This is a genomic window from Massilia phyllostachyos (genome assembly GCF_021044825.1).
In the GTDB taxonomy this organism is placed as follows: domain Bacteria; phylum Pseudomonadota; class Gammaproteobacteria; order Burkholderiales; family Burkholderiaceae_D; genus Telluria; species Telluria phyllostachyos.
In genome coordinates this window covers 1-112,901 of the sequence record NZ_JAJNOC010000005.1, presented here as the reverse complement: position 1 = coordinate 112,901, position 112,901 = coordinate 1, and the positions used below count along the sequence as shown (strand labels likewise).

Sequence of the window (112,901 nt, the reverse complement as noted above, 5' to 3'; positions counted from 1 at the left end):
CGACGACAATGGTTTCCCGGTCATGACCGCGCGCAGCGACGATGCGCTCGATGAAGCCTTGCAGGAGGAAATCGCGGAATGGCTCTCTGGCCAGGGTATCGCACACCTGCACCTCAGCGAGGAACAATGGCGCGCCCTCATCCTGGCGACCGGCGTTGCCGGCGAACTGGGTTGCCGCGCTGGTGAATTGATGCCTGAAAAAGGGACGCCACCCATGCTTCAGCTGCGCCTGCTTCTGCCGCACGATTGGCAGGACGATGTGCGGCACGCGGCGACCATGTGGCTCAAGCATGCCGTCAGCCAGTACGGCTGGCCTGTGGACAGGATCGCAGTGCCGGAAGTTCCCGATGGCGCGCTGACGCCGACGGCGATCCTCGCGCAACTCATTCCCGTGCCGGCACAACCCGTGCTCTTCATGGCCATCGTCATCGCCTGCGCTTCGCTGATCGGCCAGGAAAGCGTAGACCGCATGGCAGCGAACGATTCGCTGTTCACCTCCTCATCCCAGGCACGCGGACAGATCCCGGGCGAGGGCGCGGCCGGCCTGCTGTTGACGGATCTCGTACAGGCAGAGCAAGTTGGCTTCAGCAATATTGCCCTGCTCGGTCCGTTCAGCGAAAAACGCCGCGCCAGCTCCGCTGACGAGACCCGCCGCAATGACGCCACTGTGCTGCTGGAACTGACGGAACAAATTGCAACAGCTGGCGGCGTCGCGTTGTCGCAGATCGAGATGATCCTGGCGGACACCGCGCACCGCTCGAACCGCGTCCTCGAGCTGATGGGGCTGGCGGCGCCGGCCATACCCCAGGTCGATGCGGCCGACGATGTGGTCCGCGTCGGGCTGGGCAGCGGCAGCTGCAGCGCCGTGCCCTTCATGACGGTGCTGGCGCTGGCGCAGCACCATGCGCGCGAACGCCGTGCGCCGATCCTGTGCGTCAGCAACGAGGATCCGCATCTGCGGGCCGTCGCCCTGGTCCGCCCGATGAAGCGGGACGCTTAAGCGTCGAGCGCGCTAACGACGAGCTTGCGCTTGCCGTTCGGCGCCAGCGGAATGTCGTGTTCTTCCTGCAGGGAGATATCGAAGAATCCACCCCAGCGGCGCAGCTGGGCGTCGAGCACGAAGGCTTTCTGTTCGTCGTTCAGGCTGCCGTGACGGGGCACCACGGCCAGGGTGATCGCGCCAGCCTTGCTCTGGCGCACCTGGTACAGGCGAACGAAATCCCAGGTCACCTCATCGATGACGATCGACAGGCCCGGAATGCGCTTGCCGCTGCGGTCGACCAGGTATTCGTGGCCGCGGCCGTCGATGCCGGCGCAGCGGCCATCCACGTCGATCAGGCCGTAATCGTTGGTCCGGTAGCGGATCAAGGGCATCACGTCGTTCCACAGCGAGGTGCCGACGATTTCCGGACGGTCGCCATCCATGCGGTTTTCGTTCCAGCCGTACAGGGTATCGAACTGGTAATCCGAGGTGCCTGAGTCGTCGACCTTCAGGAAAGCCAGGTTCGTGCGTTCCGACAGCCCATAGTTCAGCGACACCGGCGCACGGAACAGGCGGCGGATCGCGGCCAGCTGGCCGGGTGTCGCCGGCTCGGAGGCCAGCAGCACCGCCTTCACCTGCACGTCGAGCTCGCCAGCCTGCAGGAGCTCGGACAGCGCCGTCGCGGAACTCGGGTAGGCGTGCACGTAGTCGGGACGGAAGCGGTTGATCGCTTCGACGATGGCGGCCTTGTGCTGCTCGTGCACGTGATACGGAGACAGCATCAAGCGGTTGCCGACCTCGCGCGCCGGTTCCTCGTGCGCCAGGCGGCGTGCGTCGGCGCCGATGCGCAGGATGCGCGATTTATCGAACGAAAAGCCGAGCTTGCCCCATTCGTGGGTAAAAAAGGCTTTTTCGATATCGGCCAGGCGCTTGGTGCGCCACAGGCCGATGCCCTGGCCGGAAGAGCCGCCGCTGGTCGCGTACATCAATTTATCGGGGTCGAGGCGGCGATCGAGGAAGTCGCGCTGCTGCGACATGACTTCTTCCTTGGACAGATAGGGGAAGGCGGCGAGGACCTCGTGCAGGGGCTCGTTCGCAGCCTCGGCCATGCTGAGCTTGACGCTGCGCTGGTAGAAGGGCACGTGCTCGAGCGCATGCACGAGAATGTGGCGCAGGCGTTCGTTCGCATGTGCGGCGATGGCGGCCTTGTCCTGCTTCAGCAGCTCGCAGACGCGGAAGAAATCGGGGTGGTACAGCACCCGGCTCGGAAGGTAGCGGCGCCAGGTGTAATAGGGTTTGGCGAGGAGATCGTGCAGGCTCACATCGTCACCCGTTCAGAATGCGTTTGAATTCATCCGGACCCACGCCTCCCAGTCCCAGCGCATCCAGCGTACGGGCTTCCTTGGCAAAATCGCGGTCCAGCAAGGCGCTGGCGATGCAGATCAGGGCGTCCGCCGTCGGCGTCGGCACCGACATCAGGCGGCCGACCGAGGACAATAACGCCAGGCCCATCGGCACGTCTTCGGTGATGAAACGGGTCTGCAAGGTCGCCGGACCCTTGGGCCCGCCTTCCTGGGCATAGCGGCGGAACACGGAGATCGATTCCTGCGACAGGTCTTCTTCGTTGCGGAACTTGCACTCGTCAAAATAGGGCGAAGGCTTGCCGCCGGTGGCCGCGATGACGGCGTTCTTTTCCGCATCGAGCTTGTGCAACAGGTTCAGCACGCAAGGCGTGAATGCTTCACGGTACATCCAGAATTCGCCCTGCGCATACTCGATACGGCTGGCCGACAGAAGCGAGCCGACCGTGTGCACGATCAGGTTCGGATTGTGCATCGCCGACTCGAGCACGTTGCTGCGGATCGCAACATAGGTCGGGAACAGGCGTGCGGCGCGCTCCAGCCCCTCGACGGCGCGCTCGCGCGGCAGGAAGGCCAGGGCGTTGCGGGTATTCTTGAACAGGACGTTGACGACGCCGGGCTCGGTGATGCGCGCGTCGTAGGGCAGGCTTTCGCCTTCGGCCAGCAGGAAGGCCTCCTTTTCCTGGTAGGGCAGGAAATAGCAGGAGCCCATGTAGCCGGGCGCCATCAGCACCAGCTGGTGCGCCTTCAGGTAAGGACCGATCAGGGCCGCGATCTCGGCATGGCACTGGGTCTGGGTGGTGATGAAGATCGCATCGGGCGTGACGGCGAAGGCTTCCTCGACGTCGCGGGTGGCCAGCGCCAGCGTGGCGGTGCTGGTTTCGCCGCCCTTGGGGTTGCTGACGATCCTGATGGTGCGCGTTTCGCGGACGTGGTCGAAATTCTCGTCGTGCAGCGAACGGGAAGTCTTGAACAGCACGACCCGGTGCCCGTCCTGGGCCAGGATCGCGCCGAGCGCACATCCGGCATTGCCTGCGCCAACCATTAACACATTCATGCGTCCTCCAATAGACAGCCCCGGGCACGACGCGGCAGGCGTCAGCGGCCGCTTCCGCTCCTGAAAGAGCGGTGGCGCGTTGGTTAGTCTGCATGGGAAGACGGGCAAGACGTACAGAGCGTCATGCCAGGCAGGTGCCTGTCGCTACCCACGCGAGAAAAAGCAAGTGAGGCAAGCGTTCGGCCTGCTCAACGATGAAATGACGATAAGTTTGTTCGATAGCGAAGTCAATCGAATTCCCAACTGAGCACAGCAAGAAGTTGAGAAAAGATAGACCCAAGATGCCTTCACTTACGCAATTTAGTTGCCTTTTGTAATAATTCTCATCGACCAAAACTTGCCGGAAATAAGCCCTTTTTCGACCAGCCAGCAGGAAAAAAGAAGGCAGTGCGCTCGTCCCGAGGAAATCGATGAATCGCTAAAAAGTTTCCGAGTGGTAGCCTTTAAGGTCAATGACAGGAGCGTGGCGGAGAAGCCGATAAGCCCGCATGGCTGGATGCCGGTTAGCTTCCCAAGGGGCCACAGCATTTTCACTATGGGAGTGAAAGTGCTACTGCGCGGCTCCTGCTTTTCCCACATCACATCTTGCCTATCATGGATGCTCTTACATCTTGAAAGCGCATGACATGAAACGATTGATGATTTCCGCCATGGTGGCCGGCACCCTGCTCGCCAGCGCTGCACAGGCGGCCACGGCCACCGTCGGCAAGATCGAGCGCGTCGCCGCATTCCACGGCGCCATGCCCACCGGCGTCACCGTGACCGAAACCGGCCGCATCTTCATTAATTTCCCGAAATGGGGCGACCAGGTCGACTACACCGTGGCCGAAGTCCGCGACGGCAAGACCGTTGCCTACCCGAGCGCCGCCTTCAACCAGGAAAACGCCGACCCGGCCAAGGGCCTGATCAGCGTGCAGAGCGTGGTCGCCGACGGCCGCGGCCGGCTGTGGATCCTCGACACCGCCGCGCCGGGCTTTGCCGCACCCGGGCCGGGAGCTCAAGCTGGTGGCGGTTGACCTGGTGCTTGAGCGCCTGGTGCAGGAACGCGATGCGGCGCTGCCCGGCTGGGAGCAGGCAGGCGTCCAGCTCACTCACCTGATGTTTATCGGCATCCTGCGCGCCTGGCTTGCGGACCGCGACACGCTGGGGCATGGCCTGCTGCGCGCCGCCAATAATGCGCGCCTGGCCCCGACGCTGCGGCTGATGCACGGCGCGCCGGGCCGCGCCTGGCGTCTGGCCGAACTGGCGCAGGCGGCGGCGATGTCGCGCGCCAGCTTCGCCGGCCAAGGCCATCGAAAAACTACGGGTTCAAGCGGCGCAGGAACTGATCGACCAGGGGCATTCCTCGATCGGCCGCCTTGCCCAGATGACCGGCTCCGGCGACGAGGAACACCTGTGGCGCGCCTTCTTGCGCGCGTTCGCAAGAGCTGGTTTGACAACTGGTTGGAAAATTCTTGCACTAACAAAGTTTGACACAACCTCAACGCCTCAGAGTAACTTCTGAGCTAGCTGTCCGCTCGTCACCGCTAACCCCTTCTTGCAGTCTCTCTTCGGTGGTGGCCTCCCCAATTATGATTTCTCGCACAAAAGCTGTGAACGCACGCGCTTTAGCGCTTGCTAAACGCCCAGACGGATAGACTGCCCATAAATCAATCGTCGGCAATGACCATTCGGGAAGCAGTTGCTCTACCTCACCGTTTGCTAGTTCAGGCGCAAACATCCACTCTGACGCGATCGCTATCCCGACACCAGCGCAAACAGCCGCGCGTACGCCTTCCGCAGCGTTTACACTCAGACTTCCATTCACGGTTACCGAAACCTCGGCGTTATCACGTCCGAACGACCATGTCGTCGCGCCACCGGAATCCTGCAGGTAGACCACCGCTTCGTGCTGCGCCAAGTCAGCCGGAATTTGTGGCACGCCGCGTTCAGCAAGATAGCCCGGGGTGGCTACAACCATGCGGCGCCCTGTCGTGATTCGGCGCGCTGTCATTGAAGAATCGCCTAAGTTACCCATTCGCAGCGCAACATCAACACCGTTCTCGAGAAGGTCGATCTGACGGTCATCCAGCATGACTTCGACTTCCAGCGCCGGATGGCGGTCCATGAACCGCTTGATATGGGGGATAAGGTGCAGACGCGCGAAAGTCACTGCAGCGCATACTCGCAACTTGCCTACTAAGTCGGCGCTAACGCCACGGGCCGCGCCATCTGCCTCGTCCACCATGGCAATCGCACGTTTAGCAGACTCGTAATAGGCAAGCCCGGCTTCAGTTGTGGTAAGGCCGCGGGTGGAGCGCAGCAGCAGACGAGTTAGCAGCCGCTCCTCCAGCTGCGCAATTGCTTTAGAGACGGCCGGCTGACCGACGTTGAGACGACGTGCTGCAGCTGAAAACGATCCAGTCTCGACAGTGCATACGAAGGTCTCCATCAAAGTAAGCCGATCCATTCTATTCCTTTCATCATCGCTTGCTACGCAGTGGAGTATTCCGCGTAGGAATGAATTATATGCGCGCCTGCTGTCTACTCCGGCAGTCCGTGGTCGACGATGATTCACCTACCAAAACGAAACAACCACCGAACCAATAGGAGAATGATCATGAGCAAATTCACCGTCTACACTCAAGACAACGCACCCGAGGCCTCGAAGCCGATCCTCGGTGAGGTCAAGAAGGCCTTTGGCTTTGTGCCGAACTTGCAAGCGAACATGGCCGAATCGCCTGAACTCCTTGCTGGCTATACAGCGTTGTGGGATTTTTTCGCCAAGAGCAGCCTTACGCCTCACGAGCAGCAAGTCGTCTACCTGACCGCGAACTTCGAGCACAACTGCCACTACTGCATGGCAGGCCACACTACGCTGGCCAAGATGATCAAGATGGATGCTGGGGTAATCGCCGCTCTGCGTGAGGGTACCCCGCTGCCGGATGCCAAGCTGGAAGCCCTCCACCGCTTCACTACCTTGGTCGTACGCGAGCGCGGCTTCGTACCAGAAGCCGATGTCGAGGTCTTCCTGGTGGCTGGCTACACTCGCCGCAATGTACTAGAGGTAGTGCTGGGCGTGGCCACCAAGGTGATGAGCAACTACACAAACCACTTGGTGGACACCCAGCTGGACAAGTTCATGGCCGGTAACGAGTGGACCAATCCCACTCAAAACTGAACGCAACACGGTGGGCCCTGGGCCCGTCTTTCTTCAACAATCAAATTCGACCGGTAACAGCATGCGTCTTCTTGGAACCGTGATTAGCCCAACGACATTCACCTCTACTCCTGTGAACGCTATCGGGCAAAGACAAGCGCATGCTGTCATCGCATACGCAGTTGTGAGCGTAGCCGCGACCGCTTGTGCTGTCTTTTTCGCCACCGTTCAAACTGCATGAACACCGGGTCATGACACGACGTAGCCTACATCCAGGAGGCGAACCCGAAGGTAAAGCCCGGGTACGGTATCACGCGATATCTTGGCCACATCACCGACGACATGGTTTCGCTTTCCAGGCGGAATTCAACAGACAAAGGTCTGGCCATCTGCACGAGAATTTGGTCCCACTAGACATTTCATCTTAGAGGCGACGGCGGCCAACATCAACATTTTCATTCTCGAAAGAGCATTGTCATGGTATCCAAATTATTCTCGAGTTTTTCGATGAACCATTTCCAGCTTTCACATCGTGTGGTTCTGGCTCCGCTAACACGGATGCGCACCGAAGGGAACGACATTCCGGGAGATTTGATCAAATCCGGACCTGCCTGCGCGGCTGTACCACAATCGAGCCCGTCGCCGGCGGCGAACACGCCGGGGCAGGAAGTCGCATAGGGCGAAGCGGCGTCCGCGTCGCGACCGGCCAACACGAAGCCTTTGTCGTCCAGCCGAACCAGGTTGGCATCTTGTCGTTCCTCTGTTGTTTACACGGGCAGACGCTCAGTAGAGCCGCTCCATGAATGAACGGTTCAATTGGGCAATTTCGTCAGCGGATTCATTCAGGGCAAAATGGCCGGCGTCCAGTAAATGCACCCCTGCATCCGGAACGTCTCGGGCACATACATGCGCCGCGGCCACCTCGAACGAGGGGTCATGGCGCCCTCAGACGACCAGGGTCCGCGGTGTGTGCTCACGCAGCCAGGACTGCCAAGTCGGATAGGAGGCGACGTTCGATTGGTAATCGTAGAACAGCTCGGTTTGGGACTCGTACTGGACAGGTCGAGCTAAAAACGCCAGCTCATCGGTCCAAAGGTCAGGGTCATAGTATTCGGGATGCGGGCTCTTGCCGACATGGCGCAGCCGCGTCGCCTCAGGCGAAAAGAAGTTGGCGCGTAATGCGCTCTCGTGGGCCGCCCGGTCGCGCCAGAAAGCTCGCCGGGTTTCCCAAAGCGGCCCCAGCCCTTCTTCATGCGCGACCGCATTCTGCATCACCAGCCCCGCAATTGGTTCCGGCATTGCCTGCGCAAGCCGCATACCGACCGGCCCGCCGTAATCCTGTATGAACAGGACATAGCGGCGCCGGTTCAACTGGCGGACGAAGCCCTTGATTACATCGGCCAAGTGCTCGAAGGTATAGTGAAACTGAACCGGATCGGGCGCGCTGGAGGGGCCGAATCCGGAAGGGTCGGGCGCGATGAGCCGGTACTTGTCGGACAGCCGTTGGAGAAAGGGCTCGTACATGCGCGACGACGACGGAAAACCATGGAGTAACAGTATCACCGGACCATCCTCCGGACCTGCCTCGCGGTAGAACACGTCCAGGCCATTTACCGGCGTTGTCGATTAAATAGTTTTCATGGTCAGAGAAAATCAGATCATTGCCTTGCCTACCGACGCGCCACCATCGACGAAGAGCGTCTGGCCAGTTACGAAACCCGCGTCTTCACTCAGAAGGAAGGCCACGACCGCGGCGATCTCGTCCGGTTGACCAAAGCGTCCCATCGGCACCGCATTTAGGTAGCGACGCTCACCCTCACTGCCCTCTGGATTGTTCCTGCGGAACAGCTCGGTTTCGGTGGGACCGGGCGCGACCGCGTTAACGGTGATACCTGTCGTCGCGAGTTCCAGCGCCCAGGTCCGCGCGAAGGTGATGAGGGCCGCTTTTGCGCCGGCATAGGCTGTACGCTCGGGCGTGCCAAGGACAGTCAGGCTGGCGATATTAACGATACGTCCCCAGCCTTGCGATCTCATGTGCGGCAGGATGGCCTGTGCTGTTTGCACCGCCGGACGCACATTCAGGTCGAGAACGGCATCCATGTCGTCCAGGCTAATGTTACCGAGCCCTTGGGGCCGGACCAATCCAACATTATTCACTACGCCGTCGAAACGGTACTGTGAAGCGAGTCGCTCCAGCGTGGCGGCGGTGGCTGCGCGATCCGCCAGATCAATGGCTACCAGCGTGCCGGGAAAGTCTGGCCGATCCGTATGGCGCGCGAGGCCGACGACGTGATGTCCTGCGCGGGCCAAGCGCCCCGAGACTGCAAGGCCGATGCCCTGGCTAGCACCTGTGACGAGGAAGGTTCGTTTGCTCATGTGAGTCTCCTGAAAGGCGGTCGGCATCGAAGCGGCCGCGCAGGGTTCGTGGATGGATCAGGCGGTCGCCAGCAGGTTCTGCAGGACCGGCAGCATGCTGTCCGGTTCCGGGCGGCGGGTGTAGTCGGGATTGACCTCAGCGTAGGCGATGACGCCGTCCTGGCCGATGACGTAGCGTGCCGGCATCGGCAGGGTCCAGGCAGGGTCGTCGTTGAAGGCCGGCAGGTCGTTCTTCAGGTTCTTGTACAGCTCGATCAGGTAGTCCGGCAGCGCGAAGCGCAGGCCAAAGGCGGCCGCGACATCGTTGTGGGTGTCGCTCAGGATCGGGAAGTCCAGCTTGTTCTGGCGCTGCGACTTGCGGCTGTTGGCGGCGGTCTGCGGCGAAATCGCGACCAGGTTGGCGCCAAGAGACTGGAACTGCGACAGGGTTTCCTGCAGGGCCTGCAGCTCGAAGTTGCAGTACGGGCACCAGACGCCGCGGTAGAAGCTGATGACGAGCGGGCCCTTGGCCAGCAGCTCGGTCGAGGACACCGGCTTGCCTTCGGGGTCGTTCAGGGTGAAGACCGGCGCGCGGTCGCCCGCCTTGAGCGCGCGGCCGGCCTGGCCGGAGGCAACCAGTTCCGCAGTAGCGCGTTCCATGATCGGGTGGATTTCCGGTGGGGCGAAGTAAGGGGCCTTGCCGCCTTTGAAGTCGGCTTTGAATGCGTCGAGTTTGGCTTGCAGCGTCATGATATGTACTCCTGTCTGTGGTTGTGAGGTGTTTCGATAAGACGCATAGTGCCGGTCCAAGTAGGCCGGCGGTAGCAGGCTGGCCGGCATAGCTTGTATGCCGGCAGGGAATGGTCAACGGCTTAGCGCACGGCGCGCGCGAGCAGGCGATCAATCGCGGCGGCGATCACGTCGACATGGGTTTCGAGGGCGAAGTGGCCGGTGTCGAGCAACTGGACCTCGACGTTCGAGTTGTCGCGCCGGAATGCTTCTGCGCCCGGGGGAATGAAAAAGGGGTCGTTCTTGCCCCAGATGACAAGGGTGGGCAGCTGCGTCGAACGGAAGAATTGCTGGAATACCGGATACAGCGCCAGGTTGTTGGCGTAGTCGAGGAACAGGTCGAGCTGGATGTCCTCGTTGCCGGGGCGTTGCATCAGTGCCGCGTCGAGGTAATACGCCTCCGGCGCCACGCTGGCGGGATCGGCGACGCCGTGCACGTACTGCCATTTCGTTCCTTCCAGCGTCAGCGCTTCGCGCAGGGCATTGCGGTTCTCGAGGCTGGCATCGTTCCAGTACCTTTTGATCGGCGCCCAGGCGTCGCCCAGGCCCTCCAGGTAGGCATTGCCGTTCTGTGTAACCAGTGCCGTCACGCGCTCAGGATGGGCTGCGGCAAGACGCAAGCCGGTCGGTGCGCCGTAGTCGAACACATACAAGGCGTATTTTTGCAGGCCGAGGGCATCGACGAATGCCTCCATGGTCCTGGCCAGATTGTCGAAGGTGTACACGTAGTCGCGTTCCGGCGGTACCACGGTGAAACCGAAGCCCGGCAGGTCTGGTGCGATCACGCGATAGCGCTCCGCCAGCAGCGGCATCAGGTCGCGGAACATGTGCGACGATGAGGGAAAGCCATGCAGTAGCAGCAGGACCGGTGCGTCGGCAGGGCCGGCTTCACGATAAAACACATCAACGCCATCTGCGGCGATGGTACGGATGGCGGAGCGGCGGGATTGGGTATCAATGTCCATGGTGTCCTCCTTGAAATGAGTTGATGACGTATTCGTGCGTGCGTAAGTGCATTCGACGCTGCGCGTTTTCAGGTGGCAGGCACCAGGGCTTCGACGCGTGCGATGGCGCGCTGCGCCGCCGGGCGCTGCGACATGGCCTCGAACCAGCGCGCCACGTTCGGGCTACCGTCGAGATCGACGCCCGCGAAGGCACGCCGCCAGATCCAGCCGAAGTGGGCGATGTCGGCGATCGAATAGGCATCACCGGCAACGAATTGGCGCTTGGCCAGCGTGCCGTCGAGCAGCGCCAGGGTACGCAGGGCTTCGCCATGGAAACGCTGGATGGCGTGCGGCAGGACTTCGGGAGCAAGCTTCTGGAAATAACCAGCCTGTCCGAACGCGGGACTGATGGCGGACGCGTGGAAGAACAGTTGCTCGAAAACACGGGCGCGGGCTACGCCAGAGGCCGGCAGCAGGGCGCCATGCCGTTCCGCCAGATAAACCAGAATGGCGGCTGATTCCGTCAGCGACATCGTGTGGACGGCATCGCCTACCGTCAGCACAGGCACCTTGGCATTTGGATTGAGCTCGACAAACTGCGACGATTGTTGTTCGCCCTTGCGCACGTTCACCGTGTGAAGCTCGTAGTCAAGACCCAGCTCTTCCAAGGCGATGATGGGCTTGATGCTGTTGGGCGTAGCGAAGGCGTGAAGCTGGTACATGGCGTTTCCTTTCGAGGAAGATGAGGCCGGCGTGCCGGTCTATTGCTTACTGTTTGGCGGCTTTCATCGACTTGACCAGGTCAGCTGCGCTCGCGCCTTCGAGGCTCAGCCCATAACCGGTCTGCTGGACCAGGGCGAGCTTGATCGGCTGGACGAAGTAAGTGCGTGTATTGCGACGGGTGACTTCCGGCTTGGTCAGGTAGCGGGCAGCGATTTCCCGGGCTTTGGCAATGGCCTGGCCATCGGGCACGACTTCTGACACCAAGCCATATCCCTTGGCCTGCGCCGCCGTGAACGGCTTCGGGTCGAACAGCAGGGCTTCAGCGCGGGTCGGTCCCATGCAATAGGACCAAGTCGTGAAGATGCCATCTCCTGGCACGATGCCACCAGCGAAGTGCGGCGCATCGTTGAAGCTGGCGCCTGCGCCGGCCACGATTACGTTAGCCAGTGCGCAGTATTCGGTGTGCACCCAGGCCTTGCCCTCGACCGCACAGATCATCGGCACGCGGATATTGGCGATGTTCTCGACGATTTGGGTGCCTTCGTCATGCACCTTGGACCACACGTCAGGGTCGCTTACGTCGCCGAAGGAGGCGAAGTCGATATCGCCCATCCATTGCCCACCTTTGCCAGTCAGGATCACGATCTTGTTATCGCGGTCGCGGCTGATGTGATAGAAGGCGTCGACGAATGCTTCGTGTGCCTTGGCACTGAATTTGAACGGGCCGCCGTTCGTATTCATCTCGACCAGCAGTACGCCGTTGGCGTCGCGAGTCATGCGCATGTTTTCGGTCTGGGTGAAGTAGGCCGGATCGGCGGCGTGGGCCAGGCTGGTCATGCTGGCAACGGCAAGGGCGGCGCTCAGGGTTCGCAAGGTGTTCATGGGTGTGCCCTCTCGATGTCTGGTTTGGATGTCATGGTCGATCCGCCCGTCGTGCGCAGACGGATCGTAGCTATGCCTTACAGGGCCGGCGCGGCAGGGAAGTCGACCGGGACCTGGGTCAGGGCATGCAGGTAGTTCGTGATGATCTTGTCACCGATGACCATCACCGTATCGACCAGCTGGCCTTCCGTATAACCTGCAGCCAAGAACGCATCGACGAGGGCCGGTTCGGCGTGGCCGCGACCTTCAGTGGCGCTCTTGACCAGACGGGCGAGGGCGTCGAGCTTGGCATCGAAGGGCGCGCCGCCCTTGCGAATCGCGATGATCTGGTCTGGGGTGAAGCCAACCATACCGCCCAGTGCGGTGTGGGCAGCGAGGCAGTATGCGCATTCGTTAACCTGGCTGACCACCAGGTTGATGACCTCGCGCTCTTTTGCGTTCAGCGAGCTCTTGCCGTTCTGTAGGGTCAGGTAGTTACCGAGCGCGTGCTCGGAGTGCGCCAAAGTGGCGTACAGGTTGGGCACCATGCCCAAGCCCTTTTGAAGTTTTTCGAAGATAGCCTGGTTGGCAGGGGAGACAGTGGAGGCGGTCGGGATGGTGAAGGTTTTCATGATTCGTCCTTTGTGGTTGCTGTCGTTGAAGTGTTGCGACAGGACGAACTATGAAGTTTTTGGGCTTTTCAGAGTAGCAAGCTGGAAGGCATAAGGTTTATTCCTCGCAGCGTAGAGCTCGTCCGAAGCAGCGTGGAGCCGGTGTCCGATCAGGCCAACCAGTAGCCGGCGAGTTTCACGCACCACCTGAAAGAGGCGATTCACTGGCTTGCGATGCGCCAAGAGTACTCACATGAGTATTATCGGCAGATCAAGCGCAACACGACTCGAAGAAAACTCGAGGAGGTCGCCCTTATGCTTGACCACCAAACACGCATTCGCATCGAGTCGGCAATTCTCGCGTTCCTGCAGCACATTGATGCAGCTTGTGACGCATTCCCATTTGCCCTTCACATAATGATGGGCGGCCTAACAGATGACCCGGATGACGACTAACTGAAATGGAACCAAAAGCTGTTACACAAAGCTCGGAACAAGTTCCCCCAAGCGCACGAACTACATGCTGAGCTGGATGCATTCATGGAAGACACGAACTTCAAGATCCTGGCTGGTCTAGTGAACCAAGCGAAACACAAGTACTTCCCTCGCGTCCTGAAACATGCGGATTTCGTGAACGACCGCTACCATCTACTCATGCGAAACGTCGAGTACTTCATGTACCCGAATGGGAAGAAGACAAAGTGTGTATTGGATGAACTGGACGTGCTGGAATTCGTGAAAACCGTCCACAACGAGACGCTAGTGAAGGTCTTCCACCTCTACATACACGCCTACAACGCGGTCAAGAAATGAGAACGCCCACCACATTTGCAAACTGGTAGCGTGTCAAACACCGTCGAGAAAAGCAGAGGCGGCTCATCACATCAGCTACTGACAACACCAGCCACAGTTCAGAAGTCCGCTGTTCATAGTCCATTAGGGCCGGAAAGCGGACAGTCAGTATGCCCCAGTGTACGGTGCTGTTTTCTCAGACGAACAACAGGTTTTATTCGCGTTCTTAATTTACAGCTTCGACCATCGACAAAGTCGCGCTCACAGTGGCTTGCAAAAAAGAGCCTCAGCACCTGTCACCGAGGCTAATATCAAACTTTATTAGTTCGCGACAACAAACAACCCGGGCCGTGCGCTCCTCATTCCACCGTCACCGATTTCGCCAGGTTGCGCGGCTTGTCCACATCGGTCCCACGGGCCAGCGCCGTGTGGTAAGCCAGCAGCTGCAGCGCCGCCACGTGCAGGATCGGCGACAGCTCGCCATAGTGTTCCGGCAAGCGGATCACGTGCAGGCCGTCGCCCGAGGTGATGCGCGAATCGACGTCGGCGAAGACGTAGAGCTGGCCGCCGCGGGCACGGACTTCCTGCATGTTCGACTTCAGCTTTTCCAGCAGCGCATCGTTCGGCGCGATCGTGACGACCGGCATCTCTTCGGTCACCAGCGCCAGCGGACCGTGCTTCAGCTCACCCGCCGGATAGGCTTCGGCGTGGATGTACGAAATTTCCTTGAGCTTCAGCGCGCCTTCGAGGGCGATCGGGTAGTGCATGCCGCGGCCGAGGAACAGGGCGTTTTCCTTGCGTGCGAACTCTTCCGCCCAAGCGATGATCTGCGGTTCCAGCGCCAGCACCGAGGAGAGGGCCACCGGCAGGTGACGCATCATCTTGAGGTGCTCGGCTTCCTCTTCCTCGGTCAGGCGGCCGTTCACTTGCGCCAGGGTCAGGGTTAGCAGGAACAGCGCGGCCAGCTGGGTCGTGAACGCCTTGGTCGAGGCCACGCCGACTTCGACGCCGGCGCGGGTGATGTAGGCGAGCTTGCACTCGCGCACCATGGCGCTGGTCGAGACGTTGCAGATGGTGAGCGTATGCGGCATGCCCAGGCTACGCGCATGTTTCAGGGCGGCCAGGGTGTCGGCGGTTTCGCCGGATTGCGAGATCGTCACGACCAGGGTCTGCGGGTGCGGCACGCTGTCGCGGTAGCGGTATTCGCTGGCGATCTCGACGTTGACCGGGACCTTGGCGATGCATTCGATCCAGTACTTCGCGGTCAGGCCGGCGTAGTAGCTGGTGCCGCAGGCCAGGATCAGCACGCGGTCGATTTCCTTGAACACGCCGTAGGCGCCGTCGCCGAACAGTTCCGGCATGATGCCGGTCACGCCCTCGAGAGTATCGCCGATCACGCGCGGCTGCTCGAAGATCTCTTTCTGCATGTAGTGACGGTATGGACCGAGCTCGGCCGCGCCGGTGTGGGCGTGCACCGTCTTCACTTCACGCTCGACCGGACGGCCGTCAACATCGACGATCCAGTAGCGCGCCAGCTGCAGGTCGACCACGTCGCCTTCTTCCAGGTAAATGATCTGGTTGGTGGTGCCGGCCAGCGCCATCGCGTCCGAGGCCACGAAGTTTTCGTTTTCGCCGACGCCGACGATCAGCGGCGAGCCCTGGCGTGCGGCGACGACGCGGTGCGGTTCCTCGCGGGCGAAGACGGCGATCGCGTAGGCGCCGTGCAGGCGCTTGACGGCTTGCTGGACGGTGTCGAACAGGTCACCGTTGTACATGTGGTCGACCAGGTGGGCGATGACTTCGGTGTCGGTCTGGCTGGTGAATTCGTAGCCGAGGCCCTTCAGTTCGGCGCGCAGCTCGTCGTGGTTTTCGATGATGCCGTTGTGGACAAGTGCGATGCGGGCATTGTCTTCGTTCGGCGAAAAGTGCGGGTGTGCATTGTGCGAAGCCGGGGCGCCGTGGGTGGCCCAGCGGGTGTGGGCGATGCCGGTGAAGCCATCCAGATGGGCTTCGCGCACCTGCGATTCGAGTTCGGCGACGCGCGAGGTGCTGCGCGAACGGGTCAGCTTGCCATCGAGGTGGACCGCGACGCCGCAGGAGTCATAGCCCCGGTATTCGAGACGTTTCAAGCCCTCGATCAGGACAGGCGTGATGACGCGCTTGGCGACTGCTCCGACGATACCGCACATGGTAGACCTCTTTAATGGTTAGCAATACAAACTATCGTAGAGCAACTAGGATGAAATAAGCTTTCAGTTTCCTAGTAATTTTGAAATAATATTTCATCTTCAAAGCACGATGAAATATAATTTCAAATACGTCAAATTGTTTTTAATTTATTTCATCATGTCAGAACGTTACCCCATCGACGATCTGGATCGTCGCATCCTGAACGCGCTGCAGACTGATGCATCGCATACGAACGCCGAATTGGCTGAACTCGTACACGTGTCACCGCCCACCTGTTTGCGCCGGGTGAAACAGCTGACGGACGGCGGCGTCATCGAGCGCCAGGTGGCAATCGTCGCGCCGGAGAAGATCGACGCGCGGCTGACGGCCATCGTCGAGATCACGCTGGACGTGCAGGCGGCCGAGCGCATGGCCGAGTTCGAAACCCTGGCGGCGGGCGAGGGCGCCGTGCTGCAGTGCTACCGGGTGGCGCCGGGCCCGGATTTCGTGCTGGTGGTGCAGGTGGCGGACATGCCGGCCTATCACGAACTCGCCCACCGCCTGTTCACGGCGCATGCGAACGTGCGCAACGTGAAAGCCTATTTTTCGACCCACCGCAGCAAATTCGATACGCGCATCGCCCTGTGAACGCTTGCCGAACGTGTGGATAACTTTGTGGAAGACCATCCGGACAAGCACAGGATAAGCATGTGATTACCCTGTGTTTTTCCTGTTCTTAAGCTGTTACCAAGCTGTTGGCATCCGGTGGATTACTTCTTCACCTTCACCGGGCGGCTCCAGCCTTCGATGGTCAATTGCTTGGGACGCGAGATGGTGAGCTTGCCGGCCGGCGCGTTCTTGGTCAGCGTAGTGCCCGCACCCAGCGTTGCACCTTTACCCACGGTCACCGGCGCCACCAGCTGGCTGTCGCTGCCGATGAAGGCCTCGTCCTCGATCACGGTGCGGAATTTATTCGCGCCGTCGTAATTGCAGGTGATCACGCCGGCGCCGATGTTCACGCGCGAGCCGACCGTGGCGTCGCCGACGTAGGCCAGGTGGTTGGCCTTGCTGTGCGCGGCGACCTGGCTGTTCTTGATCTCGACGAAGTTACCCACATGGACGTCCTCGCCCAGCTCGGTGCCCGGGCGCAGGCGCGCGTACGGTCCGATCTGCGACTTGTCGCCCACCACTGCGTCTTCGATGTGACAGAAGGGCTTGATCTGGACGCCGCCGCCGACCCTGGCATTCACCAGCACACTGTGCGCCCCGACCGTCACGCCGTCCGCCAGCTCGACCCGGCCTTCGAACACGCAGCCGACGTCGATCGTCACGTCTCGCCCGCAGATCAATTCTCCGCGCACGTCGATGCGAGCAGGATCCATCAAAGTCACGCCTTTTTCCAGCAGGGCAGTAGCAATATTCAATTGATGGCGGCGCTCGAGCTCGGCCAACTGCACCTTGCTGTTGACGCCGGCCACTTCCCATTCCGCCGACGGAGACGCCGACACTACCGGCACGCCATCCGCCACGGCTTGCGCCACGATGTCGGTCAGGTAGTACTCGCCCTGGGCATTGTTGTTCGACAGTGCCGCCAGCCATTTCTTCAGGTGCGGCGTCGGGATGCACATGATGCCGCTATTGATCTCACGGATCGCACGTTCGGCCTCGTTGGCATCCTTTTCCTCGACGATGCGCACGATATTGCCGTTTTCCCGCACGATGCGGCCCAGGCCGAAGGGATTGGCCTGCTCGACCGTCAGGATCGCCAGCTTGTCCTTGCCGGCAGCCTCGACAAGGCGGCCGAGGGAGGCGGCGGTGGTCAGGGGCACGTCGCCGTACAGCACCAGGGTCGGCACGCTCTCGTCGAGCTGCGGCACCGCCTGCATCACGGCGTGGCCGGTGCCCAGCTGCGGCTCCTGCTTCGCGGTGTCGATGGGCGTCCCGGTCTGCTCGGCCAGCCTGGCGACCATCTCCGGCACCGCTGCGCCCCCGTGACCGTAAATCACGCATAATTTATTTAAAGACAAGCTGCGCGCGGTATCGATTACGTGCTGCAACAGCGGCTTCCCCGCCAATGGATGCAGGACTTTCGGCAAGGCGGATTGCATGCGCTTTCCCATGCCGGCGGCGAGGATCACAACGTTCATATGCGGTCTCAAAAAGTTGAAAATATGAAAAAGTTTAACACGCCAGATACCTTGATTCGGCGCACTGTTGCGCTATGGATAGTTGCACTATTCACTCTGCTGACGGCTTGTAGCTCAGTGAAATTTACGTATAACCAAGGCGATACCTTACTGTATTGGTGGTTGGATTCCTATGCGGATCTGGAAGGCGAGCAGGCCGACATCGCCAAGCGTGACATCGATAAATTGTTCCAATGGCATCGCCAGACCCAGCTGCGCGATTACGCCGCCCTGCTCGGCACCATGCAGCGCGAACTGGCCGGCAATCCCACCCAGGCTGACCTGATCAATATCTATAAAGAGATCCGCGTCCGCGGCGAGCGCCTGGCCAGCCGCGCGGTGCCGGAGATGACCACGCTGGCACTGTCCATCAAACCGGATCAGATCGCCGATATCGAGCGCAAGTTCAATGCAAAAAACAAGGAATACCGCGAGAAATTTATTGAAGGTAGTGTGGAAAAGCGCCAGCGCGCCCGTTTCAAGAAGGCGATGGAGCAGCTCGAACTGTGGTTCGGCCGCTTCAGCAGCGAGCAGGAAGACGTCCTGCGCCGCACCATGAATGCGCGGCCGCTCGACAACGACGTCTGGCTGGAAGAGCGCATCTGGCGCCAGCGTCGCATCCTCACCCTGCTGCGCAAGTTCCAGCAAGAAAAGCCGAACCGTGAACAGGCCGCGGCGCAGATCACGGCGATGCAGCGCGAGCTGTTCGGCCGCATGGAGTCGCCCGAGCGCAAGGCCTTTTATGACACCAGCGTCGACCAGACCACCAAGTTCATCCTGACCGCGATCCGTCTCGCTACGCCGGCGCAGAAGAAGCACGCCCAGGAGCGCATGCAGGGCTGGATCAATGACTTCCAGACGCTGGCGGCCAATAGATAGCATCGAATAAAGGCGGCACATGCGCATGCTATAGTGCCGCCCATGCAAAAGAAGCCCTCCCCCAAGCCCCACGGGGCTCCGCGCCTGGCCCCGCGCCAGGTCCGCATCATCGGCGGCGCCTGGAAACGCGCGCTGCTGCCGGTCCTCGACGCCGAAGGCCTGCGTCCGACGCCGGACCGGGTGCGCGAGACCGTCTTCAACTGGATTAACCACCAGCTCCCGGGCGACTGGGATGCGTCGGCCTTCCTCGACCTGTTCGCCGGCTCCGGCGCCCTCGGCTTCGAGGCGGCCAGCCGCGGCGCCGCTTCCGTCACCATGGTGGATAACCATGGTGCGGCGGCACGCCAGCTGGAAGCCAACCGCGACAAACTGAAAGCCAGCAACGTCACTGTCCTGCGCGCGGATGCGCTGCACCTGGCGCGCGACCTGGCGGCCCGCGGCCAGCGTTTCGACGTGATCTTCGCCGATCCGCCTTACCAGCTCGGCCTGCTGAGCCAGGTCCTGCCGCTGTGCCGGCCACTCCTGAAAGAGGGCGGCATGGTGTATGCGGAGACTGGCGAAGCGCTGCCGCTCGAGGGCGAGCTACCCGACTGGCTGGCCGGTTGGGACGCCGTCCGTGCCGATAAGGCGGGCATGGTCTACTATTACCTGTTGAAACCGCAAGCGAGCGCGGCATAAGCGAGACATATAACGCCGATCCTGCACAAGGATTGGGCAAAGGCTGCCCTACGCTGGGGCGGCTGCCGGATTTTCAGGCATAATGCGCGTTCTGACAGGCAGATTTTCTCCAAGGGAGCCGCAATGGTTGTAGCCGTTTATCCAGGTACGTTCGATCCGCTCACGCGCGGGCACGAAGACTTAGTGCGCCGTGCGTCGGGCCTGTTCGACCGCCTGGTGGTAGGCGTGGCCGACAGCAAGAACAAGAAACCGTTCTTTTCGCTCAACGAACGCCTGGAAATCGCCAACGAAGTGCTCGGGCATTACCCGAACGTGCAGGTCGAGAGTTTCTCGGGCCTGCTGAAGGATTTCGTGCGCAAGCACGATGCGCGCGTGATCGTGCGCGGCCTGCGCGCGGTGTCCGACTTCGAATACGAGTTCCAGATGGCGGGCATGAACCGCTACCTGCTCCCGGATGTCGAAACCCTGTTCCTGACTCCGTCCGACCAGTACCAGTTCATCTCGGGCACCATCGTGCGCGAGATCGCGATGCTGGGCGGCGACGTGTCGAAATTCGTCTTCCCCTCGGTCGACCGCTGGCTGCAAAAGAAGATTGCAGCGATCAAGGCGGCCCCGGCAGCTTGAAAGCAGTAGAAGCGAGACCAGCATGGCTCTGATGATTACCGACGATTGCATCAACTGCGACGTCTGCGAACCCGAATGCCCGAACGACGCCATCTCGATGGGCGCCGAGATCTATGAAATCGATCCGCACAAGTGCACCGAATGCGTCGGTCACTTCGAAGAGCCGACCTGCGCGGTGCTGTGCCCGGTCGCGTGCATTCCCCTGAACCCGGCCTGGCGCGAATCGCGCGAGGAATTGCAGGCCAAGTACGAACGCCTGACCGCCGCCAGGGCGGACGCCTGATTCCCCGAGCCGGCTGCCCAGCCGGCTTTTTTTATTCCCCTATTCCCCAGCAGGCGCGCCAGCCTGCGTGCGTTCCCGCACTTCCATCCTGCATCCGCGTGACTAAGCTGTCCCCATGGATGCGAAAGACAGCCACCAGGAAGCGCTGCCTTCTTCCGTGCACGAGCATGTCGGCACCTTGTCCGAGTTCTATGCCCGTCACGAAGAAGAGTTGACGCCTGCGCAACGCTTTATCGAGCGGATCAGCGTCTTCCTCGGCAGCCCAGCTTATGTAGCAGGCAACCTGGCCTTCGTCGTGCTCTGGATCGCCTGGAACCTTGCGGCGCCCGAGCTCGGCTTCAGCCAGTGGGACGAACCACCTTTCTTCTGGCTGCAGGGCCTGATCGCCCTGAACGCCTTCATCATCTCTACCACCGTGCTGATTCGCCAGAATCGCATGTCCACCCTCGCCAGCCAGCACGCCCACCTCGACCTGCAGGTGAATCTGCTGGCGGACGAAAAGACCAGCAAGATCATCCAGCTGCTCGAGCAGCTGCGGCGCGACCTGCCGCAGGTCGCGGACCGCACCGACCCCGAGGCCGAAGAGCTGGCCAAGCCCACTGACACCGAAGCCGTCCTGTCCATTATCGAGGCGTCGTCCGAGCGGCTCAACTGCGAGAAAAAGTAGGCCCTGATTCGGATCGTCTCATTACTTACCTTAAATTACCGAACTCACTAAATACAATGTGAACTTCGTATAACGCATACGATTTCTCATCAATATGTTGTTTTCTATACGCTATCTTCTTTGATTTAACCCATCTCACAACGCCACTCATCCGAATACGACTACCCATCCAAGTTCTGGCTTTATTCTTATATCTCATCATATGTAGCAGCAAACTGCATACAATTCTCAGATATGACTGCAATAGCAAATTCCCGCCAAGTTGACTCTTTGTGATATTTGTTAAATTGGATGAGCGTGAAAAGTCGGGTGACGGAGAGTCACACGCCGCCACACGCCATCAGGTCGAAAGCGGAAGGACCAGGAAGACGGACGAAAAAAAACGCGGCGTCCGAATCGGAGGCCGCGTCAATGGAGGAAGACGGTTAGAAGGACGTTGTCCTGGATCAGAAACGTTCGCCCAGATGCACCTTGGGAGGCCGCGGGCGGATGGTCAGCACTGCAGCGCGGCCGATACCGACGAGCAGCGGACGGAAGAACATGGCCACACCACCTGCCAGTGCCAGTCCAGCCGCGGTACACAGGACATCGCCGACGGGAACGGCGGCAGCGGCGGTCTGGAGGAGAGCAAGCGTGTTCATGATGGGTTCGATGTTGAGTTGCCAAGACTATAGTGCGACGCAACATATAAATCTAATTTTGTTCACTGATGACGATTATCCATTTCATGAATAGTTAAGGTACACTCATGGCAACGTCCGTATTGCTACTACTAATCCATGAGCTTCCTGACGCTTGACCTGAACCTGCTGCGCGTATTCGACGCAGTCATGACCGAGCAAAACCTCACCCGCGCGGCGGGCCACCTGGCAATGACCCAGCCGGCGGTCTCGAACGCCATCAAGCGCCTGCGCGAAAGCCTCGGGGACGAACTCCTGATCCGCACCGCCTACGGCGTCAAGCCGACGCCGCGCGCGGAAGCGCTGTGGCCGGCCGTGCGCCAGGCCCTGGCCGCGCTGGAAGCGGCGGTGATGCCGGAAACCTTCGACGTCTCGAAAGCCCAGGCGACCTTCCGCATGGCGATGGCCGACGCGACCGCCGCCCTGTGGCTGCCGTCACTGATGCGCTCGATCGAGCGCGAGGCGCCTGGTGTGAACATCCGCATGGTGCCCCTGACGACGCGCGAACCGCGGCCGATGCTGCTGCGCGGCGACATCGACCTGGCGGTCGGCTTCTTCCCCGGCGTGGCGGCCCAGCTCTCCTACGAAACCGGCTCGCCGATCCGCCACGAGCGCCTGTATTCGGGCGTCTACGTCTGCGTGATGCGCAAGGACCACCCGCTGGCCAAGGAAAAGCTCGATCTCGATACCTATTGCAAGGCGAACCACCTCCTGGTGAGCTTCTCGGGGCGCGCCCACGGCCTGGTCGACGAGGCGCTGGCGCAGATCGGGCGCGAACGCCGCATCCTGCTCACCGTGAACCAGTTCTTCACGGCAGGGCGGGTGGTGGCGAACTCCGACCTGATCACGGTGCTGCCGAAGCACTTGATGGTGTCGACCGGCATGACCGATTTGCTGGTGTGGCGCGAGCTGCCCTTCCAGCTGCCGGCCGTCCACCTCGACATGCTCTGGCACGAGCGCGACGGCCGCAGCCCGGCGCACCGCTGGCTGCGCAACAACCTCGAAGCCATGGCGGAAAGCGCGGCGCCGAAGACGGGCGCGCGCAAGGTGGTGTAAGGCGGGGGACCCCGATCAGCGGATCGGCAGCTTGGTGGTGTTCTTGACCTCTTCCATCACCGCATAGGTGTGCGTTTCGCGCACACCTTTCTGCAGCAGGGTCTTGCCGAGGAATTCACGGTAGGCGGCCATGTCCTTGACGCGCGCCTTGACCAGGTAGTCGAAGCCGCCGGCCACCATGTGGCATTCCAGCACTTCCGGGATCATCTGGACGCTCTGTTTGAACGCATCGAAGACCTCGGGAGTGGTACGATCGAGCACGACTTCGATGAACACGAGCAGCGACACGTCGAGCAGCTGCGGGTTGAGCTGGGCGGTGTAGCCGGTGATGTAGCCGGACTCATGGAGTTTACGCACGCGTTCCAGGCAGGCTGCCGGAGACAGGTTGACGCGCGCGGCCAGTTCGACGTTGCTGATTCGCCCGTCGTTCTGCAATTCCGCCAGAATTTTCTTGCTGATCTTGTCGAGCATGGTCTGTCTCCTGCCATGTAAACATTATTCGGTCAGATTGTCGCACCAAAAACTATCTTTTGCTAGTCTGTCTTAAAAACAGAATTAATCCAGAAGATTTCCTTCTACAATCGAATCATTCCAAGGTATTCCGCAGTACGCCGGCCGCTCACATAGTGGTCCGGCGTTTTTTGCTGTGTGCGGCGTGCCGGGCGAACTCCGATTCCTTTTTCTGAAGAGACACCATGCAGACTGCCGCAGCTCCGGCTACGATCCTTTCGTCCTCCACCTTCGTGCCATTCGGTGCGCTCCAGCAGGAGGTCAAGCGCGAGCAGACGCCGCTGCGCGCGGCCATCACCGCCGCCTACCGCCGCGACGAACGCGATGCCGTCCAGTGGCTGCTGGCGCAGGGCGCCAGCGCCAACGGCGATGCCTATATGCTGGCCCACCGCCTGGTCTCGAGCGTGCGCGAAAAACGTACCCGCGCCTCGGGCGTGGACGCGCTGATGCATGAATTCTCGCTGTCCTCGGAAGAAGGCGTGGCGCTGATGTGCCTGGCCGAAGCGCTGCTGCGCATCCCGGACAACGAAACCGCCGACCGCCTGATTGCCGACAAGATCAGCCGTGGCGACTGGAAGAAGCACCTGGGCGAATCGCCGTCGCTGTTCGTGAACGCGGCCACCTGGGGCCTGCTCATCACCGGTAAACTCGTCTCGACCAATAGCGAAAAGAACTTGGGCTCGGCGCTGACCCGCCTCATCGCCAAAGGCGGCGAGCCGCTGATCCGCAAGGGCGTCGACATGGCGATGCGCATGCTGGGCAACCAGTTCGTCACCGGCCAGACCATCGACGAAGCCCTGAAGAACAGCCGCGACAACGAAACCCGCGGCTACCGCTACTCCTACGACATGCTGGGCGAGGCGGCGCTGACCGAACTCGATGCGAAGAACTACTACGCTTCCTACGAGACCGCGATCCACGCGATCGGCAAGGCCTCGAACGGCCGCGGCATCAAGGATGGCCCGGGCATCTCGATCAAGCTGTCGGCCCTGCACCCGCGCTACAGCCGCGCGCAATATACCCGCGTGATGAGCGAGCTGCTGCCGCGCGTGCGCAGCCTGGTCCTGCTGGCCAAGCGCTACAACATCGGCATCAACATCGACGCCGAGGAAGCCGACCGCCTCGAGATCTCGCTCGACATGCTGGAATCGCTGGCTTTTGATGCGGAACTCGCGGGCTTCGAAGGCATCGGCCTGGTGGTGCAGGCCTACCAGAAACGCTGCCCCTTCGTGATCGATTACCTGGTCGACCTGGCGAAACGCAGCGGCCGCAAATTCATGGTGCGCCTGGTGAAGGGCGCCTACTGGGACGCCGAGATCAAGCGCGCCCAGGTCGAGGGCATGCCCGGCTATCCGGTCTATACCCGCAAGGTCTACACCGATGTGTCCTACCTCACTTGCGCACGCAAGCTGCTGGCAGCGAGCGACATCCTGTACCCGCAGTTCGCCACCCACAACGCGCACTCGCTGTCGGTGATCTACACCTGGGCCAAGGCGGACGGCATCGACAACTACGAATTCCAGTGCCTGCACGGCATGGGCGAAACCCTGTACGACCAGGTCGTCGGCGCCAACAAGCTGGGCAAGGCCTGCCGCATCTACGCGCCGGTCGGTTCGCACGAGACCCTGCTGGCCTACCTGGTGCGCCGCCTGCTGGAAAACGGCGCCAACTCTTCCTTCGTGAACCAGATCGTCGACGAAAGCGTGGCGATCGACTCGCTGCTGGCGGACCCGTTCGAACAGGCGCGCGCCACCAAGGGCGAGCCGCATCCGGCGATCGCCCTGCCGCTGCGGATGTTCGGCGCCGAGCGCAAGAATTCGGCCGGTTTCGACCTGGTCAACGAAGACATCCTGAACACGGTCACGAACGGGCTGGCCCAACAGCGCCAGCACGTCGCCCAGCCGCTGATCGCCGGCCCGATCGAGGCCAGCGAACGCGCCGACGTGATCAATCCGGCCATGGCGAGCGACGTCGTCGGCCAGGTGGTCGAAGCCACCCGCACGGACGTGGAGACCGCCCTGTCGGCAGCGAACGCCTTCGCCGCCGAATGGGCCGCCACCGGCGTCGACACCCGCGCCGCCATCCTGGAACGCAGCGCCGACCTGTTCGAAGAAAACGCCACCGAACTCATGGCCCTGGCCGTGCGCGAAGCCGGCAAGTCGCTGCCGAATGCGATCGCCGAACTGCGCGAAGCGGTCGACTTCCTGCGCTACTACGCGGTGCAGGCGCGCGAGGCCAAGGCCGAGGGCGCGCTGGGTCCGGTGACGTGCATCTCGCCCTGGAACTTCCCGCTCGCGATCTTCACCGGCCAGGTCGCCGCCGCCCTGGTGGCCGGCAACGTGGTGCTGGCCAAGCCGGCCGAGCAGACTCCCCTGATCGCGCACCGCGCGGTGGAGCTGTTCATCGAGGCGGGCACGCCGCGTGCCGCGCTGCAGCTGCTGCCGGGCCGCGGCGAGGTGGTGGGCGCGGCCCTCACGTCCGATGCGCGTGTGAAAGGCGTGATCTTCACCGGCTCCACCGAAGTGGCGCAGCTGATCAACCGCACCCTGGCCAAGCGTGCGGAACAGGAAGGCATCGACATTCCGCTGGTGGCGGAGACCGGCGGCCAGAACGCCCTGATCGTCGATTCCTCGGCGTTGCCGGAGCAGGTGGTGCAGGACGTGCTGTCGTCGGCCTTCGACTCGGCCGGCCAGCGCTGCTCGGCGCTGCGCGTGCTGTTCCTGCAGGAAGACATTGCCGACAAGACCATCACCATGCTCAAGGGCGCGATGGGAGAACTGCGCGTGGGCAGCCCTGACCGCCTGGCCACCGACATCGGCCCGGTGATCGATGCCGAAGCCCAGGGCAATCTGCTGGCCCACATCGAACGCATGCGCGCCACCGCGCGCAGCCATTTCGCGCTCGCGCTGCCAGAAAGCGTGACCGCCAACGGCACCTTCGTGCCGCCGACCGTGCTCGAAATCGGCTCGCTGGCGGAACTCAAGCACGAGGTGTTCGGCCCGGTGCTGCACATCGTGCGCTACCGCCGCGCGGACTTAGGGAAGGTGATCGACACCATCAACGCGACCGGCTATGGCCTGACCCTGGGCGTGCACTCGCGCATCGACGAGACCATCGACTTCATCGTCGACCGCGCACATGTGGGCAATATCTACGTGAACCGCAACATCGTCGGCGCGGTCGTGGGCGTGCAGCCGTTCGGCGGCGAAGGCAAGTCGGGCACCGGCCCGAAGGCCGGCGGCCCGCTGTACCTGAAGCGCCTGCAGCGCAATGCCGCGCCGCTGATGGAACACAGCCGCGTGTTCGACGCCGGCCTGGACGCCCTGCTCGGCTGGCTGCGCGCGAACGGCCAGAAGGAGGTCGCGACCCTGGCGCAAGGCTATGGCCGCACGGCGCTGACCAATGTGGAAATCGCCCTGCCGGGCCCGACCGGCGAGCGCAACACGCTGGCGTTCACCAAGCGCGGCACCGTGCTGTGCGCACCGAAGACGGCGGCCGGCCTGCTGAACCAGCTGGCGGCTGCCCTGGCGACCGGCAACCGCGCGCTGGTGCTGGCCGAGCCAAGCTTGATTCCGGCCGACCTGCCGGCGCTGGTGAAGGAGCGCGTGCGCTTCGTTGGCCAGGATGAAATCGATGCGAGCGAATTCCAGATCGCGCTGCTGGAAGCGGGCCTGGCCGGCTCGCTGCGCGCGAAACTGGCGGCGCGCACCGGGGCGATCGTCGGCATCGTCGATACCACGGCGCATGAAGCGGTGGCGCTGTGGCGCCTGGTGGCCGAGCGCGCCGTCTGTGTCAACACGACGGCGGCTGGCGGCAACGCAAGCCTGATGACCTTGGGCGTGTGATGATGAACGGGGAGCGAAAGCTCCCCGTTTTGTTTTGAGCGAAGTAATGGCAATACCGGAATGCAAAATCTCATAAAACGGAGGCAGACATGCTGGTTGGCGTACCAAAGGAGATCAAGAATCACGAATATCGCGTCGGCCTGACGCCGCCCTCGGTGCGCGAGCTGACGTCGCGCGGCGTCGAGGTCGTCGTGCAGCAGGGCGCCGGCGAGCAGATCGGGCTGTCGGACGAGCAGTACACGGCCGCCGGCGCCACCATCGCCGGCTCGGCGCAGGAAATCTTCGGGCGCGCCGACATGATCGTCAAGGTCAAGGAACCGCAGCCGCAGGAATGCGCGATGCTGCGCGACGGGCAAATTCTCTACACTTACCTGCACCTGGCGCCCGATCCCGAGCAGACGGCGGCGCTGGTGAAATCGGGCGCCGTCTGCATCGCCTACGAAACCATCACCGGCCCGGGAGGCGGCCTGCCGCTGCTGGCGCCGATGAGCGAAGTCGCCGGCCGCATGGCAATCCAGGCCGGCGCCGCGCATCTCGAGAAATCCAAGGGCGGCATGGGCCTGCTGCTGGGCGGCGTGCCGGGCGTGGCGGCCGGGCACGTGGTGATCATCGGCGCCGGCGTGGTCGGCACCAATGCGCTGCAGATGGCGGTTGGCCTCGGTGCGCGCGTGACGGTGCTGGACAAGAACGTCGACCGCCTGCGCCAGCTGGACCTGGTCTACGGCAACCGCATCGCGACCCTGTATTCCAACGCGCATGCGATCGAGGAAGCGGTGCTGGACGCCGACCTGGTGGTCGGCGGCGTGCTGGTGCCGGGCGCCGCGGCGCCGAAGCTGGTCACCCGCGACATGATTTCACGCATGAAGAAGGGGGCCGTGGTGGTGGACGTGGCGATCGACCAGGGCGGCTGCTTCGAGACCTCGCACCCGACCACCCATGCCGATCCGACCTTCGTGGTCGACGGCGTGATCCACTACTGCGTGGCGAACATGCCGGGCGCGGTGGCGCGCACTTCCACCTTTGCCCTCAACAACGCAACCATCGGCCACGCCGTGGCGCTGGCCACCAAGGGCTGGCGCGAGGCCTTGTCGAACGACGCCCACCTGCGCAACGGCCTGAACGTCTGCCAGGGCAAGGTAACGTTCCAGGCCGTGGCCCGGGATCTCGGCTATGACTACGTGCCGGCGGAATCCCTGCTGGCCTGAAGGGGTGCCTCAGCCAGATCGCGGCAGATGCGCCGGGTGATGTGAAAAGCGTACTGCGCGGCCACCGATTTCACGAAGCGCATGAAATCGATGGCCGCGTGTTCGTTCGCATTGTCCGAAATCGTGCGCAGCACGGCGCAGGGCACGCCCAGCTCGTGGCACACCTGCGCAACCGCGGCGCCTTCCATTTCGACCGCCACCAGGCCGGGAAGGGCCTGGTTGAGGCCATCGATGTGCTTTCCATCGTTGACGAACTGGTCGCCGCTCGCCACCAGACCGCGGTGCACGCGCGGCTGCGCCAGCCGGAATGCCTGCCGTTCGTTTTCCTCGATAACCTCCAGGAAGTCGCGCTCCAGGAAATCGTGGGCAGCCCGGGACAGGCGCAGCGACAAGCCGTGGTCTGGCTGGAAGTGCGTCAAACCGGTCAGCGGCACCTCGAAACGCGGGAACAGCGGGCTCGCATCCATGTCGTGCTGGACCAGCGCCTCGGCCACCACGATGTCGCCAACCTGCACCGACGTGTCTCCAGCGCCGGCGACACCGGTAAACAGGATGTGCGTAACTCCGAACTTTTCCACAAGCGTGGTGGCGGTCATGGCGGCGGCAACCTTGCCAATTCGCGATAAAACGCACACAGCGTCGATTTCCCAGAGTTTTCCTGTCCGGTACTCGCGCATGCCATGGATGAGCCTGGAGGGCCCTCTCATGGCTTCCACGAGTCCCAGCTGTTCTTCCTGCAATGCGCTGATGATCCCCAATCGCATGGTTTTTCCTGTTTTGATTTCTTGAAGCGCCCATGTTGTGCTGAATTTTTCAGCAAGAACGGCAAGATGAGCGGCCATTGTCCTGCCTGAGCTGTGCATAAGGAAGGGCTTGTGCACAGCGCATGCCGACATGCGTCGAGCACGTCAAGCGACTTGTCCAATGCTTGTCCAGCGCTTGATCGAGGTCATCCGTTCACTGTTGTCAGGCAGTCGCATTGCCATTGTGCGTGTCTTAGCTAAGAGAGGCCAGTGAAAGCGGGCTTCCTGGATGACGTTCGCAGTCGCGAAGTCTCGGGTCTTTAGTTAACTAAAGTTTGTATATAAAGCTGGTAGTAGATAGTAAACGCGCATCTTTCTGTTGATAAGTTCGGTTTACTCCACAGTATCAAGGACTTGGCTGCGCGTTTACCGGCTGAACAAAGCGTGTGTGGCGTTTGAACGGAACGTGGACAAATTTTTGGCTACCCAAAAAAGCCGTCGTTCTGCACATCCGCTCCTGTGGATATGCGTCGGCTTTTCCACAGCCGCGATGCCGATTTGCGAGCAAGACAGCAGTCGTGCAGGCTTGGCCAGCTATTCCAGGAGCCTCGATAAGCACTGGCTGACCATGCCGGCAAAACGAACAGGGCTTGCGAACACTGTTCAGACAGCTGGAAGGCGACGCTTTTTTGCTGAACGCTTTTCGTATTCGGTCTGCAGGCCTGGAAATCGGCCATGGACGCGGTTGTTGGTCTTGTTGTTGTAGTAAACAAGTTTGTATACAAACTGGTAGTGATAGTAAACGCGCATCCTTGTGTGGATAAGACCGGTTTTCTCCACAACGTCAATGGTTTACGGTCGCGTTAACCTGCTGGACAAAGCTTGTTTCTGAGTTGGAAGAAAGTTGGACAGATTTTTGGCGTACTAGGTTAACCGAGCTTTCTGCACATTCCATTCTGTGGATATCCCGTCTGTTTTCCACAGCTTGAGAGCGCTCAGGCGATTTGCTGTGCTCGCAGTGGTCTTCACATGCTGGAAAGCGCAAAGCAGGACCAGGCCGATCTGGTCTCAGGATTTGTCGGTTTCACGCGACGAGCCGGCAAATTTTTTTTTTTCGCGGCCTTTCCGGTTTACAAACAAGTATGTGTATACAACGGTAGTAGTAGTGGTTAACGGCCCACGCTTTCTGTGGACAAGCCTTCGAAGCGTCGAGAAATCAACTACTTGGAGGAAGAATAAGCCGGTGTACTGGACACCTGATTCCGACGTTCGAAAGTTGGACAAGAATCCGTACCTACCCAAAACAGCCGCGTTTTGCACAAACCGCACCTGTGGATATCCAGATCGTTATCCACAGATGGGGGCTGGACAGGCGTTTACGATCTGGTAAGCTTGCCTCATCGAATGACGAACGCAGGGGACTGGATGGATCTCGACGCGCTGTTTCGCATGCCCATGTCACGCCTGTTGGAGGGGGAGAGTGCGAGGGCTTCGGGTTTCGGATGCGTCGCTCGCGTTACCATTGCCAACATCTCGAGCCGGGGACGGTAGCCCGTGGAATCGGCCGGCGAGTACGACTACATCATCGTCGGGGCCGGCACATCGGGCTGCGTGCTGGCCAATCGCCTGACCCGCAACCGGGACGTGAACGTCCTGCTGCTGGAAGCCGGCGGCAAGGATGACTATCTGTGGATTCACATCCCGGTCGGCTACCTGCGCTGCATCGGCAATCCGCGCACGGATTGGCTGCTGCGCACCGAAGCCGAGCCGGGCCTGCATGGACGGGCTTTGATCTACCCGCGCGGCAAGGTTCTGGGCGGCAGTTCCTCGATCAACGGCATGATCTACATGCGCGGCCAGCCGCTCGACTACGAACGCTGGGCCGAGGTGGCGGGTGACGATTCCTGGCGCTGGGAGCGCGTGCTGCCGCTGTTCAAGCGCAGTGAGGATCACTATCTCGGCGCCAGCGAACTGCATGGCGTCGGCGGCGAGTGGCGAGTCGAAAAGCAGCGCCTGTCCTGGGCGATCCTGGACGCTTTTCGCGAGGCGGCGGCGCAGAGCGGCATCCCGAAGATCGACGACCTGAACGCGGGGCAGGGAGAAGGATCGGCGTATTTCGAGGTCAACCAGCGCCGTGGCATCCGCCTGAATACGGCGAAGGCTTTCCTGAAACCGGCGTCGCAACGGCCGAACCTGACGATCATGACCGGCTGCCAGGTCGAGCGCCTGCTGTTCGCCGATACGCCGCAAGGCAAGCGCTGCACGGGCGTCCAGTTCACCGGCGGCGGGCGCGCCTTCACCGCCACGGCGCAGCGCGAAACCCTGCTGGCGGCCGGAGCCGTCGGTTCGCCGCAGATCCTGCAGCTGTCCGGCATCGGGCACGCGGCCGACTTGCAGCGCCACGGCATCGCGCCAATCGCCGACGTGCCAGGCGTCGGCGAGAATCTGCAGGACCATCTGCAGCTGCGGATGATCTTCAAGGTGCAGGGCGTGCGCACCTTGAATACGCGGGCGACCAGGCCCTTGGGAAAATTCCTGATCGGCCTCGAGTACGCGCTGTTCCAGAGCGGCCCGATGTCGATGGCGCCTTCGCAGCTGGGCGCCTTTGCCCGCTCCTCGCCCGAACGCGCGGCGCCGGATTTGCAGTACCACGTGCAGCCGCTCTCGCTCGACAAATTCGGCGATCCGCTGCACCGCTTCCCGGCGTTTACCGCCAGCGTCTGCAACCTGCAACCGAGCTCGCGCGGCCACGTGCGCATCGCCTCCGGCGACAGCTATGCGCCGCCGAAGATCACGCCGAACTACCTCAGCACCGAGCAGGACCGCCGCATGGCGGCCAGCGCGCTGCGCCTGACGCGCCGCATCGTGGCCGCGCCCGCGCTGGCGAAATACCGGCCGGAAGAATTCATGCCGGGCCTGCAGTACCGGAGCGAGGAGGAACTGGCCCATGCGGCGGGCCTGGTCGGCACCACGATCTTCCACCCGGTCGGCACCTGCCGCATGGGCCGCCCCGACGATCCGCTGGCCGTGGTCGACGGCAGCCTGCGCGTGCGCGGCGTGCAGGGATTGCGCGTGGTGGACGCCTCGATCATGCCCTTCATCACCTCCGGTAACACCAATTCCCCGACGATCATGATCGCGGAAAAGGCTGCTCAAGACATCCTGGCCGCCCATCCTTGAGACGGCGGTGCAAATGCGCACAAGCGCCGTGCGCCGATACCGCTTATCCGCGGCGCGTAGGGTGACGCGGCCATATTGTGACGGACTGGGCTTGTATGTATGATCTGATCAGCTTTCCTTCGATTCGCTTGATCGCAGCTCCTCGTGCCTGGAGCGGAACTCTAGCCATTGCTTTGGTGTCTCACGCTACGTAAGTTGGTATGCAGGCACACTGTCGAAATGGCTCAGCTATGCCGCGAAAACCAAGCGACGAAGCTGAGTTTGACGATATGCATGGCATACAGGTAAGTGAAAACCTGGAAGTCAAAAAACGGTTCGCCACCGACGCTCTCGCGGCGACAACGGCACTACCCGTGGCGAGTCTGACGGTAAGGTCAGGCACTGCCGCCGGCATACTGCTGGTGGGAGGCGGGAAAGTCACGCCTGTCAGATGCGAGCACGGTCAACAAGACGGTTCGGGGCAGGAAGAGGACGCCAAGCACATCTGCTCATGTCTTTGTTAGCAGATTCAATGTCGGACGTCATCCTGGGGACAAGCAGGTTCACTAAGGAGTTCAAGGGATTCACGGCGATTGGCGGCCTCGACCTTCGGGTCGAGCGCGGCCATATCCGAGCCCTTAACGGCGCTGTCAAGACCACCTGCTTCAACCTGCTCACCAAATTCCTCGCTTCTACGTCCGGACAGATCCTGTTCAATGGTCGGGACATCACGGCCGCCTGGCCGGCCCAGGTCGCGCGCATGGGCATCACCCGTCCCTTCCAGATTTCAGCCGTGTTGACGGTACGGGACAATATCCGCATCGACCTGCAGCGCCGGCTCTCATTTCTGGCGCAGCAGCCACGCTCTGGACAGCTTGAACGAACGCGCGCTGGCACTGCTGTGGGAGGTCGGCATGGAGAACTTTACCGATGCGCTGATGGCCGACCCGCACTACGGCCAAGTACTGGAGGCGATCTAGACAATGAGCCGCGCGCCGTCTCGCTCGGCTACGAGGTCGACCGCTACAAGCTGCTCGCCTTCGTCCTGTCCGCGGCGCTTGCAGGGCTTGCCGGGGCCACCAAGACGGTCGTGCTCGGCTTCGCGAGCCTGACCGACGTGCACTGGACCATGTCGGGCCTGATGGTGCTGATGACCCTGGTCGGCGGCATGGGCACGATGGCAGGTTCGGCCTTGGGCGCCTGCATCGTGGTGGCGCTGGAGAACAAGCTCGGCGACCTTGGCGCCTGGCTGGCGGAGCGCTCCGGCGTGGCCTGGTTCGGCACGCTGGGCGAGTCGGTCGGCATGGTGACGGGCCTGATTTTTATTGTCTGCGTTCTCTTGTTCCGTCGTGGTATTGTGGGGGAAATAGCTTTGAGGCTAAAGACATGAACCTCGAATCGCATTTCCTTGACGTCAACGGCCTGCGCATGCATTACGTCAGCGCAGGCGAGGGCCCCACCGTGATCCTGATGCACGGGTTTCCGGACACCCACGAAATCTGGCGCCATCAGATCCCGGCGCTGGCGCAGGCCGGTTACCGGGTGATCGCGCCGGACATGCGCGGCTACGGCAAGACCGATGCGCCGGAAAGTACCGGCGCGTATGCGATCCGTTTCCTGTGCGCCGACATTGTCGGCCTGATGGATGTGCTGGGTGTGGAGAAGGCGACCATCGTCGGCCATGACTGGGGCGGCCTGGTCGGCTGGCAGCTGTGCATGAGTTCACCGGAACGCATCGAACGCTTCGTGGCCATGTCGACCGGCCATCCGGCCGCGATCGCCGGCGCCGGCGTGACCCAGCAGATGCGCTTCTGGTACATCCTCGGTTTCCTGATGCCGGTGGTGGCGGAACACGCGATCCGCGCCAACGACTGGTTCTTCCTGCGCCAGATGACGCGCCGCCCGGAGCAGCTGGCGATCTGGCGCGCGGCGCTGGAGCCCGAAGGGCGCCTGACCGCGGCGCTGAACTACTACCGCGCGAATATCAAGCTGGGCCAGCCGGCGCGCTGGCGCCCGGTCGACGTGCCGGTCATGGGCATCTGGAGCGACCGCGACCCGGCACTGGGCGAGAAGCAGATGCTGGACTCGGCCCAGCATTGCCGCGCGGGCTTCCGCTACGAAGTGCTGAGCGGGGCAGGGCACTGGATGCAACTGTCCGCCACCGAGCGCCTCAATGCGCTGCTGCTCGACTTCCTGCCGCCGTACCAGGCCGCAGCCTGATTCGCAGGTTGGCGGTTTGCCTTCGCCTGGTCCTTCGGTCATTCGCATGATGCGCCGGAGTACAATGCAGCCTCTGCATTTCTCCACGTAATTCCCATGATTGATTTTGCTTGGCTCGGCGCGGCTGCCTTCGCGGCCGGCCTGGTCGATGCCGTCGTTGGCGGCGGCGGCCTGATCCAGATTCCGGCCGTATTCTCCGTCCTTCCGAAAGAGGTTCCCGCAACACTGTTGGGCACCAACAAGCTGGCCAGCATCTTCGGCACCAGTGCCGCTGCCGTGAACTACGCACGCCGGGTCCGGGTAGCGTGGAGCACGGCGGCGCCCGCGGCCATGGCGGCATTCATCCTCTCCTTTGCCGGCGCGTGGACCGTGACGCGGGTGCCTGCCGATTTTGTACGTACGCTGTTGCCGATCATCCTGGTGGCGGTGGCTGTCTACACTTTTAAAAAGAAAGATCTGGGTACGGTCCACGCGCCGGTGCATAGCGGCCTCGCCGAGCGCTACTGGGCGATCGGCATCGGCGCCGCCATCGGTTTCTATGACGGCTTCTTCGGACCGGGCACTGGCAGCTTCCTGATCTTCCTGTTCGTACGCTTCTTCGGCTTCGACTTCCTGAGCGCGTCGGCGGCGGCCAAGATCGTCAACGTGGCGTGTAACTTCTCGGCCTTGCTGTGGTTCGGGTACAGCGGCCATATCCTGTGGCAGCTCGGCTTGATGATGGCTGTGTGCCAGATCGCGGGGGCGCTGCTTGGCACCAGGCTGGCCCTGAAGCATGGCAGCGGATTCGTGCGCAAGCTGTTCCTTGTCGTGGTGTCCGCCCTGATCCTGAAGACCGCCTACGACGCCTTCACCAAGATCGGGTGGTGACGTTCCACGTGAAACAATCAAGCCGGGTTCGCCTGGCTTTTTTGTTTGTTTCACGTGGAACAAAATCTGCCGTTTTCAGACCGTCGAAGAGTCCTGCAAGAAAAAAGAATCTATAATCGCGCATTAGTCTCCTCGCCCCACTCCTCATCATGCTATTTCCAACTGAATTCGACGTCATCGTCGTCGGCGGCGGCCATGCCGGTACCGAGGCTGCGCTCGCGTCCGCACGCACGGGTCAAAAGACCCTGCTGCTGACGCACAACATCGAAACGCTGGGCGCCATGTCCTGCAACCCGTCGATCGGCGGCATCGGCAAGGGCCACTTGGTCAAGGAAGTCGACGCCCTCGGCGGCGCCATGGCGATCGCCACGGACGAATCCGGCATCCAGTTCCGCATCCTGAACTCGTCCAAGGGACCAGCCGTGCGCGCTACTCGCGCCCAAGCCGACCGGGTCTTGTACAAGGCGGCGATCCGTTCGCGCATCGAAAACCAGCCGAACCTGTGGCTGTTCCAGCAGGCCGTCGATGACCTGATGGTGGAGGGCGACCGTGTGGTGGGCGCCGTCACCCAGGTCGGCCTGCAGTTCCGCGCCCGCGCCGTGGTGCTGACCGCCGGTACTTTCCTGGACGGGAAGATCCACGTCGGCCTGCAGAATTACTCGGGTGGCCGAGCCGGCGATCCGCCTGCGCTGTCCCTGTCGAGCCGTCTGAAAGAACTCAAGCTGCCGCAAGGCCGCCTGAAGACCGGCACGCCGCCACGCATCGACGGCCGCAGCATCGACTTTTCGGTGCTGGCCGAACAGCCGGGCGACCTCGATCCGGTGCCGGTGTTCTCCGTCATGGGCAACGCCGCCATGCACCCGCGCCAGGTGCCGTGCTGGGTCACGCATACCAACGAAAAGACCCACGACATCATCCGCAATGGTCTCGACCGCAGCCCGATGTACACCGGCGTCATCGAAGGCGTCGGCCCGCGCTATTGCCCGTCGATCGAGGACAAGATCCACCGCTTCGCATCGAAAGAGTCGCACCAGATCTTCCTGGAACCGGAAGGCCTGACGACCAACGAGTTCTACCCGAACGGGATCTCGACCAGCCTGCCGTTCGACGTGCAGCTGGAACTGGTGCGCTCGATGCGCGGCCTGGAGAATGCCTTCATCCTGCGTCCCGGCTATGCGATCGAATACGATTATTTCGACCCGCGCGGCCTGAAGGCCTCGCTGGAAACCAAAGCGATCAAGGGCCTGTTCTTCGCCGGCCAGATCAACGGCACCACCGGTTACGAGGAAGCCGCGGCCCAGGGCTTGCTGGCCGGCCTGAACGCCGCGCTGCAGACCAAGGGCGAGGAAGCCTGGACCCCGGGCCGCTCGGAAGCCTACCTCGGCGTGCTGGTCGACGACCTCACCACGCAAGGCGTGGCCGAACCTTACCGGATGTTCACCAGCCGCGCGGAATACCGTCTGTCGCTGCGCGAAGACAACGCGGACATGCGCCTGACCGAGATCGGCCGCAAGCTCGGCATCGTCGGCGACGCCCAGTGGGCGGCGTTCGAGGCCAAGCGCGAAGCGATCGCACGCGAACTGGAACGACTGCGCTCGACCTGGGTCAACCCGCGCATCCTCGCGGCCGCCGAATCCGAACGCGTGGTGGGGCAGGCGCTCGAGCGTGAGTACAACCTGGCCGACCTGCTGCGCCGTCCCGGTGTGCAGTACGACACCTTGATGTCGATGACCGGCATGGAAGGCCAGCCCCTGGCCGGCCCCGGCGTCGAAGATCCGGCGGTAAAGGAGCAGATCGAGATCCAGCTGAAGTACGCCGGCTACATCAACCGCCAGGCGAAGGAAGTCGAGCGTCACGACCACTACGAGAACCTGAAGCTGCCCGAGAACCTGAACTACCTGGAGATCCAGGCGCTGTCGATCGAGGTGCGCCAGAAGCTCGATAAGCAGCGTCCCGAAACCCTGGGCCAGGCATCGCGCATTTCGGGAGTGACCCCGGCGGCGATCTCGCTGCTGCTGGTGCATCTGAAAAAACGCGGCGCCAAGGGCTTCACCAATGCACCAGCGGAGGCGGCGCAATGAGGTATTACGACCCTGCCGCGCTGGCCAAGGTACTGGCGGACGGCATCGCCGAAATGAAGCTGGACATTCCTGCCGAACAACAGGAAAAGCTGATGGGTTACCTGGCGCTGATGAACAAATGGAACAGCGTCTACAACCTGACATCCCTGCGCGACCCGATGCAGATGGTGACCCACCACCTGCTCGACTCGCTGGCCGCGGTGCCGGCATTCGCCGGCGCGCGCAATGTGCTGGACGTCGGGGCAGGGGGCGGCCTGCCGGGCATCGTGCTGGCCATTACACGGCCCGACATGAAGGTGTCGATGATCGACACCGTGCACAAGAAGACGGCTTTCCTCAAGCAGGTGAAGGCGGAGCTGGAACTGGCCAACGTCACCGTGCACACCATGAAAGTCCAGGACCTCGAGGTGAGCGACAAATTCGACGTCATCACTTCGCGCGCTTTTGCGGACCTGAGCGATTTCCTGAACTGGTCCGCGCACCTCCTGGCGGAGGGCGGCAGATTCATCGCATTGAAAGGGACGGCGCCGGCGCATGAGCAGGAACGGATTCCTTCGGAATGGCGGATCACGGATTTGCAGCCCCTTCACGTGCCGCGGCTAGGCGCGGAACGCCACCTCGTGTTTGTGGAGCGTTCCGTATAAACGATATATATCGTTTATATCGTACAAACAGTTTATACCGTTTATAAAATACGAACCGTTAAAATGATTTGAACGGTATGAACGATATAGCTCTTCCAACGGATAAGAATAGATGGCGAAGATTTTTTGCGTAGCGAACCAGAAGGGCGGGGTCGGCAAGACCACCACCTCCGTCAACCTGTCGGCCGGCCTGGCGAAGCTGGAGCAGCGCGTGCTGCTGGTGGACCTCGACCCGCAGGGCAACGCCACCATGGGCGCCGGCATCAACAAGGCGACCCTGGAAAACTCGATCTACCAGGTGCTGCTGGGCGAGGCCGACGTGGCGGCCGCCAAGGTGCGCTCGGAAGCGGGGCGCTTCGACGTGCTGCCCGCCAACCGCGAGCTGGCCGGCGCCGAAGTCGAGATGGTCTCGCTGGAGAACCGCGAACGCCGCCTGAAGGATGCGCTGGCCGCGGTGGACAAGGACTATGACTTCATTCTGGTCGACTGCCCGCCGGCGCTGTCGCTGCTCACCCTGAACGGCCTGTGCGCCGCGCACGGCGTGATCATCCCGATGCAGTGCGAGTACTACGCGCTCGAAGGCCTGTCCGACCTGGTCAACACGATCAAGAAGGTGCACGCCAACCTGAACACCGACCTGCGCATCATCGGCCTGCTGCGCGTGATGTTCGATCCGCGCATGACCCTGTCGCAGCAGGTCTCGAGCCAGCTCGAGCAGCACTTCGGCGACAAGGTCTTCAAGACCATCATCCCGCGCAACGTGCGCCTGGCCGAAGCGCCGTCCTACGGCATCCCGGGCGTGGTCTTCGATCCGTCCTCGAAAGGGGCGCAGGCGTACATCGCCTTCGGCGCCGAGATGGTCGAGCGCATCAAGACCATGTGATTTTCCAAAGACAGAACTGAAAGCTGACACAGAAATGGCAACCAAGAAACTGAAGGGCCTCGGCCGCGGCCTCGATGCCCTGCTCGGCGGCGACAGCCAGCCGGCCCCAAGCGCCGCGCCTTCGACCCTGAAGATCGACCAGATCCAGGCCGGCAAGTACCAGCCGCGCACGCGCATGGACGAAACCTCGCTCAGCGAGCTGGCCGCCTCGATCAAGACCCAGGGCATCATGCAGCCGGTGCTGGTGCGTCCGCTGGGCGAGGGGGCCAAGGTTCCCTATGAAATCATCGCTGGCGAACGGCGCTTCCGCGCGGCCCAGATGGCGGGGCTGGAAGAAATCCCGGTGCTGGTGCGCGAAGTCGACGACCAGTCGGCTGCGGCGATGGCCCTGATCGAGAACATCCAGCGCGAAGACCTGAACCCGCTGGAAGAAGCGCAGGGCATCCAGCGCCTGATCAACGATTTCGACTACACCCACGAACAGGCGGCCAGCGCGGTCGGCCGTTCGCGCAGCGCGGTGTCGAACCTGCTGCGCCTGATTAACCTGGCCGGGCCGGTGCAGACCATGCTGATGGCGGGCGATATCGACATGGGCCACGCCCGCGCCCTGCTGGCGGTGGACAGCGCGAACCAGATCACCCTGGCCAACCACGTCATCGCCAAGCGCCTGTCGGTGCGCGAGACCGAGAAGCTGGTGGCGCGCGCGCTCGAGGAACAGGCGAGCCCGGCAGCTAGCGCGCGCGCCAAGGACAAGCCGGGCGACATCGTGCGCCTGGAGGAAGAGCTGTCGGACAAGCTCGCCACGCCGGTAATGTTCAAGATGGGTGCAAAGGGGAAGGGGCAATTGATCATCGACTTCGCCGATCTGGATATCCTCGACGGCGTCCTGGCACGTCTGCGCGCATGAGAATGTCACGTTTCGGGTAGCGTTCAACTGACGTATGCATGCCACGTCAACACTTCTTCACCACTGTTTGAACGCGCGGACGGCAAAGCCGTCCACCCTACTGACTCGCAAGTTAAGTAGTTGAAAATATGAGGTTTTTATCACGCCTCGTGTTGCTTCCATCACATCTTTACACAGCAGTTATAAGCGCGGAATCGTTTGACTCGCGTCCGTATAACCACTTATAATCCCGCTGATTCATGTAATTACCACATCAGTAACCATCCAAGTGCGCCAGCGCGAAACTATAAAAATATGCTGCGCATCGTCTCCCTGCAATTGATGGCCACGGTAGTCGCAGGCGTCATCGCCGCACTACTGGGGGGATGGTCTGCGATGTTTTCGGCAGTACTGGGCGGTTTGTGTTGTGTAGTGCCCAACGGCATCATGGCAGTAAGACTGTTCGCCAATACCCACCGGGTGGGCGGCGCCAGTCCTGCAACATTCTTCATCTGGGAATTTGTAAAGATCATATTGACGGTCGCGCTCCTGTTCGCGACCGCCAAGCTGTACCACGATCTGAACTGGCTGGCGCTGTTCGCCGGGTTCGTCGTGGCGCTGAAAAGTTACATCATCTTATTATTTAGGCACTGACATGACGAGTCCAAGCGTAGAAGGCGTCGCGGCAGCAGGAGCGCACGCCAATCCGACCCCATCGGAATACATCACCCACCACCTGGGTCACCTGTCGAACAAGCACCAGGATTTCGTGGTCGACTTCAGCGTCGTCAACATGGATACCGTGTTCTGGTCGGTCCTGATGGGCGTGCTCGGCTGCCTGTTCATGTTCATGGCCGCGCGTAAGGCCACCTCGGGCGTGCCGGGCCGCTTCCAGGCTGCCGTCGAGATGCTGGTCGAGATGGTCGAAGACCAGTCGAAGTCGATCGTCCATGGCGACCGCAGCTTCATCGCCCCGCTGGCGCTGACCGTGTTCGTCTGGGTCGCCCTGATGAACTCGCTGGACTTCCTGCCGGTCGACATGTTCTCGGCACTGTTCGGCCTGCTGGGTGTGGAACACATCTTCCCGTATCACCGCGTGGTCCCGACCGCCGACCTGAACGGCACCATCGGCATCTCGCTGGGCGTGCTGGTCCTGATGCTCTACTACGGCATCAAGATCAAGGGCGTGGGCGGCTTCATCCACGAACTGTTCGCAGCCCCGTTCGGCATCTACATGGCGCCGTTCAACCTGCTCCTGAACATCATCGAATATGCAGCAAAAATGGTGTCGCTCGGTATGCGACTGTTCGGCAATATGTACGCCGGTGAGCTGCTGTTCCTCTTGATCGCTCTGCTGGGCTCGACCGCTACCGCCTTCGGTTTCATCGGTCACGTCATTGCCGGCTCGATTTGGGCGATCTTCCACATCCTGATCGTGTTCCTGCAGGCATTCATCTTCATGATGCTGACGCTGGTGTATATCGGTCAGGCCCATGAAGGCCACTGATCGGCGCCGCAAGCATCGAACAGATAGTGGTTGTAAAGAAGTTGTAGTTTTTAATCTAGTTTTTAAATTAACTTTTGGAGTTACACATGACTGACCTTTCTTTTGTTGCACTGGCTTGCGGTTTGATCATCGGCCTGGGCGCTATCGGTGCTTGCATCGGTATCGCAATCATGGGCGGTAAGTACCTGGAAGCTTCTGCACGTCAGCCAGAACTGATGAACACCCTGCAGACCAAGATGTTCCTGCTGGCTGGTCTGATCGACGCGGCATTCCTGATCGGCGTCGGTATCGCCATGCTGTTCGTCTTCGCACGTCCGTTCAGCTGATCAAGCGCGCGCTTGACCTGAAGAGCCGAACCAGCCGCTGGTTCGGCATCCGTGTTTCTGTAAGAAGGATAAAACCGTGAACCTTAACGCAACTCTGTTTGCCCAGTTCGCTGTCTTCTTCATCCTGGCGCTGTTCACGATGAAATTCGTGTGGCCGCCGCTGATGAAAGCGCTCGACGAGCGCGCCGAGAGGATTGCGAACGGCCTCGCCGCCGCCGACCGTGGCAAGGCTGACCTGGCTGCCGCCGAAAAGCGCGTCCAGGCCGAAATGGCTGGCGCCCGTGACGAAGTCCAGAAGCGCATCGCCGACGCTGAAAAGCGCGCTGCCCAGATCATCGACGCAGCCAAGGCAACCGCCGCCGAAGAAGCCGCCCGCATCGTGGCCGCCGCCAACGCCGACGCCGAGCAGCAAGTCAACCGCGCCCGCGAAGAACTGCGTGGCCAGGTCGCCGCGCTGGCAGTGCAAGGCGCCGAGCAGATCCTGAAGCGTGAAGTGAACGCAGCGGCCCACGCCGACCTGCTGTCGAAACTGTCGACCGAGCTCTGATCATGGCTGAACTCGCAACCGTCGCCCGCCCTTACGCCGAAGCGCTGTACCGTGTCGCCCAGTCGGGCGACGTGGCCGCCTGGTCGGCCGTCGCGACCGAATTGGGCCAGATCGGCGCCAACGCGGACGTGCAGGCCTTCGCCAGCAACCCGAACGTGACGCACGCCCAGCTGGCCGACACGATTGCGTCCCTGGTCAAGTCGCCGCTGAACGCTGAAGCGAAGAACTTTATCGCGATGCTGGCCGAAAACGGCCGCGTCACCCTGCTGCCCGAAATCGCCGCCCAGTTCGCGGCACTGAAGAACGCCAACGAAGGTGCCGCCGATGCGGACATCTACAGCGCCTTCGAGATCTCGGGTGACCAGCTGGCCCAGCTGGTCGCTACGCTGGAAAAGAAATTTGGCCGCAAGCTGAACCCAACGGTGACAGTGGATGAATCGCTGATCGGTGGTGTGCGCGTGGTCGTCGGCGACGAAGTGCTCGATACCTCGGTACGCGCCAAGCTGCAACAGATGCATGTTGCGCTGGTCTCGTAATCGACCGGATCGATAGCCACTCGCCGGCCACAGCGCCCTTGCCCTACGCATCAAAAACATTTGGAGTTAGCACTCATGCAACTTAATTCTTCTGAAATCAGCGAACTGATCAAGAGCCGCATCCAGGGTCTGGAAGGTTCGGCTGAAGTTCGCAATCAAGGCACGGTGATCTCCGTCGCCGACGGTATCTGCCGCATCCATGGTCTGTCGGACGTGATGCAGGGCGAGATGCTGGAATTCCCCGGCAACACCTTCGGCCTGGCGATGAACCTCGAGCGCGACTCCGTCGGCGCCGTCATCCTGGGCGCCTACGAGCACATCTCGGAAGGCGACACCGTCAAGACCACCGGCCGCATCCTGGAAGTGCCGATCGGTCCGGAACTGCGTGGCCGCGTGGTCAACGCACTGGGCCAGCCGATCGACGGCAAGGGTCCGATCAATACCGCCCTGACCGCACCGATCGAAAAGATCGCTCCGGGCGTCATCGCCCGTGAATCCGTCTCGCAGCCGATGCAGACCGGCATCAAGTCGATCGACGCGATGGTGCCGATCGGCCGTGGCCAGCGCGAGCTGATCATCGGCGACCGCCAGACCGGCAAGTCGGCTGTCGCAGTCGACGCGATCATCAACCAGAAGGGCCAGGGCGTCACCTGCGTGTACGTCGCAATCGGCCAGAAGGCGTCGACCATCAAGAACATCGTGCGTTCGCTGGAACAGCACGGCGCGATGGAATACACCATCGTCGTGGCAGCATCGGCGTCGGAATCGGCAGCGATGCAGTACATCTCGGCCTACTCGGGCTGCGCGATGGGCGAATACTTCCGCGACCGCGGCGAAGACGCGCTGATCGTCTATGACGATCTGTCGAAGCAAGCCGTTGCTTACCGCCAGATCTCGCTGCTGCTGCGCCGTCCGCCGGGCCGCGAAGCGTATCCGGGCGACGTGTTCTACCTGCACAGCCGCCTGCTGGAACGCGCAGCACGCGTGAACGCCGACTACGTCGAGAAGTTCACCGGCGGCGCCGTCACCGGCAAGACCGGTTCGCTGACCGCACTGCCGATCATCGAAACGCAAGCGGGCGACGTCTCGGCCTTCGTGCCGACCAACGTGATCTCGATTACCGACGGCCAGATCTTCCTGGAGACCTCGCTGTTCAACGCCGGTATTCGTCCTGCGATCAACGCCGGTATCTCGGTGTCGCGCGTCGGTGGCGCCGCCCAGACCAAGGTCATCAAGGGCCTGTCGGGCGGTATCCGTACCGACCTGGCGCAGTACCGTGAACTGGCTGCGTTCGCGCAGTTCGCATCGGACCTGGATGAATCGACCCGCAAGCAGCTGGACCGCGGCGCGCGCGTGACCGAGCTGCTGAAGCAGCCGCAGTTCTCGCCGCTGTCGACCTCGCTGATGGCCGCATCGCTGTTCGCCGTCAACAAGGGCTACCTGGACGACATCGAAGTCAAGCGCGTCCTGCCGTTCGAGCAGGGCCTGCACACCTTCCTGAAGTCGGGCCACGCCGCCCTGCTGTCGAAGATCGACGAGACCAAGCAACTGGACAAGGACGGCGAAGCTGCGCTGTCGGCCGCCATTGCTGATTTCAAGAAATCCGGCGCATATTAATCACGAGCCGGCGCTGCTCTGGAAGCAGCGCCGGTGCGCGGAAGGAGTAAGGACTCATGGCAGTAGGCAAAGAGATTCGTGGCAAGATCAAGAGCGTAGAAAATACGAAGAAGATCACCAAGGCGATGGAAATGGTCGCCGCATCGAAAATGCGCAAGGCGCAGGACCGCATGCGCGCCGCCCGTCCCTACAGTGAAAAGGTTCGTAGCATCACCGCCAACCTTGCCGGCGCAAACCCGGAGTACACCCACGCATTCATGGCGCAAGCCAAGGACGTGCAGGCAAAAGCAGTCGGCTTCATCGTCGTCACGACCGACAAGGGTCTGTGCGGCGGCATGAACACCAACGTGCTGCGCCAGGTGACGCAGAAGGCGCGCGAACTGGAACAGGCAGGCAACCGTGTCGAGGCAGTCGCCATCGGCAACAAGGGCCTGGGCTTCCTGAACCGCATGGGCATGAAGCTGGTCTCGCAAGCGACCCAGCTCGGCGATACCCCGCACCTGGACAAGCTGATCGGCCCGGTCAAAGTGATGCTGGACGCGTACCAGGAAGGCAAGCTCGACGCTGTCTACCTGTGCTACACCAAGTTCATCAACACGATGAAGCAGGAACCGATGGTCGAGCAACTGCTCCCGCTGCCGGCCAAGCACCTGGAAAAGGATGCCGGCGGGATCAGCTGGGACTACATTTACGAACCGGAAGCGCAAGTCGTCATCGACGAGCTGCTGGTGCGTTACGTGGAAGCGCTGGTGTACCAGGCGGTTGCGGAAAACCTGGCGTCCGAGCAATCGGCGCGCATGGTCGCGATGAAGGCAGCGAGCGATAACGCCGGCAGTGTCATCAGCGACCTGAAGCTGGTCTACAACAAGACCCGCCAGGCAGCGATTACCAAAGAACTCTCCGAGATCGTTTCCGGCGCAGCAGCCGTTTGATGATCAAAGCACAAGAATTTAACTATATCTGAAGGAACGAAAATGGCTGATGGCAAAATCGTTCAGTGTATCGGCGCAGTGGTCGACGTGGAATTCCCGCGTAACGCCATGCCGAAAGTGTACGACGCACTGAAAATGGAAGGTTCGGAACTGACCCTGGAAGTCCAGCAGCAGCTGGGCGACGGCGTGGTCCGTACCATTGCACTGGGCAGCTCGGAAGGCCTGCGTCGCGGCATGATCATCCAGAACACCGGCAACCCGATCATGGTCCCGGTCGGCACCCCGACCCTGGGTCGCATCATGGACGTGCTGGGCAACCCGATCGACGAATGCGGTCCGGTCAGCCACGAGCGCATGGCCTCGATCCACCGTGAAGCCCCGGCCTACGACGAACTGTCGCCGTCGACCGACCTGCTGGAAACCGGCATCAAGGTGATCGACCTGGTCTGCCCGTTCGCCAAAGGCGGTAAGGTCGGCCTGTTCGGCGGCGCCGGCGTCGGCAAGACCGTCAACATGATGGAACTGATCAACAACATCGCGAAAGCGCACTCGGGTCTGTCCGTGTTCGCCGGCGTCGGTGAGCGTACCCGTGAAGGTAACGACTTCTACCACGAGATGGCGGACGCCAAGGTCGTCGACCTGGAAAACCCGACCAACTCGAAAGTGGCGATGGTCTATGGTCAGATGAACGAACCGCCGGGCAACCGCCTGCGCGTCGCGCTGACCGGCCTGACCATGGCGGAAGCCTTCCGTGACGAAGGCAAGGACGTCCTGTTCTTCGTCGACAACATTTACCGCTACACCCTGGCCGGTACCGAAGTCTCGGCACTGCTGGGCCGTATGCCGTCGGCAGTGGGTTACCAGCCGACCCTGGCCGAAGAAATGGGCCGTCTGCAAGAGCGCATCACCTCGACCAAGACCGGCTCGATCACCTCGATCCAGGCCGTCTACGTCCCTGCGGATGACTTGACCGACCCGTCGCCGGCCACCACCTTCGCCCACCTGGACTCGACCGTCGTTCTGTCGCGTGACATCGCCTCGCTGGGTATCTACCCGGCAGTCGACCCGCTCGACTCGACCTCGCGCCAGCTGGACCCGCTGGTCGTCGGCGAAGAGCACTACGCCACCGCGCGCGCCGTGCAGGGCACCCTGCAGCGCTACAAGGAACTGCGCGACATCATCGCGATTCTGGGCATGGACGAACTGGCGCCGGAAGACAAGCTGGTCGTCGCACGCGCTCGCAAGATGCAGCGTTTCCTGTCGCAGCCGTTCCACGTCGCCGAAGTGTTCACCGGCTCGCCGGGCAAGTACGTTTCGCTGAAAGACACGATCAAGGGCTTCAAGATGATCGCATCGGGCGAACTGGACCATCTGCCGGAGCAGGCCTTCTACATGGTCGGCACCATCGAGGAAGCGATCGAAAAGGCCAAGAAACTGGCTGCCTGAGCCGGCTTCTCGAGCTGAAGGATAGACATGGCAAACACTATTCAAGTGGACGTGGTCTCGGCCGAAGAGCAGATCTTCTCCGGCCTGGCTACCTTCGTCGCGTTGCCTGGTGAAGCGGGTGAGCTGGGTATCTACCCGAAGCACACCCCGCTGATCACGCGCATCCGCCCGGGTGCTGTGCGGATCCAGACCGCCGCAGGTGGCGAAGAGTTCGTCTTCGTCGCCGGCGGTATCCTGGAAGTGCAGCCGAACGGCGTGACCGTGCTGGCCGACACCGCGATCCGCGGTGGCGACCTGGACGAAGCGAAGGCGCTGGAAGCGAAGAAGCAGGCCGAAGAGCTGATGCTGAACAAGGAATCGAAGATCGACTACGCGAAAGCCCAGGCCGAGATGGCCGCGGCGATCGCGCAGCTGGCGGCGATCCAGAAGCTGCGTTCGAAAGGACGTTAGATAAACAGTCGCTTTTACGGCGAAAAAAGGCAGCCTTGAGGCTGCCTTTTTTATTGCAGGTTGTCTGAATCTATGGAGCTGAGCAAATTCTTCAGATCATGATCAATTTCTCTCAACTCTGATTCCAGCGTTTTCCTTTGCAACCTAACTTCAGCCAGAGACAAGACCTCTAATTCGTTAACGGACTCCACGAATGCATCAACGCTCAGTGAATAATCGCGAAGTCGAATTTCTGATAACGAGACAAGATTTGAAACGCCAGGTTCGATCTGCCGGTTCCTATAAGCCTCACTAATCTCTATCACTGCCGAATCAGGAAAAATATTTTTTCCTTTGCTGGGCTTAGCAAGACGACGAGCATCATAAAAAAACACATCGGTTTCATTGCGATTTGTCTTAAAGATCAGCAAGGCACCTGCAATGGCAGTGTTTTGAAAGAGTTTATCCGGGAGCGCGATTACAGCGTCAATCAAATTGGCGCCAATCAGTCTCTCCCTAATTTTTCGTTCCGCACCTGATCGAGTCAACACCCCTGTTGACATAACGGCAACCATTCGACCGTTCTTCTTGCACAATGTGGCCAGCATATGCTGGATAAAAGCAAAATCCGCACTGCTTCTTGGCGGAGTACCAAAATCGTATTGGCCTAAATCATCGCTTTCAAACTCTTCATTCCAGCGCAGGCCCCAAGGCGGATGTGCGACGGCAACGTTAAACCGCGGACCACTCTTAGATAGTCGAGCGAAATACTTAGGGTCTAATGAGTCACGATTTATAATTTTTGTGGAGCTGTATCCATGCGAAATTAAGTTGATCTTTGCTATCATCCATGCATTTCTGTTTTTCTCATTTCCATACAACGTTGTACTCCTACGCTGATCATCTTTAGCACACTCTAGAAGTAGATGACCGGAACCGCAAGCTGGATCATAGATAACTTCGTTGTGAGATACATTGACAATATTTGCGACGATTCTAGCAATCTCGTGAGGTGTATTGAATTCCGGACCTTGGAGAGGGCTAAGGACACTACTTGATGCACATGCAAAGAACTGATCTAGCGTGTATTTAGCGAATCCAGGTCCTTTGGAACGATGTAGATTGGCTTCATCAATTGAAAGAAGCAGCTTCTTTAAAACAGTCCAATTATTATTTCGACCAGAAAAACGCGCATTACCGAAGTCTAGCGTGAGAAATACATCACGCAATTCGTCCTCGTTTAAGTCTTCTAGTAGCTCGAAAGCCAAATTGACTCTAAAGCCTAGATCCTTCTCATCAAGATTATTTAATAAATACCTATAGCTGGCCGTCGGCACAACATGTATTTTATGGAATATGCTAGGCCTTTCATTTGATTCCTCTAGCCATTTTAGAAAGACAAGCGCAGTTATATGTTGAAAGGCTTCTTGTAAGGAAAAGCCGTCCCGCAGGATGTCAAATACATCGTATAAAGATAATTCAAAAACCTTGTCTTCACTAATCATGGGCAGTCCTTGAGTAGCTTGGAACATGCAAGCTGAACCTCCAGAGAAGTTAAACGATCGATTTCTTGGCTCACTTTCTTTCTCGTGTCTAAGAGCTTTTGTAATCGTATAATCCGATGCTGCGTCGATAAGTTCGGAATTTCGAGACCTAATTGCAATAAGCGACTTTTATTTAATGCTTTTATGACGGCCCCAGATACGGACGAGCTTATAGCTTGTTGTGCCGACGTGCTATTTAGATACCAAACTAAAAAATCAGGCAGAACATTGTCGCTAGTTGTACGAATTACATATATTTGTCCAACTGGAAACACTACTTCATTTGTGTCTGGGAAGATTCGCGCAGGATAATTTGTTCCACGTGCTGGCATGATGATATCAGTTGCTCGCAGTTTCTGAGAAAGCTGTGCTTCCGTTACCTCAACTAAAGGAAGTTCTTCGAAGGTTGGTGGCCACTCTGCCACAATATCTCTAATAGAGATCACTCGGGCGTTTCCATCGTCAACCTCGACAGGTGCCTTGTCACGGAAGATCATCAAGGTGCGGATATCAACTACTTGATCTAATGTTGTCATCATAGTGTATAGACCCCTCATTGAGAGGGGTCGAAATATGCAACTTAGTTACGGTTAGGCTTACATAGATAGACAACACAGACCACGAGAAGAGCAACGAGAAGTCCTCCAAACGGGTGATGATCGATGACCTTAATCAGTGTGTTCGCCGCCTCGATCCACGTTGGAATCTCGTCTACTTTCTGTTTGATAAGCGCGTGACTAGTATCGACAGATGACGATTGAATAAAGTAAAATGGTTTCATAGTGTTTTCAGTTTAGGTTCAATCTAGGCGCAGTTGCCGCTGCGCCGGGTACTTCGAGTACACCTGGAAGTGACGTAACAATAGCTCGGGAAGTATGTGCTGTCAACAGTGTACTCAAAGTACCCGCCAGTTTTCTTTCCACTAGCGGTCTCGGACGCATGAAGGTCGACATCCCGCGTCGCAGGGTGGCAGCTCGTTGTTCTCTCGGCGCTTGCCGCCAGCGCAGCGGACTTGCTGGCCAAGGTAACGGCGCTGTTATCTATATGGCAACCGGTTTCACCGCGGTTACCCTTGTGGCCACTAATGACCCGGCACGCGTATACTGCGCACGGTTAGGTAACGCACAAGGCAGCTTCGAGGTTTCGGCATAGCATGGATCGATCTCCCGCATGGACATCCTTGTCGAGCCAATCATGACCGCTGACCCCAACCGCCAGCCAGACACCCCGAACGACCGTTTCGGACAGACCTTGTACCGCTTTCTCTTCTTCGACTGGCTGTTCCGCGACGTCAGCGGCGCGCGCGACCTGTTCGAGCGCCACGCCGCGCATGAGCACAACCGCCGCATGAGCCGCTACCTGCCGGTCTATATGCGGCGCTGGTCGGTGCTGGCCGGCTTCGACTTCGCGATCGGCTTCCTGTTCGAGCGGGTGCTGTCGGCCACCATGCTGTCGGCCCTGTTCTTCACCGGCTCCTGCGTCACGCTCACCGGCATCGTCGTGATGACCGTGAGCTGGCTGATCCTGAGCTCGGCCAAGCTGTCCTGACAGGCTCCCGTTCGCCCCCGCCGGGCGACCATTCAGCCCATCCGCGCTGCCACCGGTCGGCTCGCGGTTGTGGCGGCCCAGGGCATAGCCATACAGTCGGCACTCCATAACAAGAAAGGAGTCCGATCATGTTCATCCGATCCGCTCTGTGCGCCGCCGTGCTGCTGCTGTCCCGGCCGCAGGCCGCGTTCGCCTTCGACGCTCCGCTGACGCGCGCCGAACAGGACCTGGCGTTCCGCCTGCACGCAACCCTTGCCCCTTACTTCCCGCCGGACGCGCCCGGCGCCGCCGTCATCGTCGTCAAGGACGGCAAGACCATCCTGCGCACCGCCTACGGCATGGCCGACACCGCGCGAGGCGTGAAGATGCGGCCCGAAGTGGCGCTGCGCATCGGCTCGATGACCAAACAGTTTACCGCCGCCGGCATCCTGCTGCTGGCGGACGAGGACAAGCTGTCGCTGCGGGACGAGATCACGACCTATCTGCCGGACTACCCGACCCAGGGCCGCAAGATCACCATCGAGCACCTGCTGACGCATACCTCGGGCATCGTCAGCTACACCGGCCGGCCGGGCTACGCGCAGCGCGCGCCGCAGAACACGACGGTGGCGGCGCAGATCGACTCGTTCAAGAACGACCCGATGCAGTTCGAGCCGGGCACGCAGTACCGCTACAACAATTCGGGCTACTACCTGCTCGGGGCCATCATCGAGAAGGTATCCGGGCAGCCGTATCACCAGTTCCTGGAGCAGCGCATCTTCGTGCCGCAGGGGATGACGCACACGGCCTACGAGGGCTACGAACGCGGCAAGTGGCCGGGCGCCGCCGGGCACACCCGGCTCGAGCAGGGTTTCGGTCCGGCGCGGCCGCTCGGCGCCAACCAGTCCTATGCCGGCGGCGCCCTGGTCTCGACCATCGACGACCTGGCGAAGTGGGATGCGGCCGTGGGCAAGCAGCTGCTCAAGCCGGCCACCTGGCAGCGCGCCTTTACGTCCTACCGGCTGGCGGACGGCAAGGACAGCAATTACGGCTATGGCTGGGAACTGACCTTGGTGCAGGGCGAGCCGGCGGTCGGCCACAGCGACGCGACGCGGGGCTTCCGTTCCTATGGTCTGCGGCTGCCGGGCAAGGGCGTGTACGTGGCGGTGCTGACCAACAGCGACTCCGGCACCGTGGTCCCGGATGTGGTGACGCGCCGCGCCGCCGCAGTCGCCATCGGCAAGCCCTTCCCGGAATTCCGGGAGGTGGCGCTGGACGCCGCCAGCCTGGACGCGGTAGCGGGCGCTTACACGCATGAAAAGGAGCCCCAGCGCGTGTTCCGGCGTGACGGTGACTACCTGGCCCTGCAGCGGCCGGGTCGCGGGCCGTTGGTGCTCAAGGCGATGTCGACCGATACCTTCTTCGTGCCCGACACCGTCGACTGGTTCGTGTTCCAGCGCGACGCCGCCGGCAAGGCCACCGGCGTGACCTACCACCAGGATGGACGCGCGCTGGCGCATGCCCGAAGCGGAGACGCGCCGCCGCCGCGGGTAGTGGCGAAGATCAGCGACGCGGCCTTCGATGCGCGGGCCGGCCGCTACGAAATCCAGCCGGGGATGGTGCTCAAGGTCTCGCGCGATGGCGGGCGCTACTACCTGCAGCCGAGCGGGCAGCGCCGGGTCGAGATCTTCCCCTTGAGCGAATCGCGCTTCTTCGCCCGCGACGTCGAGGCCGACATCAGCTTCGAGGAGGGCGGCATGATCTTCAGGCAGGGCGGCCGCAGCCATACTGGTCGCCGGATTTGACGTCCTGGACCGCATAAACGCCCTTTCGTCGCCCGCTATTTGCCCGGCACGCCTGCCGGGCATATTCTCGACGGTACCGACAATCACACAGGGGATCCCGACCATGCTGTTCCGTACCGCCGTCTGCGCCGCCGTCCTGCTGCTCTGCCACCCACAAGCGGCACTCGCCCGGGACGCCGCCACCGCCACGCTCGCCGAGCAGGACCTGGCCAGCCGCATCGACGCCTCGATCGCACCCTATTTCAAACCCGATGCGCCGGGCGCCACCGTCATCGTGGTCAAGGACGGCAAGACGGTGCTGCGCAAGGCCTACGGCATGGCCGATACCGCGAAGGGCGTCAACATGGCCCCGGAGATGGCGCTGCGCCTGGGCTCGATCACCAAGCAGTTCACGGCGGTCGCCATCCTGATGCTGGCGGAAGAAGGCAAGCTGTCGGTCGACGACGACATCACCAGGCACCTGCCGGACTACCCGACCCGCGGCAAGAAGATCACCATCGAGCACCTCTTGACCCATACCTCGGGCATCGCCAGCTACACCGGCAAGCCGGACTACGTGACGCGGATGGCGCAGGACCTCACGGTGGCGCAGATGATCGACAGCTTCAAGAACGACCCGCTCGACTTCGAACCGGGCAGCCAGTACCGCTACAACAACTCCGGCTACTTCCTGCTGGGGGCGATCATCGAGAAGGTCTCCGGCCAGACGTATGCGGCCTTCCTCGAGCAGCGCCTGTTCGCGCCGCTCGGGATGCGCGACACCTATTACGAAGGGACCGGCAGCAGCCGCGCGCCGGTGGCGGCGGGCCACAGCCGCACGGCGACCGGGTTCGGCGCCGCCGCGCCGCTCAGCATGAGCCAGCCCTATGCGGCCGGCTCGCTGGTGTCGACGGTGGACGACCTGGCGCGCTGGGACGCCGCCATCTCCGCCGGCAAGCTGCTCAAGCCGGCCAGCTGGCAGCGCGCCTTTACCTCCTACCGCCTGGCCGACGGCAAGGCCACCAACTACGGCTATGGCTGGGACGTGGCGACGATCCAGGGCCAGGCGGCGATGGGCCACGGCGGCGGCATCAACGGCTTCAGCACCCATGCACTCCGTTTCCCGGACCAGAAGGTGTTCGTGGCGGTGCTGACCAACAGCGACAGCGGCCCCGCCAATCCGGGCGTGGTGGCGCGCAAGGCGGCCGGCATCGCCATCGGCAAGCCCTACCGCGAGTTCAGGGAAGTGGCGCTGGATGCGGCGGCGCTCGACGCCGTCGCCGGCAGCTACACGGTCGACAAGGGCGTGCAGCGGGTGTTCAAGCGCGCGGGCGATGGTTTCGTCATGCAGCGCAGCGGGCGGCCGCCGGTGCCGGTCAAGGCCGCGTCGAAGGACGAATTCTTCATCCCCGGCAGCCTCGATTGGTTCGCCTTCCAGCGCGATGCCAGCGGCAAAGCCACCTCCGTGACCCTGTACCAGGACGGCAATGCGAAGGTGGAGCCGCGCAGCGGCGACGCGCCACCGGCACGCAAGGCGGTCAAGATCGCCAATGCCGCCTTCGATGCGAAGGCGGGGCGCTACGAGCTGCGCCCGGGCTTCGTGATGGAGCTGACGCGCGAGGGCGAGCGCTACTTCGCCCAGGCCACGGGACAGGGCAAGCTCGAGATCTTCCCGGAGAGCGAGACCGTGTTCTTCTCGAACGTCGTGGATGCCGATATCGTGTTCGAAGGGGAGGGCATGGTGCTCAAGCAGGGCGGGCGCAGCACGCCGGGCCGCAAACTGTAGGGCGGTCGGCGAAAGCCGACCACCCTACCGCGCCTGCTCGCCCGCCAGGCGCAGCGCCACCTTGTGCCGGAAGTAGTCCTCCTTCACGTAGCGGTACAGGTTCGCGCCCGGGCACACGGTCTTGTCGGAGTGGTCGCGGTGGCTCTTGATGTCGTCGATCGACACCTTGTATTTCGACGCCAGCATCGCCATCAGGTCGACCACGGCATCCAACTGGGCCTGGTTCGGTTCGACCTCCTCGAAATTGCCGACCACCTCGATGAGCGCGTGGCCGCCCGGGTCGTATTCGGTGTTGGTGTCGCCCGCGTAGTCGATATTCCTGGCCTCGTACATGCGGCCATCGAGATCGATCACGTAGTGATAGGGGATGTCGAGCCAACCCTTGGTGGTGCGCGACCAGGTCTGCAGGCGGCGCAGGTAGGCCTGCGGGTCGGTGCCCGGCTTGAACGGCTCGCCCTGGTGGTGCAGGGTGATCTGGGTGATCGTGTGGCGGCGCGCCTTGCTGGCATCGGCGGGTGTGCCGCCCCAGGCGGCGACGGGGACGATGGCGCGTTCGACGGCGGCGAGCGGTTCGGCGGCGTGGGCAGAGGAGATCAGCAGGAAGGCGAGGATGGACAGGGCGATGGGGCGCATGGATGGCTTCGGTCGGGAACGAGTCCGCATCTTTCCACGATTCGGTCCAGGGCGCTAGTAGGCCATGCAAATCTGATAAGCTGGTGTCGACAACAGCATCCAACCACATCCCAATCATGCGCAGCATTTCCCAGATACTCAACGACGCCAAGACCATCGCCATCGTCGGCCTTTCCAACAAGCCGGACCGCGCCAGCCACGAGGTGGCCCACTACCTGCAGCAGGCCGGCTACCGCATCGTGCCGGTAAACCCGAGCTATGCGGGCGACACCATCCTCGGCGAGACCGTCTACGCCTCGCTGCAGGACGCGGCCGACGCCCTGGCCACGAGCGGCCAGCCGATCGACATCGTCGACTGCTTCCGCAAGTCCGAGGACATCCCGCCGATCGCGCGCGAAGCGATCGCGGTGCGCGCCGGCTGCCTGTGGATGCAGCTCGATATCGAGAACCAGGCCGCGGCCGACCTCGCGCGCGCCGCCGGGCTGGACGTGGTCCAGAACCACTGCATCAAGATCGAGCACCGCAACCTGCAGGGCTGACGATTTTTACAGGGCAGGCTGCGTTACAATCGGGGTATCGCCACCCTCGATTGCCTCCGTCATGTTCAAGACCACCGCCCTCGTCCTCGCCGCCATCGCCGCGGCGAGCCTGCACCAGCCCGCCGCCGCCCAGACGGCTGCCGCACCCGCCGTCCGTCCCGCGATGGCGGCCTGCCCCGCCATCCTGAAGCAGAACTTCAAGCGCCTGCAGGACGAAGCGCCGCAGGACCTGTGCCAGTACGCCGGCAAGGTGGTGCTGGTGGTGAACACGGCCAGCTACTGCGGCTTCACCAAGCAGTACGAGGGACTGGAAAAGCTGTACGCCAAGTACGGCGGCCGCGGCCTGGTGGTGCTGGGTTTCCCGTCGAACGACTTCGGCAAGCAGGAGCCGGGCAATGCGAAGGAGATCGCCGACTTCTGCTTCAACACCTACGGCGTGAAATTCCCGATGTTCGCCAAGAGCGCGGTCACCGGGCCGGAAGCCAATCCGCTGCACGCCAGCCTGACCAAGGCGACGGGCCAGGCGCCGAAGTGGAACTTCACCAAGTACCTGATCGGGCGCGACGGCAAGGTGCTGGAGTACTTCCCGAGCAAGGTGACGCCGGAAGATCCGGCCCTGGTCGGCAAGATCGAGGCGGCGCTGTAATAACCTTGATCTGATTATGGGTATTTGATCCACATCAACGATTTTTTTGCGCTGCATCAATAAGCTTACCTTCGTTACTCAAGACGAAGACGAAAGGTAAGAAAAAGATGAAAGCGATATGCAAGCATGTGCTGGCGGCGGTCCTCGCCGTCGCCGGTAGCCAGGCCCTGGCGCAGGAAGTCCAGGATTCCAACTGGCTGGTGCGCGCCCGCGCCGTCCACATCGACCCCGCCAATGAATCCACGCCGCTGGCGGGCGTCGGCGCCGGCGACCGCATCCACGTCAGTACCAAGACGATTCCCGAAGTGGACGTCTCCTACTTCTTCACGCCGCACCTGGCGGCGGAACTGATCCTGACCTATCCGCAGAAGCACGATGTGACCCTCGACGGCCAGCGCATCGGGAGTTTCCGCCACCTGCCGCCGACCCTCACGGCCCAGTACCATTTCGCGCCGCAGGCCAGCGTGCGTCCCTACGTCGGCGCCGGCGTCAACTACACCCGCATCTCGCGCGTGAAGCTGCTGGGTGGCGCGGCGACGCTGGAGAAGGACAGCTGGGGGCTGGCGCTGCAGGCCGGGGTCGATATCAAGCTCGACGCGCGCTGGTCGGTCAACGTCGACGTCAAGAAGGTGAAGCTGCGCAGCGACGTGCTGCTGGGTGGCGCGAAAGCGTCCGAGGTCCGCGTGGATCCGGTGCTGGTCGGCGTCGGCGTGGGCTACCGCTTCTGATCTACGTTGCGGGCGCGTCGTCGATGATGACGGCGCGCAGCGGCCCGCGCAGCGCATTGCAGACGACGATATCGTCCGCCTCTTCCAGCATCGCGCGCGTGATCACGCGCTCGCTCGCCTGCCAGGCGGGCGCTCCCAAGAGCACCGCGCGCATCACGCCGGGCAGCAGGCCGCAAGCCAGAGGCGGCGTGAACCACTGGCTGCCGAAGCGTACGAATACATTGCTGCGTCCTCCTTCGGTGAGTTCCTCGCGTTCGTTGAAGAACAAGGCGTCGAAGGCGCCCTGGGCCTCGGCGGCGCGCCAGGCCGCGTCGTAGCGGCTGCGCACGCCCGTCTTGTGGCGCAGGAAGACGTCGCCCGAGTGCGTGGCCTCGCCTGCCAGCAGCAGCGCCACCGGCTCGTGCAGCGGCTGCAGCGGCGCCGCTTGCACCCTCATCTCGCCGGACGGCTGCACGGCCAGGCGCAGGCGGTGCAGCTGGCCGGGCGCCATCGCCAGGCAGGCTTCGACCAGCGCCGCGCGCGCCGCGCCGATTTCGAAGGGATAGCCGAAGTAACGGCAGGATGCATGCAGGCGGTCGAGGTGCTGCTCGAGGTGGCGGCAGCCGTCATCCCGGCTGGCGCGCAGGGTCTCGAAGATCTCGAATTCGTTGCCCAGTCCCGTCAGGAAGCGCGCCTTCAGTTGGCACTCCGCGAATTCGCTTGCCGCATCGCTGTCGTGGACGATGCCGGCGCCCACGCCCAGCTCCCCGCGCCGCGTGCCGCCCTCCGGCGCCGACAAGGCCAGGGTGCGGATCGGGACCGACAGGCAGAAGTCCCCGAACCGCGCCCCGCCGGCAGGCGGATCGAACCAGCCGATCGCGCCGGTATAGATGCCGCGCGGGGCGGGCTCCAGTTCGTGGATGATCTCCATCGTGCGCCGCTTGGGCGCGCCCGTGATCGAGCCGCAGGGGTAGAGGGCGGCGAACACCTCCTCCAGCGTCGCCTCCGCGCGCAGGCGCGCCTGCACGGTGGAGGTCATCTGCAGCACGCTGCCGTAGCGCTTCACCTCGAACAGGGCCGGCACCTCGACGCTGCCGGTGACAGCAATGCGTCCCAGGTCGTTGCGCAGCAGGTCGACGATCATCAGGTTCTCGGCGCGGTTTTTCACGTCCTGCGATAGGTCGCGCGCGCGCGCTTCGTCGACAGCGTCGTCGCCGCCGGCCGGCGCCGTGCCCTTCATCGGGCGCGTCACGAGCTGGCCGCCCGCATGGCGCACGAACAGCTCGGGCGAGAAGGAGAGCAGCGCTTCGCCGCCGGGCAGGGCCACCAGGGCGCCGTAGGGCACGCGCTGGCGCGCCCGCAGGCGCGCGTACAGGCCGACCAGCGGACCGTAGGTGTCGAAGCGCAGGCGGTAGGTATAGTTGACCTGGTAGGTGTCGCCGGCCGCGATGTAGTCGCGGATGCGCCCGATCGCTTGGATGAAGGCGGCTTCGTCGACGTTGGCCTGGACACCCGCCACGCCGGCCGGTTCAAGGTGCGATGCGCGGGTGGCGATCCAGGCCTCGACCTGGCTTGCCTCCATGTGCTCGCACTGCGCGAACAGCAGCACGCGCGCCAGCGGGCCGTCGAGCGCATGCGCCGGCAGGCCCTGCAGGCGCGCGCCCAGCTCGTAGGTCAGCAGCGGCACCGCGTACAGCCCGCGCGCCAGCGCTTCCTGCATCTGCGCCAGCAGCTGCGGCCAGCCGGCGGCGTCCACGCAGGACAGCGTGTCCGCATGGCGGCTGTACAGGCGCGACCGGGCTTCGCCTTGCGCGCCGGCGTCGTCGAGCAGTGCGAAGACTTCCTGGGTGTCCATGATGCGGCCTGAAAAAAACCTTTATGCGGCCAGCAGCAGCGAGAGCTGCACGGCCGTGCCTTCGGCCGGGTTGTGCTTGAAGCCGCTCTTGGCGAAGCGGTGCCAGCGTCCGGTCACGTAGCTGACCAGCAGGCTGGCGCGCGCCGCGACGTCGTCCTCGATCCCGTGGCCCTGGCTGACGGCCACCCGCAGCGCCTGGCGGCAGGCCATCTCGATGCGGTCGTAGAAGCCGTTCATGCGCGACTGCAGGCGCTCGTCTTCGCCGACCAGGGCGTCGCCGATCAGGACCCGGGTCATGCCCGGATTGCTGGCGGCGAAGCCGAGCAGCATCTGCAGGATCGCGTGCGCCTGGTCGACACCGCGCTCCTCGCGCTCGGCGATCTGGTTGATCAGGCCGAAGACGCTGGCCTCGATGAACTCGATCAGGCCCTCGTACATCTGCGCCTTGCTGGCGAAATGGCGGTACAGGGCCGCTTCCGACACCGACAGGCGCGCCGCAAGGGCGGCCGTGGTGATCTTCTCGCCCTTGGGCTGCTCGAGCATCGAGGCCAGGGCCTGGAGGATTTGCAGCTTGCGCTGACCAGGCTTGGTGCTTGCCATGTGATCCCTAGTTTTTGGAGTGTTATCGATATTTTTTTATGCCTCAGCGCAGACGATGCATGCGCGCGGGCAACTGTCGCACGGATTTTACTTTGACATCGACGTAGCGGGGGCGTTTCAGGGTCCTCGGCAAGGGGGCACGACCGATCGGATCGCTCATGCGCAGGTACTGCGTCACCCAGACCGTGCGCAGGCCAAGCCGGCTCGCGCTCTTCAGGTTGGCCAAGGTGTCCTCGACCAGGATGCAGCGCTGCGCCGCCACGCCGTGCTTGCGCAGCAGGCGGCGCAGCATCAGGGCGGACGGCTTGGGACGCAGCTGCCCGTGCACGTGCATGTGCTCGATCGCCACGTGGTGCGAGAAATGGCGCGACAAGCCCAGGTGGCGCATCACCTCAAGCGAATACCGCGTCGGCGCATTGGTCAGCAGGATCTTGCGGCCCGGCAGGCGCCGCAGCAGGGTGGCCAGGCCCTTCTCGAAGCGCACCAGCTTGTCCAGCGCGCCGAGGTCGTGGGTCTGGTGCAGGAAGTCTTTGCTGCAGACGCCATGGTGGCGGATCATGCCGAGCAGGGTGGCGCCGTAGCGCTTCCAGTAGCCCAGGCGCGCGGCGTCGACGGCTTCCTGGCTGGCTGGATTGACTCCATCGCCCAGGACCCGCGCGATATAGGTGTTCATGTTCGCGCTGATCGCTGGAAAAATCGCATGAGATGCGTCATGCAGGGTGTTATCCAGGTCGAATAGCCAGACGGGATTGGCGAGCGTAATATTTTGCATTTACTGCGGACAATTTACTTCGAAACAACAAGGAGAAAGACAATGCGACGTCCGATTATAGTAGTGTTCTTCAGCCTCTTCCTGATGGCATTCCAGGCCCTGGCCGCCGAGCGCGGGGCCCTGTTCAAGGTCAGCAGCGGCGCCAACGTCCTCCACCTCTACGGCACCGTGCATGCCGGGCGTCCCGATTTCTATCCGCTCGAGCCGCGCATCGGCGCCGCGATGGGCGCCGCGCCGACCCTGGCGCTGGAACTCGACTCGAACGCCGACCCGGCGGCGATGGGCGCCATCATCATGAAGCACGCCATGTTCCCGACCGCCGCCGAGGGCTTGCCCGGCTTGCCGGAGGCACGCCGCCAGCGCCTGGAGACCTCGCTCAGGAAGCAGGGCATCGAGCCGGCCGCGGTGGGCCAGATGAAGCCCTGGCTGCTGGTCGTGACGCTGGCGATGGTCGACGCCGCGAAACTCGGCTACGACCCGAAGCTGGGTGTCGACGCCCACCTGGCCAGCCTGGCGAAGAGCAGCGGCAAGACCCGCGTCATCGAGCTCGAATCGATGGATTACCAGATCGGGCTGTTCAACCGCATGCCTGTCGACGACCAATGGACGATGCTGGAAGACACGCTGGCCGACATGGAGTCGGGCCGCCACACGCGCGAGGCGCGAGAACTGTTCGCGGCCTATGAAAGCGCGGACCAGGCGGCGCTGGAGCGGGTCGCCAAGCGTCTCGAAGAAGACAACACCGTCGGGGGCAAGTTCACCCGCGAGGTGTTGATGGTCGAACGCAATGGGCCGATGGCGGACAAGATCGTCTCGCTGGTCGCGCGCGAAAACAATGCGGTGGTGGCGGTGGGGCTGCTGCACCTGGTCGGCAAGAACGGCGTGCCGGAACTGCTGCGCAAGCGCGGCGTGAAGGTGGAGCGGGTGTACTAGGGAGATTTACTGCAGGAGGGGAGTGGTGCCCTTGACGTGGATTGAACACGTGGCCTCTCCCTTACCAAGGGAGTGCTCTACCACTGAGCTACAAGGGCATTCAGGTCAATTTTCGTGGCGGTTATTTCCGCCACAAAAAATTTAGTGAGACCGGATCATAGTGCCAAAAGCCTGTTCGGTCAAGACTTCCAGCAACAAACTGTGCTCGATGCGGCCATCGATGATGTGGACCGTATTGACGCCCGACTTCGCCGCGTCCAGCGCCGACGAGATTTTCGGCAGCATGCCGCCCGAAATCGTGCCGTCTTCGAACATCTCGTCGATCTCGCGCGCCGACAGGTCGGTCACCAGATTGCCCTGCTTGTCCTGCACGCCGGCGATATTGGTCATCATGATCAGCTTCTCGGCCTTCAGGATTTCCGCGATCTTGCCGGCGACGACGTCGGCGTTGATGTTGTAGGCCTGGCCGTCCTGGCCGAAGCCGATCGGCGAGATGATCGGGATGAAGGCATCGTCCTGCAGCGCCTTCACCACCGCCGGGTTGATCGCCTCGATTTCGCCGACGAAGCCGATGTCGAGGAATTCGCCCGGCTTTTCCTTGTCCGGCATCGCCATGCGGCGCGCGCGGATCAGGCCGCCGTCCTTGCCGGTCAGGCCCACGGCCTGGCCGCCGTAGTGGTTAATCAGCATCACGATGTCCTGCTGGACCTCGCCGCCCAGCACCCACTCGACCACTTCCATGGTCTCTTCGTCGGTGATGCGCATGCCCTGCACGAAGGTGCCCTGCTTGCCGATTTTTTTCAGCGCATTGTCGATCTGCGGACCGCCGCCGTGCACCACGACCGGATTCATGCCCACCAGTTTCAGCAGGATGACGTCGCGCGCGAAGCCGTGCTTCAGGCGTTCGTCGGTCATGGCATTGCCGCCGTACTTGATGACGATGGTCTTGCCGTGGAAATTACGGATGTAGGGGAGCGCCTCGGCCAGGATCTGTGCCTTGATCTGCGGCGATACTTTGGTCAGATCGTTGGGCTGGTCGTCGGGATTCAGGCTGGCAAGAGTAGCGTTCATGAGGGGTCCAAAATAAATGTCGCAAGATTTTAAGGCAACAGGGTAGTACTTGTGCTGATTATATGGCGTCTTGTTGTATTTTATTGGCCTGATGGCTACTTATCGGAACAGAGGGGGAGAGGGTGAGCGTTTGTACGCGTTGCGGCGCCGAGTTCAGCTGCGCAATGGTCGAGGGCAGTTCGGAGCCGTGCTGGTGCACGGCCTTGCCGCCTGCCGTGCCGGTGCCGCAGGAGGCGGCCGGCTGCTGGTGCCCGGCTTGCCTGCGCGCCCACATCGCCGCCCATCCCATCGAACCCGTCAACGCTGGGTCTTGAAGAAGCGCAGCATCTCCCGGCTCGCATCCGGCCCCTTCCCATCCGTGTAGCTGCCGCGCGCATTCCCGCCCGACCAGGCGTGGCCGGCCCCGTGGATCACCCAGTGCTCCGCATGCACGCTGCCGTCGTCGTGGTGGTGGGTGGTGCGCGTGAAGGCGTGGCCGTTCGGCACCTGGCCCGGTTCCACCGCGGTGCGGCGCGCGCGGCCGCGCGCCACCAGTTCCTCGCCATTGGCGGGGTGCACGGTAGTGTCGCGGTCGCCGTGGAACACGATGATCGGCAGGCTGCGGCCAGGCGCCTGGCTGCGCCGGAACTCGCCTTTCATTGCCGCCAGCGCCGAGGGCAGGTCGCTCGCCGAGGCGAACGGCAGGCCCGAATGCACGCCCACCGCGGCGTACAGCTCCGGGTACAGGGTGCCCATGATGATGGCCATCGCGCCGCCGGCCGACAGACCGGCCACGTACACCTGGCGCGAATCGACCGCGTGGGTTTCCATGACGGCGCGGGTGATGCCGGCGATGATCGCCGGTTCGCCCTGGCCGCGCTGCTGGTCCGCTTCGTTGAACCAGTTCCAGCAGCGCGAAGGATTGGCGGCCTGCGACTGCGCCGGATACACCACCAGGCAGCCGGTCTCCTCGGCCAGCGCGTTCATGCCGGTGCCGTGGGCGAAGTCGTCCGGGTCCTGGGTGCAGCCGTGCAGCATCACGATCAGCGGGGCCGCGATGCCATTCTCCTCATACGTGCTCGGCACGTAGAGCTTGTACTGGCGGGTGCCGGCCGAGGTGGTGTGGCTGCCCTCGGTGAAGCTGCCGGGCCAGGGCGCGGGCTGGTCCTGCTGCGCGCCCGGGCCGCCGCGCATGGCGTCCATGCTGCGCTGGAGCTCGGCCAGCATGTCGGGCGCCGCCTTCGCGTGCACATTGGGCAGGCCGCCGCGCTGGAAGGCCGCGGCCTGCTTCATCGCTTCCTGCACGATGGCGGTGGTATCGACCGGCGTCTGCTTGAGCAGCTTGCGGGTGGCCTTGCGCATTTGCGCCAGCAGGTGCATGTTCATCTTCATGGTGTTTCCTTTCAGCGGATACGGTCCGCCAGGGCGGTCTTGACGGCGCTGCTCGCATGCAGGGCACCGAGGACGACGATCGATTCGATGGTCTCCAGCGCCAGCTCGGCCGGCACGTCGTGGGCGATGCTGGCCATGCCGAGCACCTGGATCTGCAGCCGCTCGCCGGCTTCGCGCGCCCGTTCGAGGTCGGCGCGGGTGTAATGGTGCATGCCCAGCACCAGGCTGCGCCGCGCCACGGTCTGGCGCACCACTTCCGCATGCGCCTGCAGCTGGTTGCGGATGGCGGTGCGGATCAGGTCCGAGCGGTTCGCATAGAACCCTTCGCTCACCAACAGGTCGATCTGGCCGAGGTCGATCGGACCCAGGTTGATCGTGATCTTTTCCGAATCCGCCGGCCGTACGAGTTCTGGTTTCATGATGCCGTCCACTTCCTTACGCCACGCTTTCACCATCCACGTGGATGGTGCATGGAGTGTACGCTCTCCATTCAGCAGGTCAAGCGGAATCCAACCGAATCCGCGCCGGGCCGCGCCGATCGGCGATAATGCTGGCTTGTGTTTTCCTCAACCCGACCGACGCCGAGTTCTCCATGCCGGACTTCCAACAGGCCATGCGCGCCCCGTCCTCGACCACCCTGCCGCTGGTGGTCGACCTCGACGGCACCCTGACGCCGACCGACACCCTGGTCGAATCCGTGCTGCTGCTGGCCAAGCGCCGGCCGCTCGCCCTGTGCAAGCTGCCGTTCTGGCTGTTGCGCGGACGCGAAGTCATGAAGAGCGAGATCGCGCGCCGCGTCGGCATCGACCCGGAAGAGCTGCCCTGGCGCGACGACCTGCTCGACTGGCTGCGCCAGGAGCGCGCCGGCGGACGCGAGCTGGTGCTGGCCACCGCCGCGCACCGTTCGATCGCCGAGGGCGTAGCCGGCCACTTGCAGCTGTTCGACCGCGTGCTGGCCACCGACGACACGCGCAACCTGAAGGGCGCGAACAAGCTGGCGGCGATCCGCGCCGAAGTCGGACCGGCCTTCGCCTACGCCGGCGACAGCGCGGCCGACCTGCCGGTGTGGGAAGGGGCGCAGGCCGCCGTGCTGGTGGGGGCCTCGGATAGCGTGGCGCGCAGCGTGCGCGCACGCCATCCGGTCGAACGCGAATTCGCGCGGCCGGCTGCCGGCCCGGCGGTGTGGCGCAAGGCGCTGCGCATGCACCAGTGGGCCAAGAACCTGCTGCTGTTCGTGCCCCTGCTCACCGCGTTTTCCTTCCTGCCCGCCGACCTGGCCACCATGGCGCTCGCCTTTTTGTGTTTTTCGGTCGCGGCCTCGAGCACCTATATCGCGAACGACCTGTGGGACCTCGGCAACGACCGCAGGCACCCGCGCAAGCGCCTGCGTCCCTTCGCCAGCGGCGTGCTGCCGGTGACCTCGGGCGTGGCGGCGGCCGTGCTGTTGCTGGGACTAAGCTTTGCGCTCGCCTTCGTGGTAAAACCGGCCTTCGCCGCCATGCTGCTGGCCTACGTGGTGCTGACCACGGCCTATTCCTGGTTCCTCAAGGAGCGGGTACTGGTCGACGTCTTGGTGCTCTCGCTCCTGTACACGATGCGCATCGTCACCGGTTCGGTGGCGGTCGGCATCCACACCAGCTCCTGGCTGCTGGCCTTCTCGCTGTTCCTCTTCCTCAGCCTGGCGCTGGTGAAGCGCTGCGCCGAGCTGCAGCTGCTGCAGGCGCGCGGCCAGGCCAGCGCGCACGGGCGCGACTACCGCGTGGTCGACCTGGCGGTGCTGTGGCCGATGGGCCTGGCCTCGGCCCTGTGCGCAGTGGTGGTGCTCGGCCTCTTCATCAATGCGCCCGAGACGCGCGAGCGCTACGCCAGCCCGGACCTGCTGTGGGGCCTGGTGGCCCTGATGATCTACTGGCTGGGGCGCCTGTGGATCAAGACCGCGCGCGGCGAGATGGACGACGATCCGGTACTGTATGCGCTGAAGGACCGCGGCAGCCGCGCGGTCGTCGTGGCCATGGTCGGCGTCGCCCTGTGCGCCTATTTTTTCGGCCTCCCCGTTACCTGAACCGTTCATGAATCCCGAAGAGCAAACCCCCGTTCCCTCGCCCTGCATCAACGTCTGCCGGATGGTCCCCGAGACCGGCCTGTGCCAGGGTTGCATGCGCACCATCGAGGAGATCATCGCCTGGAGCAAGTCCGGCGACGACTACAAGCGCGCCGTGTGGGCCGAGATCCGCCGCCGCGAAGCCGAGATCGACTGGGGCTGAGATGACGACCCGGCTGCCCGCTTCCATGCAGGTCTTCGAGCGCGGCTGGCTGTCGTCCAACAATGTGCTGTTCACCGGGCCGCATGACACGGCGCTGGTCGACAGCGGCTACCTGACGCATGCGCCGCAGACGCTGGCGCTGCTGCGCCATGCCCTGCAGGGCCGCCCGCTGGACCGCCTGCTCAACACCCACCTGCATTCCGACCACTGCGGCGGCAACGCGCTGCTGCAGGCGAGCTACGGCTGCCATACCGCGATTCCCGTGCTGGAAGCCGACAAGGTCGCGGCCTGGGACGAGGAGGCGCTCAGCTACCGCGCCACCGGCCAGCAGTGCGCGCGCTTTACCTTCGACGCCACGCTGGCGCCGGGCGACGTGCTGGAGCTGGGCGGCCTGCGCTGGCAGGTACTGGCGGCGCCCGGCCACGACCCGCATGCGCTGCTGCTGTTCTGCGCCGACGAGGGTGTGCTGATGTCGGGCGACGCGCTGTGGGAAAACGGCTTCGGCGTGATCTTTCCGGAGCTGGCGGGCGAGCCGGGTTTCGCGGAGGTCGGCGCGACGCTGGACCTGATCGCCACGCTCGACGCGCGCATCGTGATTCCCGGCCATGGCCCGCTGTTCGACGACGTGGCCGGCGCATTGACGCGGGCGCGCGGGCGGCTCGCTTACCTGAGCGGCGACCCGGTGCGCAATGCCGAGAATGCGGTCAAGGTGCTGCTCAAGTTCCTGCTGCTGGAGCGGCGCGCGCTGGCGCTGGAGGCCTTGCCGGAGTTGCTGGGGTCGATCCCGCTGGTCGAGCGAGTGCGTACTCACTATCTGGGCCGGAGCGCCGGGGAGCTGGCGCAGTGGGCCGGCGCCGCCCTGGTGCGCGCCGGCGCCGCCCGTGTCGAGGAAGGGCAACTGATCGACATTTAGAGGGGAAAATCTAGCACGATCGTTCTTTTTTCAGGGCTATAATGGCCGGAGCCCATTTGACCAACCGACAACCCGAGAGCCTTCCATGACGCTGCCACCCGTGTTGCAAGACCTGACCCTTCCCGTCATCGCTTCGCCGATGTTCATCGCCAGCGGTCCCGCCCTGGTCGCGGCCCAGTGCAAGGCCGGCATCGTCGGTTCCTTCCCGGCCCTGAACGCGCGCCCGGCCGAGCTGCTCGACACCTGGCTGACCGACCTGCAGGCCGAACTGGCCGACTACGCAGCCGCCAATCCGGGCAAGAAGGTCGGGCCGATCGCGGTGAACCAGATCGTGCACCAGTCGAACGACCGCCTGGCGCACGACGTCGAGGTCTGCGTGAAGCACCAGGTGCCGATCATCATCTCCTCGCTGCGCGCGCCGCCGAAGGAGATGCTGGACGCGGTGCACGCCTATGGCGGCATCGTGCTGCACGACGTGGTCTCGATCCGCCACGCGGAAAAGGCATTGGAGGCGGGCGTCGATGGCCTGATCCTGGTGGCGGCCGGCGCCGGCGGCCATGCGGGCGCGCTGTCGCCGTTCGCGCTGGTGGGCGAGGTGCGCAAGTTCTTCAAGGGCCCGATCGCGCTGTCCGGAGCGATCGCGACCGGCGACGCCATCCTGGCCGCCCAGGCCATGGGCGCCGACTTCGCCTACATCGGCTCGCGCTGGCTGGCGACCAGGGAATCGAACGTCAGCGACGCCTACCGCGACGCCATCGTCGATTCGAGCGCGGCGGACGTGGTGTACACCAACCTGTTCACCGGCGTGCACGGCAACTACCTCAAGAAGTCGATCGTCGCGGCGGGGCTGGATCCGGACAACCTGCCGGAATCGGACAAGAGCAAGATGAGTTTCGGGTCGGGCAGCGCCAAGGCCTGGCGCGACATCTGGGGCGCGGGGCAGGGCGTGGGTTTGATGGACGACGTGCCGACGGTGGCGGAGATGGTCGAACGTCTGAAGGCGGAGTACACCGCGGCCCGTGCCCGTCTTTTGTAGGGTGGACGCGTCTCCCGTCCGCGCGTTCAAATTTCTTGTGAGCCGCTACTGCGCATCCGGGAGTTGAACGCGTGGGCGGAGGACCGCCCACCTACGAACATCATTCGTCCAGGCGCTTCGCGTCTGGAACCGGGAACGCCGGCGGCGGCTCGGCCGCGCTCAAATCGGCCTGGCTGATCGACCATAGCCCCGGCAGATTGCGCCAGTAGTTGTACACATCCATCCCGAAGCCCACCACGAACTCGTTCGGCAAGGTGAGCCCGACCAGGTCCGCCTTGATCGGCTTGGCGCGCTTCAGATCCTTGTCCGCGAACACCGCGATCACGACTTCGGCCGCGCCCATGTCGAGCAGGCGCTGCTTCACGTGGGCCAGGGTCTCGCCTTCGTCGAGGATGTCGTCGACCACCACGATGATGCGGCCGGTGACGTCCTGGCGCGGGATGACCTTCCACACGATCTGGCCGCCGCGGTCGGCGTCGCCGTAGCGGCTGACGTGGATGTAGTCGAATTCGAGCGGGAAGTCGAGCTGGGGCAGCAGGTTGCCGGTGAAGACGACGGCGCCGCCCATCACGCCCAGCACCAGCGGGAAGGATTTCTCGGCGCCGAAGCGGGTGTTGAGCTGCTCGGCGACGCGCTGGACGGCGGCCTGCACTTCTTCGGGGGTGACGATCTGGGTGGCGTTGGCCAGCAGGGCGCGGGCGCGGTCGTGGTGGTAGTCTTGCATGGTCACTTTGGTTCAGGTCTGAAGGAATCGCAGGCGATTATGCGCCTGGCACGGGCACAGGGGTGTTCCGCTTGGAATCAACCTGCGCGAATCAATCCGCGATCTCGCGTTGCAGCTTGCGGGTGAGCTTGGCGAATACCAGCTCATGGGAGCGGCGCAGCAGGGCGGCCAGCTCGGCGTCGTCGAGCTGCGCCTCGCCGTTCACGTACACCCATTTGGCGCGCGCCAGGTAGGGCGCCGGAATGATGCCGGGACGGTCGGTGAGCTCCAGGAAGCGCTCGTCGTCGACCTTGAAGCTGAAGCCCAGCGCCGGCGCCTCCTTGTTGGTGATGGCGAACATCTTGCCGCCCACCGAGAACACGGTGTCGTTGTCCCACTTGGTATCTTCGGTGCAGCCGGGCAGGCTGCGGCACACGTCCTTGGCCGCTTCGAAATCCATGCTGGTCTCCTCGTTTTTTCTTTGGGACATTGTAGCGGATGATGTCCTGGCGCAATATGCCGACGCGCCACGTCGCGGCATTGCGGCGTATCATATGTGGCTTGCAAAACAACGGAACACCACGCCATGTCCTCCCCAGAATTCGAACAAGCCCGCAGCCAGCGGCTCGCCACGCTCCGCGCCGCCATGGCGGGCGCCGGCATCGACGCCTACATCGTGCCGTCGAGCGACCCGCACCTGTCGGAATACCTGCCCGGCCACTGGAAGGGACGCGAATGGCTGTCCGATTTCACCGGCTCGGTCGGCACCTTCATCGCCACCGCGAACTTCGCGGGCGTCTGGACCGATGGCCGCTACTGGACCCAGGCCGAGACCGAGCTGGCGGGCAGCGAGATCGCGCTGATGAAGATCCCGGGCGCGGCCAGCCAGCTGCACGTGGAATGGCTGGCGGCGAACCTGTCCGCCGGCCAGACCGTGGCGGTCGATGCGCGCGTGCTGGGCCTGGCCGGCGCGCGCCTGCTGCAGGATGCGCTGGCGGCGAAGAACATCCGCCTGCGCCTCGATGTCGACCTGCTCGACGAAGTCTGGCGCGAGCGCCCCGCGCTGCCGGGCGACGCCGTGTTCGAACACCTGCCGCCGTATGCGACCAGCAGCCGCGCCGACAAGCTGGCCGCCACCCGCGCCGCGATGGAGCAGCATGGCGCCGGCTACCATTTCATTTCGACCCTGGACGACATCGCTTATCTCTTCAACCTGCGCGGCGCCGACGTCAGCTTCAACCCGGTGTTCCTGGCGCATGCGCTGCTGGGCCGCGCCGATGCGACCCTGTTCGTCGGCGAAGGCAAGGTGCCGGCGGACGTGGGCGCGCGCCTGGAAGCGGACGGCGTGCACCTGGCGCCATATGCCAACGCCGCCACCGCCCTGAGTGCGCTGCCGGACGGCGCGACCCTGCTGCTCGACCCGCGCCGCGTCACCGCCGGCATGCGCGCCGCGGTCGCGCAGGGCGTCAACGTGGTCGAGGCGATCAACCCGACCACCTTCGCCAAGTCGAAGAAGCTCGAGAGCGAAGCCGTCAACGTGCGCGCCGCGATGGAACAGGACGGCGCGGCGCTGTGCGCATTCTTCGCGTGGCTGGAAGCCGAGCTGGCCAATCCAGGCCGCGCGCCATTGGACGAAGTGGCGATCGACACCCACATCACGGCCGCACGTGCGCGCCGTCCGGACTTCATCAGCCCGAGCTTCTCGACCATCGCCGGCTTCAATGCCAACGGCGCGATCATGCACTACCGCGCCGCGCAAGAGACGTGTGCCACCATCGAAGGCGACGGCCTGCTGCTGATCGACTCGGGCGGCCAGTACCTGGGCGGCACCACCGACATCACGCGCGTGATCCCGGTCGGCACGCCGTCGGAAGCGCAGCGGCGCGACTACACCCTGGTGCTGAAAGGGATGATCAACCTCTCCGCCACCCGCTTCCCGCGCGGCACCCGCGCGCCGCTGCTGGACGCGATCGCGCGCGCTCCGATCTGGGCCGCCGGCATCGACTACGGCCACGGCACCGGCCACGGCGTCGGCTACTTCCTGAACGTGCACGAAGGCCCGCAGACGATTTCTCCCGCCGTGCCGCCGGAGCCGCACACGGCGATGGAGCCGGGCATGATCACCTCGATCGAGCCGGGCATCTACCGCCCGGGACGCTGGGGCATCCGCATCGAGAACCTGGTGTACAACCAGTTAGTGGACACGACCGAGTTCGGCGAGTACCTGGGCTTCGAGACGCTGACCCTGTGCCCGATCGATACCCGTCCCCTGGTGCGCGAGCTGCTGCGCGAGGACGAAATCGCGTGGCTGAACGCCTACCACGCCACCGTGCGCGCGCGCCTCGAACCGCTGGTGGAAGGCGCGGCGCGCGACTGGCTCTTCAAGCGCACGGAGGCGATCTGATATGGCCAGCTCCCGTTCCACCCGCGCCAGCGCCGCGGTCGACCGCCTCAAGCGCCGCACCGGCAATGCCGGCTATTCGATGGCGCGCACCGGCGACGGCCTGTTCTTCCTTGCCGAGTCGCCCGGCGCGCCGGCGCTGAACGCGCCGCTCGAGCTGGATGATTTCGTGGCCTTCGTGAACGGCCTCGGTCCGCAGGAGGTCAAGCGCATCAGCAAGAACGACGTCGAGTTCGAGAAGCAGCTGGTGCGCAAGAAGCCCGGCGTATGAACCACGCACTGCCGGCCGACCTGATCGCGGCCTACTGGTCCGAGCGCGGGATCTACGCGAATGCGCTGATCCTGGCGCACCTGGCCGGCGCGCTGGCGCTGGGCCTCTTGGTCGGCTACGAGCGTGCCTACCACGGGCGTGCGGCCGGCATGCGTACCTACGGGCTGGTGTGCATGGCCTCGGCGGCGCTGACGATCCTGGCCGGCTATCCGGACTTCTGGTACGGCGGCCATGGCGGCGTGCTGGCGCCGGTCGACCCAACCCGCATCATCCAGGGCGTGGTGACCGGCATCGGCTTCCTTGGCGCCGGCGTCATCATGCGCGAAGGCTTCAACATCAGCGGTCTCACCACGGCCGCCTCGATCTGGGCCTCGTCCGCGATCGGCATCCTGGTCGGCGTCGGCTTCTATCTGGCGGCGATGGGACTGGCCTTCTTTTCGGGGATGATCATGATCTACCTGAACCGGTTGGAATCCTTCCTGCCGTCGCGCCACGCGGTGGCGGTGCGGATGCGTTTCAAGCCGCAGGTGATGCCGCGCGAGGACGTGCTGCGCGCCGCGGCGCTCGAGCGCGGCTACGAGATCGCCGGCAGCTCGCTCACCATCAGCAGCGACGAAGGGCGCCAGGAATGGCGCTTCGTGGCGCTGGCGCTGTCCAGGAAGAGCGGGGCGCCGCTGTCCGAACTGGCCGACGAACTGGCCGCTTTCGAGGGACTGGAAGCCTTCCAGCTGTCCCACGCACGCAACTAAGAACAACAACGCTTTTCAAAACGGGATCGACCCATGCAAGCACAAGACGTACTCGATTTCTGGTTCCTGCCGGAGGGCAGCGAAGGCCACGGTAAGCAGCGCATCGAATGGTTCAAGAAGGACGATGCCTTCGACGCGCAGATCCGCGAGCGCTTCGGCGCCCTGATCCACCAGGCCATGGCCGGCGGCCTGCGCGAGTGGGACGAGATCGGCCCGCGCGGCACCCTGGCGCGCCTGCTGGTGCTGGACCAGTTCACCCGCAACGCCTTCCGCAACCAGCCGGAATCCTTCGGCGGCGATGCGCTGGCGCTGGGCGCGGCGCGCCAGCTGGTCGATTCCGGCGCCCACCTGTCCTTGAACCCGGTGGAGCGCCAGTTCGTCTACATGCCCTTCGAGCACGCCGAGGACGCGCGCATGCAGGAACAGGCCGTGACCCTGTTCACCGCGCTGGCGCAGGAACACGAGGGCTTCAACGAGGCGCTCGACTACGCGCACCGCCACCGCGGCGTGATCGCGCGCTTCGGGCGCTTCCCGCACCGGAACGCCATCCTGGGCCGCGCTTCCTCGCCGGAAGAGCTGGCCTTCCTGGAACTGCCCGGCTCCAGCTTCTGAGGTGGCGCCGTTATTGAACCTGGTCGGCGCCGGCCACGTCGGCCGCACGCTGGGGCGGCTGTTCGCGGCGCACGGCGCCTTCACCGTCCAGGATGTCCTGACCCGCAGCCCGGACAGCGCGCTTGACGCCATCGCCTTCATCGGCGCCGGCGACGCTTGCGGCGGCATCGAAGGAATGCGCCCTGCGCAGGTGTGGATGCTGGCGGTCGGCGACGACGCCATCGGCCCGGCCTGCGCGGCGCTGGCCGCCAGCCGGCCGCTCGCCGGCAGCGTCGTGTTCCACTGCAGCGGCGCCAAGGCGTCGGGCGAACTGGCTGCGGCGCGCGCCGCCGGCGCGTTTGTGGCGAGCGTGCACCCGGTGCGCAGCTTTGCCGATCCGCAGGCCGTGGCCGACGCGTTTGCCGGCACCTGGTGCGGCGTCGAGGGCGATCCCGAGGCGCTGGCGGTGCTGGAACCGGTCTTCGCGGCGATCGGCGCGCAGCTGGTGCGCATCGACCCCGCCGCCAAGACGGTTTATCACGCGGCCGCGGTGTTCGCCTCCAACTACCTGGTGACGGTGCTGGACGCCGCGCTGCGCGCCTATGCCGCGGCCGGCGTGCCGGCGAGCGTCGCGCGCGAGCTGGCGCGCCCGCTTGCCACCGAAGCCCTCGCCAACGTGTTCCGCATCGGGCCCGAAGCGGCCCTCAGCGGCCCGGTGGCGCGCGGCGACTTCGCCACCGTGGCGCGCCAGCAGGAAGCGGTGACGCGCTGGGATGCCGACACCGGCAGCCTGTACGAGGCGCTGGTGGCGCCGACCGCCGACTTGGCGCGCCGCAAACGCGAGGTTTGACCTATTCAAGGAGTATCGATGTTCTTCACCGCCTGGGCCACCCTGGCCGCACTCGGCGTCTATTTCTGGACCGGCGTGAACGCCGGCCGTTCCCGCATCCGCCACAACATTCCGGCGCCCTCGATGGAGGGGCCGGAAGCCTTCCAGCGCAGCCAGCGCGTGCAGGCCAACACCCTGGAGCAGCTGCCCCTGGTGCTGGTGCCCTTGTGGATGTGCGCCTATTTTCTGGGCGACGTGTGGGCGGCGGCGGGCGGCATGCTGTGGTGCCTGGGCCGCATCGCCTATGCGCTCGGTTACTACCGCGACCCGGCGCACCGTGAAATCGGCTTCATCACCGGGATGGTCGCCTGTGCGTTGTTAATTTGCGGCACTATTTTTGGTCTCTTGCTGACATAAACCAAAAAAGTAAAGACAAAGGGTGACAAAGTTCCTGCATGGCAATAAGCTTGGAGACGAGCTAGACTAGCAACCGCCATACGGATAAGGAAAAACCATGCTGTTCCTGAAGAGCACCAGCGTCACCAAGGCCCCCGGCATCTATGAAGTGGACGTCGCCGCGAAACCGCCCGGCAAGACCTTCGGCGTGTTCCTGGCGACCGACCCGGACAATCCGCCGCAGACCGTCCTGCTGGGCCTGGCCGAGCTGGGCTTCAAGAATACCCATCAGCAGAACTATGTCCACAAGGACAAGGGCAAGGTGCTGGACCTGCACTTCCAGAAGGACGGCACCGACCTCTTCAACGGCTGGAAGGCCGACGAGTGCAGCGCCAACCTGGCCGCGATCGAATCCCTGTTCGGCAACGTCGGCGTCGCCGTCACGCCGCGCGTGATGAGCCTGGCCGAAGCCTACGCTTGATTCTGCCTTCGCCTCAGGCCTGTACCTCGATGTGGTACAGGGCCCAGGGGCAGGCGCCGAAACGTTCCTTGATCGGCCGCGCCGCCATCTCCGGCACGCGGTCCGCATCGTAGACCGCCCATAAGAGACCAAGCCCGCCGAGCGCCATCGGACGGCCGTCCAGGTGCGTCGCCACGATCATCTTCCACATCCGCGCCTGCGCCATCGGGATCGCGGCCGCATAACCGTCCACCGCGCGCAGCACCACCTTGGCCGTGTCCGCCGGCTGGGCGCCGGCCAGCGCCAGCACGTCCGCCAGCAGCGGGCCGCGCAGGGTGTGCGGCTTGCCGTCATATTCCAGGGTCGGCTCGATGGTCCGCGCCGGCAATGCCGCCACCATCGAGAAGTCCAGCGCGAACGCGCGCGTAAATTCCAGCTTGTGCTTGACCATCATCTGGTCGAGCGCCGGATCCAGGGCGCCGCGGTTGCTGCGCCGAATCCCGCCGCTGATCGTCAGCAGGACCGGACCGCTCGGCGCGCGCGGCGGCGGCGCGGCCAGGCTTGGCATGCTGCCGGCAGCCAGGGCGGCGCCCAGGAAGTGACGTTTGTCCATGAGAAAATAGGGTCGATGGCGAAGCCGTCATCTTAGCGATGAAACTTGCAAAATGGACTTATTTTCTTCAAGCACTGCCCTGATGCCGATGCCGATCCGCGATGGCGAGCTCGGCTGGCTGGCACAGCTGCCGCTGCCACTGTCGAACGCGGAAGTGCTGGCGCGCCTGGTCGAGGAAACCGCGTGGCGCCAGGACAGCATCGTGGTCTACGGCAAGCGCCATCTGCAGCCGCGCCTGAGCGCCTGGCATGGTGACAAGGCTTACCGCTATTCCGGCCTGACCCTGGCGCCGCTGCCGTTCACGCCCTTGCTCGACACCATCCGCCACGCCGCCCAGCTAGCTACCGGGCGGGAGTACAACAGCGTGCTGCTGAACTATTACCGCGATGGCCGCGACAGCATGGGCATGCACAGTGACGACGAGCCGGAACTGGGGGCCGAGCCCGTGATCGCCTCGGTCAGTTTCGGCGCCGAGCGCATCTTCGTCCTGCGCCACAAGACGGGCGGCGAGAGCGTGAAATTGCCGCTGAGCGATGGCAGTCTGCTTTTCATGGGCGGTGTGCTACAGAACCATTGGTTGCATGGCATTAATAAGACGAGCAAGCCGGTAGGCGCACGAATCAACCTAACTTTCCGCAAAATCTATTAAACAGCTCGCTTTTTTCAGTATCTATCCAGAAAATATCTAACCGAAGAGTCATTAAGTTACACTTGCTTACAGTTCTTACGGGTTTGGGACGGTTTTAGGATTGCCCGAGTGCTATCGTGAAGCCATCGCGATTCACGGGAATCGCGAACCAGACAAGTAAAGGATTCACGCATGAACAAGCTCATCGTTGCACTGATCGCATCCGTCGCCGCCATGTCGGCAGCCCAGGCCCAGCAAACCGCGCCGCGCGCCTATATCGGCGCCGGTATCGCCAGCGCCGACCACGACCTGAAGGCTCCGGGCGCCGCCAATGTCGATACCGAGGGCTGGAAGGCTTCCGGCAAACTCTTCGGCGGCTACGAGTTCAACCAGAACTGGGGCGTCGAAGCCGGCTATACCGACTTCCGCAAGTCGGACGTCAACTACCGCATCGGCAATGCCAATGTGCGTGGCGAAACCGAAGGCCACTCGGCCTACCTGGCGGCCAAGGCCACCCTGCCGGTGAACGAACAATTCTCGGTCTACGGCAAGCTGGGCGCGGCGCGCAACAAGGCCGAACTGCGCGCAATCAGCGGTATCGAAAGTATCAGCCGCAGCAAGACCGAGGCCTATGGCGCGCTTGGCGCCCAGTATCAGCTGAACCAGGACGTGGCCCTGGTCGCCGAGTACGAACGCTATGGCAAGAGCAAGGATTTCGGCCAGAAGGCCGACGTGCTGACCATCGGCGCGAAGTACAGCTTCTGATCGACAGCTCCTGAGCGACAGCTTCACCAAACAAAAAGGCCCTGCGGGGCCTTTTTGTTTGTGCGCTAGCGGCGCGGGTCGAGGGCTGTCCCGCCTGCCGGGCGGCTGCCCAGCCTCGATCCCAGCCGGCGTAGTGCCGTGGCGGTCAGGTCGGACAGGCGCTGCTCGAGGTAATGGTAGACGGCGGCCGCGACCGAGATCGCCAGCGCGGTGGTGAGCAGCACGTGGCTCCAGCCGTGCGTGTCGCCGCCGATGGCTTCCACCGCGCGCGTCGCCAGCAGCTGGGTGGTGGTGTGGGTCAGATACAGCGAGAACGAGATCGTTCCCAGCCAGACCAGCACGCGCGGCGGGGCCAGCTCGATCGTCTTGCTGGCCAGGGCCAGCGCCAGCACCATGAGGGCGACCACGGCGCCCCACTGCTTGGGCCCATGGAAATTGACCAGCGTGCCCCAGCTGGCCCAGGCCGCCAGCGCCAGCGCCAGGAACACCAGGTGGCGCGCCACCGTCTGCGAGCGCAGCGCGAACCAGTCCTGCAGGTAGAGCCAGCCGATCGCCACGCCGGCCAGGAATTCCAGGATGATCGGATTGGTCACCAGGTTCAGGTAGGCGATCGAAAAGCGGAAGTTGGTCAGGACGTCCAGGGTCAGGTCGCGCTTGAGCGCCGGGATGACCAGCACCGTGAACAGGATCCAGCCGGCCAGCAGCAGCCAGCGCCGGCGCCCCGCCAGCAGGCACAGGCCGAACACGACATAGAAATACATCTCGAAGTTCAGGGTCCAGCCGAGCGGCAGGGAAGCGCTGAAGTAGAGGGGGTTTTCGATGTCGACCGGCTGGAAGCTCAGGCTCAGCAGCAGGGCCTTGAACGGCGGCCAGTTGGTCAGCCAGCCGAAGCCGCTGTGGGCGACGGTCAGCCAGGCCAGTGTGATGACCGCATACAACGGCCAGATGCGGGCGAAGCGCCGCACCAGGAAGTCGAAGGCGTCGCGCGGCGTGCCCGCCACGTGGCGGGTCGTGTAGACCATGATGAAGCCGCTGATCACGAAGAACAGGTCGACGCCCATGGCGCCGGGACGCAGCAATTGCTCGGCCAGGGGCCAGGTCGGGGTGTCGAGGAAGTAGTAACGCGCGTGGGTCAGGACGACGAACAGGACGGCAACGCCGCGCAAGGCCTGGATCCAGGCGAGTTTCGGCCGGGTGTCGGTCGAAGGTGCCATGAGTCGAAAAAGCTGGTGGGTCGAGCCAGCATGATACGGAGTGGAAAGGTGGGCATTGTCACACATTCCCACCAAGTAATGCGCCGATCCCGTCTTTTAGCTCAGAGGCGGGCAAAACCCTGTGACTGGGGACGGTACACCCAGGGCGGCACGATCGGCCCCGGCCCGGGCAGCCCATGGCCTGCGCTGACGAAGCGGTGCACCGAGGACCAGGGCCAGTCGTCAGGATGGAGGCAATGGCCATGGCGTACGGGGTTGGTATGGGTATAGTCGATCAGCGCCGCATATTCGTCGTCGTCGCCGACCCGGTAGTGCTGGTAGTGGCGGGCCCAGATGGCGCCGTCGTTCGCATTCGGCACGCAGGACTTGCGCAGCGCCTTCGAGAAGGCGATCTTGACGGCGCGCCAGCGGCTGGCGACGTCATGGTCGCCCGGTGGCAAGGTCCACATCGCATGCGCATGGTCGGGCAAGACCGCCCAGGCATCGACATGGAAGGGTTTGCGCACGCGCGCCAGGCGCATCGCTTCGCCGAAGGCGGCGAACTGGTCCGTCAGCAGGGTGCTTCCCGGTTCGAGCAGGCGCACCGTGAAAAAGAAGGTCCCGCCCGGGACGCGGTTGTCGCGGTAATCAGTCATGTGCTCTTGCAGCCAGCCGCGTGCGGCAAAGCCATCCCCTGACCCAAAGGCCCAATCCGGGCGATTCTACACACGACTTTTATACGACCGCGTTCCGTTTCCGCTAATAAAAAGCCCCCGGCATGCGGGGGCTTTCCATTACGAAACAAGCACTTAGGTGGTGAGCGGCTTGTAGCGGATGCGTTTCGGCTTGGCGCCTTCTTCGCCCAGGCGTTTCTTCTTGTCGGCTTCGTATTCCTGGTAGTTACCGTCGAAGAAGGTGACTTGCGAGTTGCCTTCGAAGGCCAGGATGTGGGTCGCGATGCGGTCCAGGAACCAGCGATCGTGGGAGATCACCATCACGCTGCCGGCGAATTCCAGCAGGGCGTCTTCCAGCGCGCGCAGGGTTTCGACGTCCAGGTCGTTCGACGGTTCGTCCAGCAGCAGGACGTTGCCGCCCTGCAGCAGGGTCTTGGCCAGGTGCAGGCGGCCGCGTTCGCCGCCCGACAGGTTGCCGACCACCTTCTGCTGGTCCGAGCCCTTGAAGTTGAAGCGGCCCAGATAGGCGCGCGACGGCATTTCGAAGCGGCCCACGCTCAGCATGTCGGCGCCGCCGGAGACGTCGTCGAACACGGTCTTGTTGTTGGCCAGTTCGTCGCGGCTCTGGTCGACCAGCGAGACTTTCGCCGTCTTGCCGATCGCGACTTCGCCGCTGTCCGGCTGCTCTTTGCCGGCGATCATCTTGAACAGGGTCGACTTACCGGCGCCGTTGGGGCCGATGATGCCGACGATCGCGCCCGGCGGCACGGTGAAGGACAGGTTGTCGATCAGGAGGCGGTCGCCGAAGGCCTTCGAGACGTTCTTGAACTCGATGACTTCGTTGCCCAGGCGCTCGGCCACGGGGATGAAGATCTCTTGCGTCTCGTTGCGCTTCTGGTATTCGTATTCGCTCAGTTCGTTGAAGCGGGCCAGGCGGGCTTTCGACTTGGCCTGGCGCGCCTTCGGATTCTGGCGCGACCATTCGAGTTCCTTCTGCAGCGCTTTCTGGCGCGCCGATTCGGTCGCCTCTTCCTGCTTCAGGCGCGCCTGCTTCTGGTCCAGCCAGGACGAGTAATTGCCCTTCCAGGGGATGCCGTGGCCGCGGTCCAGTTCCAGGATCCATTCGGCGGCGTTGTCGAGGAAGTAGCGGTCGTGGGTGATGCCGACCACGGTGCCCGGGAAGCGCAGCAGGAATTGCTCCAGCCACTCGACCGATTCGGCGTCCAGGTGATTGGTCGGTTCGTCGAGCAGCAGCATGTCGGGTTTGCTCAGCAGCAGCTTGCACAGCGCCACGCGGCGCTTCTCGCCGCCCGACAGCACGCCGATCTTCTGGTCCCACGGCGGCAGGCGCAGCGCGTCGGCGGCCATTTCCATCTGCAGGTTCAGGTTGCCGCCGTCGGCCGCGGCGATGATCGATTCCAGGCGTTCCTGCTCTTTCGCCAGGGCGTCGAAGTCCGCGTCTTCTTCCGCATAGGCGGCGTAGACGGCTTCCAGCTTGGCCTGCGCTTCGAAGGCTTCACCGAGGCCCGATTCGACTTCCTGGCGCACGGTCTTGTCCGGATCGAGCTGTGGTTCCTGCGGCAGGTAGCCGATGTTCAGGCCCGGCATCGGGCGCGCTTCGCCCTGGATGTCGGTGTCGATGCCGGCCATGATCTTCAAGAGGGTCGACTTGCCCGAGCCGTTCAGGCCCAGCACGCCGATCTTGGCGCCCGGGAAGAAGGACAGCGAAATATCTTTCAGGATCTGACGTTTTGGCGGGACGATTTTGCCCACGCGGTTCATGGTATAGACGTAATTGGCCATGCTTGTACTCTGGTGTTGTTTAAGGTGCACAGGATACGACAGAACCCGTGCCGGTCACAGGGTTAGCTCAGACTTTATTTGCCGCTCTGCTGCGCCACAGGCCTTCGCCCGCGAACAGCAGCAGCGCGCCCCAGATCATCAGGAAGCCGACCAGGCGGTCGCTGCTGAATGCCTCATGGAACATCCACACGCCCAGCAGGAATTGCAGGGTCGGCGACAGGTATTGCAGCAAACCGAGAATGGACAGCGGGATCTTGCGCGCGCCGGTGGCGAATAGCAGCAGCGGGATCGCCGTGATCGGCCCGGCCGCGACCAGCAGCGCGCGCGTCATGTCGGAGTGCGTATTGATGAAGGCATTGTCCCCAGTGAACGTCAGCCAGCCGACATAGCCGGCGGCGATCGGGAACAGCACCATGGTCTCGAACGACAGGCCCTCGAGCGCGCCGAGCGCCGCGGTCTTGCGCAGCAGGCCGTAGCCGCCGAAGGAAGCCGCCAGGAACAGGGCGATCCAGGGCACCGAACCCGACTGCCAGGTGAGCCAGGCCACGCCCAGCGCGGCGATCGCGATCGCGCCCCATTGCGCCGGCCGCATGCGTTCCTTCAGCAGCAAGTAGCCGAACATGATGTTCACCAGCGGATTGATGAAATAGCCGAGGCTGGCCTCGATCACGTGGCCGTTCTTGACCGCCCAGATGTATACCAGCCAGTTGGCAGAGAGCAGGACAGCGGAGGCGACGAAGCTCCAGAACACGCGCGGCTGACGTACCAGCGCCAGCCATTTCCACTGGCGCCGGAACGCCAGCACGAGCAGCAGGAAAGCGAGCGACCACAGCATCCGGTGCGCCAGGATCTGCAGCGGCGGCACGTCGCCGATGGCATGGAAATAGATCGGGAACAGGCCCCAGCACAGGAAGGCGAGGGCCGCGGACAGGATACCGGAACGCATGGGAAGAGGGGGCGAATTGCTGGGTTGGCATTATCCCAGATGCGCAATTTCTCCGCTGGCGCTTGCCAGAATTAAGCAGGTGTATGATGCACGAAGAAATTTTCTTGCAATTTTCTTGTCGATATTTTATGGTGCGCCGCACCAGAACAGAACAATGGTGCAACCTTGAGCTCCGAAAACAAGAAGAGCAGCGTCGCGGCGCTGACCCTGGCCGCCATCGGCATCGTCTATGGCGACATCGGCACCAGCCCCCTGTACACCCTGCGCGCCATCTTCGACGACACCCACGGCCTGCCCCTCACCGCGCCAAACATCCTCGGCGTCATTTCCCTGATCTTCTGGAGCCTGACCGTCATTGTCTCGCTCAAGTATGTCACCCTGGTGCTGCGCGCCGATAACCGCGGCGAGGGCGGCATTATGGCCCTGATGGCGCTGGCCACCAATTCGGTGACGAAGCATTCGCGCTGGCATTTTCCGCTGCTGGTGATCGGCGTGCTCGGCGCCACCATGTTCTACGGCGACAGCGTGATCACGCCGGCGATCTCGGTGCTGGGCGCGATCGAGGGCCTGGAAGTGGCGGCCCCCGGCATGGCCGACTACGTGGTGCCGATGGCGGTGGTGGTGCTGGTGGCGCTGTACAGCGTGCAGCGCCACGGCACCGCCGGCATCGGCCGCTTCTTCGGCCCCGTGATGCTGGTCTGGTTCCTGACCCTGGCCGTGATGGGCGTGATCAACATCATCCAGGCGCCGGTCATCCTGAATGCGCTGAACCCGTATCACGCGCTGCACTTCATGCTGGAGAACAAGCTGCTGGCCTTCGTCGCGCTGGGCGCGGTGGTGCTGGCGATCACCGGCGCCGAGGCGCTGTACGCCGACATGGGCCACTTCGGCCGCAAGCCGATCCGCATGGCCTGGTTCATGATTGCCTTTCCGGCCCTGGTGCTGAACTACCTGGGCCAGGGCGGCCTGCTCATCACCCAGCCGGATGCGGTCGAGAATCCCTTCTTCCACCAGCTCGGCACCTGGAGCGTGATCCCGCTGGTGATCCTGTCGACGATGGCGGCGGTGATCGCCTCGCAGGCGACGATTTCCGGCACCTATTCGATGACCAAGCAGGCCATTGCTCTTGGCCTGTTGCCGCGCATGCGCATCCTGCACACCTCGGAAAGCGAGATCGGCCAGATCTACATCCCGGCCGTGAACTGGCTGCAACTGGCCATCGTGCTGATCGCCGTGATCGGCTTCGGTTCCTCGGACGAGCTGGCCGGCGCCTACGGCATCGCGGTGACCGCCACCATGATGGCCACCACCATCCTGACCTTCTTCGTGACCCGCTACCGCTTCCAGCTGCCGCTGGCGGTGTGCCTGGGCGCGACCGGCTTCTTCCTGGTGATCGACATCATGCTGTTCTCGTCGACCACCCTCAAGCTGTTCCACGGCGGCTGGTTCCCGCTGCTGCTGGGCACCATCCTCCTGACCCTGATGCTGACCTGGAAGCGCGGCCGCGAGCTGGTCTTCGAGAACCTGGAAAAGCATGCGATCCCGCTGGAAGCCTTCATGGAATCGCTGTTCGTGGCGCCCCCGGCGCGCGTGCCCGGCACCGCCCTGTTCCTGCGCGGCGAGAGCGACGGCGTGCCGCATGCGCTGCTGCACAACCTGTCGCACAACAAGGTTCTGCATGAACGGGTCGTGTTCCTCACGGTGCACATCCGCGAAGAACCGTGGGTGCCGACCGAAGAACAGGTCGAGGTGGTCGAACTGGGCCACAACTGCTTCCAGCTCAATGTCCAGTACGGCTTCAAGGACGAGCCGAACATTCCGGGCATCCTGCGCCAGTGCGGCGGCCTCGGTCTCGCCTTCGAGATGATGGAAACCTCTTTCTTCATCGCGCGCCAGACCGTGATCTCGACGCCCGGCCGCGGCATGGCGCCGTGGCGCGAGCACCTGTTCGCGATGCTGTCGCGCAATGCGCGGGCGGCGGCCGACTATTACCAGATTCCGCCGAACCGGGTGATCGAACTGGGCACCCAGGTCGAGATCTAGGGCGGAAATACAAACAAATACAATCGCCGTACACACGCATACGCATGGCTGAGGTAAGGTGCGGAGTTACGTTGTATAAACTTTTCCCGCACCCACTTGCAAGGACTGTTTCCATGAAGCTGAAGTTTCCCCTGATCGCCGCTTTCGTCGCCGTGATGAGCCTGACCGCCTGCGGCGGTAGCGGCGGCGACGACAACCCCGGCGGCAATACCTCGGTCAGCAGCCCGGCCGCCCTGGTCAAGACCGACAACACCGTCGGCACCGGCGCCGAAGCGGTCAGCGGCAAGACCGTGACCCTGAACTACACCCTGTGGCTGTACGACGCCGCCAAGGCCGACCACAAGGGCAAGCAGATCGAAGCCGGTCCCTTCACCTTCCGCTTGGGCGCGAATGCCGTGATCCCGGGCTTCGAGCAGGGCGTGACCGGCATGAAGGTCGGCGGCAAGCGCACCGTCGAAGTGCCGTCGAGCCTGGGCTACGGCGTGGCCGGCAGCGCGCCGAACATCCCGGGCAATTCGGGCCTGGTGTTCGAGATCGTGCTGAACACCGTGCAATAAGAGACACTGTTCCAGGGAACCGGGGCCTTTGCCCCGGTTTTTTTTTGCGCGCACGCCTGAGCTGGCGCAGGAGCGGCCGGGTTCGCATGGCGGATGCTGCGGGGTTCCGACTTCCCGAGCCTCCCTATGCGCACCTTTCTACTGCTCATTTTCTTGGTAACCAGTGCTGCCGCCGCCGCAGCGCCCGGCAGCTGCCAGGCGGTGTCGATGCCGCCGCGGGTCGGCCCTGATGGCTGGCTGCTGCTGGCGGCGCTCGTCGTGTACGTGGCCGGCCGCTGGTCGAGATGAAGCGGGCGCTTCAGCGCAGCATGTCGATGTGCATGATGCCGTCTTCGTCGTACGGGGCGGAGACGGTCCCGAAGCCGAAGCTCTGATAAAAGGCTTCGAGGTATTGCTGGGCGCCGATGCGGATGCGGTGGCCGGGGTGCAGCCGCTCGGCGCAGGCGATGCCCTCGTTCAGCAGGGCGCGCCCGGCGCCGCTGCCGCGCGCTGCCTTGGTGGTGATGACGCGTCCCAGCGACATCTCGTCGTACTTCACGCCGGGGCCGAGGATGCGCAGGTAGGCCGCCAGCTGGCGCTTGCCCTCGACCGTGCGCCAGCCGAGCAGGTGGTGGGCCACCGGATCGAGCCCGTCGATGTCGGGATACAGGCAGGTCTGCTCGAGGATGAAGACATCCTGGCGCTGGGCCAGGACCTCGTACAGGTCGGCGGGAGTGAGGTCGTTGAAGGAGGAGAGCTGCCAGTCGATCATGGTCGTTGGATTGGTGTGGATTGCGGACGCCGTATTCTACGCGGCGGTCTCGAAACCTTCGAGGACGTTGACCAGGTGGGTAGCGTACTCCGTGCCGCCGGCCCGGTCGGCGCCCTCGAACACGAAGACGGTCGGCAGGCCGAGGTGGGCGATGCGTTCGCCCAGGCGCAGGAAGTCGGCGCCCGCCAGGGCGAAATGGGCGGCCAGCTCGGCGCCCAGCGAGACCACCAGCGCCTCGGGACGGAACATGCCCAGCTTGACGCAGCCCGTCTCCAGCGCGGCGAACCATTGCGCGGCGCCGAGCCCCGCGGCCAGCGGCAGGTTCAGGGTGTGGTGTAGTCCCGCCCCGGCGCCGGTTTCAATGGCATGGCCGGCGTACCAGGGCCAGGCATGTTGCGGATCCAGGTGCAGCGAGGCGAACAGCACGTCGCCGCGTGCATAGAAAATGTGCTGGGTGCCGTGGCCGTGGTGCGGGCCGAGGTCGAGGATGGCGACGCGCTGCAAGCCGTCGTCCAGCAGGTGCTGGGCCGCCAGCGCGGCATTGTTCAGGAAGCCGCCGCCGCCGCACCAGTCGGCGCCCACGTGGCGCCCGGGCGGCAGGGTCAGCGCGAAGCTGCCGCGTTCGCCCATGCGCAGCGCGTGCGCGGCGTTCACCGCGCAGTCGGCGCCGGTCTTGGCGGCGGTCCAGGCGCCGGCCGTCAATGGGGTGCGGGTGTCGGAGGCATACAGGCCGGCGCGGGCGCGCAGGTCGGGCGGTTCGACGTCGTCGCGCATGCCGCGCACCGGCCAGCTGCCGGGCAGCAGCTCGCGGCCGGCGTTGCCTGGATCGAGCGCCAGCCATTCGCTCCAGGCGGTGCGCAGGAAATGCAGGTAGCGCGGGCTGTGCACCCGCTCGAGCGAGACCAGCGGCACGCCGTGCGGCGTGACGATCCGTCCCAGGCCGCGCCGCTCCAGCGCCGACAGCAGGGGCGCCAGCGCCGCCGCATGCAGCGACGCCGCCAGGGCGTGGTGTTCGTTGTAGAAGGTGAGCACCGGCGCCCCGTTCGCTCGCGGTGGGCTTAATGGTTACCGCACAGGGTGCTGCTGTTGTAGGCGGCGACGAAGTCGTCGAAGCTGCCGGTGTCGGTGGCCTCGATGGTCGCCTGCTCGGCCAGCGAATTGGCCGCCATCTCGTCGAACAGCGCTTCCTCGGCCGGCATCAGGGGGCTCTCGCGGAACGACGCCGCATGCAGCTCGCTCTGGCGCAAGCCGAAGGCGGCGGCCGAGCCGAGCGCGCGGATCTCTTCCAGCACCCGCGCCGATGGCGTCAGCGCCGGGTTGTCGATCCTGGCCTTCTGCAGGCCGAGCGCGCTCGCATGCACGCCACTCTCGTTGTGCTCGACGTCGAGCAGCTCGGCCACCGGGCGGATGCGCTCGATCAGTTCCAGCGCCCAGTCCTTGAGCGGCACCTCGACGCCGTCGCGGGTGAGGGTCAGGTCCGGGCGGCGGCCTTCCTTCACGGTGCGCGCGAAATTGCGGGCGTGGATCTGGCCTTCGTGGGCGCTGATCAGGGGGCTTTCTTCCAGCGCGCAGAACAGCAGGAAAGCGTCCAGGAAGCGGCCGGTCTCGAGCGAGATGCCGACCGGCTCGAACGGGTCGACGTCCAGGCAGCGCACTTCGATGTACTGCACGCCGCGGTTGCACAGCGCCTGCACCGGACGCTCGCCGGTGCGGATCACGCGCTTCGGACGGATCGTCGAGTAGTACTCGTTCTCGATCTGCAGCACGTTGGTCGACAGCTGCACCCACTCGCCATCCTTTTTGGTGCCGATCTCCGCGTAGGGCGCGTAGGGCGTGTTCACCGCGCCCATCAGGCTCGTCACATAGCTTTCCAGGCTGTTCTCGTGCGGGCGCAGGCCGGCCTGGGCATCGTTCTGGTAACCGAGGTCGCTCATGCGCAGGCTGGTGGCGTAGGGCAGGTAGAGCGTGTCGTCGGACAGGGTTTCCAGGCCGTGGGCGCCGCCGCGCAGGAAGCTGCGGGTCAGCGCGGGAGTGGCGCCGAACAGGTACATCAGCAGCCAGCTGTAGCGGCGGAAGTTGCGGATGGTCGCGATATAGCTTTCGGACTGGAAGTCGCGCAGGGCGTTGCGGCGCTCCTCGACGATGCCTTCGCTGGCGGCGACCAGCTGCCACAGCTTTTCCGGCAGCGAGTAGTTGTAGTGGATGCCCGAGATGCACTGCATCGCCTTCCCGTAGCGCAGCGCCAGGCCGCGGCGGTAGACGTGCTTGAGCATGCCGATGTTCGACTTGCCGTACCAGGCGATCTCGATCTCTTCTTCCGACGGCAGCTCGCCCGGCATCGACACGCTCCACAGGATCTCGTCCGGCATGCGGGAGTGGGCGTAGCGGTGGATGGCGTCCAGCCGGTTCAGGGCCAGCGAGATGTCGTGCTCGGCCGGGGTGATGAATTCCAGCAGGGCTTCGGCGTAGTCGGTGGTGATGAGCGGATGGGTCAGTGCCGAACCGAGTTTCACTGGATGCGGGGTGCGCGCCAGGCGGCCCTGCCGGTCGACGCGCAGGGTTTCGCGTTCGATGCCACGCAGGCCCTGGCCGAGCAGGGCGCGGTGGTCGTCGTCGTCGAGCAGGGCGAGGCGGCGTTGGAGTTGGTTCGACACAGTGTTTCCTTTCTTATACTGCCAATGCGGATTGGAGCAGAGAGTAACCGAAAAACGGGGAGCGCGTCGGCGACCGCCTCATTCCTGCCCGGCAGCCTCGCCCGGCCGTATGGACGCCGCGGCGGCGGCGGCAGGGGCCAGCGCGGCTGCCTCTTTTTCGCGCACGATCCAGGCCTCGACCCGCCGTTGCAGGAAGTCGAGCGGCAGCGCGCCGGCGCCCAGCACCGCGTCGTGGAAGCGCCGCAGGTCGAAGCGCGGCCCCAACTCCTTCCTCGCCAGCGCGCGCAGCTCCAGGATGCGCAGCTGGCCGATCTTGTAGGCCAGGGCCTGGGCCGGCCGCGCGATGTAGCGGTCGACCTCGGCCTCGTTGTCCTCCGGCGGATTGGCGGTGTTGGCGTTCAGGTAATCGATGGCCTGGCGCCGCGACCAGCCTTTGGCGTGGATGCCGGTGTCCACCACCAGGCGCGCGGCGCGCAGCATCTCTTCGTTCAGGCGCCCGAAGCGGGTGAACGGGTCGCCGAAGAAGCCGAGCGCGTCGCCCAGCCCTTCCGCATAGGTGGCCCAGCCTTCGCCATAGGCCTCGTACCAGCCGTGGCGGCGGAAGGCCGGCAGGTCCAGGATCCGGGCGCGCGCCACCTGCAGGTGGTGGCCGGGCAGGCCCTCGTGCAGGGCCACGCTGTCGACCTGCCACAGCGGACGGGTGGCCAGCTTCGATACATTCACCACCAGCGCGGCGGTGCGCTCGTCGCTGCCGGCTTCGTAATAGGCGACCGGTTGGCCGGCTCCTTCCTGCGCCATCGGCTTGACCGCGAGGCCGGCCTCGGGAATCGCGGTAAACAGTTTGGGCAGTTTGGCGCGGGCGCGCGCCACCGCCTTGCCGTAGCGCGCCAGCAGGGTATTCGCGTCCTGCGGGAACAGGCGCGGGTCGCTGCGCGCGAACACCAGAAAGCGCGGCAAGTCGCCGCGAAAGCCGGTGCGTGCTACCTGAGCCGCCATCAGGGCGCGGATGCGCGCGACTTCCTGCAGGCCGATCGCGTGGACCTGGTCCGGCGTCAAGGCCGTGGTGGTGCTGCTGCGCACCAGGAAGGCGTACCAGTCGGCGCCGTTCGGCAGCTGGCCGGCGCCGATGGTCTCGCGCGCGCCAGGCAGGTACTCCTCGCGCAGGAAGGTGTCAAACCGGTGCAGGCTGGCGGCGGCGCGGGCCAGGGCCGTGATGCCCTCGTCCAGCAGCGCTTCCCGGGTGTCCGGGTCGATCGCGGCCGGGATGCGCAGGAAAGGCGCGAACAGCGGGCCGCCCGCGATGTTCTCGTGCAGGGCGTGCAGCGCCGCCGGGACCGGTGCGATGGCCACCTTCGGCACCGTCCAGCCAGCCTCCAGGCCGGCGCGCAGCTGCGCGATCAGGCCGTCGACGTGGGCGGGCAGGGCGTCCAGGCGGCCGAGGTAGTTGCGGTAGTCGGCCTCGCTCGTGAACGGCATCTGGGCGACCAGGCGCGGCAGGCGCAATTGCAGGCCGTCCCAGGCGCTGATCGGCTGCGGGTCGAAGGCGGCGAAGGCGCCGGCCGCCAGCTGGCGTTCGCGCGCGGCGATGAACAGGTCGAGCGACAACTGGTCCGCTGCGCCGAGCTGGGCGCGGTCGATCTTGCGGGCATCGAGCAGGGCCTGGCGCGCATGGTCGAGCGCCGCGGCACGGGCTTCCAGCGAGGTGTCCGTCAGCAGGGCGTCGTAGCGGTGTTCGCCGATGCCGGTCGCATACTCGGGTTGCTGGCGCAAGCCCCACTGCCATTCGCGCTCGAACAGGCGGCGCGCCTCCATCGCCGCGGTATCGGCGGCGCAGCAGACGAGTGGGGCGAGCAGGACGAGGGAAGCGAACAGTGTGCGCATGCGGCGCTGGCAGGAATCGTTGTCGGAATGGCCATTTTAACAAGGCCATCCGGGGCGCCGCGCAGGCTAGGGCGCGTCAGGGGAAACGGCCGCCGCTGACCCGTTCGATGCCGGGCAGGTCGCGCCAGCTCTGCACGTCCTGGAAGCCGCGCGCGTCGAGGAGCGCGCGCACCGCTTCGGCCTGGTCGTAGCCGTGTTCGAGCAGCAGCCAGCCGCCCGGGACCAGGTGCGCGGGGGCGCCATCGACGATGGTGCGCAGGGCCGACAGGCCGTCGGCGTGATCCGTCAGCGCGTTCGCCGGTTCGAAGCGCAGGTCGCCCTGGGACAGGTGTACGTCGTCGGCGTCGATGTAGGGCGGGTTGGAGGCGATCAGCGCGAAGCGTTCGTCTTGCAGTGCGCCGAACCAGTCGCTGCGCAGGAAGCGGACATCGACGCCGTTGGCGGCGGCGTTGGCGCGCGCGATGTCCAGCGCCGCTTCGCTGAGGTCGAGCGCGGTCACTATCGCATCGCGGCGGCTGTGGGCACAGGCGACCGCGATCGCGCCGCTGCCGGTGCCCATGTCGAGCAGGCGGCCATTCGGCGGCAGGCGCTCGAGCGCCAGTTCGACGATCAGTTCGGTGTCGGGACGCGGGATTAGGACGGCAGGCGAGACCTGGAAGGGCAGGCCGAAGAACTCGCGCTCGCCGACGATGTAGGCGATCGGTTCGCCGTCGAGGCGGCGCAGGACCAGGGCGGCCAGCCGGCGCGCTTCTTCCTCGGTCAGCACGCGTTCGGACTGGGTAATCAGGCCGACACGCGTGATACCGAGGGCGTGGCAGAGCAGGATGCGGTTTTCCAGCGCGTCGAGGGGCAGCGCGGCCTGCAGCCGGCCGATGGTCGCGCCGGCGTCGATGACAAAGCTCATGCGCGCTTCTTGCGCAGCAGGACGACCACCAGCAGCACGGTCAGGATCGCGAACCAGACCGCCGACCATTGCGGGATCGCGAGGCCCAGCAGCGAATCGGTGGCGCCTTCGCACAGGCCGTTGGCGCGGAAGATCCAGGGCAGGTATTCGGCGGTCGGGATCTTGTTCAGCATCGTCTCCATGGGGTCGATGCCGCAGCTGAAGCCCGGGTTGGCGATCACGTACAGGTGCTTGCCGACCGTGACCAGGCCGCCGATGGCCGCCAGCAGCGCGAGGATGGTCCCTTCGCGCACCTTGCCGCTGATCGCCGCCACCAGGGTGCACACGCCGATGGCCAGGAACATGTAGCGCTGGATCACGCACAGCGGGCAGGGCATCATGTCCTGGATGTGCTGCAGGTAGAGGGCGACCGCGATCAGGGCGAAGCAGATCGAGGAGATGGCGAACAGGATCTGGCGGGTGGAGGGCAGCATTGTCAGGTTCTTATGGTGTTGGGGACGGAGCATTCTCGCATGAAGGCTGTGAGGCCACTTAATCTTCGCTTAACGGTAGGGTGGACGGCTCTGCCGGCCGCGCGTTCAACCCCCGTATGAACGGATGCGCCGCGATTGTTCACCAGCTGGTTGAACGCGTGGGCGGAGTAATTTCGGGCAATGCCCGGAATTACACACGCTCACCCTGCATCAATCGCCGAGTGCTGCGAGCAACTCGGCCTGGTGCTCCGCCGCCAGGGCATTGGTCAACTCGGACAGGTCGCCGTCCATGATGAAGTCCAGCTTATACAGCGTCAGGTTGATGCGGTGGTCGGTCAGGCGCCCCTGCGGGAAGTTGTAGGTGCGAATGCGCTCGCTGCGGTCGCCCGAGCCGATCAGGCTCTTGCGGGTTGCCGCTTCCTTCGACTGCTGCTCGCGCAACTGCACGTCCTTGATGCGCGCGGCCAGCACCTTCAGCGCCTGCGCCTTGTTCTTGTGCTGGCTGCGGTCGTCCTGGCATTCGACCACGATGCCGGTCGGCAGGTGGGTGATGCGCACCGCGGAATCGGTCTTGTTGATGTGCTGTCCGCCGGCGCCCGAGGCGCGGTAGGTGTCGATGCGCAGGTCGGCCGGGTTGATGTTCACGTCCTCGACCTCGTCCGCTTCCGGCATCACGGCTACCGTGCAGGCCGAGGTGTGGATGCGGCCCTGCGTCTCGGTGGCGGGCACGCGCTGCACGCGGTGGCCGCCGGACTCGAATTTCAGCTTCGAGTACACGCCGTTGCCGATGATGCGCACGATGACTTCGCGGTAGCCGCCCAGGTCCGAGGCCGACTCGGAGACGACTTCCACCTGCCAGCGGTTGCGCTCCGCGAAGCGGGTGTACATGCGCAGCAGGTCGCCGGCGAACAGGGCCGATTCGTCGCCGCCGGTGCCGGCGCGGATCTCGAGGAAGATGTTGCGCTCGTCGTTGGCGTCCTTCGGCAGCAGCATCTTTTGCAGCTCGAGGTCGAGCGCGGCCAGGCGCGACTTCGCGTCTTCGATCTCGTCCTGGGCGAACTCCTTCATTTCGGGATCCTGCGCCATCTCCTGGGCCGCCACGATGTCGTCCTGGGCCGCGCCATACTGTTTGTACAGGGCGACCAGCGGCGACAATTCGGCGTGCTCGCGCGTCATCTTGCGGTAGCTGTCCATATTGGACGTCGCGCCTTCGGACATCAGGAGTTCGTCCAGTTCGACGAGTCGGTTGGCCAGTTGGTCCAGCTTGGCCAGCATGGATGGTTTCATGGGGTGCTCGGGTTGGTTGCGGTAGCCGCGGGGCGGCCGGGACGCGCTTCACGCGAAGCGCAGGCGAAGGAGGAGGGCCGCTAACGGCGGCCGCGGAACAGCTGCGGCAGCAGGCTTGCCAGGCGGGCGCGCTCGTCGCCCTGGGCATGGTGCAGGGCTTGCTGCGGGCCGTGCAGGAACTTGGCGGCCAGCCCTTTCGACAGCGCTTCCAGCACGGCGTCGACGTCGTCGCCGCGCGCCAGCAGCTTGCGCGCGCGCTCCAGCTCGGCCAGGCGCAGCGCCTCGCTGGCATCGTGCAGGTCGCGGATGACAGGCACCATGGCGCGGTCGCCGACCCAGCTCATGAAGGACTGCACGCGCGCGTCGATGATGGCTTCGGCCTGGGCCACGGCGGCCTGGCGGCTTTCCATCCCGGTCTGGACCACTTGCGCGAGGTCGTCGACGGTGTACAGGAACACGTCGTCCAGGCGCGCCACTTCAGGCTCGATATCGCGCGGCACCGCGAGGTCGACCATGAACACCGGACGGTGGCGGCGCGCTTTCACGGCGCGTTCGACCAGGCCGAGGCCGATCAGCGGCAGGGTCGACGCCGTGCAGGAGATCACGATGTCGAACTGGTGCAGGCGCTCGGGCAGTTCGGCCAGGCGGATCGCGCTGCCGTTGTAGCGGGTGGCGAGCAGCTCGCCACGCTCCATGGTGCGGTTGGCGATGGTGACCGACTTCGGATTCTGCGCCGCGAAATGGGCCGCGCACAGTTCGATCATTTCGCCGGCGCCGATGAACAGCACGTGCTGGTCGGCGATGCGGTCGAAGATGCGCTGCGACAGCCGCACCGCGGCGGCCGCCATCGAGACGCTGTGGGCGCCGATCTCGGTGGTGCTGCGCACTTCCTTCGCGACCGCGAAGCTGCGCTGGAACAGCTGGTGCAGGTAGGTGCCCAGGCCGCCGGCTTCCTCGGCGGTGCGCACCGCGTCCTTCATCTGGCCCAGGATCTGCGGCTCGCCCAGCACCATCGAGTCGAGCCCGGAGGCGACGCGGAAGGCGTGGCGCACCGCGCTGTCCTGCGGCAGCATGTAGAGATGCGGACGCAGTTCGGCGAAGTTCAGGGCGTGGTAATGGGCCAGGAACTGGGCCGAGGCGTCGAGCGGGTTGGCGATGTCGCTGGCCGCGTACATCTCGGTGCGGTTGCAGGTCGAGAGAATGGCCGCTTCGTCGCTGCCGCCGGCCCCTTGGCGCGCGAACCAGCTGCGCGCCGCCTGCACCGCGCGCCCGAGCTGGTCGGGCGCGAGCGCCAGCTGCTCGCGCAGCGAGACCGGGGCGGTCGTGTGGTTCAGGCCAACGGCGAGCAGTTGCATTCGGAAAGTCGGTTCAACGGGTGAGCGTATGCACCCATTATACCCTTCAGCGGAAAGGGTTTCAGCGGACCGCCGGGGCCGGCGGCCACTGTTGTCAGGCTGGCGTCAAGCGCCCAGCTTTTCGAGGCGGTAGCCGTAGCTGTAGACCGGCACCAGGCGGAAGCCGTTTTCCGGACGCAGGCTCAGCTTGTTGCGCACGCGCGAGACGTGGGTGTCCATGGTGCGCGACGGCACATCGGTGTCACGCACCCAGACCGATTCATGGATGTAGGCGCGCGACAGCGGGCGGCCGATGTTCCGGAAGAACAGCAGGGCCAGCGAGAATTCCTTCTGGGTCACGTCGATGATCGAGCCATCCTTGAGCAGGCGGCCCGGACGGGTCTCAAAAGTGAAAGGGCCGAACTGCAATTGCTCGGCGCTGTTCTGGGACGGGTAGGCGCGGCGCAGCAGGGCCGAGACGCGCGCCACCAGTTCGCCGCGGCGCAGCGGCTTGACCAGGTAGTCGTCGGCGCCGGCGGTGACGCCGTCGATGATGTCGTCCTCGGCGTTGCCGCCGACCAGGAACATCGTCGGCGCGGCGCTCGCCAGTTTTTCCTTGGCCCGGCGCAGCACTTCGGCGCCTTCCATGTCCGGCACGTTCCAGTCCATGACCAGCATGTCCGCGTTTTCCTTGCGCAGCTGGGCCAGGCATTCCCTGGCGCTGTCATAGGCTTGGCAGCTGTGGCCGGCAGCGGTCAGCACCTGGCAGATGAGTTCTGCCTGGCTACGGTCTTGTTCCAGAACGGCGATCTTCATAGGGCGTTAACTAGTAAGGTTGCCTGTGTAGGAAGTCTCCTACAACGGTGAAATGAATATATCAGACTTTCACAAAATAGTGCTACGGAAAAACTAAGAATTTACATTTGGAACGAAAGTTCTGTTGTGTTAAGCGCACCGTCGAGCTCTTGCTACACTGTGATAAATGGTCAAGCGCGGAGGCAGTAATGTTGTTTCGACGCAAAAAGAAGGAAGTGGCGCCGGCGGAACCACCCCTGGTGCCGGTGAGCGGCGCGGCAATCGACACCGCGCGCGACCGCTGCCGCGACATGGTGCGCCAGCGCGCTCTGGTTTCGGCCGGTGTGGCTGCGGTGCCGCTGCCGGGCGTGGACATCCTCTCCGACCTGACCACCTTCACGGTGCTGGTCGAGGAAGTGAACCGCGAGTTCGGCCTGAGCCAGCAGCAGATCGAGCGCCTGCATCCACGGATGCGAGTACTTGCTTACCAGGCGGCGGCGTCGGTGGGCGGGATGCTGGTCGGGAAAATCGTCACGCGTAACCTGGTGCTGCAGGTATTTAAGAAAGCAGGGATCAAGATCGCGGCCAGGACGGCGGCCAAGGTGGTGCCGCTTGCGGGGCAGGTGGCGTCGGCGGCGATCGGGTTCGCGCTGTTCCGCAGGATGGGGTACCAGCACGTGGAGGCGTGCGTGAAGGTGGCGCGGGAGTTGGAGAAGGTGAAGATTGTGGATGAAGGGGTGGCGCCGGCGGTTTGAGCTGTGGGTGTGCTGGGAAAATTGGACGACATGATGCCAGCGGCATCATATCGACCTTCGCCGGGCGCCAGTGGCGCGCATGACGGTCTTCGCGTTAGTGGTTGAAAGTTTTTTTGCCGTTAGCTCAAGCCCGTCGTACGCGCCACTGGCGCCTACGACTTCCGGCGAAGGCCGGAACCTAAGTCCGTCGCGCACCACCAGCGTCACAAAAACAAATGCCCGCATCCGCGGACATTTGTTTATTCAATCACATCAAACTCAAGCATCCGGCAACACAACATTCACATCCAGCACCTCCAGGTTCCCCTGGCGATCCAGCGAAATCTTGATGTCGTCCGCACTGACCTTGGTGTACTTCGAAATCACTTCGATCAGCTCGCGATGCAGCGCCGGCAGGAAATCCGGTCCCGCGCGGTTGGTACGCTCACGCGCGATGATGATCTGCAAGCGCTCCTTGGCTGCTGTCGCGCTCTTCTCTTTTTTCGGAAAGAGGAAATTGAGCAAAGGCATATCACTTGGCTCCAAAAATGCGCTGGAACAATCCCGGCTTTTCGTAAGTCGTGAAACGCAGCGGACGGTCTTCGCCCAGGAAGCGGGCGATCACGTCCTCGTAAGCCTCGGCCACGTCGGTTCCCTTGAAGTGGATCGCCGGGTTGCCCTGGTTCGAGGCGTGCAGCACCGATTCCGATTCCGGAATGATGCCGATCAGCGGGATGCGCAGGATTTCCTGCACGTCCTGGTAAGAGAGCATCTCATCCGCTTCCACGCGTTTCGGCGAGTAGCGGGTGATGAGCAGGTGTTCCTTGACCGGCTCCGAACCGCTCTGGGCGCGGCGCGACTTGGCCTGGATGATGCCGAGGATGCGGTCGGAATCACGCACCGAGGACACTTCCGGATTGGTGACGATGATCGCCTCGTCGGCGAAGGTCAGCGCCATCAGGGCGCCGTGCTCGATGCCGGCCGGCGAATCGCAGATGATGAACTCGAAGCCCATCTGCACCAGCTCGTTGAGCACGCGTTCGACGCCATCTTCGCTCAGCGCATCCTTGTCGCGGGTCTGGGACGCCGGCAGGATGAACAGGTTGTCGGTGTGCTTGTCCTTGATCAGCGCCTGGTTCAGGGTCGCTTCGCCATTGATGACGTTGATCAGGTCATAGACCACGCGGCGTTCGCAGCCCATGATCAGGTCGAGGTTACGCAGGCCGACGTCGAAGTCGATGACCGCGGTCTTGTGGCCGCGCAGGGCCAGGCCGCTGGAAAAGCTCGCGCTCGAAGTGGTTTTGCCCACACCGCCCTTGCCGGACGTCACAACAATAATTCGTGCCACAAAAAGGTCCTTTACAGAGTCAAGCGGGTCGGCGGATTACGCGCGGGACGTTGCCGGAGCCAGCGATGATATATCAAGCCGGTCGCCGACCAGCCGGATTTGCGCCGGCTGGCGTGCCAGGTCGTTGGGGAAACCGTCGTCGAACGTACGGTACACGCCGGCGATCGACACCAGTTCCGGCTGCATGGCCAGGGCGAAGATGCGCGCTTCCGGATTGCCGGAGGCGCCTGCCAGGGCGCGGCCGTTGAGCGGCGCATACACATGGATGCTGCCGTCGGCAATGATTTCCGCGCCATTGTTCACTACGGCCGTGATGATCAGGTCGCCGCCGCGCGCATAGATGCGCTGGCCGGCGCGCACCGGGGTGTCGATGATCATGGCCGCGACCGGGGCAGGGGCCGGCGCCGCGGGGGCGGCCGGGCTTGGCGCCGGTGCAGGGGCGGGCGCCGGCTCGGCAGCGGCCGCAGCTTCTTCCTGGGCGCGTTCCGGCGCCCGCGCGCCGCTCGAGCCGTCGTCCAGCGACAGGCCGTGGGCGCGGATCGCTTCCGCCAGCTCCGGGCCGGCGCCGCGCACCGCGACCGCGTTCAGGCGGTATTTCTTCAGCAGCGCCACCAGGGCCGGCCAGTCGATCGCCGCGGCCTCGTGGGCGATGGCGGCGACGTCGATCACCGCGAACTCGTCCTCGAAGAAATCCGCCACCCCGCCGGTCATCTGATGCAGCGCCGCATCGATCGCGGCCGCATCGGACGAATGCAGGATCGTCGAGATGGCGACGACCGTGGAAATCTTGATTTCGATGGGCAGCGAGGTCGGGGTGTTGGGCATATGCGGTCTGGTTGGCGTTGCGCCCGTGCATTCTACTGTGAAAATTGACCGAAAGGACAGGTACGCACGCATCATTCCTAGTAGAAAGGAATGTTGCCTAGAGTGTTCAAAATATGTGCAGCAAAGCGCCCGCAAGCTTGGCGTGCCACGGTAGTATTGTGTGAATTAGCTGATAAGATTGATTTTGCTCAAACGCAGGCAGTGTGCTGACCTTAACATGCATGGTTTCACAGCTTTGCTATCTCAACAATCACCGGCGCGAAGCCGGAACAAGGGAGATCTGAAATGGAAGACGTCGTCATCGTTGCCGCCGGCCGTACCGCGGTCGGCAAATTCGGCGGTACCCTGGCCAAGATCCCGGCCGCCGAACTCGGCGCGCACGTGATCCGCCAACTGCTGGCCAAGACCGGCATCGACCCGGCCGCGGTCAGCGAAGTCATCATGGGCCAGGTGCTCACCGCCGGCGCCGGCCAGAACCCGGCGCGCCAGGCCGTCATCAAAGGCGGCCTGCCCGACATGGTGCCGGCCCAGACCATCAATATGGTGTGCGGCAGCGGCCTCAAGGCCACCCACCTGGCGGCGCAAGCCATCAAGTGCGGCGACGCCGACATCGTCATCGCCGGCGGCCAGGAAAACATGAGCGCCTCGCCGCACGTGCTGAACGGCTCGCGCGACGGCTTCCGCATGGGCGACGCCAAGCTGGTCGACACCATGATCGTCGACGGCCTGTGGGATGTCTACAACCAGTACCACATGGGCGTGACCGCCGAGAACGTCGCGCGCAAGTACGAGGTGTCGCGCGCCGAGCAGGACGAATTCGCGCTGCAGTCGCAGCTCAAGGCCGAGGCTGCCCAAAAAGAAGGCAAGTTCAAGGACGAGATCATTCCGCTCGAGATCCCGTCCAAGAAGGGCGCCATCGTGTTCGACACCGATGAATACCCGAAGCACGGCTCCAACCTCGAAGCCCTGTCCGGCCTGCGCCCTGCCTTCAATAAGGAAGGCACCGTCACCGCCGGCAACGCATCCGGCCTGAACGACGGCGCCGCCGCCGTCATCATGATGAGCGCCACGAAGGCGAAAGAGCTGGGGTTGACCCCGCTGGCCCGCATCAAGGCCTACTCCTCGGCCGGCCTGGACCCGTCGATCATGGGCATGGGCCCGGTCTCGGCCACCCGCCTGTGCCTGCAGAAGGCCGGCTGGACCCACGAAGACGTCGACCTGATGGAAATCAACGAGGCCTTCGCGGCCCAGGCCATCGCGGTCAACAAGGAAATGGGCTGGGACACGTCGAAGATCAACGTCAACGGCGGCGCCATCGCGTTGGGCCACCCGATCGGCGCTTCCGGCGCCCGCGTGCTGGTGACCCTGCTGCACGAAATGGTGCGCCGCGACGCCAAGCGCGGGCTGGCCAGCCTGTGCATCGGCGGCGGCATGGGCGTAGCGCTGGCGGTCGAGCGCGACTGATGGCATCGGCGGGGCGGTCGCTGAAATCCGTCCCGCGCTTTATGAGTAGCACTCACAATAAAACTGGAGAAGACAATGGCACGAGTAGCATTGGTGACGGGCGGCATGGGCGGCCTGGGCGAAGCGGTCTGCATCAAGCTGGCCGCCCTGGGTTACAAGGTTGTCACGACGTATTCGCCGGGGAACAAGAAGGCGGACAGCTGGCTCAGCCAGATGAAAGAGCAGGGCTACGACTTCAAGGCCTATCCCTGCGACGTGTCGGACTACGATTCGGCCCAGGCCTGCATCGCCCAGGTCCAGCAGGAAGTCGGCCCGATCGACGTGCTGGTCAACAACGCCGGCATCACCCGCGACATGACCTTCAAGAAGATGGACAAGCCGAACTGGGACGCGGTCATGAAGACCAACCTGGATTCCGTGTTCAACATGACCAAACCGGTCTGCGACGGCATGGTCGAGCGCGGCTGGGGCCGCATCATCAACATCTCGTCGGTGAACGGCCAGAAAGGCGCCTTCGGCCAGACCAACTATTCCGCCGCCAAGGCCGGCATGCACGGCTTCTCCAAGGCCCTGGCCTATGAAGTCGCACGCAAGGGCGTGACCGTCAACACCATCTCGCCGGGCTATATCGGCACCAAGATGGTAATGGACATTCCAAGCGAAGTGCTGGAGACCAAGATCATTCCGCAGATTCCGATGGGGCGCCTGGGCAAGCCGGAAGAAGTGGCGGGCCTGGTGGCTTATCTGTCGTCGGAAGAGGCGGCGTTTGTGACCGGGGCGAATATCGCGATCAATGGCGGGCAGCACATGCAGTAATCTGGTTTGACAGCCATGACGAGCACCGCTGCGGCGGTGCTTTTTTTATCTCTGCCACCGCTAGAATAACCGCGATATCTTGATTGATTGGGACTTCCATGCACACCTTGCCCCGCGACGGCCTCGCCCTGTCCACCCTCGATGAACAGCTGCTCCCTACCGGCACCAAGGGCATGCCGCTGACCGAACCGCTACGCCAGGGCGCCATTGGCCTGCAAGGCTGGAACGTTCTGCGCGCCGACACCTCCTTTCCCGTCGCCGTGCTCAAGCAATCGGCCCTGCTGCACAACCTCGCCTGGATGCGCGACTTCTGCGCGCGCCACGGCGCCACGCTGGCCCCGCACGGCAAGACCACCATGAGCCCGCAGCTGTTCGCGGCCCAGCTGGCCAACGGCGCCTGGGGCATCACCCTGGCCAGCGCGACGCAGGTGCAGGTCGCGCACCGCTTCAATGTGCGCCGGGTGCTGCTGGCCAACCAGCTGGTGTCGCGCGCCGATATCGAGGCCGTGCTGGCGCTGCTGCATGACGATCCCGATTTCGAATGCTTCGTGCTGGCGGACTCGATCGATGGCGTGGCGCGCCTGTCGCAGGCGGTGAGTGCGCGCAGCCTCGTGCGGCCGCTGCCGGTGCTGGTGGAGCTGGGGATTGAAGGCAAGCGCGCCGGTTGCCGAACACCTGAACAAGCCCTGCAGGTAGCGCGCGCGATTGCACAGGCCGACGGCCTGGTCCTGGCCGGCATCGAAGGCTACGAAGGCCTGCTGGTGACCCAGGACCGCGACGCCGACATCCGCGCCGTAAACGCCTTCCTGGCCAAGCTGGTGGAGATGGTGAAAACAGCCGACGCCGAGGGCCTGTTCGGCCACGTCGAAATCCTGCTGTCCGCAGGCGGCTCGTCCTATTTCGACCTGGTCGCGCGCGGCTTCAGCGGCTTGCAGGGCTTGTCGCGTCCGGTCCGCGCCGTGCTGCGCAGCGGCTGCTATCTGACCAGCGACCACGGTTCCTACAAGCGCCTGCTGGCCCAGCTCGATGCGCGCGAAGCGCACGGCGAGGGACTGCGTCCCGCACTCGAGGTCTGGAGCATGGTGCAGTCGCGTCCCGAACCGGGCCTCGCCATCCTCACCATGGGCAAGCGCGACGCATCCTACGACGAGGCGCTGCCGATCCCGGTCTACACGCACCGCCCCGGCAGCGAGGCCAAGCGCCCGAGCGAACTGCCGCCCGACTGCGGGATCGTCAAGATGAACGACCAGCACGCCTATCTGCGCCTGCCGGAAGGTCCCATCCGCGATGAGTTGCAAGTCGGCGACCTGGTCGGCTGCGGCATCTCCCACCCCTGCACCACCTTCGACAAGTGGCAAGTGCTGCTGGTGGTTAGCGACGACTACACCGTCACCCAGGCCATCAACACCTTCTTCTGAAAGGGCGGCGCGGTAGGCTACAATCGGCGCTTAGCCTCGCCAAGACAAGAGCCCCGTATGCCCGCCACGCCGCCCTCCCTGTTCCCGCCGATCCAGCCCATCCGTCATGGCATGTTGCGGGTCGACGAGCTGCACACGCTCTACTGGGAAGAAGTCGGCAATCCCGACGGCATTCCGGTGCTGTTCCTGCACGGCGGCCCGGGCGCCGGCCTGTCGCCGCAGCACCGCCGCTTCTTCGACCCGAGCGCCTACCGCGTGATCCTGTTCGACCAGCGCGGCGCCGGCAAGTCGACGCCGCTGGGCGAGTGGCGCAACAACACGACCCAGCTGCTGATCGAGGACATCGAGCGCCTGCGCGCCATGTTCGGCATTTCGCAGTGGCTGGTGTTCGGCGGTTCCTGGGGCTCGACCCTGGCGCTGGCCTACGGCGAAGCGCATCCCGAGCGCTGCCTGGGCTTCGTGCTGCGCGGGATCTTCCTGTGCACGAAGGCGGAAGTCGACTGGTTCATCAACGGCGTGAAGTGGTTCTACCCCGAGCTGTACGAAGAGTTCGTGGCGCCGATTCCGGTCGAGGAACGCGACGACCTGCTGCAGGCCTACACGAAGCGCCTGCTGTGCGGCGATCCGGAAGTCTACTGGCCTGCCGCGCGCGCCTGGAGCCGCTTCGAAGGCCGCCGCGTGTTCCTGCTGCCGCAGCCCGAGGAAGCCTCGTCGGACGCGCTCGACCTCGGCGTCGGCCGCCTCGAATCGCATTACATGCTGCACGGCGCCTTCATGGACGAGGACCAGCTGGTGCGCGACGTCCAGCGCATCTCCCACCTGCCGGCCGTGATCGTGCAGGGCCGCTACGACGTGATCTGCCCGCCGCTGTCGGCCTGGCGCCTGCACCAGGCCTGGCCCGGCGCCAAGCTGCACATGATCCCGGACGGCGGCCACGGCGCGCTCGAGACCGGGATCGCGCGCGCGCTGGTGACCGCGACCGAACAGTTCAAGCGCCACCGCCGCTTCGATTGAATGCAAAGGCAGCGCGCCCGCTGCTACACTAAAGCCACAACGACAACAATCACGCTATCGTGCCCATGAATATCCAGATCAGCGACATCGGCCACGTCATCCAGCTGGCCATCGCGCCGGTCTTCCTGCTTACCGGCGTGGCGACCAAGCTGACCGTGCTGACCAACCGCCTGGCGCGCATCATCGACCGCACCCGGGTGCTGGAAGACCGTCTGAAAGTCAGCCCGAACACCGAGTTCTCCGCCGAACTCGAGACGCTCTATACACGCTCGCACCTGATCAACACCGCGATCACCTCCAGCACGGCCTGCGGCCTGATGGTCTGCCTGGTCATCGCGCTGCTGTTCCTGGGCGATACCACCAACCTGCCGCTGGACCAGTACATCGCCGGCCTCTTCGTGGTCGCGATGGGTGGCCTGATCAGCAGCTTCGTCTACTTCCTGCGCGAGATCCTGATCGCCTCGCGCTTCATGCGCATGCAGCATCACCTGTCACTCCAGCAGCCGCGCTAGCGCACATTTCATATAAACGGTTTTCATCATGCACGACTACCAACGCCCCCCGACCCTGTACCTGTACGGACCGCAAGACGAACTCGAAGCCGCGCTGCGCGGCCAGTTCCGCCTGCTGCCCGACGGCGGCTTCCTCGCACTGTCGTTCTCGACCGCCTGGGACAAGAATCTGTTCGACGTCTTCAGCCGGGCCGACCGCTGCCTGGTGATCCACAACACCGAGGAGTTCGGCGAACGCATTCACCGCGCGGTGCAGCGCACCCTGCCCAACTGGGCCGGCATCGACGGCGAGGTGGCCTACGGCGTGCGCTCGCCGCTCGGCGCCGCGTTCTCGAAAAGCCTCGGCATGGCGCGCGAAAAGGAGTGGCAGTTCGCCTGGCGCTCGATGTCGCCGGGCGCCAGCCTGAACCCGGTCGTCATCAACATCGGCAACATCGAAGGCTTCGCCGAACTGCGCGAGCGCGATACCCAGCTGTCCTGAGCTGACAGTTTAGAAACACCCCTCGACGAAATCACGGTGTAATGCCGTGATGACGTCCACACCTTACTCCCACCTCCTCGCGCCGCTCGACCTGGGTTTCACCACCTTGAAGAACCGCGTGCTCATGGGCTCGATGCACACCGGGCTCGAAGACCGCTTCTACAACTACGGCAAGCTGGCCGCCTTCTACCGCGAACGCGCGCGCGGCGGCGCCGGCCTGATCGTCACCGGCGGCATCTCGCCGAACCGGCAAGGCTGGCTGCTGCCCTTCGGCGGCACCCTGAATTTCATCGGCGACGTGCCGAACCACCGCAAGGTCACGCGCGCGGTGCACGAGGAGGGCGGCAAGATCCTGCTGCAGATCCTGCACGCGGGCCGCTACGGCTACCAGCCCTTCGTGGTGTCCGCGTCCAGCGTGAAGTCGCCGATCTCGAAGTTCAAGCCGAAGGCGCTGGACGCTGACGGCATCGAATCCACCATCGCGGCCTATGCGCGCTGCGCGAAGCTGGCGAAGATGGCCGGCTACGACGGCGTCGAGGTGATGGGCAGCGAAGGCTACCTGCTGAACCAGTTCCTGTGCGCGCGCACCAACAAGCGCGCGGACGAATGGGGCGGCCCGATCGAGAACCGCATGCGCCTGGCGGTCGAGGTGGTGCGCCGCATCCGCGCTGCCGTCGGCCCGGACTTCATCCTGATGTACCGCCACTCGGTGCTCGACCTGGTCGAAGGCGGCAATACCTGGGACGAGGTGGCGGCAGTCGCGAAGGCATTGGAGGCCGCCGGCGTGACCATCCTGAACACCGGCTACGGCTGGCACGAGGCGCGCATCCCGACCATCGTCACCTCGGTGCCGCGCGCCGCCTTTGCCCAAGTGGCGGGGCGCCTGCGCAAGGAGGTGAAGATTCCCGTGGTGGCCTCGAACCGCATCAATATGCCCGATGACGCCGAGGCGCTGCTGGCGCGCGGCGACGCCGACATGGTGTCGATGGCGCGTCCCTTCCTCGCCGATGCGGACTGGGTCGCGAAAGCGGCGAGCGGGCGGGTGGACGAGATCAACACCTGCATCGCCTGCAACCAGGCCTGCCTCGACCATACCTTCTCGAACAAGCGCGCCAGCTGTCTGGTGAATCCGCGCGCCTGCCACGAGACGGAGCTGGTGTACAGGAAGAGCGCACGGCCGCGCCGCGTGGCCGTGGTCGGCGCCGGCCCGGCCGGGCTGTCAGCAAGCACCGTGGCGGCCGAATGCGGGCACCGGGTGACGCTGTTCGAAGGCAGCGACAGCATCGGCGGCCAGTTCAGGATCGCCATGCAGGTGCCCGGCAAGGAGGAATTCGCCGAAACCATCCGCTACTTCAAGCGCAAGCTGGAACTGACGGGCGTCGACGTGCGCCTGAACCGCCGTGTCACGCGCGAAGAGCTGCTGGCGGAAGGCTTCGACGACGTCATCGTCGCCACCGGCATCACCACGCGCAAGCCGAAGATCGACGGCATCGATCACCCGAAGGTGCTGAGTTACCTGGACGTGCTGCGCGACCACAAGCCGGTCGGCCGGCGTGTCGCCATCATCGGCGCCGGCGGCATCGGCTTCGACATGGGCGAGTTCCTGGTGCATTCCCCCGACGTGCCGCTGCCGGTGCCGGCCGCGCACTGGATGCGCGAGTGGGGTGTCGATCCGGCCTCCGCTACGGCCGGCGGCCTGGCGCCGCCGACGCCGCCGCATCCGGCGCGGCAAGTCTGGCTCCTGCAGCGCAAGACTACGCGGCCGGGCGCGGGACTAGGCAAGACCTCGGGCTGGGTGCACCGCGCAACCCTGGTGAGGAACGGCGTGCAGATGCTGGCGGGCGTGCAGTACGACCGCATCGACGACGCCGGCCTGCACATCACGGTCGGGGGCGAGGCGCGGTTGCTGGAGGTGGACAATGTGGTGATCTGCGCGGGGCAGGAGAGTCTGGCGGAGTTGATGCCGGCGGAAAGCGCGTCGGGTGGGCCGCGGTTCCACAAGATCGGAGGGGCGGCGTTGGCGGCGGAGCTGGATGCCAAACGTGCGATTCGGGAGGGGGCGGAGCTGGCGGCGCGGTTGTGATTTGCGTTCGCGGCTGTGCCGACAAAATTGGATCCCGGCCTTCGCCGGGATGACGTTGCTTAAGTGTGTAGACAGCTTAAGTCAGCAATTTAGCTAACCTTAAAACCGTCGTTCCGGCGCAGGCCGGAACCCAATTTCAGCAAGCGCAGTGTTACCTCTTGCGCACGACGACGCAGCCGATCGAGTAACCCGCCCCAAATGAGCAGATCACCCCATTCGCCCCGCTCGGCAAATCATCCTGGTACTTGTGGAAGGCAATCACCGACCCCGCCGACGAGGTATTCGCATAGGTATCCAGGATCACCGGCGCCTCGCTAGGGGTCGCATCGCGCCCCAGCAGCGTACGCGCGATCAGCAGGTTCATGTTCAGGTTGGCCTGGTGCAGCCAGTAGCGCGACACGTCCTCGATCTTCAGGCCAGCATTCTTCACGGTCTCGGCGATCATCTCGGCCGCCATCGGGCAGACTTCCTTGAACACCTTGCGGCCCTGCTGGCGGAACAGCTTGTCCGGCGCGCCGATGCCGGCTTCGTCGAAGCGGTTCATGAAACCGAAGTTGTTGCGGATGTTGTTCGAGAACTTGGTCTTGAGCTGGCTGTCCAGGATTTCCCACTGATGGGCGCTCGTCGCCGTCTCCGCCGCTTCCACGATCACCGCGGTGCAGGCGTCGCCGAAGATGAAGTGGCTGTCGCGGTCGCGGAAGTTCAGGTGGCCGCTGGTGATTTCCGGGTTCAGCATCAGGACGGCGCGCGCGCGGCCGCTCCTCACCGCGTCGACCGCGGTCTGGATGCCGAAGGTGGCCGAGGAGCAGGCCACGTTCATGTCGAAGCCGAAGCCGTCGATGCCCAGCGCGTCCTGCACCTCGACCGCCATGGCCGGGTAGGGACGCTGCATGTTCGAGCAGGCCACCAGCACCATGTCGATGTCGGAAGCCTGTTTACCGGCGCGCTCCATTGCTTCGCGCGCGGCCGCGACGCACATCTCGGCCTGCAGCGACACCTGTTCGTCCGCGCGCTCCGGGATGCGGGCCGTCATGCGGCGCGGATCGAGGACGCCTTCCTTCTCCATCACGTAGCGCGACTTGATGCCCGAGGCTTTTTCGATGAAGGCGCTGCTCGACGGTTCCAGCGCGGTGACCTCGCCCGCGGCGATGGCGGCGGCGTGTTCCTGGTTGTGCAGCTCGACGTAGGCGTTGTAGGCCGTGACCAGCTCGTCGTTGGAGATCGAGTACGGCGGCGTGAACAGGCCGGTGCCGCTGATGACGACAGGTTTCATGTTGGGACTTTCAAAGGAAATATGGGGAGTTCCCCGACGATGCGGCGATTCTACACGCTCGTTTCTAGCCTGGGAATTGCCGGTAATGACAAGATTGAGAAGACGCCAACTCAGCGCGCGTGCTGGGCCAGCGTGGCGCCGCCCCCGCCTGCGCGCCTGGACAGCTGCACCTTCTCGCCCTTCAGGTGCAGCAGCGCCTGGGCCAGCTGGAAATCGTCGACGCTGCCGTAGTCGAGCGGCTTGCGCAGGCGCGCCTCTGCGAGCAGGCGCATCTGCTCCTCGATGTCGTCGGCGCGCGTGGCTTCTTCCTTGTCGCGGTCGTTCGACAGGTGCCGATCGAGGTCGGCCTCGCGCATGCGCAGCGCATTCAGGCCGTCGCCGTCACGGGTTTCGTCGACCGGCAGGTCGGGCAGGATGCCGCGCGCCTGGATCGAGCGGCCCGCCGGGGTGTAGTAGCGCGCCGTGGTCAGCTTGACGGCGGCGTCGCGCCCGATCGGACGGATGGTCTGCACCGAGCCCTTGCCGAAGGTCTGGCTGCCCATGATGGTGGCGCGCTTGTAGTCCTGCAGGGCGCCGGCCACGATCTCGGAGGCCGAGGCCGAGCCGGTGTTCACCAGCACCACCATCGGCAGGGTCTTGAAGGCCGGCGGCAAGGTCGACAGCGGGTCGGCGCCGCTGCGCAGCATGTAGAACTCGGGGCGGCCGTAGAAGCGCTGGCGCTGCTCGGCCAGCTGGCCGTTGGTCGAGACGATTTCGGCGTCCTTCGGCAAAAAGGCGGCGGCGACCCCGATCGCGCCCTGCAGCAGGCCGCCGGGGTCGTTGCGCAGGTCGAGCACCAGGCCCTTCATGTCGGGGTTGGCGCGGTACAGGGCCTGCAGCTTGGCCGCCATGTCGTCCACGGTCGGTTCCTGGAACTGGGCCACGCGCAGCCAGGCGTAGCCCGGTTCGACCATCTTCGCCTTCACGCTTTTCTGCACGATCTCGCTGCGCGAGATGGTGAAGGAGAGCGGGGCCGGGCTGTCCTTGCGCGCGATGGTGAGCGTGACCCTGGTGCCCGGCTCGCCGCGCATGCGCTTGATCGCTTCGTCGATCGGCAAGCCCTGCACCGGCTGGCCGTCGATCCGGGTGATCAGGTCACCCTCCTTGATGCCGGCGCGCCAGGCCGGCGAATCCTCGATCGGGGCGACGATCTCCACGTAGCCGTCGTCGCTTTCGGAAATCTCGATGCCCAGGCCGACGAAGCGGCCCTCGGTGCCTTCGCGCAGTTCGCGATAGGCGCGCGGGTCGAGGTAGGCCGAATGCGGGTCGAGCGACGCCACCATGCCGGAAATCGCCTGCGACAGCAGGGCCTTGTCTTCGACCGGTTCGACGTAGGTGGACTTGATGACGCCATACACGTCGGCCAGCTGGCGCAGCTCGGCCAGCGGCATGCCGGCGTCGACCGGCTTCTGGGCCAGTGCCGAAAACTGCATGGTGATGGCGACGCCGGCGACGGCGCCGAGGCCGACGAGACAGGAATTCTTGAAAGTGGAGCCCATGGTTCACCCGGTTGGAGGCGCATGCATGAGATGCGCCGGCCCAGTATAAACCCGAACCGCGGGACCCGCCGCGAGCCGGGCCAAAGGAACGCTTATTGCACCGCTTGTTACGACTGTCTTAGCTTGGTAAGCAATTGTAAGAGTCCGAGCGAATGGAAGAGTGCGCTCCTATAGTGAATCTCAGTTTTTCTCTCTCTCCACTTTTTGAAGTGGTCTTTGCCCGCGGCCCCCTCCGCGGGCTTTTTTATGGCCGTTTGATTCTCCCCCGGGTAAAGTTGCCACCTGTCTATACTGCTGTTGTCATGTTCCAACACATGCATATGCCGCAACATCCCTTGCCGTGTATCGAAAAGTAAAAAACTTCCCCGCAGTCGCGCCAGGCGTGCAGGCAGCCGCTAGAATGAATTCGCGCCTGCCGCGCGATTGCGGCCGGCGCGTATGAGAGGGAAGTCCACATTACAACAATAAAGCATGATGAATTTCGCAGCGCTCGCCTCCAGGGCGATGCCCGTGCCGGGCTTCGTCTCCCGTTCCGATCTTCCCCTTACCACGCAGGCGCGCACCGGCGCGCCTGTGGGCGTGCGTCCGGAGCCGCGGCTCCCATGACGCATATTTCCCGGGCCGGCCACGAGCCGGTCTTCTTCCAGCACCTTCCCAAGCAACCGAGGACCAATCCGTGAAGCGAATCCTTCTGAGCACCCTGACGCTGTCCATCGCGGCAGCCTTTGCCAACGCGGCGGACAAAGCGCCCGCCAAGCCGGCCGGCGCGCCGATTTCGGGCGTCGACACGCAGTTCATCGACACCAGCGTGCGTCCGCAGGACGACTTCTTCACCTACCTGAACGGCAAGTGGCTGAAAGAGACCGAGATCCCGAGCGACAAGGCCAGCTGGGGCACCTTCATGAAGCTGCGCGACGACACCACGCCGCAGATCAAGTCGATCATCGAAGCAGCCCAGAAGGACAAGTCGGCCAAGCTCGGGTCCGAAACCCAGAAGATCGGCGACCTGTACGCCAGCTACATGGATGAAGCGCGCCGCGAAGCGCTGGGCACCAAGCCGCTCGCCGGCGAGTTGCAGAAGATCCGCACCCTGAAGGACAAGAAAGGCCTGCCGGCCCTGGTCGCCCACCTGTCGAAGATCGGCGTGTCGACCCCGTACGGCATCTACGTCAGCCAGGACATGCGCAACTCGACCGAACACGTCGTGTACATCTCGCAGAGCGGCCTCGGTATGCCGGACCGCGACTACTACCTGAAGCAGGACGACGCAAAACTGGCCGAAGTGCGCGCCAAGTACCTGGACCACGTCCAGAAGACCCTGGCGCTGGCCGGCGAAAAGAACGCCGCGGCCCAGGCCAAGGCCATCGTCGACTTCGAGACCGAGCTGGCCAAGGTGCAGTGGACCCGCGTCGAGAACCGCGACCCGGTCAAGCGCTACAACAAGATGAGCGTGGCCGAACTGGGCAAGCTGGCTCCGGGCTACGACTGGAACGCGGCCCTGGGCGCCGCGGGCGTGGGCAACAAGCTCGAGACCATCATCGTCAACCAGCCGAGCTACTTCACCGGCCTGAACGAAGTGCTGGCCAAGACCGAGCTGTCGACCCTGAAGTCCTATTTCGAATGGCAGCTGCTGCGTGAATTCTCGCCGCTGCTGTCGAAAGCCTTCGTGGAGCAGAGCTTCGCCTTCTACGGCACCACGCTGTCGGGCGTGAGCGAGCAGGCCCCATTGTGGAAGCGCGGCGTCGGCACCGTCGAGCGCTCGCTGGGCGAAGCCGTCGGCAAGCTGTACGTCGAGCAGCACTTCCCGGCCGAGCGCAAGGCGCGCATGGAAGAACTGGTGAAGAACCTGATCGTCGCCTACGGCCAGTCGATCGACAATCTCGAGTGGATGAGCCCCGAGACCAAGAAGGAAGCCCGCGCCAAGCTGGCCAAGTTCACGCCGAAGATCGGCTACCCGGACAAGTGGCGCGACTACTCGAAGCTGACCATCAAGCGCGACGACCTGGTCGGCAACGCGATGCGCACCGCGACCTTCGGCTACAACTACCAGCTCAACAAACTGGGCAAGCCGGTCGACCGCACCGAATGGGGCATGACGCCGCAGACCGTCAACGCCTACTACCGCAGCACGACCAACGAGATCGTGTTCCCGGCCGCGATCCTGCAGCCGCCGTTCTTCGACATGCGCGCCGACGACGCGGTGAACTACGGCGCGATCGGCGCCGTGATCGGCCACGAGATCGGCCACGGCTTCGACGACAAGGGCAGCCAGTCGGACGGCGACGGCAACCTGCGCAACTGGTGGACCGAGCAGGACAAGGCCGCCTTCAAGGCCCGCACCGACAAGCTGGTCAAGCAGTTCAACGGCTTCTCGCCGCTGCCGGGCTATAACGTCAACGGCGAACTGACCCTGGGCGAGAACATCGGCGACAACGCCGGCCTGTCGATCGCGTATAAAGCCTACAAGCTGTCGCTGCACGGCCAGCCGGCCCCGGTGATCGACGGCCTGACCGGTGACCAGCGCTTCTTCATGGGCTTTGGCCAGGTTTGGCGCTCGAAGATGCGCGAAGCGGCGCAGATCAACCAGGTCAAGACCGACCCGCACTCGCCGGGCCAGTTCCGCGCCAACGGCACCGTGATGAACATGCCGGAGTTCTACCAGGCCTTCGACGTCAAGCCGGGCGACAAGATGTACCTGGCGCCGGAAGACCGCGTGATCATCTGGTAATCGGGCTGTAGATGGACGGGCCGGCGCAAGCCGGCCCTTCGACCTTTTACGACAACGACAAGACTAGCGAACGAAAATCATGAAACGACATCTGCTGAGCGCCGCGGCGCTCGTCCTGGTGGCCTCGATGGCGCAAGCCGAATCGGGCGCCAGCACCAAGAACGCCACGGCGAAACCGAAGACCCTGTCCGCCGGCATCGCCCTCGAATACGTCGAGCCGAAGGTGCGGGCGCAGGACGACTTCTTCGAATACCTGAACGGCAAGTGGCTCAAGACCGTCGAGATCCCGGCCGACAAATCCAGCTGGGGCGCCTTCCACAAGCTGCACGACGACACCCAGCCGCAGCTGCGCAGCATCATCGAGCGCTCCGCCGCCGTCAAGGGCGCGCGCGCCGGCTCGGAAGAACAGCTGATCGGCGACTTCTTCGCCAGCTACATGGACGAAGCCCGCCTCGAGCAGCTCGGCATCGCCCCGCTGAAGGGCGAGCTGGCGAAAATCGACGCGATCAAGGACAAGGCCGAACTGCCGGCCATGTTCGCGCAGCTGGGCAAGATCGGCGTGAACTCGCCGTTCGGCTTCTACATCCACCAGGACGCCAAGGATTCGACCAAGTACGTGGCCGACCTGTCCCAGAGCGGCCTGGGCATGCCCGACCGCGACTATTACCTGAAGCTCGACGATGCGAAGCTGGCCGGCGTCCGCGCCAAGTACCAGGAGCACGTCGAGAAGCTGCTGGCGCTGTCGGGCGACGGGAACGCCGCCGCCAACGCCAAGGCCATCGTCGAACTGGAAACCGAGCTGGCCAAAGTCCAGTGGACCAAGGTCGAGAACCGCGACCCGGTCAAGGCCTACAACAAGGTCGAGATCGCGAAGCTGGCCGAGATGGCGCCGGGCTTCGACTGGAATGCCTGGCTGGCCGCCGCCGGCATCGCCGGCAAGGCCGACTACGTGATCGTCAGCCAGCCGAGCTACCTGAAGGGCATGGCCGAGGTGCTGAACCGCGTGCCGCTCGCCACCTGGAAGACCTACCTGCGCCTGCATACCGTGAACGGCTACGCCGGCTACCTGTCGAAGGCCTTCGTGGACCAGCGCTTCGCCTTCTACGGCACCACGCTGTCGGGCGCGCCGCAGCTGGAACCGCGCTGGAAGCGCGGCGTGTCGACCATCGAAGGTTCGCTGGGCGACGCGGTGGGCAAGCTGTACGTGAAGGAGCACTTCCCGGCCGAGCGCAAGGCGCGCATGGAAGTGCTGGTGAAGAACCTGCTCGAAGCGTACAAGCAGTCCATCGACACCCTCGACTGGATGAGCCCCGCCACCAAGAAGGAAGCCCAGGCCAAGCTGGCCAAGTTCACCCCGAAGATCGGCTACCCGAACAAGTGGAAGGACTACTCGGCGTTGACCGTGAAACGCGACGACCTGGTCGGCAACGTGATGCGCTCGCGTGAAGTCGAGTACAACCGCGAACTGAACAAGCTGGGCAAACCGATCGACCGCGACGAATGGGGCATGACGCCGCAGACCGTCAACGCCTACTACAACCCGGAACTGAACGAGATCGTGTTCCCGGCCGCGATCCTGCAGCCGCCGTTCTTCGACGCCAACGCGGACGACGCCGTCAACTACGGCGGCATCGGCGCCGTAATCGGCCACGAGATCAGCCACGGCTTCGACGACCAGGGTTCGCAGTACGACGGCGATGGCAATATGCGCAACTGGTGGACCGAGGAAGACGGCAAGCGCTTCGCCGAGAAGACCAAGGTCCTGATCGCGCAGTACGCGTCGTACAGCCCGCTGCCGGGCTATAACGTCAACGGCGAACTGACGCTGGGCGAGAACATCGGCGACAACTCGGGCCTGGCGGTGGCCTATAAAGCCTACAAGCTGTCGCTGAAGGGCAAGAAGGCGCCTGTCATCAACGGCTTGAGCGGCGACCAGCGCTTCTTCATGGGCTGGGGCCAGGTGTGGCGCGCGAAGATGCGCGAGCCGGCCCAGATCAACCAGGTCAAGACCGACCCGCACTCGCCGGCGCAGTTCCGCGCCAACGGCACGCTGAAGAACCAGCCGGGGTTCTACGAGGCGTTTGGGGTGAAGCCGGGTGACAAGATGTATTTGGCGCCGAAGGATCGGGTGATCATCTGGTAATGCGCAGGAACTAGATGCAGAAAGGGCCGTTATCAAACGGCCCTTTTTTCATGATGCGTCCGGCTTACAGGGCCGATTCGTAGGCGCCGATGTCAAGCGCGCCGACCTGGGGACGGCTCACGCCCGAGGCGCGGTGACGGTACTCCGCGCCCGGCTTGAGGCCAACCCCGCTAGGCGCATAGCCCGGCGCCGAGGCAGCGCCGATCACAAGGGCGTTGGCGGTTGGACGCAGGTCGAAGTTGGCGCGGTCGACGAATCCCGGCGCGAGCGCGCGGTAATTGGTCTTTTCCACGGCGCCGGCCTGGTTGGTGAGGGTGCCCACCCCGGCAAAAATATTATTTTGCAGAAGAGCCTTCTTGGTGACGGCCGAACCGACCAGCACGAAGGTGCCGCTCGAGCTGTTGTCGTTCAAGAAGGTGTTATTGACGACGTAGAGGTCATGGCCCGGATTGCTCGCGCCTTCCTCGCCATAAGCCAGCAGGGTCGGGTTCTCGTTCGAGGACGGCTGCTGGATCACGTTGCCGATCACGTAGGACGTGCCGGCGTTCGGCAGGTCGATCTCGTAGCTCGGCTTGCCGGCCGCGGTGCTGCCGGTCTGGCCCGGATTCAGGCTCGAGAAGCGGTTATAGGCTATGGTGTTGACGCGGGCGCGCGACTTCAGGTTGTGGCCGACGTGGGCGTCGTGCGAATAGTTGTAGCGGAAGGTCAGGCTGCCGATGTTGCCGATGTAGAGATTATGGGTATAGCCGGTGCCGTAGCCGTTGTGGCCGAACTCGCTGTACTCGATCACGACATTGCTGTTGACGTTGGCGCCGGTGAGGATCCCGTTCTCGTTGTCATGCAGGAAAGCGGAACGCAGGGTGAAGTTGGTGCCTTCCAGGCGCAGCGCCGCGCCGTTCTGGTCCGGGACCCTGGCGCCGAACATCTCGACGTTTTCGATGACGATGTCATTGCCGGCGACCACCCAGGTGCCCTTGCCCTGCGCGTTCTTGCCGGCGGCGTCGATACGTGGACGGCCATTGACGCCGCGGATGATCAGCTTGCTGGGTGAGATCGTGCAGACATCGCCGCTGTAAGTGACGTTGCCGGTGATTTCGACGATGTCGCCGGCCTTGGCGGCAGCGAAGGCGCGGCAAGGGGTCGCATAGGTCTTGCCGGGGCCGACCGCCAGGGTGGCGGCGAAGGCAGGGGCAATTGCGCCAATGGAGAGGAGGAGGAATGAAGTCAGAGGTACGATGCGCATGAGGAATGGTCTTTCCGTAGGCCGACTAGGCAAATTGTAAACTTCTGAAAATTTCTGCGAAACATTTCCTAGATTAAAGTAATGCGGACTGGAAATAAAGTAAGCAGTTGTAAGAATTGGTCTTTGACGCGATTTCCCCACACGGAAGCATGGAGCCCTGGCCTGCCAGAAAAGACAAAAAAGCCCGGTGGAATCCACCGGGCTTTGCTTGCCTTGCTTGCGCCGTGATCAGCGCGGCACGATATCGAACTGTGGGCCGAAACGGTAGTCCGGCTTGACGCTGCGCGCCATGAACACTTTCCAGGCATTCGCACCTTGGGCGCCGCCGATGTCGGCCGCGTAGGCCAGGGCCGGCTGCATGTTCGACGGATAGCCGGCAT

At 63.8% G+C, this 112,901-nt stretch carries 109 protein-coding genes, 1 tRNA gene and 2 pseudogenes (1 of these 112 running past the window's edge); 65 read left to right on the top strand and 47 right to left on the bottom strand.

Features of this window, described 5'->3' with window-relative positions:
- A protein-coding gene (locus tag LQ564_RS15995; RefSeq protein ID WP_231059107.1) for a hypothetical protein crosses the window boundary here: on the top strand, positions 1–1,000 show its 3' portion. 416 nt of this gene lie to the left of the window's left edge; 1,000 of the gene's 1,416 nt are visible here — the last part of the coding sequence; the start codon falls outside the window, past its left edge; the stop codon is at positions 998–1,000.
- Here the strand turns inward: LQ564_RS15995 and LQ564_RS15990 are convergent.
- Together LQ564_RS15990 and LQ564_RS15985 are read right to left on the bottom strand one after the other, a co-directional pair.
- Complete coding sequence (locus LQ564_RS15990) at positions 997–2,304, bottom strand: phenylacetate--CoA ligase family protein (RefSeq protein WP_231059106.1); 1,308 nt, start codon at positions 2,302–2,304, stop codon at positions 997–999. The genes LQ564_RS15995 and LQ564_RS15990 overlap by 4 nt on opposite strands.
- 4 nt (positions 2,305–2,308) lie before the next feature.
- A complete protein-coding gene (locus tag LQ564_RS15985; RefSeq protein WP_231059105.1) occupies positions 2,309–3,400 on the bottom strand; it encodes an NAD/NADP octopine/nopaline dehydrogenase family protein in 1,092 nt (363 codons plus the stop codon).
- A gap of 626 nt (positions 3,401–4,026) precedes the next feature.
- Between LQ564_RS15985 and LQ564_RS15980 the strand changes: the two genes are divergently transcribed.
- Positions 4,027–4,416 carry a hypothetical protein gene (locus LQ564_RS15980; RefSeq protein WP_231059104.1) on the top strand — a complete coding sequence of 130 codons (390 nt, stop codon included), beginning with the start codon at positions 4,027–4,029 and terminating at the stop codon, positions 4,414–4,416.
- Positions 4,406–4,873, top strand: coding sequence for a hypothetical protein (locus LQ564_RS15975; RefSeq protein WP_231059103.1), 468 nt, complete (start codon positions 4,406–4,408; stop codon positions 4,871–4,873). The genes LQ564_RS15980 and LQ564_RS15975 overlap by 11 nt, the downstream gene beginning before the upstream one ends.
- Before the next feature lie 7 nt (positions 4,874–4,880).
- Here LQ564_RS15975 and LQ564_RS15970 read toward each other — a convergent pair whose 3' ends face one another.
- Positions 4,881–5,849, bottom strand: a complete 969-nt coding sequence (locus LQ564_RS15970; protein WP_231059102.1) for a LysR substrate-binding domain-containing protein — start codon at positions 5,847–5,849, stop codon at positions 4,881–4,883.
- A 150-nt stretch (positions 5,850–5,999) separates the two neighbouring features.
- Here LQ564_RS15970 and LQ564_RS15965 point away from each other — a divergent pair, with 150 nt between their 5' ends.
- Positions 6,000–6,560, top strand: coding sequence for a carboxymuconolactone decarboxylase family protein (locus tag LQ564_RS15965; protein ID WP_231059101.1), 561 nt, complete (start codon positions 6,000–6,002; stop codon positions 6,558–6,560).
- Between the two features lie 762 nt (positions 6,561–7,322).
- On the opposite strand, the pseudogene LQ564_RS15960 reads toward LQ564_RS15965, so the two are convergent.
- The 7 genes and pseudogenes from LQ564_RS15960 to LQ564_RS15930 form a co-directional block, all read right to left on the bottom strand.
- Positions 7,323–8,144, bottom strand: a pseudogene (locus LQ564_RS15960) (alpha/beta fold hydrolase).
- A 48-nt stretch (positions 8,145–8,192) separates the two neighbouring features.
- Positions 8,193–8,915 carry an SDR family oxidoreductase gene (locus LQ564_RS15955; protein WP_231059100.1) on the bottom strand — a complete coding sequence of 241 codons (723 nt, stop codon included), beginning with the start codon at positions 8,913–8,915 and terminating at the stop codon, positions 8,193–8,195.
- A gap of 57 nt (positions 8,916–8,972) precedes the next feature.
- Positions 8,973–9,644: a peroxiredoxin-like family protein gene (locus LQ564_RS15950; RefSeq protein WP_231059099.1), complete on the bottom strand. Its 672-nt coding sequence runs from the start codon at positions 9,642–9,644 to the stop codon at positions 8,973–8,975.
- A gap of 122 nt (positions 9,645–9,766) precedes the next feature.
- Positions 9,767–10,648, bottom strand: coding sequence for an alpha/beta fold hydrolase (locus LQ564_RS15945; RefSeq protein ID WP_231059098.1), 882 nt, complete (start codon positions 10,646–10,648; stop codon positions 9,767–9,769).
- Between the two features lie 68 nt (positions 10,649–10,716).
- The gene (locus LQ564_RS15940; RefSeq protein ID WP_231059097.1) at positions 10,717–11,349 is read right to left on the bottom strand and encodes a glutathione S-transferase family protein; all 633 of its coding nucleotides are present in this window, start codon (positions 11,347–11,349) and stop codon (positions 10,717–10,719) included.
- Positions 11,350–11,395: 46 nt separating this feature from the next.
- A complete protein-coding gene (locus LQ564_RS15935) occupies positions 11,396–12,232 on the bottom strand; it encodes an enoyl-CoA hydratase/isomerase family protein (RefSeq protein ID WP_231059096.1) in 837 nt (278 codons plus the stop codon).
- 77 nt (positions 12,233–12,309) lie between these two features.
- Positions 12,310–12,843 carry a carboxymuconolactone decarboxylase family protein gene (locus LQ564_RS15930; RefSeq protein WP_231059095.1) on the bottom strand — a complete coding sequence of 178 codons (534 nt, stop codon included), beginning with the start codon at positions 12,841–12,843 and terminating at the stop codon, positions 12,310–12,312.
- A 519-nt stretch (positions 12,844–13,362) separates the two neighbouring features.
- Between LQ564_RS15930 and LQ564_RS15925 the strand changes: the two genes are divergently transcribed.
- Positions 13,363–13,635, top strand: a complete 273-nt coding sequence (locus tag LQ564_RS15925) for a hypothetical protein (protein ID WP_231059094.1) — start codon at positions 13,363–13,365, stop codon at positions 13,633–13,635.
- A gap of 338 nt (positions 13,636–13,973) precedes the next feature.
- Here LQ564_RS15925 and glmS read toward each other — a convergent pair whose 3' ends face one another.
- Entirely contained in the window at positions 13,974–15,803 is a 1,830-nt protein-coding gene (gene glmS / locus LQ564_RS15920) for a glutamine--fructose-6-phosphate transaminase (isomerizing) (RefSeq protein ID WP_231059093.1), read from the bottom strand.
- A gap of 157 nt (positions 15,804–15,960) precedes the next feature.
- Between glmS and LQ564_RS15915 the strand changes: the two genes are divergently transcribed.
- On the top strand, positions 15,961–16,431 hold the full coding sequence (locus LQ564_RS15915) for an Lrp/AsnC family transcriptional regulator (protein WP_231059092.1): 471 nt from the start codon (positions 15,961–15,963) through the stop codon (positions 16,429–16,431).
- Positions 16,432–16,553: 122 nt separating this feature from the next.
- On the opposite strand, the gene glmU is transcribed toward LQ564_RS15915, so the two are convergent.
- On the bottom strand, positions 16,554–17,930 hold the full coding sequence (gene glmU / locus LQ564_RS15910; RefSeq protein WP_231059091.1) for a bifunctional UDP-N-acetylglucosamine diphosphorylase/glucosamine-1-phosphate N-acetyltransferase GlmU: 1,377 nt from the start codon (positions 17,928–17,930) through the stop codon (positions 16,554–16,556).
- Between glmU and LQ564_RS15905 the strand changes: the two genes are divergently transcribed.
- The 5 genes from LQ564_RS15905 to LQ564_RS15885 all read left to right on the top strand — a co-directional run bounded on the left by LQ564_RS15905 (position 17,832) and on the right by LQ564_RS15885 (position 21,100).
- Positions 17,832–18,848, top strand: coding sequence for a DUF6279 family lipoprotein (locus LQ564_RS15905; RefSeq protein WP_231059090.1), 1,017 nt, complete (start codon positions 17,832–17,834; stop codon positions 18,846–18,848). The two genes, glmU and LQ564_RS15905, sit on opposite strands and share 99 nt — an antisense overlap.
- Positions 18,849–18,890: 42 nt before the next feature.
- A complete protein-coding gene (gene rsmD, locus LQ564_RS15900) occupies positions 18,891–19,526 on the top strand; it encodes a 16S rRNA (guanine(966)-N(2))-methyltransferase RsmD (protein WP_231059089.1) in 636 nt (211 codons plus the stop codon).
- A 123-nt stretch (positions 19,527–19,649) separates the two neighbouring features.
- On the top strand, positions 19,650–20,150 hold the full coding sequence (gene coaD, locus LQ564_RS15895) for a pantetheine-phosphate adenylyltransferase (protein WP_231059088.1): 501 nt from the start codon (positions 19,650–19,652) through the stop codon (positions 20,148–20,150).
- Positions 20,151–20,172: 22 nt separating this feature from the next.
- Positions 20,173–20,433, top strand: a complete 261-nt coding sequence (locus LQ564_RS15890) for a YfhL family 4Fe-4S dicluster ferredoxin (RefSeq protein ID WP_231059087.1) — start codon at positions 20,173–20,175, stop codon at positions 20,431–20,433.
- Between the two features lie 115 nt (positions 20,434–20,548).
- Positions 20,549–21,100: a DUF1003 domain-containing protein gene (locus tag LQ564_RS15885; protein ID WP_231059086.1), complete on the top strand. Its 552-nt coding sequence runs from the start codon at positions 20,549–20,551 to the stop codon at positions 21,098–21,100.
- A 446-nt stretch (positions 21,101–21,546) separates the two neighbouring features.
- On the opposite strand, the gene LQ564_RS15880 is transcribed toward LQ564_RS15885, so the two are convergent.
- Positions 21,547–21,741, bottom strand: coding sequence for a hypothetical protein (locus tag LQ564_RS15880; protein WP_231059085.1), 195 nt, complete (start codon positions 21,739–21,741; stop codon positions 21,547–21,549).
- Between the two features lie 138 nt (positions 21,742–21,879).
- Between LQ564_RS15880 and LQ564_RS15875 the strand changes: the two genes are divergently transcribed.
- Positions 21,880–22,836 carry a LysR family transcriptional regulator gene (locus LQ564_RS15875; RefSeq protein ID WP_231059084.1) on the top strand — a complete coding sequence of 319 codons (957 nt, stop codon included), beginning with the start codon at positions 21,880–21,882 and terminating at the stop codon, positions 22,834–22,836.
- A 15-nt stretch (positions 22,837–22,851) separates the two neighbouring features.
- Here LQ564_RS15875 and LQ564_RS15870 read toward each other — a convergent pair whose 3' ends face one another.
- Positions 22,852–23,307, bottom strand: a complete 456-nt coding sequence (locus LQ564_RS15870; protein ID WP_224947006.1) for an Lrp/AsnC ligand binding domain-containing protein — start codon at positions 23,305–23,307, stop codon at positions 22,852–22,854.
- Positions 23,308–23,531: 224 nt separating this feature from the next.
- On the opposite strand from LQ564_RS15870, the gene putA reads away from it, so the two are divergent.
- Positions 23,532–27,191 (top strand): trifunctional transcriptional regulator/proline dehydrogenase/L-glutamate gamma-semialdehyde dehydrogenase, encoded by a 3,660-nt coding sequence (gene putA, locus LQ564_RS15865; protein ID WP_231059083.1) that lies wholly within the window; start codon positions 23,532–23,534, stop codon positions 27,189–27,191.
- Positions 27,192–27,280: 89 nt separating this feature from the next.
- Complete coding sequence (gene ald / locus LQ564_RS15860) at positions 27,281–28,396, top strand: alanine dehydrogenase (protein ID WP_231059082.1); 1,116 nt, start codon at positions 27,281–27,283, stop codon at positions 28,394–28,396.
- Here ald and LQ564_RS15855 read toward each other — a convergent pair.
- Entirely contained in the window at positions 28,366–29,160 is a 795-nt protein-coding gene (locus tag LQ564_RS15855) for a 5'-methylthioadenosine/adenosylhomocysteine nucleosidase (RefSeq protein WP_231059339.1), read from the bottom strand. The two genes, ald and LQ564_RS15855, sit on opposite strands and share 31 nt — an antisense overlap.
- A 1,533-nt stretch (positions 29,161–30,693) precedes the next feature.
- Between LQ564_RS15855 and LQ564_RS15850 the strand changes: the two genes are divergently transcribed.
- The 17 genes and pseudogenes from LQ564_RS15850 (at position 30,694) to LQ564_RS15765 (ending at position 47,240) form a co-directional block, all read left to right on the top strand.
- Positions 30,694–32,319, top strand: a complete 1,626-nt coding sequence (locus LQ564_RS15850; RefSeq protein WP_231059081.1) for a GMC family oxidoreductase — start codon at positions 30,694–30,696, stop codon at positions 32,317–32,319.
- A 511-nt stretch (positions 32,320–32,830) separates the two neighbouring features.
- Positions 32,831–33,688: pseudogene (locus LQ564_RS26030) on the top strand (ABC transporter permease subunit).
- Positions 33,685–34,518, top strand: coding sequence for an alpha/beta fold hydrolase (locus LQ564_RS15835; protein WP_231059080.1), 834 nt, complete (start codon positions 33,685–33,687; stop codon positions 34,516–34,518). Before LQ564_RS26030 ends, LQ564_RS15835 begins: the two are co-directional and overlap by 4 nt.
- Before the next feature lie 96 nt (positions 34,519–34,614).
- Positions 34,615–35,385: a TSUP family transporter gene (locus LQ564_RS15830; protein ID WP_231059079.1), complete on the top strand. Its 771-nt coding sequence runs from the start codon at positions 34,615–34,617 to the stop codon at positions 35,383–35,385.
- Between the two features lie 149 nt (positions 35,386–35,534).
- Positions 35,535–37,466 carry a tRNA uridine-5-carboxymethylaminomethyl(34) synthesis enzyme MnmG gene (gene mnmG, locus LQ564_RS15825; RefSeq protein WP_231059078.1) on the top strand — a complete coding sequence of 644 codons (1,932 nt, stop codon included), beginning with the start codon at positions 35,535–35,537 and terminating at the stop codon, positions 37,464–37,466.
- Positions 37,463–38,110: a 16S rRNA (guanine(527)-N(7))-methyltransferase RsmG gene (gene rsmG / locus LQ564_RS15820; protein ID WP_231059077.1), complete on the top strand. Its 648-nt coding sequence runs from the start codon at positions 37,463–37,465 to the stop codon at positions 38,108–38,110. Before mnmG ends, rsmG begins: the two co-directional genes overlap by 4 nt.
- 112 nt (positions 38,111–38,222) lie before the next feature.
- On the top strand, positions 38,223–38,993 hold the full coding sequence (locus LQ564_RS15815; RefSeq protein ID WP_231059076.1) for a ParA family protein: 771 nt from the start codon (positions 38,223–38,225) through the stop codon (positions 38,991–38,993).
- Positions 38,994–39,027: 34 nt separating this feature from the next.
- A complete protein-coding gene (locus LQ564_RS15810; RefSeq protein WP_231059075.1) occupies positions 39,028–39,900 on the top strand; it encodes a ParB/RepB/Spo0J family partition protein in 873 nt (290 codons plus the stop codon).
- A gap of 294 nt (positions 39,901–40,194) precedes the next feature.
- Complete coding sequence (locus tag LQ564_RS15805) at positions 40,195–40,533, top strand: ATP synthase subunit I (protein ID WP_231059074.1); 339 nt, start codon at positions 40,195–40,197, stop codon at positions 40,531–40,533.
- A gap of 1 nt (position 40,534) precedes the next feature.
- Positions 40,535–41,386 (top strand): F0F1 ATP synthase subunit A, encoded by an 852-nt coding sequence (gene atpB / locus LQ564_RS15800; RefSeq protein WP_231059073.1) that lies wholly within the window; start codon positions 40,535–40,537, stop codon positions 41,384–41,386.
- Between the two features lie 86 nt (positions 41,387–41,472).
- Positions 41,473–41,712, top strand: coding sequence for a F0F1 ATP synthase subunit C (atpE, locus tag LQ564_RS15795; protein ID WP_056340707.1), 240 nt, complete (start codon positions 41,473–41,475; stop codon positions 41,710–41,712).
- 76 nt (positions 41,713–41,788) lie between these two features.
- On the top strand, positions 41,789–42,259 hold the full coding sequence (locus LQ564_RS15790) for a F0F1 ATP synthase subunit B (RefSeq protein WP_231059072.1): 471 nt from the start codon (positions 41,789–41,791) through the stop codon (positions 42,257–42,259).
- Positions 42,260–42,261: 2 nt separating this feature from the next.
- Positions 42,262–42,795, top strand: a complete 534-nt coding sequence (locus LQ564_RS15785) for a F0F1 ATP synthase subunit delta (protein ID WP_231059071.1) — start codon at positions 42,262–42,264, stop codon at positions 42,793–42,795.
- Positions 42,796–42,870: 75 nt separating this feature from the next.
- Positions 42,871–44,412: a F0F1 ATP synthase subunit alpha gene (gene atpA / locus LQ564_RS15780; RefSeq protein ID WP_231059070.1), complete on the top strand. Its 1,542-nt coding sequence runs from the start codon at positions 42,871–42,873 to the stop codon at positions 44,410–44,412.
- 56 nt (positions 44,413–44,468) lie between these two features.
- The gene (gene atpG / locus LQ564_RS15775; protein ID WP_231059069.1) at positions 44,469–45,344 is read left to right on the top strand and encodes a F0F1 ATP synthase subunit gamma; all 876 of its coding nucleotides are present in this window, start codon (positions 44,469–44,471) and stop codon (positions 45,342–45,344) included.
- 42 nt (positions 45,345–45,386) lie between these two features.
- Positions 45,387–46,790: a F0F1 ATP synthase subunit beta gene (atpD, locus tag LQ564_RS15770; protein WP_036253147.1), complete on the top strand. Its 1,404-nt coding sequence runs from the start codon at positions 45,387–45,389 to the stop codon at positions 46,788–46,790.
- 27 nt (positions 46,791–46,817) lie between these two features.
- Positions 46,818–47,240 (top strand): F0F1 ATP synthase subunit epsilon, encoded by a 423-nt coding sequence (locus LQ564_RS15765; RefSeq protein ID WP_231059068.1) that lies wholly within the window; start codon positions 46,818–46,820, stop codon positions 47,238–47,240.
- A gap of 50 nt (positions 47,241–47,290) precedes the next feature.
- Here the strand turns inward: LQ564_RS15765 and LQ564_RS15760 are convergent, their stop codons facing one another.
- Entirely contained in the window at positions 47,291–48,724 is a 1,434-nt protein-coding gene (locus LQ564_RS15760; RefSeq protein ID WP_231059067.1) for an N-6 DNA methylase, read from the bottom strand.
- Positions 48,721–49,302, bottom strand: coding sequence for a restriction endonuclease subunit S (locus LQ564_RS15755; protein WP_231059066.1), 582 nt, complete (start codon positions 49,300–49,302; stop codon positions 48,721–48,723). Before LQ564_RS15755 ends, LQ564_RS15760 begins: the two co-directional genes overlap by 4 nt.
- A gap of 655 nt (positions 49,303–49,957) precedes the next feature.
- Here LQ564_RS15755 and LQ564_RS15750 point away from each other — a divergent pair.
- From LQ564_RS15750 to LQ564_RS15740, 3 genes are all read left to right on the top strand, one after another.
- A complete protein-coding gene (locus LQ564_RS15750; protein ID WP_231059065.1) occupies positions 49,958–50,311 on the top strand; it encodes a hypothetical protein in 354 nt (117 codons plus the stop codon).
- 128 nt (positions 50,312–50,439) lie between these two features.
- Positions 50,440–52,095 carry a serine hydrolase gene (locus LQ564_RS15745; protein WP_231059064.1) on the top strand — a complete coding sequence of 552 codons (1,656 nt, stop codon included), beginning with the start codon at positions 50,440–50,442 and terminating at the stop codon, positions 52,093–52,095.
- A 103-nt stretch (positions 52,096–52,198) separates the two neighbouring features.
- Positions 52,199–53,860 (top strand): serine hydrolase, encoded by a 1,662-nt coding sequence (locus tag LQ564_RS15740; RefSeq protein ID WP_231059063.1) that lies wholly within the window; start codon positions 52,199–52,201, stop codon positions 53,858–53,860.
- 24 nt (positions 53,861–53,884) lie between these two features.
- Here the strand turns inward: LQ564_RS15740 and LQ564_RS15735 are convergent, their stop codons facing one another.
- Positions 53,885–54,493 carry a peptidoglycan recognition protein family protein gene (locus LQ564_RS15735; RefSeq protein ID WP_269143572.1) on the bottom strand — a complete coding sequence of 203 codons (609 nt, stop codon included), beginning with the start codon at positions 54,491–54,493 and terminating at the stop codon, positions 53,885–53,887.
- 116 nt (positions 54,494–54,609) lie between these two features.
- Here LQ564_RS15735 and LQ564_RS15730 point away from each other — a divergent pair, with 116 nt between their 5' ends.
- From LQ564_RS15730 to LQ564_RS15720, 3 genes are all read left to right on the top strand, one after another.
- The gene (locus LQ564_RS15730; protein ID WP_231059062.1) at positions 54,610–55,032 is read left to right on the top strand and encodes a CoA-binding protein; all 423 of its coding nucleotides are present in this window, start codon (positions 54,610–54,612) and stop codon (positions 55,030–55,032) included.
- A gap of 61 nt (positions 55,033–55,093) precedes the next feature.
- Positions 55,094–55,678 (top strand): glutathione peroxidase, encoded by a 585-nt coding sequence (locus LQ564_RS15725; RefSeq protein WP_231059061.1) that lies wholly within the window; start codon positions 55,094–55,096, stop codon positions 55,676–55,678.
- A gap of 107 nt (positions 55,679–55,785) precedes the next feature.
- The gene (locus LQ564_RS15720; RefSeq protein ID WP_231059060.1) at positions 55,786–56,406 is read left to right on the top strand and encodes an OmpW/AlkL family protein; all 621 of its coding nucleotides are present in this window, start codon (positions 55,786–55,788) and stop codon (positions 56,404–56,406) included.
- 1 nt (position 56,407) lies between these two features.
- Here the strand turns inward: LQ564_RS15720 and pabB are convergent, their stop codons facing one another.
- The 3 genes from pabB to LQ564_RS15705 are packed head-to-tail and all read right to left on the bottom strand — an operon-like array spanning position 56,408 to position 59,612.
- The gene (pabB, locus tag LQ564_RS15715) at positions 56,408–58,240 is read right to left on the bottom strand and encodes an aminodeoxychorismate synthase component I (RefSeq protein ID WP_231059059.1); all 1,833 of its coding nucleotides are present in this window, start codon (positions 58,238–58,240) and stop codon (positions 56,408–56,410) included.
- Positions 58,241–58,261: 21 nt separating this feature from the next.
- A complete protein-coding gene (slmA, locus tag LQ564_RS15710; RefSeq protein ID WP_231059058.1) occupies positions 58,262–58,840 on the bottom strand; it encodes a nucleoid occlusion factor SlmA in 579 nt (192 codons plus the stop codon).
- A 43-nt stretch (positions 58,841–58,883) separates the two neighbouring features.
- The gene (locus tag LQ564_RS15705) at positions 58,884–59,612 is read right to left on the bottom strand and encodes an HAD-IA family hydrolase (RefSeq protein WP_231059057.1); all 729 of its coding nucleotides are present in this window, start codon (positions 59,610–59,612) and stop codon (positions 58,884–58,886) included.
- 42 nt (positions 59,613–59,654) lie between these two features.
- On the opposite strand from LQ564_RS15705, the gene LQ564_RS15700 reads away from it, so the two are divergent.
- Entirely contained in the window at positions 59,655–60,545 is an 891-nt protein-coding gene (locus LQ564_RS15700) for a TraB/GumN family protein (protein ID WP_231059056.1), read from the top strand.
- A gap of 23 nt (positions 60,546–60,568) precedes the next feature.
- Here LQ564_RS15700 and LQ564_RS15695 read toward each other — a convergent pair.
- Positions 60,569–60,643, bottom strand: a tRNA-Thr gene (locus tag LQ564_RS15695).
- Positions 60,644–60,686: 43 nt separating this feature from the next.
- Positions 60,687–61,616 carry an acetylglutamate kinase gene (gene argB, locus LQ564_RS15690; RefSeq protein WP_231059055.1) on the bottom strand — a complete coding sequence of 310 codons (930 nt, stop codon included), beginning with the start codon at positions 61,614–61,616 and terminating at the stop codon, positions 60,687–60,689.
- Positions 61,617–61,738: 122 nt separating this feature from the next.
- Between argB and LQ564_RS15685 the strand changes: the two genes are divergently transcribed.
- Complete coding sequence (locus tag LQ564_RS15685; protein ID WP_231059054.1) at positions 61,739–61,930, top strand: cysteine-rich CWC family protein; 192 nt, start codon at positions 61,739–61,741, stop codon at positions 61,928–61,930.
- Here LQ564_RS15685 and LQ564_RS15680 read toward each other — a convergent pair.
- Both LQ564_RS15680 and LQ564_RS15675 read right to left on the bottom strand, forming a co-directional pair.
- Positions 61,914–62,987, bottom strand: coding sequence for an extracellular catalytic domain type 1 short-chain-length polyhydroxyalkanoate depolymerase (locus LQ564_RS15680; RefSeq protein WP_231059053.1), 1,074 nt, complete (start codon positions 62,985–62,987; stop codon positions 61,914–61,916). The genes LQ564_RS15685 and LQ564_RS15680 overlap by 17 nt on opposite strands.
- An 11-nt stretch (positions 62,988–62,998) precedes the next feature.
- Positions 62,999–63,406: a ribbon-helix-helix domain-containing protein gene (locus LQ564_RS15675; protein ID WP_231059052.1), complete on the bottom strand. Its 408-nt coding sequence runs from the start codon at positions 63,404–63,406 to the stop codon at positions 62,999–63,001.
- Between the two features lie 173 nt (positions 63,407–63,579).
- Here LQ564_RS15675 and LQ564_RS15670 point away from each other — a divergent pair, with 173 nt between their 5' ends.
- The 4 genes from LQ564_RS15670 to LQ564_RS15655 all read left to right on the top strand — a co-directional run bounded on the left by LQ564_RS15670 (position 63,580) and on the right by LQ564_RS15655 (position 67,200).
- The gene (locus LQ564_RS15670) at positions 63,580–65,049 is read left to right on the top strand and encodes a UbiA family prenyltransferase (protein WP_371873504.1); all 1,470 of its coding nucleotides are present in this window, start codon (positions 63,580–63,582) and stop codon (positions 65,047–65,049) included.
- A 7-nt stretch (positions 65,050–65,056) separates the two neighbouring features.
- Positions 65,057–65,251, top strand: a complete 195-nt coding sequence (locus tag LQ564_RS15665) for a DUF1289 domain-containing protein (protein ID WP_231059051.1) — start codon at positions 65,057–65,059, stop codon at positions 65,249–65,251.
- Between the two features lies 1 nt (position 65,252).
- Positions 65,253–66,164, top strand: a complete 912-nt coding sequence (locus LQ564_RS15660) for an MBL fold metallo-hydrolase (RefSeq protein WP_231059050.1) — start codon at positions 65,253–65,255, stop codon at positions 66,162–66,164.
- Between the two features lie 85 nt (positions 66,165–66,249).
- Entirely contained in the window at positions 66,250–67,200 is a 951-nt protein-coding gene (locus LQ564_RS15655) for an NAD(P)H-dependent flavin oxidoreductase (RefSeq protein ID WP_231059049.1), read from the top strand.
- A gap of 100 nt (positions 67,201–67,300) precedes the next feature.
- On the opposite strand, the gene LQ564_RS15650 is transcribed toward LQ564_RS15655, so the two are convergent.
- Together LQ564_RS15650 and LQ564_RS15645 are read right to left on the bottom strand one after the other, a co-directional pair.
- Entirely contained in the window at positions 67,301–67,924 is a 624-nt protein-coding gene (locus LQ564_RS15650) for a hypoxanthine-guanine phosphoribosyltransferase (RefSeq protein ID WP_231059048.1), read from the bottom strand.
- 91 nt (positions 67,925–68,015) lie between these two features.
- The gene (locus tag LQ564_RS15645) at positions 68,016–68,363 is read right to left on the bottom strand and encodes an MmcQ/YjbR family DNA-binding protein (protein WP_231059047.1); all 348 of its coding nucleotides are present in this window, start codon (positions 68,361–68,363) and stop codon (positions 68,016–68,018) included.
- Between the two features lie 126 nt (positions 68,364–68,489).
- On the opposite strand from LQ564_RS15645, the gene LQ564_RS15640 reads away from it, so the two are divergent.
- From LQ564_RS15640 to LQ564_RS15610, 7 genes are all read left to right on the top strand, one after another.
- Entirely contained in the window at positions 68,490–70,307 is a 1,818-nt protein-coding gene (locus LQ564_RS15640) for an aminopeptidase P family protein (RefSeq protein ID WP_231059046.1), read from the top strand.
- A gap of 1 nt (position 70,308) precedes the next feature.
- Complete coding sequence (locus tag LQ564_RS15635) at positions 70,309–70,575, top strand: hypothetical protein (RefSeq protein ID WP_231059045.1); 267 nt, start codon at positions 70,309–70,311, stop codon at positions 70,573–70,575.
- Positions 70,572–71,324: an MgtC/SapB family protein gene (locus tag LQ564_RS15630; protein ID WP_231059044.1), complete on the top strand. Its 753-nt coding sequence runs from the start codon at positions 70,572–70,574 to the stop codon at positions 71,322–71,324. Before LQ564_RS15635 ends, LQ564_RS15630 begins: the two co-directional genes overlap by 4 nt.
- 33 nt (positions 71,325–71,357) lie before the next feature.
- The gene (locus tag LQ564_RS15625; RefSeq protein ID WP_231059043.1) at positions 71,358–71,936 is read left to right on the top strand and encodes a DUF924 family protein; all 579 of its coding nucleotides are present in this window, start codon (positions 71,358–71,360) and stop codon (positions 71,934–71,936) included.
- A gap of 1 nt (position 71,937) precedes the next feature.
- Positions 71,938–72,765 (top strand): Rossmann-like and DUF2520 domain-containing protein, encoded by an 828-nt coding sequence (locus LQ564_RS15620; protein ID WP_231059042.1) that lies wholly within the window; start codon positions 71,938–71,940, stop codon positions 72,763–72,765.
- 18 nt (positions 72,766–72,783) lie between these two features.
- Complete coding sequence (locus LQ564_RS15615; RefSeq protein WP_231059041.1) at positions 72,784–73,161, top strand: MAPEG family protein; 378 nt, start codon at positions 72,784–72,786, stop codon at positions 73,159–73,161.
- 97 nt (positions 73,162–73,258) lie between these two features.
- On the top strand, positions 73,259–73,621 hold the full coding sequence (locus LQ564_RS15610; RefSeq protein ID WP_231059040.1) for a hypothetical protein: 363 nt from the start codon (positions 73,259–73,261) through the stop codon (positions 73,619–73,621).
- 13 nt (positions 73,622–73,634) lie between these two features.
- On the opposite strand, the gene LQ564_RS15605 is transcribed toward LQ564_RS15610, so the two are convergent.
- Positions 73,635–74,213 carry a putative pterin-binding protein gene (locus LQ564_RS15605; protein ID WP_231059039.1) on the bottom strand — a complete coding sequence of 193 codons (579 nt, stop codon included), beginning with the start codon at positions 74,211–74,213 and terminating at the stop codon, positions 73,635–73,637.
- A gap of 82 nt (positions 74,214–74,295) precedes the next feature.
- On the opposite strand from LQ564_RS15605, the gene LQ564_RS15600 reads away from it, so the two are divergent.
- A complete protein-coding gene (locus LQ564_RS15600; protein ID WP_307729968.1) occupies positions 74,296–74,862 on the top strand; it encodes an alpha-ketoglutarate-dependent dioxygenase AlkB family protein in 567 nt (188 codons plus the stop codon).
- A 171-nt stretch (positions 74,863–75,033) separates the two neighbouring features.
- Positions 75,034–75,606 carry an outer membrane beta-barrel protein gene (locus LQ564_RS15595; protein WP_231059037.1) on the top strand — a complete coding sequence of 191 codons (573 nt, stop codon included), beginning with the start codon at positions 75,034–75,036 and terminating at the stop codon, positions 75,604–75,606.
- A 65-nt stretch (positions 75,607–75,671) separates the two neighbouring features.
- On the opposite strand, the gene LQ564_RS15590 is transcribed toward LQ564_RS15595, so the two are convergent.
- The 4 genes from LQ564_RS15590 to rarD form a co-directional block, all read right to left on the bottom strand.
- Positions 75,672–76,820 (bottom strand): acyltransferase family protein, encoded by a 1,149-nt coding sequence (locus tag LQ564_RS15590; RefSeq protein WP_231059036.1) that lies wholly within the window; start codon positions 76,818–76,820, stop codon positions 75,672–75,674.
- A gap of 101 nt (positions 76,821–76,921) precedes the next feature.
- A complete protein-coding gene (locus LQ564_RS15585; RefSeq protein ID WP_231059035.1) occupies positions 76,922–77,455 on the bottom strand; it encodes an REP-associated tyrosine transposase in 534 nt (177 codons plus the stop codon).
- Between the two features lie 153 nt (positions 77,456–77,608).
- Positions 77,609–79,276, bottom strand: a complete 1,668-nt coding sequence (gene ettA, locus LQ564_RS15580; protein WP_231059034.1) for an energy-dependent translational throttle protein EttA — start codon at positions 79,274–79,276, stop codon at positions 77,609–77,611.
- 67 nt (positions 79,277–79,343) lie between these two features.
- Positions 79,344–80,222 (bottom strand): EamA family transporter RarD, encoded by an 879-nt coding sequence (rarD, locus tag LQ564_RS15575; RefSeq protein ID WP_231059033.1) that lies wholly within the window; start codon positions 80,220–80,222, stop codon positions 79,344–79,346.
- A gap of 165 nt (positions 80,223–80,387) precedes the next feature.
- Here rarD and LQ564_RS15570 point away from each other — a divergent pair, with 165 nt between their 5' ends.
- The 3 genes from LQ564_RS15570 (at position 80,388) to LQ564_RS25850 (ending at position 83,110) form a co-directional block, all read left to right on the top strand.
- Complete coding sequence (locus LQ564_RS15570; protein ID WP_231059032.1) at positions 80,388–82,265, top strand: potassium transporter Kup; 1,878 nt, start codon at positions 80,388–80,390, stop codon at positions 82,263–82,265.
- A gap of 113 nt (positions 82,266–82,378) precedes the next feature.
- Entirely contained in the window at positions 82,379–82,822 is a 444-nt protein-coding gene (locus LQ564_RS15565; RefSeq protein ID WP_231059031.1) for an FKBP-type peptidyl-prolyl cis-trans isomerase, read from the top strand.
- Between the two features lie 153 nt (positions 82,823–82,975).
- A complete protein-coding gene (locus tag LQ564_RS25850) occupies positions 82,976–83,110 on the top strand; it encodes a hypothetical protein (protein WP_269143571.1) in 135 nt (44 codons plus the stop codon).
- Between the two features lie 10 nt (positions 83,111–83,120).
- Here LQ564_RS25850 and LQ564_RS15560 read toward each other — a convergent pair whose 3' ends face one another.
- The 9 genes from LQ564_RS15560 to LQ564_RS15520 all read right to left on the bottom strand — a co-directional run bounded on the left by LQ564_RS15560 (position 83,121) and on the right by LQ564_RS15520 (position 92,922).
- The gene (locus LQ564_RS15560; protein WP_231059030.1) at positions 83,121–83,573 is read right to left on the bottom strand and encodes a GNAT family N-acetyltransferase; all 453 of its coding nucleotides are present in this window, start codon (positions 83,571–83,573) and stop codon (positions 83,121–83,123) included.
- Positions 83,574–83,609: 36 nt separating this feature from the next.
- A complete protein-coding gene (locus LQ564_RS15555; RefSeq protein ID WP_231059029.1) occupies positions 83,610–84,605 on the bottom strand; it encodes an arginase family protein in 996 nt (331 codons plus the stop codon).
- A 26-nt stretch (positions 84,606–84,631) separates the two neighbouring features.
- The gene (gene gshA, locus LQ564_RS15550; protein ID WP_231059028.1) at positions 84,632–86,227 is read right to left on the bottom strand and encodes a glutamate--cysteine ligase; all 1,596 of its coding nucleotides are present in this window, start codon (positions 86,225–86,227) and stop codon (positions 84,632–84,634) included.
- 78 nt (positions 86,228–86,305) lie between these two features.
- The gene (locus LQ564_RS15545; protein WP_231059027.1) at positions 86,306–88,108 is read right to left on the bottom strand and encodes a DUF885 domain-containing protein; all 1,803 of its coding nucleotides are present in this window, start codon (positions 88,106–88,108) and stop codon (positions 86,306–86,308) included.
- A gap of 76 nt (positions 88,109–88,184) precedes the next feature.
- Positions 88,185–89,012 carry a peptide chain release factor N(5)-glutamine methyltransferase gene (prmC, locus tag LQ564_RS15540; protein WP_231059026.1) on the bottom strand — a complete coding sequence of 276 codons (828 nt, stop codon included), beginning with the start codon at positions 89,010–89,012 and terminating at the stop codon, positions 88,185–88,187.
- Positions 89,009–89,485 (bottom strand): disulfide bond formation protein B, encoded by a 477-nt coding sequence (locus tag LQ564_RS15535; RefSeq protein ID WP_371873503.1) that lies wholly within the window; start codon positions 89,483–89,485, stop codon positions 89,009–89,011. The genes prmC and LQ564_RS15535 overlap by 4 nt, the downstream gene beginning before the upstream one ends.
- 210 nt (positions 89,486–89,695) lie before the next feature.
- Positions 89,696–90,772: a peptide chain release factor 1 gene (gene prfA / locus LQ564_RS15530; RefSeq protein WP_231059025.1), complete on the bottom strand. Its 1,077-nt coding sequence runs from the start codon at positions 90,770–90,772 to the stop codon at positions 89,696–89,698.
- Positions 90,773–90,852: 80 nt separating this feature from the next.
- A complete protein-coding gene (hemA, locus tag LQ564_RS15525; RefSeq protein ID WP_231059024.1) occupies positions 90,853–92,127 on the bottom strand; it encodes a glutamyl-tRNA reductase in 1,275 nt (424 codons plus the stop codon).
- Between the two features lie 105 nt (positions 92,128–92,232).
- Entirely contained in the window at positions 92,233–92,922 is a 690-nt protein-coding gene (locus LQ564_RS15520) for a response regulator transcription factor (RefSeq protein ID WP_231059023.1), read from the bottom strand.
- 188 nt (positions 92,923–93,110) lie between these two features.
- Here LQ564_RS15520 and LQ564_RS15515 point away from each other — a divergent pair, with 188 nt between their 5' ends.
- Positions 93,111–93,656 carry a hypothetical protein gene (locus LQ564_RS15515; protein ID WP_231059022.1) on the top strand — a complete coding sequence of 182 codons (546 nt, stop codon included), beginning with the start codon at positions 93,111–93,113 and terminating at the stop codon, positions 93,654–93,656.
- Between the two features lie 258 nt (positions 93,657–93,914).
- Here the strand turns inward: LQ564_RS15515 and minE are convergent, their stop codons facing one another.
- From minE to minC, 3 genes are read right to left on the bottom strand one after another with little or no spacing between them, the layout of a single operon-like run.
- Positions 93,915–94,166, bottom strand: a complete 252-nt coding sequence (gene minE, locus LQ564_RS15510; protein ID WP_231059021.1) for a cell division topological specificity factor MinE — start codon at positions 94,164–94,166, stop codon at positions 93,915–93,917.
- 1 nt (position 94,167) lies between these two features.
- Positions 94,168–94,983, bottom strand: a complete 816-nt coding sequence (gene minD, locus LQ564_RS15505; protein ID WP_231059020.1) for a septum site-determining protein MinD — start codon at positions 94,981–94,983, stop codon at positions 94,168–94,170.
- 36 nt (positions 94,984–95,019) lie between these two features.
- Positions 95,020–95,808: a septum site-determining protein MinC gene (gene minC, locus LQ564_RS15500; RefSeq protein WP_231059019.1), complete on the bottom strand. Its 789-nt coding sequence runs from the start codon at positions 95,806–95,808 to the stop codon at positions 95,020–95,022.
- 285 nt (positions 95,809–96,093) lie between these two features.
- Between minC and LQ564_RS15495 the strand changes: the two genes are divergently transcribed.
- The 7 genes from LQ564_RS15495 to LQ564_RS15465 all read left to right on the top strand — a co-directional run bounded on the left by LQ564_RS15495 (position 96,094) and on the right by LQ564_RS15465 (position 103,596).
- On the top strand, positions 96,094–97,272 hold the full coding sequence (locus LQ564_RS15495) for an acetyl-CoA C-acetyltransferase (protein WP_231059018.1): 1,179 nt from the start codon (positions 96,094–96,096) through the stop codon (positions 97,270–97,272).
- Positions 97,273–97,347: 75 nt separating this feature from the next.
- Entirely contained in the window at positions 97,348–98,088 is a 741-nt protein-coding gene (phbB, locus tag LQ564_RS15490) for an acetoacetyl-CoA reductase (protein WP_231059017.1), read from the top strand.
- Positions 98,089–98,186: 98 nt separating this feature from the next.
- Entirely contained in the window at positions 98,187–99,506 is a 1,320-nt protein-coding gene (locus LQ564_RS15485; protein ID WP_231059016.1) for an amino acid deaminase, read from the top strand.
- 57 nt (positions 99,507–99,563) lie between these two features.
- Positions 99,564–100,520, top strand: coding sequence for a prolyl aminopeptidase (gene pip, locus LQ564_RS15480; protein WP_231059015.1), 957 nt, complete (start codon positions 99,564–99,566; stop codon positions 100,518–100,520).
- A 65-nt stretch (positions 100,521–100,585) separates the two neighbouring features.
- A complete protein-coding gene (locus tag LQ564_RS15475) occupies positions 100,586–101,032 on the top strand; it encodes a DUF2721 domain-containing protein (protein ID WP_231059014.1) in 447 nt (148 codons plus the stop codon).
- Positions 101,033–101,060: 28 nt separating this feature from the next.
- On the top strand, positions 101,061–101,513 hold the full coding sequence (locus LQ564_RS15470) for a hypothetical protein (protein WP_231059013.1): 453 nt from the start codon (positions 101,061–101,063) through the stop codon (positions 101,511–101,513).
- Positions 101,514–101,562: 49 nt separating this feature from the next.
- Complete coding sequence (locus tag LQ564_RS15465) at positions 101,563–103,596, top strand: NADPH-dependent 2,4-dienoyl-CoA reductase (protein WP_231059012.1); 2,034 nt, start codon at positions 101,563–101,565, stop codon at positions 103,594–103,596.
- A 151-nt stretch (positions 103,597–103,747) separates the two neighbouring features.
- Here the strand turns inward: LQ564_RS15465 and LQ564_RS15460 are convergent, their stop codons facing one another.
- On the bottom strand, positions 103,748–104,869 hold the full coding sequence (locus LQ564_RS15460) for a beta-ketoacyl-ACP synthase III (RefSeq protein ID WP_231059011.1): 1,122 nt from the start codon (positions 104,867–104,869) through the stop codon (positions 103,748–103,750).
- 110 nt (positions 104,870–104,979) lie between these two features.
- Positions 104,980–106,407 carry a S41 family peptidase gene (locus LQ564_RS15455; RefSeq protein WP_231059010.1) on the bottom strand — a complete coding sequence of 476 codons (1,428 nt, stop codon included), beginning with the start codon at positions 106,405–106,407 and terminating at the stop codon, positions 104,980–104,982.
- Positions 106,408–107,083: 676 nt separating this feature from the next.
- Here LQ564_RS15455 and LQ564_RS15450 point away from each other — a divergent pair.
- The gene (locus tag LQ564_RS15450; protein ID WP_231059009.1) at positions 107,084–109,135 is read left to right on the top strand and encodes a M13 family metallopeptidase; all 2,052 of its coding nucleotides are present in this window, start codon (positions 107,084–107,086) and stop codon (positions 109,133–109,135) included.
- 79 nt (positions 109,136–109,214) lie between these two features.
- Positions 109,215–111,278 carry a M13 family metallopeptidase gene (locus LQ564_RS15445; RefSeq protein WP_272492089.1) on the top strand — a complete coding sequence of 688 codons (2,064 nt, stop codon included), beginning with the start codon at positions 109,215–109,217 and terminating at the stop codon, positions 111,276–111,278.
- A 64-nt stretch (positions 111,279–111,342) separates the two neighbouring features.
- Here LQ564_RS15445 and LQ564_RS15440 read toward each other — a convergent pair whose 3' ends face one another.
- Entirely contained in the window at positions 111,343–112,521 is a 1,179-nt protein-coding gene (locus LQ564_RS15440) for a right-handed parallel beta-helix repeat-containing protein (RefSeq protein ID WP_231059008.1), read from the bottom strand.
- Positions 112,522–112,901 lie beyond the last annotated feature (380 nt).

Bases quoted from the DNA above. Each gene is read 5' to 3' on its own strand.
- LQ564_RS15985 (WP_231059105.1), bottom strand. From the start codon at position 3,400: ATGAATGTGTTAATGGTTGGCGCAGGCAATGCCGGATGTGCGCTCGGC.
- LQ564_RS15980 (WP_231059104.1), top strand. From the start codon at position 4,027: ATGAAACGATTGATGATTTCCGCCATGGTGGCCGGCACCCTGCTCGCC.
- LQ564_RS15970 (WP_231059102.1), bottom strand. From the start codon at position 5,849: ATGGATCGGCTTACTTTGATGGAGACCTTCGTATGCACTGTCGAGACT.
- LQ564_RS15965 (WP_231059101.1), top strand. From the start codon at position 6,000: ATGAGCAAATTCACCGTCTACACTCAAGACAACGCACCCGAGGCCTCG.
- LQ564_RS15955 (WP_231059100.1), bottom strand. From the start codon at position 8,915: ATGAGCAAACGAACCTTCCTCGTCACAGGTGCTAGCCAGGGCATCGGC.
- LQ564_RS15950 (WP_231059099.1), bottom strand. From the start codon at position 9,644: ATGACGCTGCAAGCCAAACTCGACGCATTCAAAGCCGACTTCAAAGGC.
- LQ564_RS15945 (WP_231059098.1), bottom strand. From the start codon at position 10,648: ATGGACATTGATACCCAATCCCGCCGCTCCGCCATCCGTACCATCGCC.
- LQ564_RS15940 (WP_231059097.1), bottom strand. From the start codon at position 11,349: ATGTACCAGCTTCACGCCTTCGCTACGCCCAACAGCATCAAGCCCATC.
- LQ564_RS15935 (WP_231059096.1), bottom strand. From the start codon at position 12,232: ATGAACACCTTGCGAACCCTGAGCGCCGCCCTTGCCGTTGCCAGCATG.
- LQ564_RS15930 (WP_231059095.1), bottom strand. From the start codon at position 12,843: ATGAAAACCTTCACCATCCCGACCGCCTCCACTGTCTCCCCTGCCAAC.
- LQ564_RS15925 (WP_231059094.1), top strand. From the start codon at position 13,363: ATGGAAGACACGAACTTCAAGATCCTGGCTGGTCTAGTGAACCAAGCG.
- glmS (WP_231059093.1), bottom strand. From the start codon at position 15,803: ATGTGCGGTATCGTCGGAGCAGTCGCCAAGCGCGTCATCACGCCTGTC.
- LQ564_RS15915 (WP_231059092.1), top strand. From the start codon at position 15,961: ATGTCAGAACGTTACCCCATCGACGATCTGGATCGTCGCATCCTGAAC.
- glmU (WP_231059091.1), bottom strand. From the start codon at position 17,930: ATGAACGTTGTGATCCTCGCCGCCGGCATGGGAAAGCGCATGCAATCC.
- rsmD (WP_231059089.1), top strand. From the start codon at position 18,891: ATGCAAAAGAAGCCCTCCCCCAAGCCCCACGGGGCTCCGCGCCTGGCC.
- coaD (WP_231059088.1), top strand. From the start codon at position 19,650: ATGGTTGTAGCCGTTTATCCAGGTACGTTCGATCCGCTCACGCGCGGG.
- LQ564_RS15890 (WP_231059087.1), top strand. From the start codon at position 20,173: ATGGCTCTGATGATTACCGACGATTGCATCAACTGCGACGTCTGCGAA.
- LQ564_RS15885 (WP_231059086.1), top strand. From the start codon at position 20,549: ATGGATGCGAAAGACAGCCACCAGGAAGCGCTGCCTTCTTCCGTGCAC.
- LQ564_RS15880 (WP_231059085.1), bottom strand. From the start codon at position 21,741: ATGAACACGCTTGCTCTCCTCCAGACCGCCGCTGCCGCCGTTCCCGTC.
- LQ564_RS15875 (WP_231059084.1), top strand. From the start codon at position 21,880: ATGAGCTTCCTGACGCTTGACCTGAACCTGCTGCGCGTATTCGACGCA.
- LQ564_RS15870 (WP_224947006.1), bottom strand. From the start codon at position 23,307: ATGCTCGACAAGATCAGCAAGAAAATTCTGGCGGAATTGCAGAACGAC.
- putA (WP_231059083.1), top strand. From the start codon at position 23,532: ATGCAGACTGCCGCAGCTCCGGCTACGATCCTTTCGTCCTCCACCTTC.
- ald (WP_231059082.1), top strand. From the start codon at position 27,281: ATGCTGGTTGGCGTACCAAAGGAGATCAAGAATCACGAATATCGCGTC.
- LQ564_RS15855 (WP_231059339.1), bottom strand. From the start codon at position 29,160: ATGCGATTGGGGATCATCAGCGCATTGCAGGAAGAACAGCTGGGACTC.
- LQ564_RS15835 (WP_231059080.1), top strand. From the start codon at position 33,685: ATGAACCTCGAATCGCATTTCCTTGACGTCAACGGCCTGCGCATGCAT.
- LQ564_RS15830 (WP_231059079.1), top strand. From the start codon at position 34,615: ATGATTGATTTTGCTTGGCTCGGCGCGGCTGCCTTCGCGGCCGGCCTG.
- mnmG (WP_231059078.1), top strand. From the start codon at position 35,535: ATGCTATTTCCAACTGAATTCGACGTCATCGTCGTCGGCGGCGGCCAT.
- rsmG (WP_231059077.1), top strand. From the start codon at position 37,463: ATGAGGTATTACGACCCTGCCGCGCTGGCCAAGGTACTGGCGGACGGC.
- LQ564_RS15815 (WP_231059076.1), top strand. From the start codon at position 38,223: ATGGCGAAGATTTTTTGCGTAGCGAACCAGAAGGGCGGGGTCGGCAAG.
- LQ564_RS15810 (WP_231059075.1), top strand. From the start codon at position 39,028: ATGGCAACCAAGAAACTGAAGGGCCTCGGCCGCGGCCTCGATGCCCTG.
- LQ564_RS15805 (WP_231059074.1), top strand. From the start codon at position 40,195: ATGCTGCGCATCGTCTCCCTGCAATTGATGGCCACGGTAGTCGCAGGC.
- atpB (WP_231059073.1), top strand. From the start codon at position 40,535: ATGACGAGTCCAAGCGTAGAAGGCGTCGCGGCAGCAGGAGCGCACGCC.
- atpE (WP_056340707.1), top strand. From the start codon at position 41,473: ATGACTGACCTTTCTTTTGTTGCACTGGCTTGCGGTTTGATCATCGGC.
- LQ564_RS15785 (WP_231059071.1), top strand. From the start codon at position 42,262: ATGGCTGAACTCGCAACCGTCGCCCGCCCTTACGCCGAAGCGCTGTAC.
- atpA (WP_231059070.1), top strand. From the start codon at position 42,871: ATGCAACTTAATTCTTCTGAAATCAGCGAACTGATCAAGAGCCGCATC.
- atpG (WP_231059069.1), top strand. From the start codon at position 44,469: ATGGCAGTAGGCAAAGAGATTCGTGGCAAGATCAAGAGCGTAGAAAAT.
- atpD (WP_036253147.1), top strand. From the start codon at position 45,387: ATGGCTGATGGCAAAATCGTTCAGTGTATCGGCGCAGTGGTCGACGTG.
- LQ564_RS15765 (WP_231059068.1), top strand. From the start codon at position 46,818: ATGGCAAACACTATTCAAGTGGACGTGGTCTCGGCCGAAGAGCAGATC.
- LQ564_RS15760 (WP_231059067.1), bottom strand. From the start codon at position 48,724: ATGATTAGTGAAGACAAGGTTTTTGAATTATCTTTATACGATGTATTT.
- LQ564_RS15755 (WP_231059066.1), bottom strand. From the start codon at position 49,302: ATGATGACAACATTAGATCAAGTAGTTGATATCCGCACCTTGATGATC.
- LQ564_RS15750 (WP_231059065.1), top strand. From the start codon at position 49,958: ATGACCGCTGACCCCAACCGCCAGCCAGACACCCCGAACGACCGTTTC.
- LQ564_RS15745 (WP_231059064.1), top strand. From the start codon at position 50,440: ATGTTCATCCGATCCGCTCTGTGCGCCGCCGTGCTGCTGCTGTCCCGG.
- LQ564_RS15740 (WP_231059063.1), top strand. From the start codon at position 52,199: ATGCTGTTCCGTACCGCCGTCTGCGCCGCCGTCCTGCTGCTCTGCCAC.
- LQ564_RS15735 (WP_269143572.1), bottom strand. From the start codon at position 54,493: ATGCGCCCCATCGCCCTGTCCATCCTCGCCTTCCTGCTGATCTCCTCT.
- LQ564_RS15730 (WP_231059062.1), top strand. From the start codon at position 54,610: ATGCGCAGCATTTCCCAGATACTCAACGACGCCAAGACCATCGCCATC.
- LQ564_RS15725 (WP_231059061.1), top strand. From the start codon at position 55,094: ATGTTCAAGACCACCGCCCTCGTCCTCGCCGCCATCGCCGCGGCGAGC.
- LQ564_RS15720 (WP_231059060.1), top strand. From the start codon at position 55,786: ATGAAAGCGATATGCAAGCATGTGCTGGCGGCGGTCCTCGCCGTCGCC.
- pabB (WP_231059059.1), bottom strand. From the start codon at position 58,240: ATGGACACCCAGGAAGTCTTCGCACTGCTCGACGACGCCGGCGCGCAA.
- slmA (WP_231059058.1), bottom strand. From the start codon at position 58,840: ATGGCAAGCACCAAGCCTGGTCAGCGCAAGCTGCAAATCCTCCAGGCC.
- LQ564_RS15705 (WP_231059057.1), bottom strand. From the start codon at position 59,612: ATGCAAAATATTACGCTCGCCAATCCCGTCTGGCTATTCGACCTGGAT.
- LQ564_RS15700 (WP_231059056.1), top strand. From the start codon at position 59,655: ATGCGACGTCCGATTATAGTAGTGTTCTTCAGCCTCTTCCTGATGGCA.
- argB (WP_231059055.1), bottom strand. From the start codon at position 61,616: ATGAACGCTACTCTTGCCAGCCTGAATCCCGACGACCAGCCCAACGAT.
- LQ564_RS15680 (WP_231059053.1), bottom strand. From the start codon at position 62,987: ATGAAGATGAACATGCACCTGCTGGCGCAAATGCGCAAGGCCACCCGC.
- LQ564_RS15675 (WP_231059052.1), bottom strand. From the start codon at position 63,406: ATGAAACCAGAACTCGTACGGCCGGCGGATTCGGAAAAGATCACGATC.
- LQ564_RS15670 (WP_371873504.1), top strand. From the start codon at position 63,580: ATGCCGGACTTCCAACAGGCCATGCGCGCCCCGTCCTCGACCACCCTG.
- LQ564_RS15665 (WP_231059051.1), top strand. From the start codon at position 65,057: ATGAATCCCGAAGAGCAAACCCCCGTTCCCTCGCCCTGCATCAACGTC.
- LQ564_RS15660 (WP_231059050.1), top strand. From the start codon at position 65,253: ATGACGACCCGGCTGCCCGCTTCCATGCAGGTCTTCGAGCGCGGCTGG.
- LQ564_RS15655 (WP_231059049.1), top strand. From the start codon at position 66,250: ATGACGCTGCCACCCGTGTTGCAAGACCTGACCCTTCCCGTCATCGCT.
- LQ564_RS15650 (WP_231059048.1), bottom strand. From the start codon at position 67,924: ATGCAAGACTACCACCACGACCGCGCCCGCGCCCTGCTGGCCAACGCC.
- LQ564_RS15645 (WP_231059047.1), bottom strand. From the start codon at position 68,363: ATGGATTTCGAAGCGGCCAAGGACGTGTGCCGCAGCCTGCCCGGCTGC.
- LQ564_RS15640 (WP_231059046.1), top strand. From the start codon at position 68,490: ATGTCCTCCCCAGAATTCGAACAAGCCCGCAGCCAGCGGCTCGCCACG.
- LQ564_RS15635 (WP_231059045.1), top strand. From the start codon at position 70,309: ATGGCCAGCTCCCGTTCCACCCGCGCCAGCGCCGCGGTCGACCGCCTC.
- LQ564_RS15630 (WP_231059044.1), top strand. From the start codon at position 70,572: ATGAACCACGCACTGCCGGCCGACCTGATCGCGGCCTACTGGTCCGAG.
- LQ564_RS15625 (WP_231059043.1), top strand. From the start codon at position 71,358: ATGCAAGCACAAGACGTACTCGATTTCTGGTTCCTGCCGGAGGGCAGC.
- LQ564_RS15615 (WP_231059041.1), top strand. From the start codon at position 72,784: ATGTTCTTCACCGCCTGGGCCACCCTGGCCGCACTCGGCGTCTATTTC.
- LQ564_RS15610 (WP_231059040.1), top strand. From the start codon at position 73,259: ATGCTGTTCCTGAAGAGCACCAGCGTCACCAAGGCCCCCGGCATCTAT.
- LQ564_RS15605 (WP_231059039.1), bottom strand. From the start codon at position 74,213: ATGGACAAACGTCACTTCCTGGGCGCCGCCCTGGCTGCCGGCAGCATG.
- LQ564_RS15600 (WP_307729968.1), top strand. From the start codon at position 74,296: ATGCCGATGCCGATCCGCGATGGCGAGCTCGGCTGGCTGGCACAGCTG.
- LQ564_RS15595 (WP_231059037.1), top strand. From the start codon at position 75,034: ATGAACAAGCTCATCGTTGCACTGATCGCATCCGTCGCCGCCATGTCG.
- LQ564_RS15590 (WP_231059036.1), bottom strand. From the start codon at position 76,820: ATGGCACCTTCGACCGACACCCGGCCGAAACTCGCCTGGATCCAGGCC.
- LQ564_RS15585 (WP_231059035.1), bottom strand. From the start codon at position 77,455: ATGACTGATTACCGCGACAACCGCGTCCCGGGCGGGACCTTCTTTTTC.
- ettA (WP_231059034.1), bottom strand. From the start codon at position 79,276: ATGGCCAATTACGTCTATACCATGAACCGCGTGGGCAAAATCGTCCCG.
- rarD (WP_231059033.1), bottom strand. From the start codon at position 80,222: ATGCGTTCCGGTATCCTGTCCGCGGCCCTCGCCTTCCTGTGCTGGGGC.
- LQ564_RS15565 (WP_231059031.1), top strand. From the start codon at position 82,379: ATGAAGCTGAAGTTTCCCCTGATCGCCGCTTTCGTCGCCGTGATGAGC.
- LQ564_RS15560 (WP_231059030.1), bottom strand. From the start codon at position 83,573: ATGATCGACTGGCAGCTCTCCTCCTTCAACGACCTCACTCCCGCCGAC.
- LQ564_RS15545 (WP_231059027.1), bottom strand. From the start codon at position 88,108: ATGCGCACACTGTTCGCTTCCCTCGTCCTGCTCGCCCCACTCGTCTGC.
- prmC (WP_231059026.1), bottom strand. From the start codon at position 89,012: ATGAGCTTTGTCATCGACGCCGGCGCGACCATCGGCCGGCTGCAGGCC.
- LQ564_RS15535 (WP_371873503.1), bottom strand. From the start codon at position 89,485: ATGCTGCCCTCCACCCGCCAGATCCTGTTCGCCATCTCCTCGATCTGC.
- prfA (WP_231059025.1), bottom strand. From the start codon at position 90,772: ATGAAACCATCCATGCTGGCCAAGCTGGACCAACTGGCCAACCGACTC.
- hemA (WP_231059024.1), bottom strand. From the start codon at position 92,127: ATGCAACTGCTCGCCGTTGGCCTGAACCACACGACCGCCCCGGTCTCG.
- LQ564_RS15520 (WP_231059023.1), bottom strand. From the start codon at position 92,922: ATGAAGATCGCCGTTCTGGAACAAGACCGTAGCCAGGCAGAACTCATC.
- LQ564_RS15515 (WP_231059022.1), top strand. From the start codon at position 93,111: ATGTTGTTTCGACGCAAAAAGAAGGAAGTGGCGCCGGCGGAACCACCC.
- minE (WP_231059021.1), bottom strand. From the start codon at position 94,166: ATGCCTTTGCTCAATTTCCTCTTTCCGAAAAAAGAGAAGAGCGCGACA.
- minC (WP_231059019.1), bottom strand. From the start codon at position 95,808: ATGCCCAACACCCCGACCTCGCTGCCCATCGAAATCAAGATTTCCACG.
- LQ564_RS15495 (WP_231059018.1), top strand. From the start codon at position 96,094: ATGGAAGACGTCGTCATCGTTGCCGCCGGCCGTACCGCGGTCGGCAAA.
- phbB (WP_231059017.1), top strand. From the start codon at position 97,348: ATGGCACGAGTAGCATTGGTGACGGGCGGCATGGGCGGCCTGGGCGAA.
- LQ564_RS15485 (WP_231059016.1), top strand. From the start codon at position 98,187: ATGCACACCTTGCCCCGCGACGGCCTCGCCCTGTCCACCCTCGATGAA.
- pip (WP_231059015.1), top strand. From the start codon at position 99,564: ATGCCCGCCACGCCGCCCTCCCTGTTCCCGCCGATCCAGCCCATCCGT.
- LQ564_RS15475 (WP_231059014.1), top strand. From the start codon at position 100,586: ATGAATATCCAGATCAGCGACATCGGCCACGTCATCCAGCTGGCCATC.
- LQ564_RS15470 (WP_231059013.1), top strand. From the start codon at position 101,061: ATGCACGACTACCAACGCCCCCCGACCCTGTACCTGTACGGACCGCAA.
- LQ564_RS15465 (WP_231059012.1), top strand. From the start codon at position 101,563: ATGACGTCCACACCTTACTCCCACCTCCTCGCGCCGCTCGACCTGGGT.
- LQ564_RS15460 (WP_231059011.1), bottom strand. From the start codon at position 104,869: ATGAAACCTGTCGTCATCAGCGGCACCGGCCTGTTCACGCCGCCGTAC.
- LQ564_RS15455 (WP_231059010.1), bottom strand. From the start codon at position 106,407: ATGGGCTCCACTTTCAAGAATTCCTGTCTCGTCGGCCTCGGCGCCGTC.
- LQ564_RS15445 (WP_272492089.1), top strand. From the start codon at position 109,215: ATGAAACGACATCTGCTGAGCGCCGCGGCGCTCGTCCTGGTGGCCTCG.
- LQ564_RS15440 (WP_231059008.1), bottom strand. From the start codon at position 112,521: ATGCGCATCGTACCTCTGACTTCATTCCTCCTCCTCTCCATTGGCGCA.